The organism is Serratia sp. UGAL515B_01, assembly GCF_033095805.1.
Lineage (GTDB): Bacteria > Pseudomonadota > Gammaproteobacteria > Enterobacterales > Enterobacteriaceae > Chania.
Genome location: NZ_CP109901.1, coordinates 3802143 through 3917485, shown reverse-complemented (window position 1 = coordinate 3917485; position 115343 = coordinate 3802143). Strand labels below are relative to the sequence as shown.

Sequence of the window (115343 nt, the reverse complement as noted above, 5' to 3'; positions counted from 1 at the left end):
GTTGACGGCGCTGCGCACCGCATTGGCCGGGCGTATTGCCGCTGAGTTATGCGCGCCGCAACACATTGACGCCATTGGCATCGTGGGCTCGGGTATGCAGGCGCTGTTGCAACTGCAACAGCTTAAAGCGGTAACCCACTGCCGTGAAGTGTGGGTCTGGGGCCGAACCCCACAACGCCTTACCGCGTATCGTCAGGATGCAGAAGCGGCAGGTTTTCGCGTTCACATCACGCGAGATGCCGCTGAGCTGGCGGCACACTGTAATCTGATCGTGACCACCACACCGAGCCACACGCCGATCCTGCAAGCGGAAAATATCCGCCCAGGAACCCATATTACCGCGGTTGGCGCAGACGCCGTAGGTAAACAGGAGTTGGCAACGGCATTAGTTGCCAAAGCTGATGCGATTTTGGTGGATGCTCGGAAGCAGTGCAGCGAATATGGTGAAATTGCCCAGGCATATCAACAAAATTTGCTGACAACGGTGCCAATCGTTGAGTTTGGTGAGATGCTGGCAAGTGGTATGAAAATGCGTAAAACCGATCAACAAATCACCCTAGCCGATCTTACCGGGCTAGCCATTCAAGATGTACAAATTGTGAAGGGAATTTTGGCAGGGTTATAACCCTCTTCCTGAAAAACGGTCTCTTGTTCATATCTTGGTATAGGGGTTTATACTCGTCATACTTCAAGTTGCTTGGGTGTTGACTGCCTTCGTTCACCCCAGTCACTTACCTGAGTAAGCTCCTGGGGCTTCGTTGCGTTGCCGCCTTCCTGCAACTCGAAGTGTTTAGAGTATAGTGGCTATTTCGTCGAAATAGCTCCGAGAATAGGGAACTCTTAACGCAAAATGTAAGCTAGAACCACCATATCCTCACCTTTTAATTCATCAGTTTCTTCGGCCTTTTCACAAAATTGTTGGGATTGTTCAACAGAAACAGGAATAGGGACAGATAACGGCTTATTTCCGCTCGCAAGCACCAGACCAACAAGGTTACTACCCAAGTCCAGCCTAATCAGGCCTGCGCAAACAGAACGAGGAACAGCCAGAGTAAGGGAGTAGTATTGGCTGCTTGGGTTATTCGTTGAATCTGGATCGTCAGGGAGGCCCCCCCCACCCGTAAGACTTATACTATATCCGAATGGTGATTTTATTCTAGGATATCTAGGGTCGGTATTATCAATAAAGGAGGCGGGAAGCGCACCCGTTTTGGCAATTTTTGAGTCACTCAGATCACTGAAATCCGGTGCGGAAGAATAAGTGCTGTTAACGGCTGAGATAATCGCCATTATTTCTCCAATTGTTTTTTCCAATTTTTCATTCGTGGAAGCTGACTGGTAATAAGCCATAACGCCTGCGACCACAACCGCAGAAAGGGCCAATACCATGGCGGCTTCAATTAATGATAGCCCCTGTTGCAATTTTTTTTGCACTTCTTTATACCTATTATTCCAACGTGAATTAATGTTCATAACGATTTTCCTTATAAAGGGCATATTAAAAATCCAGTAAAATTCCAAAAAATGAAAAGTATTACCTATGATTTCGCCAAACTTTCACCCTGTGACTAAATCATTATTTGATAAGGTTTTATTTAAATGAATTAGGCTAAATTAAATAAGTAAAGAATTAATGCAATGTATAGGAAATTTCAACATGTTTTTCATCATCATACGCTACTTGTTGAGAACAGGCTTCTTGTGCTTCTTTAATAGTCGGTAAATTCCCCATGAATAGCCTACCAGCAATATTGACAGCGACAAGGCTGCTTCCCAAATCCAGTCTTGCTAAATTTGCACAAACGTCCCTAGGTGCGAATACACCAATATGATAATAGGCATTTTCGTTTTCGATTTTTTTATTAAAAGATGTACCATCAGAAACAACAATATCATCGCCATATGGTGCCATTATACTCAATTGACCATCATCTTTTTTATATACAAAAGAACTAGGGAAAAAACCTGACTTGGCAATAACAGTACTTGAAAGTCCAGAAAAATCTGGGGCAGAAGAGTAAATACTGTTGACAGATGCAATAACTGCCATTATCTCTGTAATTGTTCTTTCCGTTTTTTCATTGGTGGAGGCCGACTGGTAATAAGCCATGACGCCTGCGACCACAACCGCAGAAAGGGCCAATACCATGGCGGCTTCAATTAATGACAGCCCCTGCTGCAATTTTTTTTTCACTCCTTTACAGCTATTATTCCAACATGAATTAATTTTCATAATAATTTCCCTTAATAGGATCACATTAAAAACTCGGTAAGACTTCAAAAAATAAACAGTATCATTTATGATTTTATCAAACTAAAATCCTGTAACGAAATCATTATTCGATAGGATTTTCGTTAAATGAGTTGGGCTAAATTAAATATTGATTGGTTGAGGCCGACGAGTAAAGCGCCATGATACCAGCAACAACAACCGCAGAAAGGGCCAATACCATAGCAGTTTCAATTAATGGCAATCTACGTTGTAGTTTTATGTGCATAGCTATTACCTAGTTAGCGGTTTATGAGACTTATCACATGTCTAACTCTTGTGAAAACACTTTATATTTTGAGATATATCGTGGGTAAAATAATGCAGCTAATCAAGGGAAGAGCTTTGTGGAAAAAGCGCTATTTTGACCACTCCAATTCTGTTTTACACTATTCATTTTCCATGATTGCTCACCAGAGAAGAGCTCAACGTCATACTGAACCTGATGTTCTAAATATGATGCACAGGTATTGTTTGAAATGTCAAAATCACCTTGTAAAGCATTATCGGTGATATTTTCTTTTAAATCTCCAGTATTGATAATAAACTTTCTATAAATAATATTATAAATTCCTTTATCGCCAATCGCGCTGACCTCAAGTGTTAAGGGTTTTAGTAACAGGCGAGTAAAATCATCTTGTATGATTGATTTAATAGATAAAAAAATCACCTTCGTAACCTGAATGTCTCTCTGAGTGTTACAGTGATTGACTCTCTTCAGTTTACTGTCAGGATGACGCTCTAAGGCCCATCCTTTTACGGTAAGCTCATCGGGAACAAAAAATGAATGAAAGTAATCTTCAATGCTTATTGCTTTGATATTCAGAGTAAAGGAAGTAACAGGAACTAAATTCATTCCTGATAGATGATGCGCACTGACTTGCACCATGATTTTCACATCATTTTGGTTACCAATTGGAAGCCATTCAGGTTCAGGATTAATACTTAATTTTTCGCCTAACACTTGATAATTTCTTGGCTTTTTATCAGTGCTAGGGGTAATGCTCACCTGGAAGTAGTCAATGTCTGGATTATCCTTCATTGAGATAAGCAACTTATCTTCAGTGAAAACAGGAGCCCAGGAAGATTGATGATTACTGTCGAAACTAATCTTTGATATTTTATCCGCTTCTGTTTTATAAATTTCAGTGTCATTACTGAGAGTATTTTTTGACTCTATAAAGTAAAAATATTGCGCTTTTTTATAATCAATATTAGGAACAGACCAATCCTGAAGGTGAACAGTCCAATTCCTAGATACGCCATAGATCTCACTCTTGTTACCGGATAGTGGCTCTATTCCAGCATTAATTCCCAGCATCGAAACTATTTCCCCACGCATATCTACAGGAATATCTTTAACCTTATTTTCATTAAGAGCAGTAATTATTACCATCAATTCCCCTGCGTTAACAGCTGAACTGTCTAGGGGAACTAAACGCGCAATAACATGAAAGTTATTACCAAATGTATCTTTGGAAAACTCATTGTTACCAGTAGGTAAAAATCCTTCACTGATTAAATCATCTATCGGAATTTCTTGAGGCTTACCCATTTTTATAATATTGTTTGCAAGATCAACTTTGTGATAACTCAAGTACAATGAAACTGCGGAAGCTATTATTTCAGTTCTTTTCACAGTTGAAACAGTCTTGTACTCATAAGATGTTAACTTAATGAAAGGTGTGACCGAAATAACAATAACAATAACAATAATAAGAAAAAGGGCGACTTCAATGAGAGAAAATCCATGTTGAATCTGTGGTATCTTGGTTATCCGATATCGCTTATTATAAAATTTATTTAATGGGTATGTCATGGTATCCCCATGTTGATGCCTGCCCTGCATCCCACGCTATAGAATCAATTTTCTTACGTGCAGTATTCGTTTTTATATAAACACTGGCTTCACCACTCATAGAAGTTTGGCAAGCTTTACTTATACGGTAATACAGAGTGTTAGAGAGAACAGCGTTACCAATCAAAGGTGGCTGAGTAAATCGACGATCATAGCTCCCCCACTCCATTGGATCAGAGTGCAAATCAGTGGGTGACTTTAACGTAAGAATGAAAATCCTCTTAGGGCCAGTGTCGATATCGGGTAAAGGCTTTGGTTCAGAGGATGGTCCTGGATCTGGATCTGGGTCTGGGTCTGGGTCTGGGGGCGGATTCGCAGCATTATCCACTATAATAGCTATTGTCTGCGGTTCAATATAAGAGGCCTCTTTTTGCTCTGGCATAATAAGATCTATGTCCATGCCAATAATATCAATACCCATAGGAGTAACGATATCTTTTTTATTTTCATCAGAACAGTAACCAATATCACTTCGAGTATTACCCACTGGATTTATTGGGATTTTATAATTTTTATTATAGATATTAACACCCATTTTAATCGAGAATGAATTCCAGATAGAACCTTGATAGCGTTTAATGGTGATTGGAGAACCATTAAATAAATAGACTGATTTCCCTGGATGTTGAAAATCATCAAAAGGAGTTATTTTAATTTTAAATTTCTTCCCGAATATTGAAGAAGCCTTTTTTCCAGACTGGAAATAACCAGGGCTAATTTTGATATCTGACGAGTTGAAAAAATTAGAGTATAGTAAGGAATTATTCTGATCTTCTAAATCAATGCGAATATGCTTCGCCTTATTATTATTGAACAAGTGGAGAACATCAGTGTTAAATAGCGGATACCACGCTTCCCCACTCTGAAGCGGTATTTTATGCCCTGCACTGAATGCCTCAACAGAGATTTTTGAATTCAGAAATTCAGGAGGTTGAATCGCACCTTTTTCGTGAAAATATGATACATCAGTCAGTAAAGAGTAAATACATCCAGCGCCTTGCTCAAAGAGAGGCACTCCAGAGGGGCGATCCTGCCGAGAAATTTCCCAAATGCCATGGCTTCCGATGATACGGGATTGGTTTTCCTCCATCATTCCCGCGGATACTCCAAGTTGATTGATTATACCTCTTAATACATAAGGATTGGATTGGATTCCGTTTTGTGGGCAAGTTATTACGATACCGACGAGTTGAGGTCTACCGATATTGTCCAGCACACGAGCAACATTTTTCTGGATAACATAGCCTGTTGAACTAAATGTCATGTAATTGCTATCAGTCATTTGTTGTGGTAAATACCCCATTTTTTTTAAATCATCAAATGACATTGCGTGTGGTGTCGCTTCTTTAGAAGACAGGAAATCTATCTGGTTGTCTATAATATATTGTTTGAATGCATCATTAAATTGCTGAATCCCATTAATTATTTCTTCTTTCTTTTTTGATTTGAGATGGATATTTATACTATCAGTGATAATCACTAACGAAATTGTAAACACAATAATATAAAGACTAACTTCTATTAAACTGAGGCCCCGCTGTTCTTTTTTTAGTGATTTTGTTTTCTTTTTTATAATCATAACGAAATCCATCAGTAATACCTGACATAAAAAATAACAGAGCGGTGAGTTATAACTCTAGATTTTAAATATATCATATGAATGATAAGGTATTCCATTAGCAGGGAATGATTATTTTAATAGAAATAGACTCTGTAACACAACTAGGTTGTTTCTTATCCCAAGCTTTTTTAGGAAATTTTGCTTGTGATAACTAATTGTTTTTATACTCCTATGTAAAATAGATGCCACCTCTGATACTTTTTTACCACGCATGAAAAGCTCCATAACTTGCAGCTCTTTTTTTGTGATTTTACTTACCGTTTTTCTATGTTTCTTTTCATTATCACTTATTATGAATTTAAATATGTTAGATATTTCAATTGGGGATTTTTGTATTGAGATGTTTTTTATTTCCTCATTACAAACATGAGAAAAAACATTATAAAGCTCATCATCAGACAGAGCTATAAGTGCATTATCTTTTTTAATTTGACTATTTCTGATAAACTCTGCAATCTCAAAAAAATTGCCTCCTGATATAACAAAAAAAAAGCATAAAACATCACTTGAGATATCGCTATGTGTCCTATCATAATTTATTACTTCAATATTATTATGCAAGACCTCAGAGAACAGGGATAATAAACCCATTTTTGTGTAATGGCAGTCACACCATAAGAAAATTTTCTGCATATTATATAAACTCAGTGATGTATTATTTAAAGATGAATATTATTTTTAAAGTTAAGAGCTAAATAGCTGTTCTTAATACCGCTACACATCACGCTTCTGCAATGTGGGAATGATGAGGAACACCAACACGCCGAACCCTTCCCTAGGGGCTCGTATCGCGTATCCCTGCGCTCAACGGTCGGCTAACCTGCACCACTCACACCTGTTGCACTATTATGCGCAGCTATGTAGGATGAAGTAGATGAAAAAACCCTGTAAACGCTTATCACACTCCGATATAATTTACTAAAATGAATTCTGCCTCCGACTTTTTATAGTAACCATGTTTGTCATAACACATATGCTCTGGTACGGAGTTATATATCTTACTATAAGGGTCGCTCTTTTCTAAGTTTTCATCAGTATAGAAAAATTCAGTTCCAGAACGTCCTTTAACTGTAGAGGCTATCTCTTTACTGCTAATTCCTTTAACTGTAGAGGCTATCTCTTTACTGCTAATATTGTATCTATTAATTTTATCCTTGGTTGTGTTTTTTTCTACAAATGTGTATAAATAACCATTATTTACACATGAAATCGCTAGCGGGCTGGCATTATAATCTGAATAAGAATAATAACTTAACTGATAATCACTTTGCGGAATTACCTTTCCTTCATACTGATTGCAGTGACTTGAAGATAGTGAGCAAAAGGATAGTGCATTTAAATGCTGCGAAGTCAACACATCGCTATAAATAGTGATATTCTCTTTTTTAATTTGCATAATACTTTGAAAAAAGAACAACTGGCTCGTAGCAAAGAAAAAAGCACTAATAAACATTAATAACTGGCCCAGCATCTAAAACCTCTTTCCTGCAAAATACTCATTCGTTTTTTATAGTGTCACACACTATCGTCTATATACTCTAAATAACGTGAGTTGCATATAGGCAGTAAGCAAATTTCAAGGAAAGCATGAGTAATGGATGTGTTTCCTATAGTGAGGGTAAATAATGGATGTTGTAGTTAGGTTAGCTTTCATTTACTCATACTCAATGAATAAACCTCATCCTTGAGGTTTATAATTCAGACAGAAAAAAGCGTTGCTGGAATATTCCTTAAAAAATTTATTCGCTTTAAATTCATTATCTTGACCAAGGTAAATAAAGCATTAATGGAACGCATACGCTATTGTCACGTGATCTTTAGCTGGAAGCGGATTTTTATTCTTATCCTCTCCCCCTTCTGTTGCAAGGTCACAATATTTTTGTGAATCTGCAACGCTTAGAGGTAAAGAAGGTAGAGGTTTAGTTGCATCTCCAATAGCCATTTGTACAAGACTACTACCGAGATCTAATCTGGACATCGTGCCACACATAGTTGCAGGAACGTCAAATTGAATATTAAAATACTCATCATTGTTCGTTTTATTATCAAGCGAACCAGCCGAAATTTCTATCGGATAGCCGTTGGGTGTTTTAATGATAACCTTCCCTTTATCATCCTTACCGATAAAGGACGCAGGCAAAGCTCCTGTTTTGGCAATAATAGTTGAGGTGATACCATTGAAATTAGGGGCAGAAGAGTAAGTACTGTTAATTGCAGAAAGAACACTCATTATTTCCGAGATCGTTCTTTCTGTTTTCTCATTTGTTGACGCAGATTGATAATAGGCCATAACTCCAGCTACTACCACTGCAGAAAGAGCCAATACCATCGCGGCCTCAATCAGTGATAATCCTCGTTGCCATTTTTTGCTTTTTTTCACTGCTTTTTTAGATTTAAACATAGTTATTTACCATATATTAATTAATTAGATTGATAATATAGACCAGGTTTTATATGGGTTACCTCCTTGGTGATTATTATTTATGATTACTTTTTCTGGGTTTATTCGCCTTTAATAAATTCATTCGTAAAGGTTAATGTTATCCTTATATTATAAGAGCAACCCCACTTTAATTTATATTATATAAATACCATCTGGTGCATTCTTTTTATTTTCTCACCTGTATCGGTGTAGGCATTTTACTCCTTAGATATTGGTTTTTTAATGAAAAGTGTCGTATATATCAAACTGATCCCTCGTCAATTTTCCGCCCGGTGCATCACCACATACTTTATGCGCTTCCTCAACAGAGAGTGGACGTGTTTGAATCACACCTTTATTAGCTTTATCTGCTACCCTCATTTCGATAAGGCTACTACCCAAATCTAGCCTGGCCATTGTTGAACACATACGTCTGGGAACAGGGATCTTGATATTAAAATATCCAGGGTCGCTATTCTTATCCATTTTTCCTGCTTTAATCGATACTGTTGTACCACTTGGTGTTTTAATTTCTCCATCAGAGGATATATATGATGCAGGTAAAAAACCCATTTTAGCGATAATTTCTCCCGTTATTTCTTTTAAATTAGGAGCTGATGAATAAGTACTATTAACCGCAGAGATAATACTCATCTCTTCAGAAATCGTTCTTTCCGTTTTTTCATTCGTTGAAGCTGAATTATAATAGGCCATAACGCCGGCTACAACTACGGCGGAAAATGCCAGCACCATAGCGGCTTCAAACAACGAGAGTCCGCATTGCCATTTTTTGATGGTCGACTTATTTACCGTTAATATATTTAATTAATATTAAAATTTAAGAAAGCGAACTGTTTAAAATTTATTTGTATCAGTCATTATATTAACCACTTGCGATTTAATGCAGTGTTTATCTTCTTTTACTCCCTGGAAGCCGATATTTTAATGAAATGTATACACTATCTTTACGTTATCACTTATCTTTCCTTTAGCCTTTTCAGCATCACAATATTTTTGAACGTCCTCTTCTGAATATATAGTAGGAAAGCCACCATCACTTATTTTAGCGCCAAATCTACCCATCGCCGTACACATACGCCAAGGTACAGAAAATATAATTTGAAAGAACTTTGGATTATCTTTCCCATCAATAATGCTTTCTTTAATCTGTATTTCTTCGCCATTAGGTGTTTTTATTTTCATCTTTCCATCGGGTCCACGTGTTACAAATGATGCAGGAAGGTTACACGTTCTGGCGACCATATCGGATGAGATACCCTGGAAATTGGGAGAATAAACTCTATCAATGACAGAAAGTAGGCTCATGACCTCTAAGATTGTTAATTCAGTCTTCTCGCTGGTGATACTGGTCTGGTAATAGACAACTCCGCCTACAATAACAACCGTAGAAATCAGAAGTACCATTATTACTTCGATCAACGAAAATCCTTGCTGCCACTTTTTACTTTCTAACATCATGTTGTTAATCATGCTAAAATTCCAGTGTAAAACTCACGAAAGATTATTAACTGATAGTTATTTAATATCCTTCCTATTATTCATCACTTACTCTAATTAATTATATTATCGGTCATATCCCTATCTACTATTTACCACAAGAAACTGGAATTATTTATGGCATAATATTGACTAACCATGAAAGGGCTGACCGACTACCATTTCATTAAGGATAACTGGTGCTAAATCTATATATTAATGGCGTATCTAAAGTTATACCTTTAGGTAATGCTTTTTGGGAGTAGGTATCACTTGCATGTGCGACAACCTTAATAACACCTCCGATCCCCGTCAGTGCTACTGCTTTATAAACTAATCGCGGTAACTTCGTATCATATTTCAAAGTTACGTCTCTGATTTTGCTGATCGTCTTACCTTTCGTGGTATTTTCTTCAAGATTAATTTTAAACAGCATGCCTGGTGTAATAGTCTTGTCGCCTTTTTTAAGTATAAGGTAAGCAAAACCAGAAGGATCAAGGTGTACCCCTTTACTTTTCGCGTAAGTTGCAATGTAGTCGGGATGTGATACCACTTTGTCGTCATCTGATGTTTGAAGAAAACGTTGGCTCATCCATGTATCACGCATGATGTCAACGTCGTAGATAATCTGTTTTTGAAGATCGATAATATCGAATAAAAGTTTATTCTGCTTTTCCACAAAGCTTGGAGATACATCAGCAGAAGCAGATAAGCTAGAGGTAGGGCTTACCACGGCAGAAGAGGCGACATCATGAACCGGTACCTCTGTTACGTCTGGTGTATTCACAGACCGTGTAGGATCCTGTGGAACATTTTTTGTTTCAGTCATGCCTGCTTTTAATGCCGTACCGCCAGTTTGAGATGTATCAACAGGCTTAATATTGACCGTTTTTTTATCCTCATCCAAGGTACGATAATCTTCAGTGACTTTTTTCATCAAACGTTTAATTTCTTTAGCGCTATTCAACTCAAGCGTTTTGACATCGTTTGAATTAATATCTTCAACCAGCGAACGTTCAGGCAGTGCTTGTGCTATAGAATCTGCAGCCCACAGGGAACTCATCCCGCTAACAACCATCAGTAGAACGGAAAAACTTAGAAAATGGATACGCATAATCACCCTATAAAATATATTTAAAGAAGTGAGGGAAGATAAAAGGTCTCACCTGTGCCCGTTAGTCTTTTTACAGCAATTGCACCTGGACGAATACTTTCAACACGATATTTATCAGATATTTTTTCTCCTTGATGCACAATCATAACACCAAGCCCTGATACGAAAATTTTTGCCTTTATAGGACTTTTCCCTATCTTGAATGTTGATATTAATAATGCACTTTGTGCAATTTTTTTAGGGGAAGCACCTCTAGAGCGGCCGTTTTCATCTAGAGATAATATTTCATCAGGATCAGTGACACCTAATTGCTTCATCAGCCCTTGTCTTTTAATCAGCAACTTAAGCATTTCACTCTGACGCAATATTTTTTGGTACTCATCAAGTTCATTCTGATATTTAGAGATATCAATGGACAAATCATCATTGCTATTCTTAGACAATGGTGAATCTCCTGGAGTACTGATTAGATCTACTGCACTTTTTTGTAAAGCAACAGCTGTGCCTGAAAAAGCCAGGCATATAACAATAGGTAATATCATAATTTTATTCAAAATTCCCCTCCGTTATACCTAAGTGATTGGAGATTCATCCGTTTGCCACCCTCATATATACCCAAAATAATTCGAGTTGCGTGTAGGCGCAAGTCTGAGAGTCGCCAGGAGCATAGCTCACTCTATGACGGGTGCGAATGGACAAAACTAACACCCATGCAACTTGAAGAATAAAGGGTATAACTAAATTATTTAGAGCATTTATCTTTCACTATTTGGAGTGATTTAATTAAAAGCACGCACTTTTAACTATTACCCATTGCTGCGGTTGAGGATATCAATTGTTCCAGAGAGAAAATACCGCTGACAATCCACATAAAGGTCAAGCCCATAAATACAATAGCGATGTTCTTTATGATTTCCATTTGTAATTTTATTTTTTCTACCGAAAGCTCTAACCATTGATGCCCCAACTCATGGAGCATCTCCTCAAAACCATCCAGTGCAGCATAGGTTTTTAATTCAGTAACCATTTCAAAACTTGGGAAGTCATATTTTGTTCCTTCAAGGGCATCACCAATATTTCTGGCCCCCCCTAACATCATACGCCGAGTAGCAATCAACTTTTCCTTATACCAAGGCGATGCTCGTCTGCTCATAATCAGTAACGCTTCAGGTGAGGGAACTCCCGCCTGAATCAGTGCACATAGTGAAATCATAAATTCACAACCTACCTTTGTACGATATAAAGACCAGATAGGGAGTTTTTCAAATCGTTTACGAATACGTCCTGTCCAACGTGGCAGTGAAAAAATTATCAATGAAAAAAAAACAATGATGCCTAATATACTGTAGACCAGGTCAGACTGAATAAAGTCTGATAAGTGCTTCATCAATATCCCTGTTTCATTCCATTTATCAACAGGTAATATTTCTTCAAAAGCAGGCACCACTTGAGTTCCGAAAATATATAAGTAAAAAAATGTACTACTGACTAACACTAAAGGATAAAGTAGTCCAAACAAAGCTTTCATGATTAGTTTTTTAGATTTATTTATATAGATGACATTCTCAAAAGCTTTATCCAATGCACCAGACATCTCACCCGCGTGAATGACAGCAACTTCATCCATTTCAGCCCAACCTATTAAAGACTGACTTAGTGTGCCGCCATTACGAATAGAGGTTAACCAACTATTGATCGCAATAGCCTGAGGCGTTTTGATCTTTTTACCGTTTTGTGTAATATGGGTATATAAAGTATCAAGTGCTTTGGTTAATGGAACTCCATTACTAATGAATCGTGATAGTCGACTATAAATTTTCATTCTTTGGGATGTCGTAAACTGAATTTTCCAAAAGTACTTCTCTATTTTTGACAAATTCATAACAACAACTCCATAAGCTTTTTCTTTCTATCTTCAGTAATCAAAGTAAAGTCACCTATCCTCAATAGTGCATCATAAGGGCTGATGACCCCATCTGCTATTTTCAACCAAGCATGCTCATAGATTGATATCCCATTAAGGTTATTCAGCCAGTGCTCGTTCGCTTCTTGACGCTGTCCCCGACTGATTAAATCTAAAAAAGTAAAGTCTGGTACAATTATTTCTATCAACGCTGTTCGTCCATTATATCCTCCAATACAGTGACTGCATCCTGAAGCATTATGCTCGAAGGTTTCTCTCGCGATAAAGTTAAAACAAGATAGTATCGTACTACTAGAAAACCCGTATCTCACTAAGCCGTCATCTATCATAGGCACTTTACAATGAGGACAGAGTCTTTTAACTAATCGCTGTGAAATTACCCCAGTCATTAAATTGGGATCGGTGAGTTTGTAGGCTTCTACACGCTGGTCTTTCAATCTATCAAAAACACCGATAGCGCTGTTCGCATGAATCGATGTCCATACTTGGTGGCCTGTCATTGCTGCCGTAAAGACAAGATTGATGACTGACGCATCCCGTGCTTCACCGGGCATGATGATATCGGGATCTGAGCGCAGGGCAGAAACAATCGCTTTACTATATGCATTCTCCCTTTCTTCCTCACTTTCTGCATTAGTGACTGGAAGCTGAGAAGTTCCCTCGATTTGATATTCAGGAGGGTCCTCAATACTCATTATATTGACTTTTTTGTTCTTTTCCTTATAGATAGATTCGAGGATAAGTTTCAAGGTTGTCGATTTACCCGAACCCGTTGGACCCGCTACGATATTAATACCTTCTGGTTTTCTCATCAGCGAACGCAGTAATTTTATTTGCACAGGATGAAATCCCATATCGCTAAGTTCAACCTTTTTTGTAGAAAAACGTTCTGCATAAAGAAGACGGCCAATCATATAGCGTCCACCGGCAGATAATGGATTAAACTGTAACCGAACTGACTGGAGTTCATTGGGAAGATTTAAGCGTCCACTATTGGTAATTCGTGCTGCTTGATACTCATATAGCTTGTAGGTCGCATCAGCATTATCTGCTGCATTATAAAATGTAGAAAGTAATGAGTGTGCCAGAGAGGATTCAATCTGTCTTATTCTCAGCATATCACCATTTATACGGAAAATAATTTCTGCCTCATGCTGATTTATCTTTATATGAATATCGCTTGCTTTCCTTTGGGCCCCTTCTGTAAGTAAGGCTGATGCCATTTTTTCCATAGGTTGTTCATCAGAAATATCCTTTCCAGGTGCATCCTCTACACTTTCATAAAGAATTCGAATAGTTGACATATCTGCTGAATAGATATGTTCAAACTTCAATCCTTTTCTTTCGCAAATCATTAAGAAAGCACGCAATCTTGAGTTGCTAATATTTGAGCGTTCAATGACAAGAACACCATTTCCAAATATAACACATATCTTGCGCAAACTTTCACTAATTTCCATATCACGATAAGAGAAGAGTATTTCATTTGAATTAGAAAAGAGTTGGTTCAGACTGGTTTCATCCAAGTCGACTATTTTTTCAAAAGTAATCATATCCACTCCTACAATTTACCATTGAGACAATATTGAGAGCAGCCCCCGATTTTACTCATCTATTTGAGAGTTATTTTTTTGATGAATATACCACAGCATCTATTTCCCACGACTGTTCAACAGGAGAATAAGAAAGACTACGAATAACTAGACCATCTATTTTATTCAGTATAGGAATGAATTTTTGTAGTGATAACTGTGCGGAAAAATTAAATCCCATAGAGTAATATTTTTTATCATACTTCACATCCCTACTGTCACCTTCATCAATTACAGGCTTAACTAACTGTATTCCTGAAATATTTATAGGTAACGATAAATTTTGAAACGTTGAAATAAGATAGTTTTTCACATTACTTAGTGATACATTGACTTCCTTATCGTTATAGCTTTTGTAAGCAATAGGTAAAATAACCTCTGCTTTTTGAGCATCAATTTGATGGTAGTAATTGATTATTTTAAGTTTTTTCAATCCATAATTTAACCATTCTTTTGAGCCAAATACTCTTTCCAAGCTCAGATGAACCTTTTTTCCATCACAATCAATATTATCACTACTTTTCCAACCAGGTAGACTTGATAATATGTATGTATAGCGGAATATGTTTTTCCTACAACTAATTATCATGTTAATAGGTAGTGTAGAGCCTGTCCCAGGGAATATTTGATGTTTGGTTCTTATGGGGTTTTGTGCATAAACAATATTCGACTTCTCTTTCCCCCCCCATATTTTCCATAATACTGCTGCGAATAATACTATTAATGCTAATACTGATAAGAGCAGAATCACTCTCTTTTTGTAACCAATATCAGTGACTTTAACTTTTTTATCTAAAAATTCACGAATATCGACGCTATCAGCATGACTATACAAAAAATCTGGAGCATAAACTTTTTCCCATGCAAACAGATGAAAATTGCTCTCAAAAAGTATGGCAATTTCTTCTGGTCCACGGCAAACTTTATCTACCAATATCACGCCATCATCATTGGCGCCAATCAAGACCCATAATTCATTATCAACCTCCCATGCGCCAAGAAATGAACTGCCACAAGTAAGAGAGAGCATTGCAGCTAGAGCACAGCCGCCTTTTTTATGCCCTAGATGGGGATCGGCAAGGCCGAACACATGCATGCCTGTAGTGGTTTTATATTGACATATCAACTTAGTTCCAAGTTGTTGGGCATTAACCCGCATCTGTTCTTTATATAAATTTTTATCGCTTGAACCTGACCAAATTAAATTGACTAAGTACTCTTCGCCATCGATCCTTACCGAACCAACCTCTTCATTCTGGGCGACGCTTTCAACCATCACTCATTCCTCAATCCGCTAACCTTGTGAACCTCATCCAGTACGGTATACGGTTTTACTCCGTATCATTATTAATATCCAGATTAATAATGGTTGGAGTTAAGCAGATAATAATCAATTGTTTATTTATCTTAGCATTACGACCACCACCCAATGCTTTAAAGTTTGGGTCACCTTTACCTGAATCTCCACTTTCTGTATCAGAGTTTTGATAACCTGCTAGCACTAAGGTCTCATCGTTTTTCATTAAACTTTCTTGTATAAAAGCATGCTGGTTAATATTAGGAAGTTGAATACTATTTTCTCCAACTTTAACGTTGTCAAACCCATTTTGCGCCCCGGCCAATGATGAGATATTTACGCTATATTGAACTAAAACCTTTCCGTCATTAAGTACCTTGGGTAAAATATCCAACGAAAATCCAGTATTAATCGCCCCCGTTTGTGCTGAGGTTGACGATATATTGTCAGAGACTGTCGTGGTGATCTGAGACAAGTATCCTCTAGCATTAGCAACTTGTAGTGGTACAGGCTGCCCGGACATAGTTGTCACCGTCGCAGAATTAGTGACGCTGACTTTTCCCTGCGAGTCAAGCAAGTCAAGAAGGAATTTAGAGTTATTACTGGTCACTCCACTTATTGCTTGACTTGTACCGTCGCTAGGACTTAATCCAGCCATGCCTAACGTGCCCGTAATATGTCCTTTTAGTGCAGAAAATACTGCAGAGAGCGAGTAATTCCATTCTGAATTTTTATCCAACTTCAGGCTATAAACTGTAACATTTATTGTCACCTGTTTGCGTAACTGCTTATTTAGGTTTTCTATGTAATCCGCAACACGTAGCATATTAGAGGGTGTAGTTTTAACCGTAACTGAAGACATCCCTTCGGCTATATTAAATTTTCCCTCGCCCCCAATTATTACCCCTATCGACTTTTTGATATCATCCCAGATCTTTAGATCCATTTTGACACTTGACTCATGTGTGACACCAAGCCCATCGCCACCGCCGCCGCCGCCGCTGCCACCAGGAGCCGTGCCCGATAACCCCATATTGAGCTTACTTGAGGATTGGATTTTTGTGGGTAGTGTGGCAATGATAAAAGTTTTCACTTGGTATTTTGAAAAAATAATCATACCACTGTCGTATCGCCAGGTAGCATCGTAGTAGGAAGCTACCTGATTAAGAAAATCAGAAAGTTTACCTTTAAAATTAACTGGGAGTTCTTCTGATTTTTCAACAACATTCACATAGTCCTGTAACTGCTGTGAATTCTCCATTCCTTTGTCTAACTTATCATACAAAGATGAGCCACCATCAGATTCTTTCTGTACACCTTTTTTTAACTCATCATCGAGAATGACGGGTATTGAGGTTGCTGTTCTAATAAGTTTAGCGATGTCTTGCAATGACATATTTTTGCTAGAGTTTAATGAAACACCATCTGCCTCAACGTTTACAGGTAAACTTTGCCCATTGCTGATAGTAAAAGGTTTCAAGCCTATAAAAACACCTTTTTTATGAATACTGACAGTATTATAACTCTGTCGATAACTCCTATTTTTCGATTTTTCGACCAAATTACCCAACAAGTTATTATCAGATTTAATTTGTTCATTTCCTTTACGATATGTAGCTGATGTACAAGAAATGAGTAACAATGAACTTATCGATAAGGTAAATAATTTTGAGAAACGCACCATCAAACCTCAATTTTTATATACTCATTATAATTATATCTGCTGGTATTTTGAACAAATTTACCTATCTCAACCATAGAATTATCTATGCTACTGTTGATTTTTATGTTCACTATTCCGACACTGTTGGATTTTTTAGAGCACAAACAGATATATTTAATATTTAACAGAAAAAATATGTAACAAGAGAGTTTATTAATAACAGGACATCAGAAATATTAATAAAAAATTACCCTACTCAGAGAGCGTCAGGGTTTCTTATTCTTTATTTTTAACGGAATAGTCTTAAATACATATAATGATTTATCACTGTCAACATCATTGCCATTTTCATCTTCCCCCTGAATTTTAATTTCTAAGTCATATAACTCATTGATTTTAAGACCCTGTAACCAATGTTGCGGAAAGTAAAATGTATACTTGTTCTTTGCGCTGTCTGTTAGCATTTGTACTGATTGACTAAATATTTTATTATTATTTTTATTTATTGTCAGTGTTATTGTAGATTGATACATATTAACACCCGACCACAGCACTATGAGTTTATCATTATATCTTGGATTCCATATACTTTTATTTTGCTCTACTGGTTTACCATCCTCATAAGGAATTAATGACAGATCATTAATTAAAACCCCTTTTTTATCATCATGATGGTGATACTGATAACCAATTAACCCGATTTTTTTGTTATCTATTTTCCAATCGGAAAGATTAATTATGTTACGCCGAAAAAGACCAATATAAGTATTTTCATCACCTGCTTTAACGCCACCTATGATGTTCATCATTGCAGAAATTGAAGACGATGAATACTGATTTAGGCTTCCTTTAGCAGTTACAAGAATTTCATAATTAAATTTTTTACTATTGAAATCTTCAGTGTTACATTCTGGAACTCGTATATATACATTCAACTTCTGAGCCATTACTGTCGTATTATGATAATCTTTACCGATAATGTTATTTTTACGTAAAAAATCTTCATCAGGAGCAAAAATACACGTATCATCTTTAAATTTAAATTTATTTATGTTTTTTTCTCTAGATACAAAAAAATTAACGTCATTTAATATTTTTATTATTTGAGTGGATACTGTTATGTATTTTTTATAGTCTTCTACGGAAGAATAAATACTGCGTCCAAAGATGAAAAGCAGTGTTGTTAGAAAAATTGCAAGAGATGCTTCAATTAGGCTTATTCCATTATTTTTTTTCATCTTTTTAACTTAATTATAAGTAAGGGGTTCACTGCGTGTCGGCGTTCCTCATCATTCCCACCTGCTAGAAGCATGATGTGTAGCGGTATTAAGAATACCTATTTAGGCGTTCTTTAGTATAAGTGAATAACTTACACGTTTACTTTTGCTTGCAGAAGGAGTGCATTCTTTCAGAGCCATCCTTGCCTTTGTCATTCTATAAAGAGTTTGTAGTGTACAGATTTAACCCTCTGCATATAAGCTTGAGATAATCTTTTATTATGCGAGTGGTAAATACCAACGCCAGACCATATATCACCATTAGCTTCACGGATAGCACGTGATAGTATCCATGTTCCTATTTTTATATTCAGGCAGGCATTATCTTTGAGTGTGTTGTATGCAATATCGTCATTACCGTCATATAGTCTATCACTGATCAAATGCAACCATGCTTTGGTATTTATTTGCATAACGCCCAAGTCCTGAGAACTGTCTTTGTTATTACTCACGACACCAGCTCTACCGCCCTCCACCATGATGATCGACATTACAATATCTGGAGGGACGTGAGTTGCATTGCTTGCACTTAGCAAACACATTGTCAGGAAATGAGCTGTTGCACTATGCATACTACAAACCCCAAACAAATAGCAGGCCCCATCGGCACGTACATTTCACCCTTAATCCTATAGGGTATTGCATGAATAATAAAAATGACTGCAACAAGAATCAGAAATTCAGGCATAATGTCGATACCAAGCCAAGCACCTGCGCAAGTAATCAATGCTATATCTCCTCCAGCAACCACATCTTTCTTCTTGAAATATGAAATTACTGCCATCGATAAATAAGAGACAAAAAAGCCCAGCGCTGCCCCCATAACTCTCGCATTAGCGTCGCTTTGATAGTACGAAAAACATAATCCAACCCAAAATAGAGGGAGAGTCACCACGAGTGGGATCCATGTTTCATTAAAATCCATCCAGGCAATAAAGATAAGCACAATAACCAGTGTAGCAGAAACTATGCCACTTAAACCTAGCCAAGCGAAAAAGCCAACAAAAATGATACCACCTAGCAGCTCCATGAAAGGGTAAACCAGAGACACTTTATCTTTACAATAATAGCATCGTCCTCTGCAAAAAAAATATCCAAATAGTGGAATAATAAATATAAATGGAATAACTCTACCGCAGTATTCACAGCGTGAACGAGAAAAAATGTCGGTAGGATGTGGACCCGTTGTCTCTCGCCATTCCATGATGACAGGCATTCTATAAACAAGCATTCCCAAAAAACTCATCAAAATAGTGCCCAGTAAGAACGTCATGATCATTACGAAAATATACATAACTTAATCTAATGCCACTCAAATTAGTTGAATTAAATGGAATACATACTGATATACTGAGAGTAATTTACATGAATGGCTTCGTATTTTTTGTGATGGCACGGTCAGAAAAATCATGCACATACTAAAGATATAGCATTCTAAAATGCCATCTTTAACAAAAAATAACTACGTCATTTTTACTTCTCTATACTATTATTCACGCGAATAACTTTGTTTTCTTCATATACATCAATATATATTGGGGGATTAATAACCCCTATACTTTTAACTAAAGCTTCTAATGCAGAAATGAAGTTGTCATGTATATCTGCAGATGAGGATATTTTATAGTCATATTTAGAATCCCATACTAAACTCCAGCCAGTAACTTTCGACCATTTATAAAGCAGTCCTCTGAGAGAATCACCACTTTGTATATGCCAGGTATTGATTAGATCCTCACAATTCTTTAAATGGCAAGGTGACGTTTTTAAATTTTTTCCTGAGAAATTTTTTGCAATTCCAGATCCTTCTTTCTTTACACTATGCGGGGTCAGTGATGGTATAGATTTTAAGTCACTATTATTTTTCACATTTTGATTATTCGGAAATGACAAAGGCTCCTCCATTCCTTGTAAAACATTCCCAAGACTATTAGCTCTAACCATATTGTTAAAAAATAATGTTGTGAACAGTAAACACATAGTAAACTTCACTTATCACCTCTATTTTATTTCCTCGCTGAGGACGTCACCTTCAATAATATTATGCATGTAATGAGAAGCCCATCATATCTATAGCCATCACACTTTAAATTATATGTTTTGTAGCTTCACTGAGGTTTACAATCGCAAGGACTTGATTAATCCCAATGTCTCGGTTCAGTCCTCGATTTTTAATCTGTGGTCGTTCACCTTTAGTTTTTATAAGCTTTAGAAAGGTAATTGCCCTTTCGATATTCTATGATTCTGAGAAACAATATCAGAACTGAGCAATTCTAGTTTCCCTGATCGGATTTTTGACTTGATACCTGGATCATCATTCACAAAGAAAGCTTCCGCAGATACTACACGTTTTCCTGGTTGACTACCTTTTATAAGTTTTTGATGAATGACTGCTGTTAAGCCATCAGCGAGAATCGAACGTGCTAACTCCTGAGATTGCAAGCCTGCCGCCGCAATTTGCTGAATGGCTAGAATGGCACCAATTATGGAATTGCCATGTATTGTGGTCAAGACCAAATGACCATTCACAGCTGCACGTATCGCTTCTCCAGCGGCCATAGGTGATCGGATCTCCCCCATCATGATGTATCTTGGGTTGTATCTCATTGCTGCGATCATCGCACTTTCATAACCGCCAGATTGACTGGCATCAAGCTGATACCACAACCCATTGTTTTTTTCTCCATAAATACCTTGGACAGGAATTTCTGGTGGATCCTCAATACCAACAACAATATCGCCATGGGTAGAAACCAATTTAGAGACTAACGAGTATACAGAAGTTGATTTACCGCTTCCGGTTGCTCCTGCAAACACAACCAGGCCTTGCTTAACACCTAACGTACACAATGCTGTATGCAATGCGGTTACGTATCCTAAGGACTCTATACTGGGTACGGGAAATTTGGGTCGTCTTAAAAAATACCCAACACCATTTAAGGTTTTAATCCGCGTTGCGCGAAATGGTACTCCCCGTGCCTGATAAAAAAATTCATGATGTTTTTCTTGATCAAGCTCTGATTTTATTTTCTTTATTTCATGAAACAACTCTGTATTAGGTGGGATCTCGGTGATAGGGCCTTCTAACCCAGTAACGTGACGGAAAAATGCACGCTCATCAGGTAATATCATAAGATCTGAAAATTCAATATCTTCTAGTTTACTGATAAAAAAGTCGTTCATGTACAGCATATCCTCTATTATCTAATCTTAAATATAACCATCAGAATGAAGCCCCTTATCTCCATGAAGCGCAACCGATGACCGCTAGTATAGTAGGGAGAAAAATGTGCAGTGAGTTTGAAAAATTTTCTATAAAATAAATTTAGATTAGATATTAAGGTTTAAAATAAAACTTTAACCGTTTTTCCTGCACTATTAAATATACTCACATTGAAAATTAAACCCTATTTCGCCACACCAGAGTCGTTTAGTATAAAAATGGCTCCAGATTTATATGGAGTTTTATAAACTCATATTTTGAATAATGAAAATTTCATGAGATAGGATTATTACTCGTCTTAGTTGTACAACAACAGTGTTACATACCCGTAAGCCAACATTAAGTATATGAAAGTCTTGTTGTCTAATATTATTTACCATCAGCAAAAATGATATTAAAAAACTAGTGGCCATTACTGATTATCTTCGCCCCCATCAACCCGCAGAATTGTGAGAATCTTTCCGGCGCACTTTCTATTTCTGCTATTGTATGGAGTTTTTTAGCAAGTTCGTTATCATGCTTTTCGTTATTCACGACGGTGCCCCCATTCCTGCAAATAGGCAAGCACATTATTTCTTCTACTACCTGTCTGTTGATAGGCTTGATTTCGCCACCAAAACGAACAAGATAACTAAGCCCAGTCACTCGCTCAATTTTTGACGTATGGCAGACTTCTGGATCAAAAAGGATAAAAAAGTAACCAGGAAACAAACACTCGATAATTTCTCTATACTGCCCAGGCCGATCTGTACGTGACACTTTCCTATATATTTTTGGCGAAAACGTTGTAACGTTCATCATCTCCAATGACATCAGTGCTTTGAATAAATTAAGCTTCCCTCTTTTGTAGCACGCTAAATACCAATTTTTCATACTCAATTTAAACTCCACTTTCTCATCAGTGGTTATAAGTTACGTGCAATGAAGCATTTTGATATACTCAATAAGAGCAAATCTTGAACATTTTCCTCTAAGCTTATTCCAATGATTGATAATGATGGCGTTCGTTTATCAAAAACTCTACGTCATACACAGCTATCTTCGAAGAACTCTTCTTTCTATTTTAGAACAGTACTAACTATTCGATGTTCTAAATTACGTAATAATCACGAAGGCGTTTAATCATCGAATATTCAGGTACCGTAAGTCATAGATTAACTGAGAATAGTAAGGCTCGGCGTTTCTTTGCGTGTGATCTTGGCTAGGAGTGTAAAGCGTATTAAATAATGTGATTGATATATAGCGTTTATACTGTTTTGTATTTCTCGATGGCGTTATGAAAAGTTGGCGTATTCTCTCTGACTACCGATAAAGCTCCGCCCTTCCGTTTCCCTGCACCAGCCCCATGACTTTGGCCAATGCGATCGAACAGTGTTGTGTTTACGAATAAAGTCGTCATGAACAGTCATCTGAGTAAACTGTTTTAAGAAAACTTTATAAGTTACTAAGACTAAACCGCTTAATTACTACCAATAGCGCACTAAACATCAACGTCTAGCCTGTTTTGCATTTCAAGAACCGAAATACGAAAATTTTGGTTCTTGAAAAGATATATTGCCATACAGGCACGCTATCCGTGTTTAATCATTTCTATCAGCCTCTAAATACCTATTTTTTGGTATACATAGGCACTTTCCTTATTTTTACTGCTAGTCCAGGCAGCAAAACCTCTATAAATCCTTTTTACTGGTGTCTCACTCTCTATCTTTTATTTATGCATTTAAATCTAAAGCAGGAACCTTATTTAAGATAAAACAATCAGAGAAATAATGGAACTAGTAATTATCAATGGAAAAATGATAATTGATCGTTAATACCTATGTATGGTTGTTTTTATATATCACTTTATCTTATTGTTTTTCATGAGATAACTGACCTTCTCAGTAAGTATGAGAAATGTTTTATTTCAATCTAAAATAATATGTTACTATGAATTTATTTTTTTAATATTAACTATGGTTGCTTTAAGATAGCATATTTGTGAGAAAATGTAAGAATTATAAATAATATATGCACTTAGATAGTGCCATAAATTATATTTTTTGAGATTCATCTTATTTTAATCATAGGGGTAGCCCTATTCTATAGCTAGTGCTATTGAATTTACTTGTGGAAATTAAAGGTATTCAAGGCTACTTTTTAGCCTCTGTTTTCACTGCAATAAACCGGCTATACCCAAAATAATTCGAGTTGCATGTCGGCGGCAAGTCTGAGAGTCGCCAGGAGCATAGCTCACTCTGTGACGGGTGCGAACTAACGAAGCCAACACCCATGCAACTTGAAGAATGAAAGGTATATATCCTTTTATCCTCAGCTTCTTTTAAACGCCGCTTCTGCTCAGCAAATGGGATATGTTGTCGGGCTTGAACAGAGGGCCACATAGAACTTCACGGTTGTTAACTTGCAGGAACTGCTCCCGCTTTTCCTGCTAGGTATGCAGGAACACCTGATCCTACCCAGCATATATAGATAAGGTATTAAGTGAGTAAATTCGTAACCCGAGGTAACCCATGACTATTCCTTCTGAGCAGGTCGGTGGGCGAGACAAGTTTGAATTACACTATGTTAGGTAAAGTATTCAACGTGTTGATTACAGTGTAAAATCTCTGATTCTGGATGCGGGTATAGGATGGCTGTTGCATAGCCGACTGAAACGCCTCAATCACAAGACGCTGAGAGATTCAAAATCACCGATATGCACGATAGGATCATCGGCACTTTCTTTGAGCGCGAGTAGTACGTTTGATGCCACTTCAACATATTGAATACATGACCGGACACTCGCACCCTGCTGATGGGATATGCATGGGTTTCAGCCATCAGGCGTTTAACACGAACTTCTCGATCGCCCGCGCTACGCCATCTTCGGTGTTGTTGGTCGTCACAAATTGGGCAATTGCTTTCAGCTCTGGAATGGCATTACCCATCGCCACGCCCACACCGGCGTACTCGATCATCGCAATATCGTTACCCTGATCGCCTAATGCCATAATATTCTCCTGCTTGATGCCCAGGTGATCGGCCAGCATTTTAACGCCAGCACCTTTATCGACCGATTTGTGCAGAATTTCCAGGAAGTAAGGAGCGCTTTTCATCACGGTATAACGTTCCCGTACTTCCACTGGCAGGCGGGCCACCGCCCTGTCCAACAATGCCGGCTCATCAATCATCATCACCTTCGGGAATCGCATCGTGCGATCCATCTCTTCTACGCTGCGGTATTTCAGTGGGATACCGGTCATTTGTGATTCGTGAACGGTATACTTGCCGATATCTTTATTAGGTGTGTAGAGGGTATCGAAGTCAAAAGCGTGGAAATGGACACCAAACTCCCGCGCCAACTGCTCAAAATAAAGGAAATCCTCAAAACCGAGGGTTTCCTGCAAAATACAAGTACCATCTATCGCCTTCAGCACCAACGCACCATTATAGGTAATGCAGAAATCGTCATGGTCCTGAATACCCAATTGACGCAGATAGTCCTGCACCCCCACATAAGGCCGCCCGGTGGCCAATACGACATGCACGCCCTGATTGCGCGCTGCTGTAATCGCCTGTTTTACCGTGGGGGTAATCTGGTGCTGTGGATTGAGCAATGTGCCATCCATATCAATTGCAATCAGTTCAATTGCCATACGAGCTTCTCCCAGTGGTTTCCTGATGCTAATGCGTTTCAGCTTGCCATACTCTCACTAACTAGGGCAAAAAAAATCCGCGACGGTTTCCCACGCGGATTTTTAATCGCCTATTAACGCATCAGATATCGATATTTGCCGCTTTCAAGGCGTTTTCTTCGATAAAGGCACGACGGGGTTCTACCGCATCCCCCATCAGCGTAGTAAACAACTGATCCGCAGCAATAGCGTCTTTCACCGTTACACGCAACATGCGGCGCTGTTCTGGGTCCATCGTGGTTTCCCAAAGCTGTTCCGGGTTCATTTCGCCCAGACCTTTATAGCGCTGTATGGAAAGACCACGACGCGACTCTTTCACCAGCCACTCAAGTGCCTGTTCGAAACTTTCCACCGGCTGACGGCGCTCACCACGTTCGATGAAAGCGCCTTCTTCCAGCAAGCCACGCAGTTTTTCACCCAGAGTACAGATCTTACGGTATTCCCCACCATGGATGAAATCGAAGTCCAACGGATAGTCGGTGTCCACGCCGTGCGTACGAATACGCAGTATCGGCTCAAACATTTGGCGTTCACGGTTCTCAAAGATCACAAAATCATAGCTACTACCGTGCTGCTCTTTATCGTTGAGCAACTCCACCAACGACTCGATCCACTCTTTCACTTTAACTTGATCGCTCAAATCTTCTTCATTCAGAGTTGGCTGGTAGAGCAGGTTGTTCAACAAAGCACGTGGGTAACGGCGCTCCATACGGTTGAACATTTTCTGTACGCTATAATGCTCAGCCACCAGCTTTTCCAACGGTTCACCCGCCAATGGCGGTGCGACCTCATTAGGGTGCAAAGTGGCACCGTCGAGAGCGATAGAAATCTGATACTGATCCATCGCCTCATCGTCTTTAATATACTGTTCTTGCTTGCCTTTTTTCACTTTATATAACGGCGGCTGTGCGATAAACACGTGGCCGCGCTCAATGATTTCTGGCATCTGACGATAGAAGAAGGTCAACAGCAGCGTACGAATATGCGAACCGTCGACGTCGGCGTCGGTCATGATAATGATGCTGTGATAACGCAGTTTGTCCGGATTGTATTCGTCACGGCCAATGCCGCAACCCAACGCAGTGATCAGCGTTGCGACTTCCTGCGAAGAAAGCATCTTGTCAAAGCGCGCCTTCTCAACGTTAAGGATTTTACCTTTCAACGGTAAAATCGCCTGGTTCTTGCGGTTACGCCCCTGCTTAGCAGAGCCGCCCGCTGAATCCCCTTCCACCAGATACAGTTCAGACAGGGCCGGATCACGCTCCTGGCAATCCGCCAGTTTACCCGGCAGGCCAGCCAGATCCAGCGCACCTTTACGGCGAGTCATTTCACGCGCTTTACGTGCTGCTTCACGGGCACGGGCAGCATCAATGATTTTACCAACGACGATTTTCGCGTCGTTCGGGTTTTCCATCAGGTAGTCGACCAACTTTTCGTTCATCAGCGATTCAACCGCGGTTTTTACTTCTGAAGACACCAGCTTATCTTTGGTCTGTGAAGAAAACTTCGGATCCGGCACTTTCACTGAGACAACGGCAATCAGCCCTTCACGCGCATCGTCACCGGTAGCGCTGATCTTTGACTTCTTGCTGTAACCCTCTTTATCCATGTAGCTATTCAGGGTACGGGTCATCGCGGCGCGGAAACCAGCCAGGTGTGTCCCCCCATCACGCTGCGGGATGTTGTTGGTGAAACAATAGATATTTTCCTGGAAGCCATCATTCCACTGCAATGCCACTTCCACACCGATATCGTCTTTCACCGTGGAGAAATAGAACACCGTTGGGTGGATTGGGGTTTTATTCTTGTTCAGGTATTCAACAAATGCCCTGATCCCACCTTCATAATGGAAGTGGTCCTGCTTATCGTTGCGTTTGTCTTTCAGACGAATGGAAACGCCCGAGTTGAGAAATGACAATTCTCGCAGGCGCTTGGCCAGAATGTCATATTCAAATTCAATGTTGTTGGTAAAGGTCTGGTAACTGGGCCAGAAGCGCAGAGTCGTACCGGTCTGTTCGGTCTCACCGACCACTTTCAGTGGCCCTTGCGGCTCACCGTGGCTGTAGGTTTGCTCATGAACTTTACCTTCACGGCGGATCACCAACTCAAGTTTCTCTGACAGGGCGTTAACAACCGAAACGCCTACGCCGTGGAGGCCGCCGGAAACTTTATAGGAGTTGTCGTCAAATTTACCGCCAGCATGCAAAACGGTCATGATGACCTGTGCCGCAGATACCCCTTCCTCTTCGTGAATACCGGTTGGGATACCACGACCATCATCCTGCACCGAAACGGAGTTATCGGCGTGGATAGTCACCTGAATGTCGCTACAGTGGCCAGCGAGTGCTTCGTCGATAGCGTTGTCCACGACCTCGAATACCATGTGGTGCAGACCGGTGCCGTCATCAGTATCGCCGATATACATGCCTGGACGCTTACGTACCGCATCCAGCCCTTTTAATACCTTGATACTTGAGGAGTCATAAGAATTCGACATCAACGTTTCTCGCTCATTTTAGTCCTGTGGTTGAACCTCTATTTTACCCTGTTCCACGCGGAACATCTTGCCCTTTTCACCCACCATGTCGGTGACTTGTTCAGCACTCACGGCGCTGACAAAAACCTGAGCCTGGGTGGCTTTAAGGCGATCGGCTAGCAAACGGCGACGGCCGGTGTCCAGCTCGGAGGCAAAATCATCAATCAGATACAGGCAACGCCGCCCGCTCTGCCGGGTGAGAAACTCACCCTGCGCCAAGCGCAATGCGCACATCAGCAGTTTAAGCTGACCGCGCGATAACAAATCCTCTACCGGCGTGCCTTCGGCACGTATGCGGAAATCCGCTTTATGCGGACCTACTGCGGTATAGGTTAATGCCCTGTCGCGCTCAAACTGGCGCTCCAGCAGCTCTCCGTAGTCGCTCTCTTTGTCCCAGCCGCGCTGGAACGAGAAACTCAGGGCAAATTCAGGCAGAAACAGTGCACAGGTCGCGGTGATATCCGCGATAATTGCATCACTGTAAACTGCCCGCCACTCGCTGATGCGCTCGGCCAATGGGATCAGCTCTTGATCCCAGGCACGGATTTGTGCATAGCGACTGACCTGGCGCAGCGCGGCATTGCGCTGCTTCAGTAACCTTTTCAGGTTGCTCCAGGCGTTGAAAAAACCGGGTTCATTATGAAAACAACCCCAGTCCAGAAAAGCACGCCGATATTTTGGCCCGCCATTGAGCAGAGTAAAACCTTCGGGGGTAATCAACTGCATGGGCAATAGCTGGGCAAGTTCTGCCACCTTGTGCCCATCACTGCCATCAATACGTACTTTACTGTCACCCTGACGGCTTTTACTCAGTCCTACTGATAACTCGCGCTCTACGCCTTCGATCCGGCCATGCAGCACGAACTCCGGTTGATCGTGGCGTATCACCCTACCCGCCTGCAGGCTACGAAACGCTCGACCATGACCAAGCGTGTAAACTGCCTCCAGAACGCTGGTTTTCCCGCTGCCGTTAGCCCCAACCAGGAAGTTAAACCCCGGTGCAGGTAGCAGATCCGCAGCTTCGATATTGCGAAAATCTTTGATCAGTAAACGCGTTAATGCCATGCCAGTTCCATCACCAGGAAATATACGCTCAATGCAAGGGCATTATCGGCGAAGTGAGTTTACGTGCGGACAGCACGCAGCCACCGGAGCGTACACAAAGTACGTGAGGATGGCGAGCACTGCCCAAGCGTAAAATACGCCCGGCCAGAGATCACAACCGCATTGGCATGACAACATAAGCAGCCGCCTGGCTGGCACCGTCTTCGATCTGCACGCTGGATACAGAATCGGTCAGCAGCAGGCGCACTTCTTCACACTTGAGTGCGTTAAGCACATCCAGCACGTAGCTGACGTTAAAGCCAATTTCCATTTCGGTACCGTCATAGCTGACATCCAGGATCTCTTCCGCTTCTTCCTGCTCCGGGTTATTCGCGGTGATCTTAAGCTGGTTTTGGCTCACATAAAGACGTACACCACGGAACTTCTCGTTCGACAGGATTGCCGCGCGCGCAAATGCCTGCTTGAGCAGATCGCAACCGGCTTGCAGAGTTTTGTCCGGGTTTTTCGGCAATACGCGGCGATAATCAGGAAAGCGGCCATCAACCAGCTTGGAGGTAAAAATAAAATCCCCCACATGGGCACGAATATTGTTGCTGCCGATTTGCACCCGCAATGGGGTATCGCCGCCATCAAGCAAGCGCACCAGTTCCATTACACCTTTACGCGGTACAATCACTGAATGTGTTGGTAACGGCTGGCCAATCGGCATTGAGCATACCGCCAGGCGGTGACCATCGGTAGCAACCGTGCGCAATTCTTCCCCTTCGGTTTCAAACAACATACCGTTCAGATAATAACGCACATCCTGATGAGCCATCGAAAACTGGGTAGCTTCAATCAGACGCTTGAGTGTTGCCTGTGGCAAGGTAAATTCCACCTCACTCTGCCAGGCATCCAGATTCGGGAAATCGGCTGCTGGCAGCGTGGATAACGAGAAGCGGCTGCGGCCTGAACGCACCAGCATACGTTCGCTTTCAAGCGTTACTGCGATTTCGGCACCTTCTGGTAAACCACGGCAGATATCAAAAAATTTACGCGCGGGGACGGTCGTCGCGCCCGCTTCATGGGGCTGAGACAAGGCAACGCGTGCCACCATCTCCATCTCCAGATCGGTTCCTGTCAGCAACAGGGAACCCTCCGTCACCTGCAGCAGCAGGTTACCCAGAATTGGCAACGTTGGGCGACCGCCCAACGGGCTGCTCACCTGTTGCAGCGGTTTTAGCAGATGCTCACGTTCAACGATAAATTTCATATGCGCTATGAAGACAATGTTCTGATTAAATTGGAGAAATCTTCTTTGATGTCGTGACTTTCCTCACGCAACTGCTCGATCTTACGGCAGGCGTGCAACACCGTGGTATGGTCGCGGCCACCAAACGCATCGCCGATTTCTGGCAGGCTGTGGTTGGTGAGCTCTTTTGACAATGCCATCGCCATCTGACGCGGGCGGGCAACAGAACGTGAACGCCGTTTAGACAGCAGGTCCGCGACTTTGATTTTATAGTATTCGGCCACCGTCTTCTGAATATTATCGATAGTGACCAGCTTTTCCTGCAGTGCCAACAGATCGCGTAACGCTTCGCGCACGAAATCAATGGTGATGGCTCGACCGGTAAAGTTTGCATTGGCGATCACACGGTTCAATGCACCTTCAAGTTCACGCACATTAGAACGCAGACGTTTTGCAATGAAGAACGCCACTTCGCCCGGCAGACGAATCTCGTTTTCGTCAGCCTTTTTCATCAGGATCGCTACACGGGTTTCCAACTCCGGCGGCTCGATCGCCACCGTCAGACCCCAGCCAAAGCGGGATTTCAAACGATCTTCCACCCCATTGATCTCTTTGGGGTAACGATCCGAGGTCAGAATGATCTGTTGATTACCTTCCAGCAGCGCGTTAAAGGTGTGGAAAAACTCTTCCTGCGAACGCTCTTTGTTGGCAAAAAATTGAATGTCATCGATCAGTAACGCATCCACCGAACGGTAATAACGTTTGAACTCTTCAATTGCATTGTTTTGCAACGCCTTGACCATGTCTTGTACAAAACGTTCCGAGTGCATGTAGACCACTTTGGCATTGGCTTTGCGCGCCATGATGCCGTTACCCACCGCATGTAAAAGGTGGGTTTTACCCAGACCCGTTCCCCCATACAGGAACAAGGGGTTATAGGCTCCGCCCGGATTGTCAGCCACTTGTCTGGCCGCAGCGCGAGCCAACTGGTTAGACTTACCTTCAACGAAGTTGTCGAATGTATGCTTGGGATTGACGTTGGAACGGTAAGAAAGCTCGGGTGGCGGTGCCGCATTGTCCCAGCTCGGACGGGAAGGTGCAGCCGTGCGCACCACCGGGGCCGCTGGTGCTGTACTGACACTGGCCTTTACAGCCGGGTTAATGTTTTGTAGCAGCGGTTTGCTGCCCACTTCAAAACGCAACAACGGGGCGTCTGTACCGCAGAAATCATTCAACAAGCCATTGATGTTGTTTAAGTATTTATCGCGAACCCAGTCCAGTACAAAGCGATTGGGCGCGTACAGCGCCAGGGTATTGTCACTCAGTTCCGCCTGCAATGGGCGTATCCACATACTAAATTCTGTGGCAGGTAACTCATCCTGCAATCGGGCAAGACACTGCTGCCAAAGCGAAAGTGACACGGCGGACTCCACTCGAACAAGATCAATAAATGAAAAGAATCAGGCTACTTTTTTTATAACTCATGATTTTTTGACACACACCCAGCATCGGCTAAAAACCTGTATGGCATGCGAACCGCCTTTCACGGTTTATGTCCTTGACGATCCCTTGCTTGGGATCGCGATCAGAATGGCGGATCATAGCGCAATCCGAACAAGAGATCCTCCCCTTCATCACAGATTAGATCCATTTTATCCACAGCCGCCGTGAATGCTGATATTTTAACCTAAACAATGCCAACACCGATGAGATCTCAGCCTGCATCAGCCTATTTTTACGCAATGATCAAGTTATACTTGGTTATCCACGGAGATCTTTATACAAAACGGCAAGGATCGTAGCGCGATCCTTGCGATTTACCTCTGAGTCCGTATAATCTTCGCCCTACGTGTGATACCTGGTTCCTTAATGGTGAGTGATTAGCCAGGCAGGATTCTGCGGTGATCACGGGCCAAGAGCGGATTTTACTCCGTATTGGCAGAGAACCAGGTAGGCTGACGCGATGTGAATTGACTCAGGACTGTACAATTATTACAATCCCGCCTCTTTACGTATCGCGATTGAGGCGTCGGTCATCTTCACGCCGAGTAGCCAAACGCTTTTGACCTCAGTTATTTATTCAAGTTTAGGTAGAAATCGCCATGAAACGCACTTTCCAACCGTCCGTACTGAAGCGCAACCGTAGCCACGGTTTCCGTGCTCGTATGGCTACCAAAAATGGTCGTCAAGTTCTGGCCCGCCGTCGTGCGAAAGGCCGTACTCGTCTGACTGTTTCTAAGTAATAAAAGCTAACCCGCTGAGTGGTTAAGCTCGCTTTTCCCAGGGAGTTACGTTTGTTAACTCCCACTCATTTCACTTTCGTCTTCCAGCAGCCACAACGGGCTGGCACGCCGCAAATTACCATCCTCGGCCGCCTGAACCAGCTGGGGCATCCCCGCATCGGTCTTACCGTCGCCAAGAAACACGTCAAACGCGCGCATGAACGCAACCGGATCAAACGCCTGACCCGCGAAAGCTTCCGTATGCGTCAGCACGAGTTACCCGCGATGGATTTTGTCGTGGTGGCTAAAAAAGGGATAGCGGAATTGGATAACCGTGCACTGACGGAAGCTTTGGAAAAATTATGGCGTCGCCACTGTCGCCAGGCTCCCGCATCCTGATCGGGCTGGTCCGAGCTTATCAGCTTGCGATCAGCCCGTTGCTTGGGCCACGTTGTCGCTTCCAGCCAACATGTTCTCATTACGCAATTGAGGCATTAAGCAGGTTTGGCATGTTAAAAGGCAGTTGGTTGACATTGAAACGCGTATTAAAATGCCACCCTTTGAACCCCGGTGGCGATGATCCCGTACCGCCCAAAACCGACGATAACAGAGAACACTAACGATGGATTCGCAACGCAATCTTCTCCTCATCGCTCTGCTGTTCGTGTCTTTCATGATCTGGCAGGCCTGGCAAACGGACAATGCTCCGCAACCAGTCGCCCAGACCACGCAACAGACTGCGAACACAGCAACCGGTGACGCCGCAAGCCAGGCAGTGCCAGCCAGTGGCCAGGGTAAACTGATCACCGTTAATACAGATGTGCTTTCGTTGACCATCAACACCCGTGGTGGCGACATCGAACAGGCTAAGCTGTTAGCCTACCCAGACTCACTGGGTTCATTGACTCCATTCCAGTTGCTGGAAACCACGCCGGAGTTTGTCTATCAGGCACAAAGTGGCCTGACGGGGAAAGATGGCCCGGATAATCCGGCAAACGGTGAACGTCCTCTGTTTTCAGCAGCACAGGACACCTTCACACTGGCTGATGGCCAGGATGAACTGCGCATTCCGTTAACCTTTACCGCTAAAGACGGCTCGCTCTTCACTAAGACTTTTGTTCTTAAGCGTAACCATTATGCCGTTGGCGTGGATTACTCCATCGTCAACAAAAGTGCGTCCCCATTGGAACTGACCCTGTTTGGTCAGTTGAAGCAAAACACCGAGCTACCTAAGCACCGTGATACCGGTAGCAGCAATTTTGCTCTACACACCTTCCGTGGTGCTGCCTACTCCGCCAGCGACAACAAGTACCAGAAGTATGCGTTCGACAAGGACGATGCTCTGGATATCACCACCCAAGGCGGCTGGGTTGCCATGCTACAACAGTATTTCGCGACTGCATGGGTGCCACAGACTCAAGGTAATAACACCTTCTACACGGCAAAGCTCGGCGATAACCTGTCTGCGATCGGTTTTAAATCAACACCGGTGATCGTGCAGCCTGGCTCTGAGAAGCAGTTGAACGCCACCTTATGGGTTGGCCCTGAACTGCAAGACCAGATGGCCGAATTGGCCCCACATCTTGATCTTACCGTTGATTACGGCTGGCTGTGGTTCATTTCACAACCCTTGTTCAAACTGCTGAAGTTTATCCACGGCTTTATCGGCAACTGGGGCTTCTCGATCATCATTATCACCTTCATCGTTCGTGGCATCATGTACCCGCTGACCAAAGCGCAGTACACCTCGATGGCCAAAATGCGCATGCTGCAACCCAAACTGCAGGCAATGCGTGAGCGTATCGGTGATGACAAGCAGCGTATGAGCCAGGAAATGATGGCACTGTACAAAGCCGAGAAAGTAAACCCTCTGGGTGGCTGCTTGCCGTTGATCATTCAGATGCCGATCTTCCTGGCGTTGTACTACATGCTGATGGGCTCGGTTGAACTGCGTCACGCTCCATTTATCTGGTGGATCCATGACTTATCGGCGCAGGATCCGTACTACATTCTGCCCGTACTGATGGGTGTGACCATGTACTTCATCCAGAAAATGTCGCCAACGACGGTGACTGACCCAATGCAGCAGAAAATCATGAATTTCATGCCAGTGATCTTCACCGTGTTCTTCCTGTGGTTCCCGTCTGGTCTGGTTCTGTACTACATCGTCAGTAACCTAGTGACCATCATCCAGCAGCAACTGATTTACCGTGGCCTGGAAAAACGGGGTTTGCACAGCCGCGACAAGAAAAAAGCGTAACATTGTTTTGGCAATGATTTTAGTGGGTTGGCATGCTTAAGCCACTATCGTACAAATAACGTTGCCAGCAGTCTGAGGCGGTCATTAGACCGCCTTTTTGCATATTTGCCAAAGAGATAATCCGTTATGAAAACCACCGATACTATTGCAGCCCTTGCCACTCCTCCCGGTCGCGGTGGTGTCGGCATTTTACGTATTTCAGGACGTGGGGCAAAAGAGGTTGCTCTTTCGGTACTCGGTAAACTACCAAAACCACGTTATGCCGATTATCTGGCGTTTCGCGACAACGAAGGTAACACGCTGGACCAAGGTATCGCTCTGTGGTTTCCCGGCCCGAATTCCTTTACTGGGGAGGACGTGCTGGAGCTGCAAGGTCACGGTGGGCCGGTGACCCTCGATCTGTTGCTAAAACGCGTACTGACTTTACCTGGAGTACGTATTGCACGACCCGGTGAGTTTTCCGAACGCGCTTTTCTCAATGACAAACTGGATCTGGCGCAGGCAGAAGCCATTGCCGACCTCATCGATGCCAGTTCCGAACAGGCTGCCCGCTCAGCCGTTAACTCATTGCAAGGCGCCTTCTCTACGCGCATTCATCAACTGGTGGAAGCACTTACTCACTTGCGGATTTATGTAGAAGCTGCGATCGACTTTCCTGATGAAGAGATCGACTTCCTTTCCGACGGCAAAATCGAATCTCAGCTTAATGACGTGATGGCCTCTCTTGATTGTGTGCGGTCCGAAGCACGCCAAGGCAGTCTGCTGCGTGAAGGGATGAAAGTGGTGATTGCCGGACGACCAAACGCCGGTAAATCCAGTCTTCTGAACGCGCTGGCTGGGCGTGAAGCGGCAATCGTTACCGATATTGCTGGTACAACGCGAGATGTTCTGCGTGAACATATTCATATCGACGGTATGCCGCTGCACATTATTGATACTGCAGGTCTGCGAGATGCCAGTGATGAAGTTGAACGTATTGGTATTGAGCGCGCTTGGAAAGAGATCGAACAAGCAGACCGTGTACTATTTATGGTTGATGGTACCACGACCACCGCAACAGAGCCTGGTGAGATATGGCCGGAGTTTATGGCACGTCTGCCGAATAACTTGCCAGTAACAGTGGTTCGTAACAAAGCCGATATCACGGCTGAAACCCAGGGTTTGACCGAAGTGAATGGCCACTCACTTATTCGCCTTTCGGCTCGAACAGGCGAAGGCATTGATCAACTTCGTGATCATCTGAAACAAAGCATGGGATTTACCAGCAATATGGAAGGCGGATTCCTAGCTAGACGCCGCCACTTACAGGCATTGGAGCAAGCAGCTAATCATCTGGATCAAGGGAAAGAACAGTTAGTGAGCGCTTACGCGGGGGAGTTACTGGCGGAAGAGCTGCGGTTGGCACAGCAGGCACTGAGCGAAATTACCGGTGAATTTACCTCTGACGACTTACTCGGGAGAATCTTCTCAAGTTTTTGTATTGGAAAGTAATGTACGAAATTTCACCAACATCATACAAACATAGTCTAGAATAATACTGTATAAAAGATATGAGCCACTTATTGGCTACATATAAATACAGCAAATAAATAAAATAACATCTATGCTTTTTCTTAATGAAAAATTGTAATGTTAAGATTATTCTAAGGCTCCATTTTCTATAAGCCTCGGTCATGGAGTGAGCAATGGCTTGTCATTTTATCCGGTGGGAGCCGAAAACAACGATTTTACAAACCCACCGACTACCTAACGATTTGATTGAAAAGACCGTTAACTTCTCAACCAAGCGCTGCCTACGTTTCTTGCAAGGCCGTATCCTGCTGGCCGAAATAATGTTTTATTTGTACGGAATACCTGTTCTCCCACCTATTATCACTGCACCGACTGGCCGTCCCTGCTTTGCGGATAGCTATTTGCCTGATTTTAGTCTCGCTTATGCCGGGAATACCATCGGCGTGTTATTGAGTCTTGAAGGCAAGGTCGGGTTAGATATTGAAGTGATGCGCGCGCGCAGTAATAACCTGCAGCAACAGTACTGTTCCATAGCGGAGAATGCCTGGGTTGCAGCACAATATGACCGATTGGAAGCAGAAACACAGCTGTGGAGCATTCGTCAATCGGTGCTAAAACTTTCTGGTTTGGGGAATAGTGGGCAGGGAACGCTAGAACTACACCCTTTTTCTGGTCATTTGCGTTCGCAAATCACTCCCAATGTACAAGTTATGAGCGATGCAGGTGAATATCTCTGTTGGGCTTGTGCCCGCGAACACAGATTAGACCGTCTGACTTGCTGGCAATATAACGAGAAACAGGGAATTCAGAAATCCGCTGATATTTCATCACGAACACAACCTACGTCTACCCGTTTCTTAAAGTTGGTCAGTCTGCCCCCCGTTTTACGCTGAATTCACCAAAACAAAACCAAGCCATGGTGAAATGTATAGAATTAAACTTAATTTAATATATTAATAACTTAATAAAATTGTAAGAAACGAATAAATATTCAACTCCTAACCTGTTATATGTGGAAAATTTATCCTACTATCTGCCGATTATTACCATATCAATCAGCTCGTTGAACAGGGAGAAGATCATCATGCCAGACCAACCACTAAAAATTGTCACGTTACTGGGCAGCCTGCGTAAAGGTTCTTACAACGCCATAGTTGCACGTACATTACCCACATTGGCACCTCACGGAGTCTCTATCGAGGCTCTTCCTTCCATTCGCGATATTCCACTTTACGACGCAGACCTGCAGCAGGAAGAGGGTTTCCCAAACGCAGTTGTCGCTATTGCAGAACAAATCCGCCAGGCTGACGGTGTGATAATTGTGACTCCTGAATACAACTATTCAGTTCCTGGTGGGCTGAAAAACGCCATTGACTGGTTATCTCGTTTACCCAACCAACCTTTGGCTGGTAAGCCGGTTGCCATTCAGACCAGCTCTATGGGGCCTATTGGTGGTGCTCGTTGCCAATATCATCTTCGCCAGGTTTTGGTGTTCCTTGACGCCATGGTCATGAACAAACCCGAATTTATGGGCGGAGTGATCCAGAATAAAGTCGATGAACAAGCAGGTAAGTTGGTAGATCAAGGCACGCTGGACTTCCTGAAATCTCAGTTATCTGCGTTCAGTGATTATATCCATAAAGTAAAATAAGGCTTGCATCAGGCGTCTTCAAGAACATAAACCTAAGGCGCCACCTTTGGGTTATTTTGTTAATTAATACCTATAAAAAGTAATAATATTATGTATCCCATAATCTTAGCCATTTTGATGGCTTTTGCCGCTGGTACAACATTTGTGATAGAGAAGCATTATTCTGCAGAAGAAAAGCTGATAAACCTTCCCGCCCATAGCTCACTGAATGCAAAGTTACCGCGATCGGCACATAGCCATGAGGATAAAAAGACCGAAGCGATGTCTTTATATCTGACACTCACGCGCGAAGATGAACACAATATCTGGGCCCCCTTTCAGCTAGCAGCTTCCTCAGCACAAAAAGGCCATACTGAACTGGCAGAGCGTTATCTGCAACTCAGTGCCAAACGTGGATTATGGTATTACTACACTCTGCTGGAAGACCGCGCATTCAAAAGTATTCAACAAAGTGATACCTACCGCTCCATTCTTGCTGAAACAAAAACACGCTATGAGCAACATGCTCAAAAATTTGAAGGTAAGCCGCAGTACACCGTTCCTCACGGCACTCCCCCAACCGAAGGCTGGCCAACCGTTGTCTACCTACACCCATACGGTAAAGCCGCCAAGACCAACCTACAAAAGCAGTTACTGTTTGCAGAGACAGGTGTCGCATATATTGAGTTGAACGGTACCCAGATGCTGGCTGAAGAGAGTTTCCGCTGGTCTAATTTTAGTGAAGAGAGTACCCAAAGCGCGATTCAACGTACCTTGAAGGAATTAACTCCGCGACTAAATCTTAACCCTCAGCAGGTGTACTTGGCTGCACATGGCCAAGGAGCGCTTCACGCTGCCAATCTGATGGCAAAATACCCGCAATTTTATAATGGGGCCCTGCTGATAGCGCCAAGAGGCAACATTCCCCCAGCTCAACATTCCCTGGCAGAAAATAAGCGTATTATGATCGCCTACTCTGGTCAGAAAAACTTCAAAGACCATGCGCTTGCTTTGCATTTTTCCAACTTGTTCAACGGAAGGAACCAAGTTGAAACCGGGCATTTTTTTCACAGGGAGAATGCAATTGTTGAGTGGCAAGAACGTTTCAACCAACCACTGCGCTGGATGATGGGAAAAACCTCTGACGCGTCACCGTGGACCCGAAAGGGCAGTTCTGAATGAACCCCCTTTCTTTGTTATCTTAATGCCCGTCAACAAACACAATCTTAAGTACAAAAAGCAGAGCTACCACAATCACGCATGGACTGATTTCACGCCAACGGCCAGTGCCTAGTTTCATGATGCAATAAGAAATAAAGCCCAAGGCAATACCTTCAGTAATCGAGAAACTGAAAGGCATCATGGCGGCGGTGACAAAAGCGGGAACCGCTTCAGTCATATCCTCCCATTTCACGCGCGCCAGGCTGGAAGTCATCAATACACCTACGTAAATCAACGCACCTGCAGCGGCATAGGTAGGTACCATACCTGCCAACGGTGATAGGAAAATCACCAGCAGGAATAACAGACCCACGACAACGGCAGTCAGGCCAGTACGCCCACCGACAGAAACGCCTGACGAACTTTCAATATAAGTGGTGACTGAAGAAGTGCCGATGAACGCGCCAGCAACAGAACTGACGCTGTCAACGTATAGCGCCTGCTTCATACGCGGAAATTTGCCGTTTTCGTCAGTAAACCCAGCCTTGTCGGTTACGCCAATCAAGGTGCCTGAGGAGTCAAACAGGTTAACCAGCATAAATGAGAAAATCACCCCTGCAAGGCCGATATTCAACGCACCGGAAACATCGACCTGCCCCACAACGGAGGTCACATCCGGTGGCATAGAGAATACACCGCCATACTTCACATCACCCAGTGCCCAGCCAATCAGCGTAGTAACGACAATAGAGACCAGCACCGCTGCATGAATATTTCGCGAAGCCAATACCGCAATAATAAAAAAGCCCAACGCACCAAGAAGCACACTGTGAGAAGTCAGGTTCCCAACAGCCACCAGCGTATCCGGGTTAGCCACCACAATACCTGCATTTTTTAGCCCCATCATGGCGATAAACAACCCAATACCACTGGTGATCCCCACACGCAGACTCAGCGGGATATTGGCAATCATCCAGTAACGGATACGGAACACCGTCAACAATAGAAAACCGACAGCCCCCCAGAAAATAGCTCCCATACCAACCTGCCATGAGAGCCCCATGGCACCGACCACCACAAACGCAAAGAATGCGTTCAGGCCCATTGCCGGAGCAAGCGCTACCGGTAAATTAGCCAGCAACCCCATAAAAATACTGCCGAAAGCGGCGATCAGACAGGTAGTCACAAACACAGCCTGAGTATCCATGCCCGCAGCACCGAGGATCTGGGGGTTAACGAACACGATATACACCATCGTTAAGAAGGTAGTGATACCGGCAATCGTTTCCGTGCGTACCGTGGTTCCATGCTGCTTGAGTTTAAACACACGCTCAAGCAAGCCTTGCTTTGTATCAAGGCTGATGTCTTGTTTGTTCATTATCAGAAATCCGAAGAGGAGGGATTGAAAAGCCAGGCTATCCTATAACAAAACCTCAAAGTTTTGGCCTTGCCCAGCGTTTTTTTTCGTTCACTTTATGAATTGTTTTTTCAACAGATTGTATTCATTGATATTCGCCAGCTTAGTAGCATGAAAAGATCGCAATCCTGTACGATCCGGTTAAAGTGACAACAATAACAATATAACCGAGGATGCTTCCCACCAATGAATCAGGTTGAATGTGTTTTATTTGATTGTGACGGCACGCTGGTAGACAGCGAAGTGCTGTGCAGTAAGGCTTATGTGCATATGTTTGCTCATTACGGTATTAAGCTCTTGCTGGAAGAGGTATTCAAAAAATACAAAGGGGTAAAACTCTACGAAATCATTGAGCGGATTAACGCCGAACACGGTGTTAACTTACCCATTAGTGACTTAGAACCTGTTTTTCGTCAGGAGGTCGCACGCCTGTTTGATGCTGAACTGCAACCTATTGCCGGTGCACGTGAATTGTTAGCACAAATGAGAGTCCCGATCTGTACGGTTTCCAACGGTCCAGTGAGTAAAATGCAGCATTCGCTTGGGCTGACCAACATGTTAACCTATTTTGATGACCGACTGTTCAGCGGCTACGATATCCAACGCTGGAAACCCGATCCCGCTATCGTTTTTCATGCAGCAGAGCGAATGCAGGTGCCAATTGAACGCTGTATTCTGGTTGACGATTCCACAGCCGGGGCTCAAGCTGGGATTGCTGCCGGGATCCCGGTGTTCTACTTCTGCGCTGACCCTCACAATGAACCAATCGAACACCCGCTGGTGACTATGTTTGACCATCTAGCACAGTTGCCAGCACTGTGGCAACAACGTGGCTGGCGACTCACCCGTTAGTCACCTCAGCAACGGCAGGCTCTGACCGGCCAATTTCCGCCCTCAGCCAATCGCGGAAATACCCTACGCGAGGCAATTCACGCTTACCCGGCGGGATCTCCAACCAGTAACCGTTGGAACTTTGCAACTCCAACGGTGACAGCAAGGCTAACAAACCCGTCTGTAATTCATTACGGACCATCATTTTATCCAGTACTGCATATCCTGCACCGGTAATACAGGCGTTAATCACTTGATCCTGCGTACTAAACTCCAGCCCTCCTAATTCTTGTACTTCAGCACGCCCTGCTGCCGCAAGCCAGCGCTGCCAAGTATCCATCCGGCTATCACCGTTAAGAATATGCAACTGCGGCTGGGTATTCAGCGGTGGAAATACCCCGTTGATCATCAGTAATGGGCTTCCCACCAACACTAATTGCTCATGACATAGCCACTCCCCGCCAAGGCTATCCTCCAGATCACCAAAACGCACAGCGCAATCAAAATCACAGTATTTTTGCCGCGCTTCGCTGATCAGCGCGATTTGCAACTGACTATTACGCTGGCGCAACGTCACCAGACGGGGAGCAAGCCAACGAGTGGCAAACGTTGGAGCAACCTGCAACCTAAGATGTTGCAAGGGATTATGTAACTGTACGTGGCGCACGCCCTCTTCAAGAATATCCAGCGACTGGCGCACAACAGGCAATAACAGCATGGCATCTTGCGTCAAAATTAACCCACTGTGGCTACGCACAAAAAGCAGCTTGCCGAGAAACGCTTCCAACTGTTTTATCTGGCGGCTGGCAGCACTCTGCGTGATAAACAACGCTTCGGCAGCTTTGCTCAAGCTGAGTGTCCGACAGGTTTCCTCAAAAACACGCAACATACTGAGCGACGGGAGTTTTCTCACGATCCGGTTACCTCGGCATCAGTTACCAATAATGTTAATAAAATGTTTTTAATCTGCTGTATTGCTGCGTGAAGCGCAGCGTTTATTTCCAGAAAACCAGAGACAGATCACATGCGTTTTGCTCTTAGGGGTATGACTAAAACGCACTCGCCTACTCCTCCTCTCACTGCCACAGTGTTAACGCGATAAAAACAAAAAACCAACAATAATCCTACAAGACCGCTCCAAAAGGAGGACAGGTAAATGCAACATTTAACTCAACAACAAATCCGTATGGATGATGTACCGTTAAACCGGTTCCATATCAAAATTGCCGGGCTAACCTTCGGTGCTCATTTCACCGATGGTTATGTACTGGGTGTCATCGGTTTTGCGTTAGCCCAGATCAAACCGCAAATGGGCCTATCCCCATTTTGGGAAGGCATGCTCGGTAGCTCTGCACTGATTGGGTTATTCATTGGCAGCCTGGTTCTTGGCTGGATCTCTGACTATATAGGCCGCCAGAAAATATTTTCCTTCAGTTTTGTCGTTATTACGCTCGCCTCTGCCCTGCAATTTTTTGCGACGACGCCGGAACAGTTATTCCTATTACGGGTCATGGTAGGAATTGGGCTAGGGGGGGATTTCTCGGTAGGGCACACCATGCTTGCTGAATTCTCACCACGTAAACACCGTGGCGTGTTACTTGGCTCATTTAGTGTGATCTGGACTTTTGGCTATGTTGCCGCCGGTTTTGCAGGCCATTTCCTGACGGCATTGGGCCCGGATGCTTGGCGTTGGTTGTTGTCTTCTTCGGCGATACCGGCATTGGCCATCCTACTGATGCGAATCGGTACACCAGAGTCACCACGCTGGTTGATGGGGAAAGGACAGCGTGAAAAGGCCATGGCGATCGTACATCAGTACTTTGGACCCAATGTCATCTTGATTGACGAAGCTCCGGTAATGTCAAAACAGCGTTTTCTGTCACTGTTCAGTGCAAAGTACCGCCGGCGTACGGCTTTCAATAGCCTATTTTTTGTCTGCTTGGTGATCCCTTATTTTGCTATCTACACCTTTCTTCCCTCCATTCTGCAAGTGATGGGGTTGGACAATAACTTCTCTACCGATCTGCTGCTGAACGGCTTGCTCATCGTTGGTGCGCTGCTGGGAATTGTACTGACTATCGTGTGTTCACGCCGTGGTTTCCTTATCGGATCGTTTATTTTCCTTGCCGCCTGCCTGGCGCTGATGAGCATTATTCCTGCCAGCCAGACTGCCTGGCTGATCGCTATGTTTGCCGCTTTTACCCTGGTGATGTCAGCAGTGAGCAATTTAGTCGGCGTATTCCCCGCTGAAAGTTTCCCTACCGAGGTCCGTTCTATGGGCGTGGGTTTCGCCACCTCAATGAGTCGCCTGGGATCGGCTATCGGTACCGGCTTGCTGCCATTAGCCATCGTGCATTTTGGCATGCCAACCACAACCGCCATTCTGGCGTTGATATTGATCATTGGCGCCATTGTTTCAATAGCCTGGGCACCGGAAACCAAAGGATTAACGCTGGCCGACGCCGCACAAAGTTCAGTACCGATTGCCGACAACGCTTTCGTTACCCAGACGAAATAATATTATCTTTATGAAAAAAGGAGACATTTTGTGGAAATGTATATCGGTGAAGGGTTTGAAGGCAACGGTGTGAATGCCTCACATATCAATATCATGATCGGGCCGCGTAATGGTGTGGTCGGTCAGGCATTTTCCTCCAGCTTGGCATCACCCAGCCAAGGGCACTGCCCGTTTATGGTAGTGATCAAACCTAACGTACCTGCTAAACCCATGACGTTGTACGTTAACAAAGCCGAAATTGCTGGCGAACTGCATGGCAACGCGACCTGGGGCGCATCACAGGCAGCGATTGCCAAAGCAGTGACAGAAGCCCTGCTGGAGGGCATTTTACCTGCAGAGGCGGAGGATGAGTGGTGCATCGTTACCGCTAACTGGGTAAATCCTGGCTGCAATGATATCGATGAGGTTTACCACAACAACTATCGTGCTTGCACACAGGCGATCCGGGCAGCGATGGAAAAACAACCGACACGCCGCCAGTTGACCCAAGCACTGTCGCAGTTAGGCAACCCTTTCTATACCCCAAAAGCCTGAGGAAAACGCCATGGAATACATCAATCTGGGCCAATGCGGCCTGAAAGTCTCACGCTTATGCCTGGGCACCATGAATATGGGGAGCAAACAGTGGAAGCCGTGGATTTTCGATGAGGCGCAAAGTGAACCCTTGATCCGCCATGCTTTGGAGAAAGGGATTAACTTTATCGACCTGGCAGACTTTTATTCCAGTGGAGCGGGGGAAGAGGTTGTTGGACGGGTGATCAACCGGATTGCCAACCGCGACGAACTGGTACTAACCACGAAAGTAGGTTATCCCATTGGTGCCGGTTCCAACAATCAAGGGCATTCACGCAAGCACATCATGGAGAGTATCGATGCTAGCCTGCACCGCCTTGGTACGGATTACGTCGATATCTATATGCTGCACTACTTCGATGTGAATACCCCCATAGAAGAAACCTGGGCAGCCATGAACGACATAGTCCGTTCAGGTAAAGCGCGTTATGTGGGCGTTTCTACCATGTATACCTGGCAACTGGCCAAAATTCTGTGGTGCTGTGAACGCTATGGTTATGCCAAACCGATCAACATGCAGCTACAACTCAACTGCGCTTACCGTGAGGAAGAGCGTGAAATGATCCCATTCTGCCGGGATCAAGGGCTTGGCGTTTCGGTATTCAGCCCATTGGCGAGAGGTTTACTGAGTTGCGATTTCAATTCTGTACGCAACAAAACCGATTTCTTCACCCAGGAAATGTATGCGGACGCCACTTCGCTTAATGTTGCACAATCTGTTAGCAGGGTGGCTCAGCATCGCGGCGTCCCCCCCGCCCAAATCGCTCAGGCTTGGGTCATCAACCATCCAGGAGTAGACTGTATGCTGGTAGGCGCAGACTCGGTACAACAGATCGACAGCGCCATAGCCGCATTGGACACTCATCTCAGTGAAAGTGAGCGGTATGAACTGGAGCGCAATTATACGCCTTGCGATGTGATTAACGACTATACCGCAGGCAAGCGCATTACGCGTGAAAGCCGTCCAGCACGCGGTTTTTTCGCGGTGGATAATCAAGAGACAAGGAACATCGCATGACGTCTTATTCTTCATTAGTACGTACCGGTTGGTATTGCAACGGTGAATGGCAGACAACTGCCAGCACTTATTCTGTCAATAACCCTGCCAACGGTGAGAAGGTTGCCGATGTGGCAAGCGCAGGCAGCCCAGAAACCGAGGCTGCCATTGCCGCGGCAGCCACGGCACTCCCTGCATGGCGAGCGTTAACCGCCAAGGCGCGGGCGGAAATTTTGCAACGCTGGTTCCATCTGATCATGCAGCATCAAAAAGAGCTGGCGGAATTGATGGTGGCCGAACAAGGCAAAGTACTGAGCGAAGCCAGTGGTGAAGTGGCATATGCCGCCAGCTTTATTGAATGGTTTGCCGAGGAAGCCAAAAGGGCAAACGGAAAAACCATCCCTGCACCTAAAAGTGGCAATCAAATCTTCACCTTCAAAGAACCCGTGGGCGTCATTGCCGCAATAACGCCGTGGAACTTCCCGCTGGCGATGCTGACGCGCAAACTTGGCCCTGCGCTAGCCGCAGGTTGTACCGCCGTAATCAAACCGGCCAACGAAACTCCACTCTCAGCTTTTGCATTGATTGTCTTAGCTGAACAGGCTGGCGTTCCTGCTGGGGTAATTAATGCGGTATCTGGTGATACGGTCGCCATTGGCGAAACGTTGATGGCTAGCCCGATAGTACGTAAAATTTCCTTCACCGGCTCTACGCCCGTTGGTAAATTGTTGATGCGCCAGGCAGCGGATACGGTGAAAAAACTCTCGCTGGAACTGGGGGGTAATGCACCCTTTATCGTATTTGACGATGCCGATCTTGACGCGGCGGTGGCCGGGGCGATGGCAGCCAAATTCCGTAATAGCGGGCAGACCTGCGTTTGCGTCAACCGTTTCTACGTTCAAGACGGCATCTATGACCGTTTCGTTCAAAAATTGACTGAAGCCGCGCGGGCATTAAAGGTGGCGCCGGGCATGACGCCAGGAGCACAGCAGGGGCCACTTATCCATCTGAAAGCGGTAGAAAAAGTGGAAGCACATGTTCAGGATGCACTGAGGCTGGGCGCAAAACTGATGTGTGGTGGCGAGCGTCACGCGCTCGGCGGTTCATTCTTCCAACCAACCGTGTTGGCAAACGCAACAGAACAGATGCTATTAGCAAAGGAAGAAACCTTTGGTCCGCTTGCAGCCTGTTTCCGCTTTACCGATGAAGATGAAGCCATCAACCGAGCCAACGCAACACCGTTTGGCCTGGCGGCTTATTTATATACCCAAGATTTGGCTCGTGCCTTCCGCGTCACCAAGGCCTTGGAAAGCGGTATGGTTGGCGTTAATGAAGGTATTATCTCTACCGAAGTAGCGCCTTTTGGCGGCGTGAAGGAGTCAGGGCTGGGCCGCGAAGGGTCTGACATTGGCCTAGACGAATATATGGAGACCAAATACGTCAATATGGGGCAATTGCTGTAAGCGAACCCGTCTCGTTCACCCTTCTCATGAAAACTTTTGCTATAATCTTCCCCACTCCGGTGGGGAAGGTTTGAACGACAAAAAATGAACCAGCGCAGTCTAACGATAAGGGGCAGTAAGAGGAACTTCAGCGTCCGGTTCGTGGACAATTCTATTACGTAAATCCCGCCTTACGATCTCAATAACCCAGAACCAGAAAATATGCCCCAGTATTTCAGAAAGATACTCATCAAATGGCAGTTGTGAAAGAGGAGGCGTTAAGCCTAAAAGAGGGAAACTAATACCATGTACCGCGATAGTCGCAATAATACCGGCTAATACGCCCTGCCACAGTTTAACCTTAGGGAAAACTTCAGCAACAAGACAATAACCAATAGCAAATACTAACGAAAATATGATGTGGGTAACCATAACTGGATTGATGATATGTTCAGAAAAAGTGTATACCGTACCTGTTGGATCTATTCCAAGATAGTCTCTCAAAAATAGATAGGGTGGATTAAATTCAGCACGACCATCAGATAGCGTTCTTGGTGGCAGCGGAACCTCCGCTCCCCATTTAACAAATGCAGAAAGTATCCCTGCAATGATACCAACAAAAAACGCCACACCATAACGACGTCGGCTAGGATCGGTTTTCTTAAACAATTCACTGATATTAATCATAATAATCATCCTTGTATATATTTATCATACTTCAAGTTACATAATTTTTATCTTTCCAACTCCAATCCCAATGACTTGCATAAATCACTTTTTGGGGTGAGTAAATAAGGTAGTTAAATCGCCATAAACTCGAAGAGCGACAGATATATCATAAATAATTTCTACACCTGTCAAGCATATAAAAGGAAATCACTGAACATCCACCACAATATATTGATCTTCGTCATTAATTAATGACTTTTAGGAGTGATTATTATCTATGATGTAAGTTGAGAAAATTTCTGATTAATTGATAGGTAATAGTGATTTATTACGCCACCAGCTTCGTTTAATCGGTCGTGTATTCAATATGGTGAATGGTATTACAGTACATAGTTTTCACGCTCGATAAACGTACTAATGATCTTGCCATGTATTTCTATCGTTTTTAGGCTATGGCGCAGATTTATTGATAGTAATGAATAGTCAGATACCAACCGATGATCTGGTCGTGCGTTTCCTCTGGCTTCGAAAAGCAAATTGTTATGCGGTTTAGTCGTTTGATACTTAATACCAAAAACAGACGGTGTACTGACTTACACTTTTGATCCACGAAACGATGAAACCTGCAGCGAGTTGCTGTCAATGCTCATACTATTTAACATCGGTATGATCACCCGCGATGACTGGGGAAGCTATACTCGTCATACTTCAAGTTGCTTGGGTGTTGACTGCCTTCGTTCACCCCTGTCACTTACCTGAGTAAGCTCCTGGGGCTTCGCTCAGTTGCCGCCTACAAGCAACTCGAATTATTTTGGGTATAGACTAGGAAGTGTCAAAAGAGAGACTTTGACCGGAAAAATCTTTACTCAGCGCATTGAGCGTAACAACCTGACACTGAGAACCAGAATCCCGTACAACTCTCAGCTTCTCATGCCCTGTAGATCATGAAACGGTTATCGGTGCCTTTATCGAAAATACGTGTTCTACTGACGGAAATAATTCCCCTAATTTCATTCTAAAACTAAACCTTGTTCAATTTTTTCAATTTCATCTGTGACGAGATTCCTTTTCTCTTTGTAATAGGGTTTATGCTTTTTTTCTTTCAATTTCCATATATTTTCTTTTGACAACTCTTTTACGCGCTGATTGCTATAGAAGTCTGTCGGGTTTTGCTTTGATTTCATAAAAACATCAGCCGGTTCAGTGGTAATGCCATATAACTGTCTCGGTAAGGTGCTACTTGCTTGAGTTACAGGGGTTAGGAAGATATAAGAAATTGAAATAAACAGACAGTTTATAAAACTAATTTTTATATTCATAAAGTAAACACCTCAGATGAGTCATCAAAATCTAGACAAGAGACACTTAAAATTAGTATACATTGATGGCAATTTAACACAATATTTTAGCTCTGTGATAATTCAGGGTTAATATCATCGTTGATTGGATTCTCTATATTTTTATTGGATGAAATATAAATCAATGGATGTACATATTAAATAACAAATGATTATTTTGATATTCTTAGGGTTCTCTATGAATAGAGTTATTAGGCTAATTTTTTCGTGACGAAAATTTATTGAAAATTGACATCAGTGCTGCCTGAGGTCAATCTTCTCTCGTCAACAGGCGGCACAGGTGATACCTACGACAATGCGCTAGCGGAGAGTATCAACGGCTTGCACAAAACGGAGGTCATTTATCCTCTGAGTTGGAAACGTCAATCAGCCTAGCGGCCTTAACTTGGGTAGAAAGGCGCTGTCTCAGCGCCTTTTGGGGAGAAAATAGGCAAAATCAGCTATCAGATTGCTGACAAAGCCCATTATTAGGAAGAACGTATCAAGAGGATCATGGCGACGTTACGTCGTCTGATGGGGGAGCACAGGGATGTGCTCCATAATAACGCCTCGATGCGCTTGGCGCGGGTATCTCAGGCTAGAAAGCAGCCTTGTCATCAACCTCAACTACGTATTCTTGTTGTCTTTGCCATCCGCCAGCAATTTATCCAGTGCATCGCCGCCAATGTGGCGAAAATCCTGGCCTTTGACAAAATAAAAGATGAATTCACAAATATTCTGGCAACGGTCGCCAATACGCTCTATGGAACGGGCGCAGAATAGCGCTGTCAGCACGCTCGGAATAGTACGTGGATCTTCCATCATATGCGTCATTAACTGACGCACAATGCCCTCATACTCTTGGTCGACCTTCTTGTCTTCGCGATAAATACGAATGGCTTCGTCCAAATCCATACGCGCAAAAGCATCCAACACATCGTGCAACATCTGTACCGTGTGACGGCCCAATGATTCCAGGCTCACTAACAACGGTTGATATTGATGAGAGAATTTCTCCAACGCAGTGCGGCAGATTTTATCCGCTACATCACCAATACGTTCTAGTTCGGAAATCGTCTTAATAATCGCCATCACCAGACGCAGATCGCTGGCCGTAGGTTGACGCTTGGCAATGATGCGCACGCAGGCTTCATCAATCGCCACCTCCATCATGTTAACCTTGGCATCCCCCTCAATCACGCGTTTAGCAAGTTCACCATCCTGGTTGTGCATCGCAGTGATAGCATCGGTCAACTGTTGCTCAACCAATCCGCCCATGGTCAGCACTTGTGTGCGTATATGTTCAAGTTCTGCGTTGAACTGACCGGAAATGTGCTTGTTTAAATTCAGATTATCCATGATTCATCCTAATCAACCATAACGGCCAGTAATGTAATCTTCAGTCTGCTTTTTCTGCGGTGCGGTAAACAGAGTGTCAGTATCACTGAACTCAATCAACTCACCCAGATACATAAATGCTGTGGAATCTGAACAACGCGCAGCCTGCTGCATATTGTGGGTCACAATCACCACAGTGTAGTCAGACTTCAGTTCACTGATCAGCTCTTCAATTTTTCCGGTCGAGATAGGGTCCAGCGCCGAGCAGGGCTCATCCAGCAGCAACACTTCGGGACGGATGGCAATGCCACGTGCAATACACAGACGCTGTTGCTGGCCACCCGATAAGCTGTAACCACTTTGGTGCAGCTTGTCTTTGGTTTCATTCCACAATGCTGCTTTAGTCAACGCCCACTGTACCCGCTCATCCATATCCACACGGGACAACTTCTCAAAAAGACGCACGCCAAAAGCAATGTTATCGTAAATCGACATCGGGAATGGCGTTGGCTTTTGGAACACCATACCTACCTTAGCACGCAGCAGGGCGATATCTTGGTTATCCGTTAGAATATTTTGTCCATACAACAGGATCTCACCTTCAGCACGTTGCTCAGGATATAGCTGGTACATCTTGTTGAAAGTACGAAGCAAAGTCGACTTACCACAGCCAGACGGGCCGATAAATGCAGTGACCTTGTTACTGGCAATATCCAACGTGATGTTTTTCAGCGCATGGAATTTGCCATAGTAGAAGTTCAGATCGCGCACCTGAATTTTGCTGCTGGTAGCGTCAGTAACCATACTCATCAAGACTTCTCTCTTTATTACAGCACCGACCATGCGGCACTTAAATTTTTATGAATGCTTTTTCTTGGCGAAAACGACACGCGCCAGGATATTCAGAAGCAGAACGCAGAGGGTGATCAACAGCACACCGGCCCAAGCCAGCTGTTGCCATTCAGCAAACGGACTCATGGCAAACTTGAAGATAGTGACCGGCAGGTTAGCGATCGGCTGCATCAGGTCAGTGCTCCAGAACTGATTCGAAAGCGAGGTAAACAGTAAGGGGGCCGTTTCACCAGCAATACGTGCAATCGCCAACAGTACACCGGTGATAATGCCGGAGACTGATGCTTTTAACGTAATAGCGGAAATTATGCGCCATTTTGGCGTACCCAACGCATAGGCCGCTTCACGCAGCGTATCAGGTATCAGCTTAAGCATATTCTCGGTGGTGCGGATGACTATCGGGATCTGCAATAGCGCCAACGCAATGATCCCTGCCCATCCGGAGAAATGTTCCATTTTCATCACTACCACGGTGTAGACGAAAAGACCTACAACAATAGAAGGTGCTGATAACAGAATATCGTTGATAAAGCGGATCACTTCAGCCAACCAGGATTGGCGACCATATTCGGCCAGATAAATCCCCGCCAGAATCCCCAGAGGCGTACCAAAGATGGTGGCCCACAGGATCAACAGCCCACTACCGGCAATGGCGTTAGCCAAACCACCACCCGCGGTATTGGGAGGGGGCGTCATTTCGGTAAACAACGCCAGCGACATGCCGTCGATACCCTTGGTTACCGTTGAGAACAAAATCCAGACCAGCCAGAACAGACCGAACACCATGGTTGCCATCGACAGGAACAACGCAATTCGGTTCTTCTGACGGCGCCAAGCCTGCATTCTGCGGCGGCTTTCTGCCAACTCTAGAGGGGTTTGTGTATTCATCGTAGCCACGTTAGCGCCCCTCATTCTTGGTCAGGCGCATTATCATTAACTTCGAAAATGCAAGGACGATAAAGGTAATAACAAACAAGATCAGGCCCAACTGCATCAATGCTGAGGTATGCAACCCAGATTCTGCTTCCGCAAATTCGTTGGCCAGCGCCGAGGTAATGCTGTTACCTGGCATAAATAACGAAAAGCTGTCGAGCTGATAGGTGTTACCGATAATAAAGGTAACCGCCATCGTTTCGCCCAATGCACGGCCAAGACCAAGCATAATCCCGCCAATCACACCATTCTTGGTAAATGGCAGCACAATGCGCCAGATCACTTCCCAAGTGGTGCAACCGATGCCGTAGGCAGACTCTTTCATCATGACCGGGGTTTGCTCAAATACATCGCGCATCACTGCCGCAATGTAAGGAATGATCATAATCGCCAAGATCACCCCGGCAGCCAGAATACCAATACCGAATGCCGGGCCGGAGAACAGCTCACCGACAATCGGAATACCCGAAAGTACGTTACCTACCGGAGTCTGGAAATATTCAGCAAACAGCGGAGCAAATACGAATAGACCCCACATGCCGTAAACAATACTTGGGATAGCGGCCAATAATTCAATGGCAATGCCCAACGGACGCTTAAGCCAATTGGGTGCCAATTCAGTGAGAAACAGGGCTATACCAAAGCTGACAGGGACAGCAATGATCAAAGCGATCAATGAGGTGACTATCGTTCCGTAAATGGGTACCAGTGCGCCAAACTGTTCAGCTGGGGCATCCCACTCTTTGGTCCACAGGAAGGCGAAGCCAAACTTCTGCATGCTTGGCCAAGAGGCAAAAATCAACGAAACGATAATGCCGCCTAGCAATAATAAGGTAATCAGCGCTGCCAGCCTGACCAGCGCGCTGAAGATAATGTCACCATTTTTACTTGGTGGTTTAATTGTCGGCCTAGATCCAGCCATAGGTTACTCTTCTGTTTAAAGCCAAGGGGCCCAGCATGCTGAGCCCTTACACATCAGGTTGAGGCGCGATCGTTCCACACCCTGCGTTCTTAGAATATTGCCTTACCAGACTTGTCTTTGATGTTGGTTCTCCAAGCTGCGCGGACCTGCTCAACCACTTCTGGTGGTAATGTAGCATAATCCAAATCACTCGCTTGCTTAGCCCCTGTCTCATAAGCCCAATCAAAGAATTTCAGCACTTCTGCACCTTGTTCTGGTTTATTCTGCTCTTTGTGAACAAGAATGAAGGTGGTTGAAGTAATAGGCCAGACGTTGTCACCTTTCTGGTTGGTCAGGTCCTGGGCAAAAGTTTTACTCCAATCCGCACCTTTGGCAGATGCGCTGAAGCTCTCTTCAGTGGGACTGACCGGTTGGCCATCTGCAGAAATCAGTTTAGTGTAAGCTAGGTTGTTTTGCTTGGCATAAGCATATTCGACATAGCCAATAGACCCCGGCAGGCGCTGAACGAATGCGGCGATACCGTCGTTTCCTTTACCACCTAAACCGGTTGGCCAGTTAACGGTTGAGCCAGCACCGATTTTCTCTTTCCACTGCGCATTAACTTTAGACAAATAACTGGTGAAGACGAAAGAAGTCCCGGAACCGTCAGCACGACGCACCACAGCGATGTTTTGATTCGGTAGTTTTATGTCAGGGTTCAACTTAACGATCGCCGGATCATTCCACTTTTTGATGTTCCCCAGATAGATATCACCCAGAGTTTGGCCATCAAGAGTCAATTCACCGGATTTAATTCCAGGAATGTTCACGGCAAGCACCACACCGCCAATCACGGTAGGGAACTGGAACAGACCATCGGCGGCCAGTTTGTCGTCAGACAACGGCGCATCAGAAGCACCAAAATCAACGGTGTTCGCAACGATTTGCTTTACGCCACCCGAGGAGCCTATCCCCTGATAGTTAACCTTATTGCCTGTTTCTTTCTGATAAGAATCTGCCCACTTGGCATAAACCGGAGCGGGAAATGTCGCACCTGCACCGGTAAGGCTAGCAACAGCGAACGCAGACACAGAGGCCAGGGAGAAAGTCGCTACCGCAATACTGGCGACAGTGGTACGCATCAGTTTCATAATCCCTCCTAATGGGATATTCAAAATCGACTTTGGGCCGTTTTCATCAGAGTAAGTATTGCTGTTGAAGGGAAAATAGGACAGTTTAATGACATTAAAATGTATTAAATATTACATTTATATTACAGAAATCACTTTTTTTCCTTTTATTCTAATAAAACAGTAAGTTAGATAAAATTTAATTGAAGAAAAATCTGTAAAAATGGCGTTAACCTTCTGACAGTGAGCAATTTATGGTGATGGTTCATTCATGGCCTGCGTTACCAGATACTTGGGTGTCCAGACTATATGGTATTGACAATGCCATAGCATGTGCGGTGCTTTTTCAAATCTACTCATGGCTAAATCATTATCATTTATGTGGATAACCGATTCGAATTTTCCCATGAGTAGCATTACTGGCAGCCGATAACCACGTTCATAAGACGTGGTATTCAGTTAGAAATAAAAAAATCCGGTATGCTTTTTGAACAGCATTACCGGATTTATTCAGTTTAAAACTCTATTGTTCTATCTAGATCTTTTATTGTCCGCGCATCACGAAATCACTCTACGGTGACAGACTTAGCCAGGTTACGCGGCTGATCCACATCGGTGCCTTTTATTAACGCCACATAGTATGACAACAGTTGCAAAGGTACGGTGTAGAAGATAGGTGCAACAATTTCCTCAACATGAGGCAGTGGGATAATGGTCATCCCTTCACTACTGACAAAACCCGCATCCTGATCGGCGAACACATACAGTTGACCACCACGCGCACGGACTTCTTCGATATTGGATTTCAGTTTTTCCAGCAATTCGTTATTGGGAGCAACCACGATGACCGGCATATCCGCATCAATCAGCGCTAATGGGCCATGCTTTAGTTCACCTGCTGCATAAGCTTCTGCATGAATATAGGAGATCTCTTTTAGCTTCAGAGCTCCTTCCATGGCTATTGGATATTGGTCGCCACGGCCAAGGAACAGTGCGTGGTGTTTGTCAGAGAAACCTTCAGCCAAAACCTCAATGTTCTTTTCCAGCGATAACATCTGCTCAATACGCGCTGGCAATGCCTGCAAGCCATGCACAATTTCCTGTTCTACAGTTTCAGGCATCCCTTTCAAACGGCCAATACGCGCCACCAGCATCAATAATACGGCCAATTGGGTAGTGAAGGCTTTGGTGGATGCAACGCCAATTTCGGTGCCTGCTTTGGTCATCAGCGCCAGATCGGATTCACGCACCAATGAGGAACCGGAGACATTACACACTGCCAGTGAGCCAAGATATCCCAATTCTTTCGACAGGCGCAGCGCTGCCAGCGTATCGGCGGTTTCCCCTGATTGGGACAAAGTGATGATCAAGCTGCCAGGACGCACAGCAGATTTGCGGTAACGGAATTCGGACGCGATCTCTACGTCACAGGGCACCCCCGCCAACGACTCGAACCAGTAACGCGCTACCATTCCAGAATGGTAAGATGTACCACAGGCGATGATCTGTATGTGCTGCACTTTTGCCAGCAGTTCGTCGGCACGAGGCCCCAATTCACTCAGATTGATCTGACCATGGCTAAAACGCCCTTCAAGCGTATTTTTCAGCGCGGTAGGCTGTTCAAAAATCTCTTTCTGCATGTAATGCCGATACGCGCCTTTATCCCCAGCGTCGTATTGCACCTGAGATTCTATCTCAGGGCGTTCAATGGCATTACCCTGCTTGTCAAAAATGCTAACAGTATGGCGAGTGACTTCCACCAAATCGCCTTCTTCCAGAAAGATAAAGCGACGGGTGACAGGCAGCAGCGCCAATTGGTCAGAGGCAATAAAGTTTTCCCCCACACCACGGCCAATGACGAGTGGACTACCTGAGCGGGCAGCAACCAATACGCTCGGATCACGGCTATCCATAATAACAGTACCGTATGCGCCACGCAGTTGTGGGATCACTCGCTGAACCACCTGCAACAGAGTCCCACCCTTTTTCTGTTCCCAATGGACAAGATGAGCAATCACCTCGGTATCGGTTTCCGAACTGAAAGAGTAACCCCGTTCAATCAGCAGTTCGCGCAGCGGTTCATGATTTTCAATAATACCGTTATGAACCACGATGATATGGCTAGAAACATGAGGGTGCGCGTTCATTTCAGTTGGTTCACCGTGTGTAGCCCAACGGGTGTGAGCAATGCCGGTTCCCCCATGCAAAGCATGTTGTTTTGCCGCTTCTGACAACGCATTGACTTTACCGACACGGCGCAAACGACTAACGTTTCCATTAGTATCGACTACCGCCAAACCGGCTGAATCATAACCCCGGTATTCCAGACGACGTAAACCTTCCAACAAGATTTCTGCAACATCACGTTGCGCTACTGCACCTACAATTCCACACATCTGTTGTATTCCTAATTAAGTGCCGTTCAGGGCACTTGCGATGTCTTGACCTGATTTTTGCCGGTTTTCCCGTGCATCCCCGAGCCTGTAGATGGTGGGGTTATCCTCTTCATCTTCCAAGCCACTGCATTGTTGGCTGTGCGTACTCATTCCAGTCACTTAGCTAACTACGTTCCTGGGAATTATTACGCTTGCCGCCTAGCCGCAAACTTAAAATCTATTGAGGACTTTTATGTTTTGCTCAGTACTCTGCATTGAAAATAAAGAACACTGAGCAAAACATAGCCCCCTCCCAGTGAGAGGGGGCAAAGAAAATGGTATTACTTTTTCTTCACCGGGCGCTGCCAACCTTGTATGTGCACTTGCTTAACACGGCTCAACACCAGTTCATCTTCAGCAATATCACGCGTAACAGTGGTGCCAGCAGCAATGGTCGCACCTCTGCCAACAGATACCGGCGCCACCAGTTGTGTATCCGAACCGACGAACACACCGTCACCAATGACTGTCTTATGTTTGTTTGCACCGTCATAGTTACAGGTAATCGTTCCCGCCCCGATATTCACACCGTCGCCAATCTCAGCATCCCCCAGATAGCTTAAATGCCCGGCTTTAGACCCTTTGCCAAGACGCGCTTTTTTGATTTCCACAAAGTTGCCAACGTGCGCACCTTCAGCCAATTCGGCACCTGGCCGCAAACGGGCAAATGGGCCAACGCTACAAGCTGCCTCTAGTAGCGCATCTTCAATCACGCTATAAGGGCTGATTTCACAATCGTCACCAATCACGCAGTTCTTGAGTACGCAACCCGCACCAATCTTCACACGATTACCCAACTTGACTTTACCTTCGATGATGACATTAGCATCAATAGAAATATCGCGACCGTGTTCCAGCTCACCACGCAGATCGAAACGCGCCGGGTCCAACAACATCACGCCTGCCAAGAGCAGTTTTTCGGCCTGCTCAGCCTGATGGACGCGTTCCAACTGTGACAGCTGTAGGCGGTTATTCACACCCTCAACTTCGCTCAAACGCGCAGGATGTACCGTTTCAATCTTCTTACCATCAGCATGAGCTAACGCAATGATATCGGTGATGTAGAACTCACCCTGAGCATTGCTATTGTTCAACAGACTTAGCCAACGCTTCAAATCGCGGCCATTGGCTACCAAAATACCGGTGTTGATTTCATTAATTTGCCGTTGTTGTTCACTGGCATCTTTATGTTCAACAATGCCTACAACTTCACCGTTTTCACGTACAATACGGCCATAACCGCTAGGGTCCTGCAACTTTACCGTCAACAGACCAATGCCACCCAAAGGCTTTGCCGCTAGAAGGCGTGTCAGTGTATCGACAGCAATCAAAGGCACGTCGCCGTACAGCATCAGCACGTCTTCATCATCAGAAAAATGTGCCGCAGCCTGCTGCATAGCATGACCAGTACCCAGTTGTTCTGCTTGTAATACCCAATTGAGCACCTGGTTCTTCAAGGTACTTTTTAGCAGTTCACCACCGTGGCCATAAACCAGATGCACGTTCTTAGCACCTAGCTTCATGGCAGCATCAATGACGTGTTGCACCATGGGCTTGCCTGCCAGTGGATGTAACACTTTGGGAAGGTCGGAATACATGCGAGTTCCCTTGCCCGCGGCGAGGATAACCACGCTCATTGCGCTGTTAGACATAAGCAACCTGATAACTCCATTTTGATGGACGAAAGTAAAACCGTTTGGTGACGAAATTACTACATATTTCTCTACACGAATCGGGTGCAGAACACATCGCTCTAAGCTTGCCGTTAACTACGCCAATCCCATTTCACAGCAAAAAAACTGTCTGCAATCGGAGACGCTTGATTCAATTCGCGGCGTTTATACATCGCAATATTAATCATGCTCAAATGCTTATTTTAAAGCAAAAAAAAAGCGACCAACGAGGGCCGCTTTTTGATCTCAGGCGTTGTAAACAATACCTGAGTGTTACATCGCTTTTTTGGTTAGCTCGATAACGCGCAACTTCGCGAGTGCTTTTGCCAGTTCAGCGGAAGCCTGAGCGTAGTCGACATCGCCATGAGAGCTACGAATATGATCTTCAGCTTTATGCTTGGCTTCCAGCGCTTTAGCTTCGTCAAGATCCTCTCCACGGATAGCAGTGTCTGCAAGTACGGTGACCACGCTCGATTGCACCTCTAGGATACCACCGGACAGGTAAATAAACTCCTCGTCACCGTGCTGCTTAACAATACGCACCATACCAGGCTTGATGGCAGTCAGCAGCGGCGCATGGCCTGGGAATATCCCCAGTTCGCCTTCGCTGCCTGTCACCTGGATCTTTTGTACCAGACCGGAAAACATCTGTTTTTCCGCGCTGACAACATCCAGATGGTAAGTCATAGCCATATTACCCTCCTCTCAAGACGTTACAGTTTCTTGGCTTTTTCCACTGCTTCTTCAATGGTGCCAACCATGTAGAACGCCTGTTCTGGCAGGTGGTCATAGTCGCCTTCCATAATGCCTTTGAAACCACGAATGGTATCTTTCAGCGATACGAACTTGCCCGGAGAACCGGTGAAGACTTCTGCCACAAAGAACGGCTGAGACAGGAAACGTTGGATTTTACGTGCACGGGATACCACCAGCTTGTCGTCTTCTGACAGCTCGTCCATACCCAAGATCGCGATAATATCTTTCAGTTCCTGATAGCGTTGCAGAATAGACTGCACGCCACGCGCTACATCATAGTGCTCTTGGCCAACGACCAGTGGGTCCAACTGACGGCTGGTAGAATCCAGCGGGTCAACGGCCGGGTAGATACCCAGAGAGGCGATGTTACGGCTCAATACCACTGTTGCATCCAAGTGGGCAAAGGTGGTGGCTGGTGACGGGTCAGTCAAGTCATCCGCAGGAACATAAACGGCCTGAACAGAGGTGATTGACCCCGTCTTGGTCGAGGTTATACGCTCTTGTAAAGCACCCATCTCTTCTGCCAGCGTTGGCTGATAACCTACTGCTGATGGCATACGCCCCAAAAGTGCCGACACTTCAGTACCGGCCAGGGTATAACGATAGATGTTATCCACGAACAACAGAACATCACGGCCTTCGTCACGGAATTTTTCAGCCATGGTCAGGCCTGTCAGCGCAACGCGCAGACGGTTACCTGGTGGCTCGTTCATCTGGCCATAAACCAGTGAAACCTTGTCCAGTACCTTGGAGTCGGTCATTTCGTGGTAGAAGTCGTTACCCTCACGAGTACGTTCACCCACACCTGCAAACACAGAATAACCAGAGTGTTCGATCGCAATGTTACGGATCAACTCCATCATGTTTACGGTTTTACCCACACCCGCACCACCGAACAGACCTACTTTACCCCCCTTGGCGAACGGGCAGATCAAGTCCATTACCTTGATACCGGTTTCCAGCAACTCTTGGGAATTCGACAGCTCTTCGTAGCTTGGTGCAGAGCGGTGGATAGCCCAACGTTCTTCTTCGCCGATGTCGCCTTTCATGTCGATGGGTTGACCCAATACGTTCATGATGCGGCCTAAGGTAGCTTTACCTACCGGGACTTCAATCGGGTGTTGCAGATCGGTCACTTTCAGACCGCGACGCAGACCATCAGAGGTCCCCATTGCGATACAGCGAACCACGCCACCACCCAGCTGTTGCTGAACTTCCAGCACCAGTTTCTCAGTGCCGTTTTCAACCTCAAGAGCGTTGTACACTTTTGGTACGGCATCCTGAGGGAACTCGACGTCCACCACGGCGCCGATTACCTGGATAATCTTTCCAGTAGCCATCTTAATCCTCTACGTAATTCGTTTACCCGTTGTGTTTCAAATTGCTGGAGCGCTAGCTGCTTTCTTTTCGCTTCCCCGCAATCGGAAGTATTCAGGGTAATAACCTGGTTAAACCGCGGAGGCTCCCGAAACGATCTCGGTGAGTTCCTGAGTGATGCTGGCCTGACGTGCCTTGTTGTATACCAACTGCAGCTCTTTGATCAGGCTACCGCCGTTATCGGTTGCGGCTTTCATCGCTACCATTCGCGCGGCCTGCTCGCTGGCCAGGTTTTCCACGACGCCCTGATAAACCTGTGATTCCACATAGCGGCGCAGCAAAGTATCAAGCAGCACTCTTGGATCAGGCTCATACAGGTAATCCCAGGTTTTTCTCTTCAGCTCACTGTCATCGGAAGGTGGCAATGGCAGAAGTTGCAATATCTGCGGTTCCTGGGACATCGTATTAATAAATTTGTTGTTGACAATGTACAACTTGTCCAAACGACCTTCGTCGAAAGCTTTCAACATCACTTTTACCGGTCCGATCAGGTCCGACAAGGATGGGTTATCCCCCATCCCCGTCACTTGAGCAACTACGTTGCCCCCAACGGAACCGAAGAAAGAGGTCGCTTTAGAGCCAATCAGCGCCAAATCAACTTGAACGTTTTTTTCAGTCCAGTCCTTCATCTCTGTCAATAGTTTTTTGAACAGATTGATGTTCAAGCCACCACAGAGCCCCCGGTCAGTAGACACCACAAGATACCCGACGCGCTTTACGTCACGCTCATCAAGGTACGGGTGCTTATATTCCAGATTCCCTAACGCCAGGTGACCTATCACCTCACGTATGGTTTCTGCATAAGGACGGCTGGCCGCCATACGATCCTGCGTTTTACGCATTTTGGAGGCGGCGACCATCTCCATCGCTTTAGTGATCTTTTGCGTGTTTTGCACGCTAGCGATCTTACTACGTATCTCTTTTGCGCCGGCCATCTCTGCTTCTCCTCATTGCCAGACGGCCTGCTGTCTTTCAATAGCAGGCCGCTGTGCGTTACCAGGACTGGGTTGCCTTGAAGGTATCGAGGATGCCTTTCAGCTTACCTTCGATCTCATCGTTGTATGCACCAGTTTGGTTGATGTGGTTTAGCAGTTCGGCATGCTCGCGATCGGCATACGCAACCAGAGCCGCTTCGAAGCTGACGACTTTAGCCACTTCAACATCGTTCAGGTAGCCACGCTCTGCGGCAAACAGCACCAGAGACTGTTGTGCAACAGACATCGGCGCATACTGTTTCTGCTTCAGCAACTCGGTTACTTTCTGACCATGGCTTAGCTGTTTACGCGTTGCATCATCCAAGTCGGAAGCAAACTGAGAAAACGCAGCCAGTTCACGATACTGTGCCAATGCGGTACGAATACCACCAGACAGCTTTTTCATGATCTTGGTCTGTGCTGCACCACCAACACGGGATACGGAGATACCCGGGTTAACTGCTGGGCGGATACCAGAGTTAAACAGGTTCGATTCCAAGAAGATCTGACCATCGGTAATCGAGATTACGTTAGTCGGAACGAACGCAGAAACGTCACCAGCCTGAGTTTCAATGATCGGCAGAGCGGTCAGTGAACCGGTTTTCCCTTTAACTTCACCTTTGGTGAAAGCTTCAACGTAATCGGCGTTAACACGCGCGGCACGCTCCAACAAACGAGAGTGGAGATAGAAAACATCACCGGGATAAGCTTCACGGCCTGGTGGACGACGAAGCAACAGAGAAATCTGACGGTAAGCAACGGCCTGTTTGGACAGGTCATCGTAAACTATCAGGGCATCTTCACCACGATCGCGGAAGTATTCGCCCATTGCGCAACCAGCATAAGGTGCCAGGTATTGCAAAGCAGCGGATTCTGAAGCAGTTGCCACAACCACGATGGTATTGGCTAATGCGCCGTGCTCTTCCAGTTTGCGCACCACGTTAGCAATGGTGGATGCTTTCTGGCCAATAGCGACGTAAACACATTTGATACCAGAATCGCGCTGGTTGATGATCGCATCAATCGCCAGAGCGGTTTTACCCGTTTGACGGTCACCGATCACCAACTCACGCTGACCACGACCGATTGGGATCATTGCGTCGACAGACTTGTATCCCGTCTGAACAGGTTCATCAACAGACTGACGTTCAATAACGCCTGGTGCGATGGTCTCAACCGCAGAGAAACCGTCGTGCTCAACCGGGCCTTTACCGTCAATAGGTGCGCCCAGCGTGTTAACCACACGACCCAGCAGGCCACGGCCAACGGGAACTTCCAGAATACGACCAGTACATTTAACCTTCATGCCTTCGGCCAGATCCTCATACGGACCCATAACCACGGCACCAACAGAGTCACGCTCCAGGTTTAATGCGATTGCATAACGGTTGCCTGGCAGAGCGATCATTTCGCCCTGCATAACATCGGCCAGACCGTGTACGCGGATGATCCCGTCACTGACGGAAACGATAGTACCTTCATTGTGAGCTTCGCTCACTACATTGAACTGAGCAATGCGCTGCTTGATCAGTTCGCTGATTTCGGTGGAATTCAGTTGCATGCTCCAGTCCCCTTAAGACTGCAAGACGTCTGCCAGGCGTTCTAGACGACCGCGAACGCTGCCATCAATCACCAGATCACCAGCGCGGATAATTACGCCGGCCAGTACAGACTTGTCAATTTTGCAATTCAGCTTAACTTTGCGTGACAAACGTTTTTCCATCGCAGCGGCAATTTTGGCCTGCTGTTCGTCACTCAGTGCGCTCGAAGAGAGCACGTCGACTTCGACAGTGGATTCCAGCGCGGCGCGCAGTTCGATGAACTGTTGCAACACCGCAGGAAGAACCATTAAACGTCCATTTTCGGCCATTACACGGATAAAGTTCTGGCCATGTTCGTCGATCTCATTACCACATACCGCAATAAACGTGTTGGACAATGTTTCAGGTGCAACTGCACCTGAAAGCAATTCCGCCATCTGTTCGTTGCGTGTGACAACAGCAGCAAACGCCAGCATCTGCTGCCAGCGCTCTACGCTTTGGTTCTCAACGGCAAAGTCAAAAGCTGCTTTGGCGTAGGGGCGAGCTACAGTTACAAATTCAGACATCAGCCCCTCCCTCCTTACAGTTCAGCGACCAGTTTATCAACGATGTCGCTGTTAGCAGCTTCATCCACGGAACGTTCGATGATCTTCTCGGCGCCAGCAATAGCCAGCATCGCGACTTGCTTACGCAACTCTTCACGAGCGCGCTTACGTTCGGCTTCGATCTCAGCCTGAGCCTGCGCCACAATTTTGTTACGTTCCTGCTCGGCTTCCGCTTTCGCTTCGTCCATGATCTGAGCTTTGCGTTTATTTGCTTGCTCGATGATCACCTGAGCTTCTGCTTTGGCAGTTTTCAGCTGGTCGGTCGCATTGGCTTGCGCTAAGTCCAAATCTTTTTTGGCACGCTCTGCAGAAGCGAGGCCATCAGCAATTTCTTTCTGACGCTTCTCGATAGCAGCCATAATTGGCGGCCATACGTACTTCATACAGAACCAGACAAACAGGATGAACGCGATAGCCTGGCCGAGGATTGTTGCGTTAAGATTCACAGCACAATGCCTCTTTAAAAGTTAATAATGTGGTTTCTAACGGTAGAGAACGTTCTCTACTTACGCGACAGCAAACATCACGTACAGACCCAGACCAACAGCGATCATCGGGATGGCGTCGACCAGCCCCATAACGATAAAGAACTGTGTACGCAGCAGAGGGATCAGGTCAGGCTGACGCGCAGCACCTTCCAAGAATTTCCCCCCCAGGATGCCGATACCGATCGCAGCACCGATTGCCGCCAAGCCCATCATCACAGCGGCAGCCATGTACAGCAGATCCATATTCAGGTTTTCCATGACAGTCTCCAGTTTGTTTCAGTTTATAAGTGCAAGTGTTTAAAGAAAATCAGTGCTCTTCAGACGCCATCGATAGATAGACAATCGTCAGAACCATGAAAATAAAGGCTTGAAGCGTAATGATCAAAATGTGGAAGATCGCCCAAGGCAAACTCAGGATCCACTGTGACCACCACGGCAACAAGCCAGCAATCAGGATGAAGATCAACTCACCCGCATACATGTTGCCAAACAGTCGCAGACCTAGTGAAATAGGTTTGGACAGCAGGCTGACACCTTCAAGAATCAGGTTGATAGGAATAAATACTGGGTGATTGAACGGCTGCATGGTTAACTCTTTAGCGAACCCACCAATGCCTTTCATTTTAATGCTATAGAACAGAATCAAGACAAATACGGCCAACGCCATCGACAACGTGATGTTCACATCAGCGGTAGGCACCACGCGCAGCGCAGGCAACCCAGCCATCGTACCGAGGTGCGGCAGGAAATCGACCGGTATCAGATCCATCAGGTTCATCAAAAATACCCAGACGAAGACCGTCAGCGCCAGCGGAGCGATCACTTTACTCTTGCCGTGATACATATCTTTGACAGTGCTGTCGACAAAACCGATGATCAGTTCAACAGCGGTTTGCAGCTTTCCCGGTACACCGCTGGTGGCGTTTTTGGCAACCTTGCGGAAAATCGCCAGGAAGACAACCCCGAGAACAACGGAGAAAAACATCGAGTCGACGTTAATCGACCAGAACCCCGTCCCGACCTGAAGATGCGTCAGGTGGTGACCGATATACTCCTGTGGAGTCAAGACTTCTCCTGCAGACATGATGCCTCTTACCCTTATTTAGTTAATTTCGGTAACTGTTAATCACGGTTGGTGCCACTATCTGCACAATCAACACCGCTAAATAGGTCAGGCCGAGCGGCACGAACGCCGCGTTAAACGCCCCAAGCGCCACGATCAGCAAAACGATGGTGATCACGACCTTCAGCCCCTCGCCAATAGCAAACGACCAAGCGACCCTACCGGGTACCGGCTTCTGCGCCTGATGCCGCAAGGCAAACAGCATAAACATAGCATTAGGTAACCAGGCAGCAATGCCACCCGCCAATGCCGAACCACTCCATTCCAGACTTTTCAGGCCGAAAGCAGCGCTGATCAAAACAAAAGTCATTAACTGCAGAAACAGCAGTTTGCGTGCAACTTTTCCGCTGTAAAGGGACACAGGCATGACGTTTGTTCTCTCCGTCCCCCTTAGGGTATGCTGAGTGACGTATAAAACTGCCTTTGCTGTTCTGAGTCAAGCAGCAAAAAACGTGCAAATTATACGGGCCACTCCAACGAATTCAATCGATAAGTAGCGAAAAGGTGAACAATTATTTAAATTTCCCTTTTTAGGGCTATTTTCACAAGAAAACAAACGGAATAATAGGCCCTATTTATTTGTCTGATCATTCCAATATTGCGCCATTAAACGTGCAACCGATCACAATAATGCCCCCTTTCTGCTTTATAACTTACATCAATAATTGACGTTTTTAGCTAAAAAAGTAATAAAAAACCATTATAAATCATTAAATTAAGGAATAGTTATTCAAAAACACTCCTTATACTACGTCAAAACCTTTTATTGACATTTACCACAACGTACCCGCAACAGTGAATACAAAGCAGAATCTTTCACATTTTGTTACTCACATAACAATTACTCCTAGTAATCGAGCCAGTAGCAGCAATAACGAACCACATTATGTTAATAAAAAGTAAATCAATAATAAGAGCACTTAAATGATTAGCCTGCTAACTTTTACATTTCACGCCTACCAATAATTCGCATTTATTTGATAATGAACAAAGTTAGTTTGGCTTTAAAACAACTAAATGCCGCTCTCCTTCCAGTTCAGGCACCTTTAGACGCATCACGGCTTCCAGAGAAATCCCCTCTGGCAATTGTGCCAATTCATCTTCAGGACAAACGCCTTTGAGTGCGTAGAAACGCCCGTGCTCTTTTGCAGGTAAGTGGTGACACCAAGTCAGCATGTCATGCAACGAAGCAAATGCACGACTGATTACACCATCAAAGGGCGGTTCGGCAGCAAACGCTTCCACACGGCTTTGTACTGGCTCGATATTTTTTAGCCCCAATTCATGCTGTACCTGCCGTAGGAAGCGTACGCGCTTACCCAAGCTATCCAGTAATGTGAAATGAGCATCGGGACGTACGATGGCCAACGGGATCCCCGGCAAACCGGGGCCAGTGCCAACATCGATAAAACGAGAACCCGAAAGATGTGTATTTACCACAATACTGTCCAGAATATGACGCACCAGCATTTGCTGTGGATCACGAACAGAAGTGAGGTTATAAGCCTTGTTCCATTTGTCGAGCATACCGACATAACCCAACAATTGCTGCTTTTGTTGATCGGTAAGCACAATTCCTGCCGCTGAAAGCAGCAAATCTAATTTTCTTTGCACAGAAGAATCCTCTGACAGGCCTTGCTCAGCAAGCACTGAACTGAATCATTAAGTGATTATAATAATTCGGGTGCGGAATGATGTCAGCGGCCGTTTTGCTCAATCTCAATGGAGTGGTAAACGGCCGCCTAGCGTGCGGCTTACGCGCTACGACGCATTAAACCCTGCTTTTTCAACCATATCAGCAGAATGGAGATAGCAGCAGGTGTGACCCCGGAAATGCGGGAAGCTTGGCCAATAGAACTGGGCTTATGATCGTTAAGTTTGGCGATCACTTCATTAGATAATCCTGAAACCTGATGATAATCAAGATCTAACGGCAGCAAAGTATTCTCATTACGCTGTTGTTTATCGATCTCATCCTGCTGGCGTACGATGTAGCCTTCGTATTTGACTTGGATTTCTACTTGCTCAGCCGCTTGCTGGTCAACCAAGGCAGGAGCAAAAATGGTTACAGCAGTGAGTCGATTATAATCCATCTCCGGACGACGAAGTAATTCTTCACCGTTAGCTTCACGTGACAGTGGAGCTTTTAGCAAAATATTAACCTGTTCAACGTTTTCAGAGTGAGGATGCACCCAGATATCCCGCAAGCGCTGACGTTCCTGTTCAATATGCTCAAGTTTTTCGTTGTATCGTGCCCAACGAATATCATCCACCAGGCCCAATTCACGACCTTTTTCTGTCAAGCGTAGGTCAGCATTATCTTCACGTAGCATCAGACGATATTCTGCGCGCGAAGTAAACATGCGGTACGGTTCTTTGGTTCCAAGCGTGCTGAGGTCATCAACCAATACGCCCAGATAAGCCTGATCGCGGCGTGGAGACCACCCCTCCTCCTCTGTGGCATAGCGTCCGGCATTTAATCCGGCCAGTAGACCTTGCGCAGCAGCCTCTTCGTAGCCAGTTGTACCGTTAATTTGACCAGCAAAGAACAAGCCCTGGATGAATTTGCTTTCCAAGGTAGGTTTTAAGTCTCGTGGATCGAAGAAATCATATTCAATGGCATAGCCTGGGCGAACAATGCGGGCATTTTGCATCCCTTGCATCGAACGAACAATTTGCATCTGAACATCAAACGGCAGACTGGTAGAAATGCCGTTCGGATAAATTTCGTTGCTGGTTAATCCTTCAGGCTCAAGAAAGATCTGATGCGCATTACGATCGGCAAAACGCATCACTTTATCTTCGATCGAAGGGCAGTAACGTGGCCCGATCCCCTCAATGATCCCTGCATACATCGGGCTACGATCGAGATTATTGCGGATCACATCATGGGTTTTTTCGTTGGTATGCGTAATGTAACAAGGCATTTGTTGCGGATGCTGGCTGGCATTACCCAAGAAAGAGAATACCGGCATCGGTGTATCACCGTGTTGCTCAGCCAATACGCTAAAATCGATAGTACGAGCATCGATACGTGGTGGTGTACCTGTTTTTAGGCGGTTAACACGTAATGGCAACTCTCGAAGTCTTTGTGAAAGGGAGATCGAAGGGGGATCTCCAGCACGCCCACCGCTGTAATTTTCCAGACCAATATGGATCTTGCCATCGAGGAAAGTCCCTACGGTTAGCACTACCGCTTTAGCTCGGAACTTAAGCCCCATTTGGGTCACAGCCCCCACCACACGATCGTTTTCTACAATCAGATCATCGACCGGCTGTTGGAAGATCATCAGGTTTGGCTGATTCTCCAATGCAGTACGAACTGCCTGACGATACAGGACGCGATCGGCTTGGGCTCGAGTCGCACGTACTGCTGGACCTTTGCTGGCGTTTAGTATTCTAAACTGGATACCTGCATGATCAATCGCCTTAGCCATCAAGCCGCCTAGTGCATCGATTTCCTTGACCAGATGCCCTTTACCAATGCCACCAATCGCTGGATTGCAGGACATTTGCCCAAGCGTATCGATATTGTGCGTCAGCAATAAAGTCTGACGTCCCATACGTGCTGCAGCCATAGCGGCTTCAGTACCGGCATGTCCACCACCGATGATAATGACGTCAAATTGATCTGGATAAAACATGGAACTGCACCTCGAAGTACTTGCGGACGATCGTTGTTTGCCCAAGGCTGGGGATTCTACCCAAGTTTAGTCGATCGACCAAGCGCTCAGGATCGTGAGTAATTAAAAGAAGATCTTTTTTATTTAAAGATCTCTTTATTAGATCTCTTATTAGGTTCGGGATCCTCTGTGGATAAGTAGTTATTCGCCATGAGGATCATTGAATTAGTGAAGATCGCTTGCTGTGAATGATCGGTGATCCTGCTCCGTATAAGCTGGGATCTAAATAGCTAGTTATCCACAGATTGAAAAGTATACGACGGTTGTTATTGGGATAACTACTGGTTTTACGCTGCTTTTAAGCATACTTATACACATTTGTTTGCCTGTTAATTAAGCATATTAAGTAAAATAATCCAGTTTTTAGCCCATTCTTCTGCCGGATCCTCTGGTATTTCATGTTTAGTCACGTCGATCTCAAGTCGATCACCGATCCTTTTTGCTCCGCGAGCCCGTAAAAGATCGTCGATCCTTTTGATCGCGCCACAGAAGGTATCGTACTCTGAGCTGCCTAAACCGATGGCACCAAACTGCACTTGGGACAAATCAGGCTGTTGTTCTTCTATTTGTTCTAATAACGGCTGTAAGTTATCAGGTAGATCCCCGGCACCGTGCGTTGAGGATATCACCAACCACACGCCAGATAACGTCAGCTCATCCAATTCAGCACCATGCCGTATATCGGTAGATAAACCGGAACCTTCAAGCTGTTCAGCTAAATGTTCAGCCACGTATTCAGCGCTGCCAAGCGTACTGCCAGTGATCAGAGTAATATCTGCCATTAATCATCCCAACCTTTCTAGAGAGGCTGCATTGTACTCTGTGAATTGGTTGGGATCTACCTGTGGATAATAAGGGAAAAAAAAGGGAATTAAGGTGTGATAGTACGCATAATCGGGTTTTGCAGGGAGATCAGTGTTTCCGTTGACTGGATCTCGTCGATTGTCTGGATCTTGTTGATAAGTACCTGCTGCAAGGCATCTATTGAGCGACACATCACTTTAATAAAAACGCTGTAGTGGCCCGTGGTGTAATAAGCTTCAACCACTTCTTCCAGACTTTCTAGTTTCTTTAGTGCGGAAGGATAGTCTTTGGCACTCTTTAAGATGATGCCGATAAAACAGCATACGTCATAACCCAGTTGTTTAGGGTCTACATCTATTCTGGCACCTGTAATGATCCCAGCTTGCTTCATTTTTTCTACCCGGACGTGGATGGTGCCTGGACTGACAGCAAAATTCTTTGCCAGTTCTGCGTAAGGTGTCCGGGCATTTTCCATTAGCACGTTGAGGATGTCGCGATCGAGATTATCGATCTGATAAATTTCTGGCATAAATCCCCCGTTAATTTGCTGATTATTGAGTTAATAGCGTATAAAAATGAATGATTAAAATAATATTGGCAATATTTATTGATGTATATTGAATGATGGTGCCATTTTGTTGCTTAATCACTGCTAACTAGACAGATTATTTATTTAAGAGATACGGTAATGAAAAAGCAGTTTATTCAAAAACAACAGCAAATCAGTTTCATAAAATCCTTCTTTTCGCGCCAGTTGGAACAACAGCTTAGCCTGGTTGAGGTTCAAGCTCCTATTCTTAGCCGCCTGGGTGATGGTACTCAGGATAACCTTTCCGGTAGCGAGAAAGCCGTTCAGGTAAAAGTGAAAAGTTTGCCTGATTCAACATTTGAAGTGGTTCACTCCTTGGCCAAATGGAAACGCAAAACTCTTGGCAGCTACGATTTCACAGCCGGAGAAGGTCTGTATACCCATATGAAAGCACTGCGTCCAGATGAAGATCGTCTCACACCGATCCACTCTGTGTATGTCGATCAATGGGACTGGGAGCGGGTAATGAGTGACAGTGAACGCAACACGGCTTATCTGCAAGACACGGTTAAACGCATTTATGCAGCTATAAAAGAAACAGAAGCTGCAGTAAGCCGCGAGTATGGTTTCACCCCGTTCCTGCCAGAGCATATCCACTTTATTCATAGCGAAACCCTGCTGCAACGTTATCCCGAGCTAGATGCCAAAGGGCGCGAACGTGCTATAGCTAAAGAATTTGGGGCGGTATTCCTGATTGGTATCGGTGGTAAACTATCTCACGGTAAACCCCATGATGTGCGAGCCCCTGATTATGACGATTGGACCTCGCCGGGTATTGAAGGGCTGGCTGGTTTGAACGGTGATATTGTTGTGTGGAACCCGGTATTACAGGATGCGTTCGAGCTGTCTTCTATGGGGATCCGTGTTGATGCGGCGGCGCTGCAAAATCAACTGACCCTGACAGACGATCTGGAACGCTTGAAGCTGGAGTGGCATCAGTCTCTACTGCGTGGTGAAATGCCGCAAACCATTGGCGGTGGGATCGGTCAATCACGTTTGGTGATGCTGTTGCTTCAGCTGTCGCATATCGGTCAGGTTCAGTGTGGCGTATGGGCACCAGAATTGCGCGAGACGGTTTCCGGGTTGTTGTAAACGTTAATCAGCGCCGCCAGCGGCGCATTAGACGGCTTTTTAGCCCGGTATCAAAACGCCAGATATGATCAAAGATGCGCATGATCCCGGGTTTTCCATAAGCTGACATGGCCACAGCGTGAAAACGTTGTTGATGGCTTTGTTGTTGCAATTTTACTTTCTTAATCACCTCGTCAGGCAACCTTTGGGCAATAAAGTCTGAAATTATCACCGCATCGGCATCAAACCAGTCGCTTTCTACCATTTTGCTTACTGTTGCGTTCAGGCAGGCTGCCAAGTCGGTTCCTCCCCTAAAATGTTGCCCCAAAAAGCGAATGGCTTGTTCGAGCCCACTGGCTGCCGTCAGTTCATAATGAACGATCTGGTTAGCAAACAGCATAATGTAACAACGCCGGTTATCGGCTAGCGCGATGCGTAATAACGCCAGGCAGAAGGCTTTGGCACATTGTTCGTTAAACCCCCCCATTGAACCAGACGTATCAACGCAGACAATAAATGGCCCTCGTGGCTGCCGATCTTGCTGTTTATGCGTGACTTGACGCATCAAGGTTTGCTCCTGCCAGGCATCACCCTGCAGACGATAGCTCAACAACCTTTTTTCCAGTAATCGCCGGTAAAACTCAAATTCCAGTTCTTCAATCCCTAGGATCGCCAGTTCTGTTGGTAATAGCCGCAGAATATCGTCACTTTGATGGATACCGCTGACCTGTTCCGGCTGAATGGCGGGCACCTGAACCATTACGCGAAAGGGTTCAGGTTGAGCGTCTTGCTGTTGTACCGCTTTAGCCTCATAGCTGCGCCCCAATTGTTGGGCCAGCTTTTGTAATTCTGGTTGTTGTTGCAAGAAGTCGCCATATTCCACCAGCCGCAGGTAGTCTCCGCGCTGTAGATGCCCTTTACTCATGTCCCACAATCGGCCTGCTGCAGTATCGTTTTCTGCTAATACCGGTTCTAAGGCGCCGCTTACGGCTAATCGTTCCTGTAATTCAGCCATCAATTGTTCTCGTTCTTGCTCCAGTAATTGGTGGTGCAGCAGAGTGGCTTGTAACGTCAGGCTGATGCGCCAGCGTTGTAGAAACAGCGTCTGAAAACTGTTATCACGCGGATGATTAGGCAGGTCGGCGGCATCGGTCATCTTTCGTGCCTGCTCGTAAAATGGAGAACTCAATTTGTGTAGAAAATCGAGGGTATCGTTGAGGTTATGAAAGAATTGGATAGAACTCTCCAATTGGCACTGTTGATAACGGTAAAATTCTTGGGTGAAGGCTGGAGGAACCATAGTCTGATGAATTCGTTGTTTTAGCTGCAACCTCCAGCGTGGCAGATCTCTATTTAATGCCCGGCGTATTGCCGGAAATTTATTAAAAAATATCATCAACTGCGGTGCGGCAAGCATGCCGATGATCATCTCCTCTATCAGCTCGTTTTCCGTAATGGAAAGCAGTAAATCGAGTGTTTCAAGGTTGAGCATGTTTATTGGCCGCGCATTTGTTGCTGTTGTTGCTTAAGTTGTTCGGAAACCTGTAGCAGACTGGCTTCGATCTTCGCCAGACCTGTTGCCGGAGTAAACAAGCAGGGTTGATGCTGACTAAATAACTGCCGTTGCTCCACCAAGCGCTGGCTCAACGCTTCCATTTCATCTAGCAATGCCTGCGGTGTTCCCCCGGTAGGCTTACCCGGTAGTGTCAATAGCGAAGGTTGACGGCTCACATCCAGCACAATCAGATGCAACTGGTCGTCGACGTCCAGATCAATCTGCTGGGCGAAACCGATACCATTCAACTTGGCGCGAACGTTACCCCCTTTTTGTAGCCAGTTTTCCAGCATGCTTTTTTCGATATTCAGATGATTAACCTGAATGTCGTGCAGTTGCAGCGGTTTTTTCAGCAATAAAGTCAGCGTATTGTCGTTGAGCGGCTCTTCCAGCGCATATTGTGGTTTACGGCTGAACATACCCCCTTTTTTTAATAGGGTGATCGCCTGGCTATCGTTTTGCTGCTGTTGATGCTGCATCCAGCGGTTATGGATCTGTTGTAACTGGATCAGTAACGCTTGCTGTTGGTAGGCTTGTTCAGTGAGTAATTGGTCAATTTGCTGTTGTAAAAGCTTCATGGAAGTCAGGTCGTGCCACAGGCAATCTTTCAACAGTATTAAATCCAGGGGAACAATGGTTTCACGGCCACTGAAAAATGCGCTGGCCTGCAGCAAACGTAGGGTTTTTTTCCAACGACGATCGGAAACGTAGGGCGCTTGTTCCAAGGTATCCAATCTTTGTCGTAGCAGAAATATCAGTTCAAAACAGTTTTCCGGCAGTTTGATTTTATCTATTAGTGGTTGCCATTGGTGGAATTCTTCATCGCTGATACTCAGTGATTCTGGGACTGAGTTTTCGTTTTCGTTCCGTCTACTGACCAGCAGAGAACGGAAATTCTGCTTATCCTGCACTTTGTCTAGCCATAAACGAATCAGCATGCGGTCGTACAGTGCTTCAAGACTGTTGTCGGCTTCTGGTAATTCATTAGAGGCAGTGACCAGCAACCGTAGTGGAATTTTTTCCTCGCTATTACCGTTGCGGAAGCGGCGTTCGTTAATCGCTGTCAACAATGTATTAAGGATTGCCGGTCCGGCTTTCCAGATTTCATCAAGAAACACGATCTCTGCTTCGGGCAGATAACCTGCAGTCAGTCGCTGATAACGCCCTTCATCTTTCAGGGCTTGAATAGACAGCGGGCCGAATATTTCTTCGGGGGTAGAAAAGCGTGTCATGAGGTATTCGAATGAGCGTGCGCTACGAAAGGCAAACTTTAATCGGCGAGCGATCAGGCTTTTGGCAATACCCGGCGGGCCGAGCAGGAATACGCTTTCGCCACATAATGCTGCTAGCAGGCATAGCCTGATTGCTTCCTGCCGTTCATATAGGCCGCTCTCTAGCGCATTGCTGAGGCGGGAAATCCGTTCTGCAAGAAGTGATGATGAGGCCATAAAATTACTCACGTTGTCCGCGGATGGGGTAGGTTGTAAGGCTAAAAGCCAATCTTGATCGAGTATTTAATAATACACCTGTCGCCTTTCAATATGCTGGATTGTAAGCTGTGTTACTCACCCTCATTTCGGGCTGCTGCGTTGCGGCATTCAAATCGGTTCTCAACTGATTCGTCACCCACTTGCAACTTTAATGAACTTGAGTATACATATTCTTTTTAGAAGTATAGATTATTGATTAGTATAAGTTTATTTTTTTAATAAAGTCACTGGTTCACATTTTGTTTAGTTTTCGGGGACGATATAAGAGTAGGTAAGCAATTTAAATGGTGCATACTGTGCGCCTTTTATCTCTCCCGGTCTTTCAAGCTACAGTGTCGTTGAAAGCTTTTCTTCTGTCACTTAACCGGAGCCTAGCTCTTGGAAATAAGCAATATGGTTTGCTTTTATTACTTGAAATTCAAAGGGTAAACTGGGTATAACGGATCTTAAAGCCCCCTATTTTTAGCCTGATGCGGATGTGAAGGCTGATGGATGAGCTAGCAAAAGAAACGAATTATGAACACAGAACATAAACAGTCATTATCAGCGGTCACCCTGGCGGCGATTGGGGTCGTTTACGGTGATATTGGTACCAGTCCCCTTTACACCTTTAGAGAGTGTTTTTCCGGTCATTATGGCTTTGATGTCCGCCCGGATGTGGTGTTTGGTTTCCTTTCTCTGATCTTCTGGATGCTGGTTGTCATCGTTTCCCTTAAGTATCTCACCTACGTCATGCGTGCAGATAATGCCGGTGAAGGGGGGATCCTCACGTTAATGTCCTTGGCTGGGCGTAATACTTCTGCCCGCACCACATCATTACTGGTGATCCTTGGCCTGATTGGTGGCAGCTTCTTTTATGGTGAGGTTGTGATCACACCGGCAATATCGGTAATGTCGGCAATAGAGGGACTGGAAATAGCAGCTCCTTCATTGGACCCCTATATCGTACCGTTGTCTATTCTGGTATTGACCTTATTGTTTGTGATCCAAAAGCGTGGCACCGGTAGCGTTGGTAAGTTATTTGCACCTGTGATGCTTCTGTGGTTTATCGTACTGGCAGTGCTTGGTGCCCGCAGCATCATTGCCAACCCTGAAGTGTTGCAGGCAATGAACCCTAAATGGGCACTTAACTTCTTTGTTGAATACAAGAAGGTGTCGTTCTTCGCACTTGGTGCAGTGGTGCTTTCAATTACCGGCGTGGAAGCGCTTTATGCGGATATGGGCCACTTTGGCAAATTCCCTATTCGTTTGGCCTGGTTCACCGTGGTACTGCCCTCACTGGTGATCAATTATTTTGGTCAAGGTGCACTGCTGCTGAAAAATCCGGAAGCGATCAAAAACCCCTTCTTCTTGTTGGCTCCTGACTGGGCACTGATCCCGCTATTGATTTTGGCTACGCTGGCAACGGTGATTGCCTCTCAGGCGGTTATTTCCGGGGTGTTTTCATTGACTCGCCAGGCTGTACGGCTGGGGTATCTATCACCGATGCGCATTATCCATACTTCGGAAATGGAATCAGGCCAGATCTATATTCCGGTAATCAACTGGACGCTGTATATCGCGGTAGTACTGGTGATCGTGGGCTTTGAACATTCCAGCAACCTGGCGGCGGCATACGGCATTGCGGTGACCGGTACCATGGTGTTAACCAGCGTTCTTATAACCTCAGTGGCGATCAAAAACTGGCATTGGAATCGTTTTCTAGTGGTCGGTATCCTGGTAATTCTGTTGATTATTGATCTGCCAATGTTTGCGGCAAACGCTCTGAAACTGTTCTCTGGCGGTTGGTTACCACTGACGTTAGCGTTGGTCATGTTGATTATCATGACGACTTGGAAAAGCGAACGTTTCCGTCTGTTGCGACGTATGCATGAGCATGGAAACTCACTTGAAGCCCTGATTACATCACTGGAAAAATCCCCACCGGTTCGCGTGCCTGGTACCGCGGTGTTTATGTCCCGTGCGGTTAACGTTATCCCGTTTGCACTGTTGCATAACCTTAAACATAACAAAGTGCTGCATGAGCGGATAGTCTTGTTAACCTTGCGTACCGAAGATGCTCCGTATGTCCATAATGTCCGCCGAGTCACTATTGAGCAGCTTTCACCTAGCTTTTGGCGCGTAGTTGCCAGCTATGGCTGGCGTGAAACGCCAAACGTCGAGGAGGTTTTCCACCGCTGTGGGCTGGAAGGGTTGTCATTCAGGATGATGGAGACTTCCTTTTTCTTGTCTCATGAGTCTCTGTTCCTCAATAAACGGCCATGGTACCTGTATCTGCGCGGTAAACTGTTTATCGCTCTTAGCCGCAATGCGTTGCGTGCAGCCGATCAATTTGAGATACCACCGAACAGGGTTATCGAATTGGGAACTCAGGTCGAGATATAAATCATGGGCTCAGCATTTGCTGGGCTCTTTTACTTCGTTAGTCGAATACTAATACGTTTCGATGGCGATCACATTTCCTCAACTCTGCTGTTGCCTTCTCATGAGGTTTTTTTAAACTCCACCGTGAGCGAAACGTTTCGCTATTGGAGCAAAAATCATGAAAAAAGGCGTTCTACTGAATTCGGATGTTTCTGCGGTTATTTCCCGCCTCGGCCATACCGATCAGATCACTATTTGCGATGCAGGGTTACCCATTCCAGCCGCAGCGCAGCGCATTGATCTGGCATTGACCCAAGGAATACCTACATTTTTGCAGGTCGTGGAGGCAGTGACGCAGGAAATGCAGGTAGAAAGTGCCCTCTTGGCGGAAGAGATTGTTAAGCAAAATCCGTTACTCCATGAAGCGTTGCTGATTCAACTGGGTCAACTTGGCCAACTCCAGGGAAATACCATCAGTATTGGCTATATCAGCCACAGTGATTTTAAGGTAAAAACCGAGCACAGCCGTGCGGTGATCCGCAGTGGAGAATGTTCGCCTTATGCGAATGTGATCCTCTGCTCCGGCGTAACTTTCTGAGGCATCTATGCAACCTCTACTGCAACTGAAAGGGATCGACAAAGCTTTTCCCGGCGTGAAGGCGCTTTCTGGTGCCGCTCTCAACGTTTATCCCGGCAAAGTGATGGCGCTGGTAGGAGAGAATGGTGCCGGGAAATCCACCATGATGAAAGTGTTGACCGGTATTTACAGCAAAGACGCGGGTAGTCAGTATTTTCTCGGTAAAGAGGTTTTTTTCAAAGGACCGAAGGAGTCGCAAGAGGCGGGAGTAGGCATCATTCATCAGGAACTGAACCTGATCCCACAGCTGACGATTGCCGAGAACATCTTTCTTGGCCGTGAATTCGTCAATCGCTTTGGCCGTATTGATTGGAAACGTATGTATGCCGAAGCGGATAAACTGTTGGCGCGGCTGAACCTACGCTATAGCAGCCATCGGCTGGTGGGGGAACTGTCGATTGGCGATCAGCAAATGGTGGAGATTGCCAAGGTGCTGAGCTTTGAATCCAAAGTCATCATTATGGATGAACCCACCGATGCCCTGACCGATACTGAAACAGCCTCATTGTTTAACGTGATCAACGAGCTGAAAGCTGAAGGGCGTGGCATTGTCTATATTTCCCATCGTTTGAAAGAGATTTTTGAAATCTGCGACGATGTGACCGTTTTCCGTGACGGGCAGTTTATTGCCGAGAGTCCGGTGGCCGAGTTGCAGGAAGATACGCTGATTGAAATGATGGTAGGGCGCAAGCTGGAAGAACAGTATCCACGTATTAACCAGTCACGCGGTGAAAAACGCCTGCAAGTTAGCCATGTTTCAGGTCCTGGTGTGCAGGATGTCAGTTTTACTTTATATCGTGGCGAAATTTTAGGTGTTGCGGGCCTGATGGGGGCCGGGCGTACCGAGTTAATGAAGATTTTGTACGGTGCGGCACCACGTAAAAGCGGAACGATAAACCTTGATGGCCATGAGGTGGTCACCCATTCCCCTCAGGACGGGCTGGCAAATGGCATCGTCTATATCTCGGAAGATCGCAAACGTGATGGACTGGTGTTGGGAATGTCGGTGAAGGAAAACATGTCACTGACTGCACTGCGCTATTTCAGTCGTTCCGGCGGCAGCCTGAAACATGCGGATGAGCAGCAGGCCGTGAGTGACTTTATACGTTTGTTCAACATCAAAACGCCTTCGATGGAGCAGCCGATTGGTCTGCTTTCCGGTGGTAATCAACAGAAAGTGGCGATTGCCCGTGGCTTGATGACTAGGCCTAAGGTGTTGATCCTCGACGAACCGACACGCGGTGTCGACGTGGGAGCAAAAAAAGAGATTTATCAGTTAATCAACCAGTTTAAGCAGGAAGGGCTGAGCATCATTCTGGTTTCTTCAGAAATGCCGGAAGTGCTAGGGATGAGTGATCGTATTCTGGTCATGCATGAAGGGCATCTCAGTGGTGAATTCCCTATTGAACAGGCCACCCAGGAAGTGCTTATGGCCGCGGCCGTCGGCAAGCAATACGGCGTAAAGCAGGAGTAATCAGATATGAGTTCACAGAGTGTTGCAAAGCGCTGGTTCAGTAAAGAGGGGTTGTTGGAGCAGAAATCGTTGATTGCACTGCTGGTGCTGATTGCGGTGGTTTCCTCAATGAGCCCGAATTTTTTCACCGTTAATAACCTGTTCAATATTCTGCAGCAAACGTCAGTCAACGCCATTATGGCGGTTGGCATGACACTCGTGATCCTGACCTCCGGCATCGATTTGTCTGTGGGATCGCTGCTTGCGTTAACGGGAGCCGTAGCCGCTTCCATTGTGGGTTTCGAAATAAACGCCGTGGTTGCCGTTGCAGCTGCGCTGGCATTAGGGGCCGCAGTAGGTGCCTGTACAGGCGTTATCGTTGCAAAAGGTAAGGTTCAGGCGTTTATTGCTACCTTGGTCATGATGTTGCTGTTACGCGGCGTGACCATGGTGTATACCAACGGTAGCCCCATAAATACCGGTTTTACCGATGTTGGCGATGCCTTTGGTTGGTTCGGGATTGGCCGTCCGTTAGGAGTACCCACCCCGATTTGGATTATGGCAATCGTATTTATCGCTGTCTGGTACATGCTGCATCACACCCGCCTTGGGCGCTATATCTATGCGCTGGGTGGCAACGAAGCTGCAACTCGTCTTTCGGGCATCAGCGTCGATAAAGTTAAAATCATCGTTTACTCGCTGTGTGGCTTGCTGGCGGCACTGGCTGGGGTGATTGAAGTTGCGCGTCTCTCTTCCGCACAGCCTACTGCCGGAACCGGCTACGAGTTGGATGCTATTGCGGCCGTCGTTCTTGGTGGTACCAGTCTGGCAGGTGGTAAGGGGCGTATCGTCGGTACTCTGATTGGGGCACTGATCCTGGGTTTCCTTAACAACGGTTTGAATTTACTGGGCGTTTCCTCCTACTACCAGATGATCGTAAAAGCAGTTGTTATCCTGCTGGCGGTTTTGGTAGACAACAAAAGTAACAAGTAACTTTTCCCTACAGGAATCACGATCATGAAAATGAAAAAACTGGCAACTTTAGTTTCGGCTTTCGCGCTAACCGCCACGTTGAGTGCTAATGCTTTGGCAAAAGATACTATCGCGCTGGTGGTATCTACCCTTAATAACCCGTTCTTTGTTTCAATGAAAGAAGGAGCACAGCAGGAAGCCAACAAGCTGGGTTACAACCTGGTGGTGCTGGATTCGCAGAACAACCCGGCGAAAGAGTTGGCCAACGTTCAGGATCTGATGGTTCAGAACCCGAAACTGTTACTGATCAACCCAACTGATTCTGATGCAGTAGGTAATGCCATCAAGATGGCCAATCAGGCCAAGATCCCGGTAATCACTCTGGACCGTGCAGCAGCCAAAGGTGAAGTGGTCAGCCATATTGCTTCTGATAACCGTGCAGGCGGTAAAATGGCTGGTGACTTTATTGCCAAGAAAGCGGGTGCCGATGCCAAGGTTATCCAGTTGGAAGGGATTGCTGGTACTTCTGCCGCGCGTGAACGTGGGGAAGGTTTCAAACAGTCTCTGGAGCAGAACAAGTTTAAACTGTTGGCCAGCCAGCCAGCGGACTTTGATCGCACTAAAGGCTTGAATGTCATGCAGAACCTGTTGACTGCGCATCCTGACGTGCAGGCTGTGTTTGCACAAAATGACGAAATGGCACTGGGTGCACTGCGTGCGCTGCAAACAGCCGGTAAAAACGATGTGGTCGTAGTGGGCTTTGATGGTACCGATGATGGGGTGAAAGCGGTTGAGGGAGGCAAGATGGCTGCAACGGTAGCGCAGCGTCCTGACCAAATCGGTGTGATAGGTGTTGAAACTGCTGACAAGATCCTCAAAGGTGAAAAGGTTCCTGCTACCATTCCGGTTGATCTGAAACTGGTTACCCAATAAGTCATCTCTGCGCCACCGGCGCTGGGTGTTACGGCGGCGCAAAATTTCAGGGATCAATGCGATGGAAACAGGCCAACTGGTGGTTTTGGGCAGCATCAATGCCGACCATATCCTCAATATCGAACAGTTTCCCCGGCCAGGTGAAACGGTCATCGGGAAGCAGTATAAAGTTGCTTTTGGTGGTAAAGGGGCTAACCAAGCAGTAGCCGCTGGGCGCAGTGGCGCGAATATCGCGTTTATTGCCTGCGTAGGAGCTGACGACATTGGTGAACGTATTCGTCAGCAACTGGCTACCGATGGCATTGATACCCATCCAATTGAAGCCGTTGCTGAAAGTACTACCGGTGTTGCATTGATATTTGTGAATGCAGAAGGTGAGAATGTTATTGGCATTGATGCAGGTGCTAATGCGGCGGTTACACCGGAATATATCAATCGTTATCGACAGACGATTATCAATGCGGACGCACTGTTAATGCAGTTGGAGTCACCACTTGAAACGGTGATAGCCGCTGCCAAACTGGCAAAACAGCATGGCACTCAGGTGATCCTCAATCCAGCACCAGCCTGTGAACTACCTGACGATCTTTTGGCGATGATTGATATGATTACCCCGAATGAAACTGAAGCTCAACGGTTAACGGGGATCGCGATCGATGATGACCAAGACGCCGCTCGTGCTGCCAACGTGTTGCATGATAAGGGGGTCGGCTGTGTGATTATCACGCTTGGTAGCCGTGGGGTGTGGTTAAGTGAAAACGGCAATGGCAGATTGGTTCCGGGTTTTAAGGTCACAGCAGTAGATACCATTGCCGCGGGTGATACGTTCAATGGTGCGCTGGTGACCGGCCTGCTTGAAGGTAAAACCATGAATGATGCGGTATGTTTTGCTCACGCGGCTGCCGCGATTGCTGTCACCCGGCCAGGTGCTCAGTCTTCGGTGCCGTGGCGTGAAGAAATTGACGCCTTTCTGCAGCAGCAGGAGTCAAACAGTTGACCACCATGAAAGATGTTGCTCGCCTGGCGGGTGTCTCTACCTCGACAGTGTCACACGTGATTAATAATAATCGTTTTGTCAGTGACAGTATCCGTAACAAAGTGATGACCGCCGTTGAACAGCTTAACTATGCTCCCTCCGCACTGGCGCGTAGTTTAAAACTTAATACTACGCGTACCATAGGTATGTTAGTTACCTCCAGCAACAATCCGTTTTATGCTGAAGTCGTGCGTGGGGTTGAGCGCAGTTGCTATGAACGTGGTTACAGCCTAATCCTGTGCAATACTGAGGAAGATGCGGCACGAATGAATCGCAGTATGGAAACATTGCTGCAAAAACGCGTCGATGGTTTGTTATTGATGTGCACTGAAAACCACCGCCCTTCAGAGGATGCACTGAGCCGCTACCCTTCTCTGCCTATAGTGATGATGGACTGGGCGCCATTCGAAGGAGCCAACGATATCATTCAGGATAACTCGTTGCTGGGTGGTGAAATGGCTACCGATCATCTGATAGCTCGTGGTTACCACCGCATTGCCTGTATCGCCGGGCCAGCAGATAAAACCACCGCACGCCATCGTTTGGATGGCTATCGCCGCGCAATGCATCGTGCTGGTCTTGAAATTTTACCGGGTTATGAAGTGCATTGCGATTTTGAGTTTGAAGGTGGCGTAAATGCAATGAAACAGCTCTTGGCCTTGGCTGAGCCGCCTCATGCGGTATTTGCTGGTAATGATGCGGTTGCTGTGGGTGTCTATCAAGCGTTGTATCAAGCTGGGTTGGTGGTGCCAGATGACATGGCTGTCATGGGTTATGATGATATTAAGTTGGCCAAATATCTTTCCCCACCGCTTAGCACCATTCACCAGCCAAAAGATTCGCTGGGGGAATTGGCGGTTGATGCCTTAATCGATCGCCTGCAAAACCCCGAGCGTGAAGCTCAGGTTTTAGTGTTGACGCCTGAACTGGTGGAGCGTGCCTCGGTTGGTTACCGTTAACCTGTGGCTTTAGCCTCTTTTCTTTGTTTGTCTTTGCCGGTTATCAGGTTATCGCCATCTTTCTTTTTCAATAGCATAAAAACCAGGGAAGAGGCGATGGTCACTATCCCCATGGTAATAAAGGTATAGTGAAAGTGTTCGATCATGGTACCGATGGACATCGATTCGTAGAAACGTAATACGGCCGCGCTAACAGCCACGCCAAAGCTAATAGAAAGTTGCTGGGTAACGGCGAGCACGCTATTACCTGAGCTGGCATTGGTATCGTTGAGATCCCCTAGGCTGATGGTATTCATGGCGGTAAATTGTGTCGACATTGCCATTCCCAGGACAAACAGCGGCAATATCATGATCCAGAATGACATGCCCGGACTCTGCAGTGAAAATTGAGCAATTAACACACCGATGATGATAGTGTTGCCAACCAACGTGTTACGGTAGCCAAACCAACGCAGTACTTGGGTGACAGTAGACTTGGCCGTGAGTGCCCCCACAGCCATTGGGGCCATCATACAACCCGCGATTATCGCTGAGTAACCAAAACCTACTTGTAACATCAGAGGCATCAGGAAAGGAACGCAACCTGTGCCTAAGCGTGAAGCAACGTTACCGGCAATACCGACGGAAAAGGTACGGGTTTTGAAAAGATCCAATCCAATAAGAGGTTGGGGATGTCGACGAGCGTGAATGATATAGCCGAACAGCATGACAAAACCGCTGAGAAATATCCCCAAAGAAATGTAGCTAGCAAGCACCTGTTCGCCAAACAGTTCTAAACCGGTAGAGACCAAGACCAGACTCAGGCCGAATAGTATAAAACCCTTGAAATCAAATGGGCGCTTTGGTGTGGTGAAATCTGGCATGTACTTGCGCGCATAAATAATGCCGAGTAACCCAATTGGAATATTAATCAGGAATATCCAATGCCAGGTTGCATAGGTGACCAACCAACCACCAAGCAGCGGCCCCATGATCGGGCCGACCAAGCCAGGCATGGTAACAAAGTTCAGAACGGGGAGCAGCTCACTGCGTGGGTAAGCACGTAATAGCGCCAAACGTGCTACTGGCATCATCATGGCACCACCAATCCCTTGTAGCACACGTGAAGTTACCAGAAAGCTCAATGTTGGGGAGAGGGCACATAATAGTGAGCCAAGAGTAAAAAGTGAAACAGCTAAAATGAATACTCTGCGGGTGCCAAATCGGTCCGCCAACCAACCGCTGACCGGGATCAACATCGCTACCGTCAAGGTATAGCTGATAACGGCTGACTGCATTGCTAATGGTGAACGTTCAAGACTTTTTGCAATGGCAGGCAAGGCAGTATTGAGGATGGTGGCATCCAACGCTTGCATAAAGAAAGCCATAGCAGCTATCCAAGGTAACCCAGCCATGCTGCGTGCAGATTTTGTCATTGTCATTCCTGATTTAATGTTAACTTCATCCCTATCATCTTTTTTATAGATTAAATTGCATGAAGGTGACGATCTCGAGCTCCAGGCAGGAACCACGTCGCCAACATACCAGCAACGGGGATAACTGTAGGTATATATATGTAAACAGTGATGAGTTTACCCATTATCGTGAAGCAACGTCTGGCATGCTGTGAGTGCGGTGTTACTGTCACCAGCCACAATGGCATCTACGATCGCCTGATGATGATGCAGTTTGATCACTTCGTTACCTGTAATTGCCCGAAAATAGCTCTGATAGACGGAACTGAACAGGTTAGCGAACGAGGTTAGAAATGGGTTAGCACTGGCCTCGTAAATCAGTTGGTGATACTGAGTATCAACTTCAATCCAGCGTTCGCGGTCGAAATCAATATGCAATGCTCGCATCTCTGCTATTAAGGAGATTAGTTGCGCTTTTTGCTGTGTGCTTGCTTTGGCCGCGGCCAGTGAACAGGCTTGAGGTTCAAGCGAAGTTCGCAGGATAAGAAAATGCTGCATCACTCGAGTAAAGTTTTCCTTAGTCATCCACCATGTCAGCAAGTCTTGATCGAGAAAGTTCCATTGACTCTGAGGCATCACCCTGGTGCCAATGCGTGGGCGTGGCAACAACATACCTTTTGCTGCCAGCATTTTTACAGCTTCGCGAACTGCAGTGCGGCTGACGCCAAATTGTTCTCCTAATTCCATTTCACCAGGCAGGATGCTACCTGCCTGATATTCACCTGCCAGGATCCGTTGGCCAAGTTTTTCTGCAAGCAGATAAGAAAGGTTACGCTGAGCGGCCTGTTGTTGAGCATCAAATTTCATGGCTGCAATTCCTCGACTTGCATTGTTCCTTTTCATTTTACGCTACGGAGCGCCCGCATTTTTTTAAATTTTTCGAGAAACAGGGGCAAAACGCCGCGTTGTGCAGCGTTTTGCTGAAAAAAACCGCGTTTGAAACATTTTTTTAAATTAGGGGTTGCGGTGTTTTTAGAACGCCCTATAATGCGCCTCCACTGACCGGGAACAACGACTTCTTTATAGCAAAGCAGGTTGCCCAGGCAGGAAGCAGCAAGCCGGTGAAAACACCACTTCTTAATAAGAAAATGGCTTGACTCTTCAGCGGGAAAGCGTATTATCTGCCTCCCGCGTTACCGTGAAAGTTTCCGGTAACCAACGCTCTTTAACAATTTATCAGACAATCTGTGTGGGCACTCACAAGACGATATCCAGCTGCTTAGGCAGCAAAAAAATATCAAGTCTTGAAGAGTGACCAAGCAGTAATTCATGCGAATGAATTATTACGAAAGTTAATTTTCGAGCATCGCTTCACGAGTTGAAGCAAATCAAGCTTTTAATTGAAGAGTTTGATCATGGCTCAGATTGAACGCTGGCGGCAGGCCTAACACATGCAAGTCGAGCGGTAGCACAGGGGAGCTTGCTCCCTGGGTGACGAGCGGCGGACGGGTGAGTAATGTCTGGGAAACTGCCCGATGGAGGGGGATAACTACTGGAAACGGTGGCTAATACCGCATAACGTCGCAAGACCAAAGTGGGGGACCTTCGGGCCTCACACCATCGGATGTGCCCAGATGGGATTAGCTAGTAGGTGGGGTAATGGCTCACCTAGGCGACGATCCCTAGCTGGTCTGAGAGGATGACCAGCCACACTGGAACTGAGACACGGTCCAGACTCCTACGGGAGGCAGCAGTGGGGAATATTGCACAATGGGCGCAAGCCTGATGCAGCCATGCCGCGTGTGTGAAGAAGGCCTTCGGGTTGTAAAGCACTTTCAGCGAGGAGGAAGGGTTCAGTGTTAATAGCACTGTTCATTGACGTTACTCGCAGAAGAAGCACCGGCTAACTCCGTGCCAGCAGCCGCGGTAATACGGAGGGTGCAAGCGTTAATCGGAATTACTGGGCGTAAAGCGCACGCAGGCGGTTTGTTAAGTCAGATGTGAAATCCCCGAGCTTAACTTGGGAACTGCATTTGAAACTGGCAAGCTAGAGTCTTGTAGAGGGGGGTAGAATTCCAGGTGTAGCGGTGAAATGCGTAGAGATCTGGAGGAATACCGGTGGCGAAGGCGGCCCCCTGGACAAAGACTGACGCTCAGGTGCGAAAGCGTGGGGAGCAAACAGGATTAGATACCCTGGTAGTCCACGCTGTAAACGATGTCGATTTGGAGGTTGTGCCCTTGAGGCGTGGCTTCCGGAGCTAACGCGTTAAATCGACCGCCTGGGGAGTACGGCCGCAAGGTTAAAACTCAAATGAATTGACGGGGGCCCGCACAAGCGGTGGAGCATGTGGTTTAATTCGATGCAACGCGAAGAACCTTACCTACTCTTGACATCCACGGAATTTGCTAGAGATAGCTTAGTGCCTTCGGGAACCGTGAGACAGGTGCTGCATGGCTGTCGTCAGCTCGTGTTGTGAAATGTTGGGTTAAGTCCCGCAACGAGCGCAACCCTTATCCTTTGTTGCCAGCGATTCGGTCGGGAACTCAAAGGAGACTGCCGGTGATAAACCGGAGGAAGGTGGGGATGACGTCAAGTCATCATGGCCCTTACGAGTAGGGCTACACACGTGCTACAATGGCGTATACAAAGAGAAGCGACCTCGCGAGAGCAAGCGGACCTCATAAAGTACGTCGTAGTCCGGATTGGAGTCTGCAACTCGACTCCATGAAGTCGGAATCGCTAGTAATCGTAGATCAGAATGCTACGGTGAATACGTTCCCGGGCCTTGTACACACCGCCCGTCACACCATGGGAGTGGGTTGCAAAAGAAGTAGGTAGCTTAACCTTCGGGAGGGCGCTTACCACTTTGTGATTCATGACTGGGGTGAAGTCGTAACAAGGTAACCGTAGGGGAACCTGCGGTTGGATCACCTCCTTACCTAAAGATATTAGTTGAGTGCAGTGTCCACACAGATTGTCTGATGAAAAGTAATGAGCAAAAAACCTGTGGTATGGGTGGTTAAGTGCTGTGCGGTTTGTGGCTGTCAAATGCAGTGACAAATCACAATGGCGCTCGATTTTTCTTGAAAAATCTCACCTTTACCCGAAATTATCGAATCGGTGATTCGATAAGCAAATTTCGGGTCCCCATCGTCTAGAGGCCTAGGACACTGCCCTTTCACGGCTGTAACAGGGGTTCGAATCCCCTTGGGGACGCCAATTCGATAATGAGTGAAAGACATTATCACCGAATATCTTAAAGATGACTTTCGAGTCGTGTTTAAGATATTGCTCTTTAACAATCTGGAACAAGCTGAAAATTGAAACCTGACAGCTGAAACTTATCTCTCCGTAAAAGTATTGAGATAAGGACTAACCTGTCAGAGAGTCTCTCAAATGTTTGCAGCACGAACGATGGAAACATCTTCGGGTTGTGAGGTTAAGTGACTAAGCGTACACGGTGGATGCCTAGGCAGTCAGAGGCGATGAAGGGCGTGCTAATCTGCGATAAGTGTCGGTAAGCTGATATGAAGCGTTACAACCGGCAATACCCGAATGGGGAAACCCAGTGCAATTCGTTGCACTATCCTGTCATGAATACATAGTGGCAGGAGGCGAACCGGGGGAACTGAAACATCTAAGTACCCCGAGGAAAAGAAATCAACCGAGATTCCCCCAGTAGCGGCGAGCGAACGGGGAACAGCCCAGAACCTGAATCAGGGTGTGTGTTAGTGGAAGCGTCTGGAAAGTCGCGCAGTAAAGGGTGATAGCCCCGTACACTAAAATGCACATTCTGTGAGTTCGATGAGTAGGGCGGGACACGTGACATCCTGTCTGAATATGGGGGGACCATCCTCCAAGGCTAAATACTCCTGACTGACCGATAGTGAACCAGTACCGTGAGGGAAAGGCGAAAAGAACCCCGGCGAGGGGAGTGAAATAGAACCTGAAACCGTGTACGTACAAGCAGTGGGAGCCTTCTTAATGGGGGTGACTGCGTACCTTTTGTATAATGGGTCAGCGACTTATATTTTGTAGCAAGGTTAACCGAATAGGGGAGCCGTAGGGAAACCGAGTCTTAACTGGGCGTCTAGTTGCAAGGTATAGACCCGAAACCCGGTGATCTAGCCATGGGCAGGTTGAAGGTTGGGTAACACTAACTGGAGGACCGAACCGACTAATGTTGAAAAATTAGCGGATGACTTGTGGCTGGGGGTGAAAGGCCAATCAAACCGGGAGATAGCTGGTTCTCCCCGAAAGCTATTTAGGTAGCGCCTCGTGAACTCATCTTCGGGGGTAGAGCACTGTTTCGGCTAGGGGGCCATCCCGGCTTACCAACCCGATGCAAACTCCGAATACCGAAGAATGTTATCACGGGAGACACACGGCGGGTGCTAACGTCCGTCGTGAAGAGGGAAACAACCCAGACCGCCAGCTAAGGTCCCAAAGTCATGGTTAAGTGGGAAACGATGTGGGAAGGCACAGACAGCCAGGATGTTGGCTTAGAAGCAGCCATCATTTAAAGAAAGCGTAATAGCTCACTGGTCGAGTCGGCCTGCGCGGAAGATGTAACGGGGCTAAACCATGCACCGAAGCTGCGGCAGCGACGCTTAGGCGTTGTTGGGTAGGGGAGCGTTCTGTAAGCCGTTGAAGGTGGACTGTGAGGTCTGCTGGAGGTATCAGAAGTGCGAATGCTGACATAAGTAACGATAAAGCGGGTGAAAAGCCCGCTCGCCGGAAGACCAAGGGTTCCTGTCCAACGTTAATCGGGGCAGGGTGAGTCGACCCCTAAGGCGAGGCTGAAAAGCGTAGTCGATGGGAAACAGGTTAATATTCCTGTACTCGGTGTTACTGCGAAGGGGGGACGAAGAAGGCTAGGCTAGCCGGGCGACGGTTGTCCCGGTTTAAGCGTGTAGGGGGTGTGACCTGGTAAATCCGGTTGCATATCAACCCTGAGGCGTGATGACGAGTCACTACGGTGGCGAAGTGGTTGATGCCCAGCTTCCAGGAAAAGCCTCTAAGCATCAGGTAACACAGAATCGTACCCCAAACCGACACAGGTGGTCAGGTAGAGAATACTCAGGCGCTTGAGAGAACTCGGGTGAAGGAACTAGGCAAAATGGTGCCGTAACTTCGGGAGAAGGCACGCTGGCACGTAGGTGAAGAGACTTGCTCTCGGAGCTGAAGCCAGTCGCAGATACCAGCTGGCTGCAACTGTTTAATAAAAACACAGCACTGTGCAAACACGAAAGTGGACGTATACGGTGTGACGCCTGCCCGGTGCTGGAAGGTTAATTGATGGGGTTAGCGGCAACGCGAAGCTCTTGATCGAAGCCCCAGTAAACGGCGGCCGTAACTATAACGGTCCTAAGGTAGCGAAATTCCTTGTCGGGTAAGTTCCGACCTGCACGAATGGCGTAATGATGGCCAGGCTGTCTCCACCCGAGACTCAGTGAAATTGAACTCGCTGTGAAGATGCAGTGTACCCGCGGCAAGACGGAAAGACCCCGTGAACCTTTACTATAGCTTGACACTGAACATTGAGCCTTGATGTGTAGGATAGGTGGGAGGCTTTGAAGTGTGGACGCCAGTCTGCATGGAGCCAACCTTGAAATACCACCCTTTAATGTTTGATGTTCTAACTCTGCCCCATAATCTGGGGTGAGGACAGTGTCTGGTGGGTAGTTTGACTGGGGCGGTCTCCTCCCAAAGAGTAACGGAGGAGCACGAAGGTTAGCTAATCACGGTCGGACATCGTGAGGTTAGTGCAAAGGCATAAGCTAGCTTGACTGCGAGAGTGACGGCTCGAGCAGGTACGAAAGTAGGTCTTAGTGATCCGGTGGTTCTGAATGGAAGGGCCATCGCTCAACGGATAAAAGGTACTCCGGGGATAACAGGCTGATACCGCCCAAGAGTTCATATCGACGGCGGTGTTTGGCACCTCGATGTCGGCTCATCACATCCTGGGGCTGAAGTAGGTCCCAAGGGTATGGCTGTTCGCCATTTAAAGTGGTACGCGAGCTGGGTTTAGAACGTCGTGAGACAGTTCGGTCCCTATCTGCCGTGGGCGTTGGAAGATTGAGAGGGGTTGCTCCTAGTACGAGAGGACCGGAGTGAACGCACCACTGGTGTTCGGGTTGTCATGCCAATGGCACTGCCCGGTAGCTAAGTGCGGAAAAGATAAGCGCTGAAAGCATCTAAGCGCGAAACTTGCCTCGAGATGAGTCTTCCCTGGGCCTTTAAGGTCCCTGAAGGAACGTTTAAGACTAAGACGTTGATAGGCTGGGTGTGTAAGTGCAGCGATGCATTGAGCTAACCAGTACTAATGATCCGTGAGGCTTAACCTTACAACACCGAAGGTGTTTTGGATTTGAGAGAAAAGAGTCGGTTTTCAGCGAAAGTTCCGGATTGGTTCTGATGGCTGCACGCGAGAGAAGCGTGAGCGGTTGGGATGAAACAGAATTTGCCTGGCGGCAATAGCGCGGTGGTCCCACCTGACCCCATGCCGAACTCAGAAGTGAAACGCCGTAGCGCCGATGGTAGTGTGGGGTCTCCCCATGCGAGAGTAGGACACTGCCAGGCATCAAATAAGGTCGAAAGCCTCATGCGAAAGCATGGGGCTTTTTGCTTATCTAGAGAATTTTGATTTCGTAAAAAACCTGAAAAGGAAAAAATCACCATCCGTTTCTCCTTACCAACCATTCGGTGATAAACAGGGCGATCATTTCAGGCTGATTGATATTCAGTAGCGGTAGTGCTAATTTTTCAATTTTCTTATCGCTGGCTACGGCAATAACGTACTTATCCAACATGGTTGCTAGAGGTTTCCCTATTTCCTCACGATAAAGAAGAATTTTATTGATTGGTTCATGCTTGAATCCTTCTACTAGGATCAAATCTACTTTGCTACCATCAAATCTGCTGGCCAAGTATTTTAGATCCAGCGCTTTTTGTTCTGGCGTTTCCGTCATTAATGCCCAGCGTCGATCGCTGGCGACTAATGTTTGCTCTGCACCCGCTTTACGCAGTTCATAACTATCTTTACCTGGAGTGTCCACCTCCATATTGTGGTGAGTGTGTTTAATCAGACCAACACGCACCTGTTGCTGTTTTAGTAGCGGTATTAATTGTTTAAGAAGCGTCGTTTTGCCTGTACCGCTGTATGCGGCTACAGCCAATAACGGAGGTAAAGAGCCTTTCATTGATTTATTCCTTTTTCCTGTAGCCATTTCTGACAATCGTTAGGAGTATTCAAGTTGCGAAATATATCTTGTTGACTACTGAATATAATTTTTTTTGCATTAACCGCAGCCATGAATAACATCAATTTTCTTTCCCCTTGAACCAGATAATGAGTTATTTCCTTAACAAGGCTAGTGTGTAGTAGAGCGAACGTTGGGTGATCACGTTGGTCATCACTTGCATAGGCGGCGAGTGCTTTATCTTTATGTTGCCAAAGTTTTTCTACTAGATTGATGGGAAAATCAGGTACGTCACAGGGAGTAAAGACTACCCATTCTGTGCGTGCATAGGTAAGCCCTGCCAACATACCGGCTAACGGGCCAGGGTAATCTGCCATTGAGTCACTGACGACCGGTAAACCACTTTTCTGGTAACTATGCAAGTTGCGGTTAGCGCTGATGATCACATGGTTTACCTGCGGTATTAATCGCTTTAGTACGTGTTGATATAAAGCTTTATCACCCAACTGAATCAATCCCTTATCCTCGCCCCCCATTCGGATAGAACGTCCACCTGCTAAGATAACGCCAGTTATATCTGCACGCATAAATCATCATCCTGCCTCGTTAATAATGCCCGATTGTAGCGCTAAACATGCTCAGAGAGCAGGATTTACCTTTATTGACAACCTGCTTCTTTCACTGCGGGAGCAAGCCTGTTAACTTGTGGGTTTATTCGCATTACGGGATGATATTGCAATGAAAACGCATCGTGTAAATGAATTAATCGAGCTACTTCAGCCTGCTTGGCAACAGGAACCAGATCTCAATCTGATTCAGTTTTTGCAAAAACTGGCTAAAGAGGCGGGATTTCAGGGGAATTTAGCCGATCTCAGTGACGACATTTTGATTTATCACTTAAAGATGCGCGGTAGCGCTAATACTGATCAGATCCCGGGCTTGAAGAAAGACTACGAAGAAGATTTTAAAACTGCGTTGTTACGTGCTCGCGGCGTGATAAAAGATTAACATTGACGATGAGCCATCCAGTAGTGGGATTAGTCCTACTATTTCTCATTCTTGGCACTGTGTTGTCATCTGGCGGACTGAACGGTTGTTATGAACAGCTCAGCATTTAATTTTGAAACCCTTTCTCCAGACCTGATTATGGATGCATTGGAGGGAGTTGGTTTACGCATAGATTCTGGGCTGACAGCGCTGAATAGTTATGAAAATCGCGTTTATCAGTTTATGGATGAAGATCGTAAACGTTATGTAGTGAAGTTTTATCGGCCTGAGCGTTGGAGTGCAGTGCAAATTGATGAAGAGCACCAGTTCGCATACGATTTATTTCAAAACGAAATTCCAGCTGTTGCGCCACTTGTTTTACAAGGAAATACCTTGCACACGCATGCAGGATTCCTTTTTACCGTATTTCCGAGCGTGGGTGGTAGGCAGTATGAGATAGACAATCTTGAACAACTGGAATGGGTGGGCCGTTTTCTTGGCCGTATTCACCAAGTTGGCAGAGAGAGTCTGTTTATTGAGCGACCGACTATGGGAATTGAGGAGTATCTCGCTGCGCCACGGCAGGTTTTGGCCAGCTGTGATTTGGTACCCAAGGCACAGCGAGATGCTTTTTTACACGCTACCGATACGCTTATTGCTGCCATTAAGCCGCATTGGCAGCCGAATTGGCAACCGCTACGTCTGCATGGTGACTGCCACCCGGGTAACATTTTGTGGCGTGATGGACCATTATTCGTTGATCTTGATGATGCACGTAATGGGCCAGCAATACAGGATTTGTGGATGCTGTTGCACGGTGAACGTCGCGAGCAACTGATGCAATTAGACATTTTACTGGAAGCTTATAGTGAATTCGCCGAATTCGATCAGCGGGAACTGACGCTGATTGAACCACTTAGGGCGATGCGCATGGTGTATTATCTGGCCTGGGTAGCTCGCCGCTGGCAGGATCCTGCATTCCCTAGAAATTTTCCGTGGATGGTGGAGTCTGATTTTTGGCTATCTCAGACCGCCGCATTTATTGAACAGGTTAAGCTGTTACAGGAACCGCCTCTGCAGCTGATGCCAATGTATTGATACCTTAAAATAATGGAGAGTTGAGTTTTATGAAGAAAATTTTATTGGCGCTCGTTGGTATCGTGATGGCATTCAGTGCCTCTGCTGCGCAATTTAGCGATGGTACTCAATACATCACTTTGGATAAACCTGTGACAGGTGAGCCACAGGTACTCGAGTTTTTCTCTTTCTATTGCCCACACTGCTATCAGTTTGAAGAGATTTACCGCATCCCTGATGCAGTGAAAAAAGCACTGCCCGCAGGGACAAAGATGACTAAGTACCATGTGGAATTCTTGGGGCCAATGGGTAAAGAGTTGACTCAGGCCTGGGCTGTGGCGATGGCTTTGGGAGTGGAAGACAAAATTACTCATCCTATGTTTGAAGCCGTTCAGAAGACTCAAACCTTACGAACCCCAGATGATATCCGCAATGTATTTATCAAGGCCGGAGTATCTGCCGAAGAGTATGACGCTGCACTTAATAGTTTTGTAGTGAAATCTCTCGTGGTTCAACAGCAGAAAGCGGCAGAGGATTTGCAGTTACGTGGTGTCCCAGCGATATTTGTAAATGGCAAATATATGGTCAAAAATGATGGGCTAGATACGAGCTCAATGGATGCTTATACGAAGCAATTTGCTGATGTTGTTAAGTTTTTGAGTGAGCAAAAGTAATCTGAAGCAAAAGCGCCGGGTAACCGGCGTTTTTTCACTATAATCTGCATTTGAGCGCGTTCAAAAGTACGGTCTTTTTCTGGCTTAATGTATTAAGTCAAAGCTGGAGTTGATGCCGTAAAATGGACTCTTTCTATACCGAAGTTAGTGTGTTGGAAAACTAGGCAGCGTCCCTCAATTGCCGGTGGTGCAGTCGCAGACCTAAAAGCCCGTTATCAAGCGGAGGGTGAAGGGCGGAGTGGCCTTTTGTTCAAGCCCGACAATACAGATAACAGGATTCTGGGACGTGGGGCCATTGGCTGCTTTGTTCGCCGCTTATTTGGCCCACCTAACCTTGCGGTTCACGTCTTGCTCTGCGCGCAAATTACCGCCAGCGACGATCGCGTGCAATTAAGGGACACAGTCTAGGAAATAACGTGAATTTTCTAGAGTAAGGTTACAGGTAACGAAGTGAATCTGGATGGGTAACGGTATTGTCATGGTAATAGCTAGGAGAGTATAAATGTGCAAATAACAGGGAATAATAATTTTGATATGGGTTAAGTACTTGTCGTAGATTTAGATATTCTCACATAGGTTGGTACGCATTTCGTAAAAGATAATGTATTTAAAAGTAAGCGTTTTAGCCTGAAATAAATACTCTCTTGCGACGTTGGCGTCTAGAGTTTTGAATCCTACACAAAGCCGAAAATGATTGTTAACGCGGATAAAATCTGATTCAACTTATATCCACAAATTGGACTAAAGACGATAAAATTAAAAAACACGGAAAACTTAATTCAATACCATGATTTAAATGAATATTTTAATAATGGTTATAGCAAATGGGTTATTGTTATAATTTTAATGCTAATTTATGCACAAAGTTATCCACAGCAAAGATCTTGCGGATCACGCCTCAAAATTCCATCTATTTACCTTTTATCGTTCACTAGAGTTCGTCACCAGCGGCTAGCTATGGCATGCTTACCTCAGTCATTTTCACGAAAAAGAAACGTTATGGCCCAGATTGCAGAAAACCCATTAATCCTGGTGGATGGTTCCTCTTACCTTTACCGTGCTTATCATGCTTTCCCACCGCTGACCAACTCTTCCGGTGAACCGACTGGTGCGATGTATGGTGTGCTGAACATGTTGCGCAGCCTATTGCTGCAGTACAACCCTAGCCATGTTGCGGTGGTGTTTGATGCCAAAGGAAAAACCTTCCGTGATGAGCTGTTCGCTGAATATAAGTCACATCGTCCCCCCATGCCTGACGATTTACGCGCGCAAATCGAACCCCTACATCAAATGGTAAAAGCCATGGGGCTCCCGTTACTGGTGACACCAGGGGTGGAAGCGGATGATGTGATCGGTACTTTGGCACAAGAAGCAGAGAGAGCGGGTCACGCGGTATTGATCAGCACAGGTGACAAAGATATGGCCCAGTTGGTCACATCAAACATCACTCTGATCAATACAATGAACAATACCATTCTTGGTCCGCAAGAAGTTTGCGACAAATATGGTATTCCACCAGAACTGATCATCGATTTTCTGGCGCTGATGGGGGACTCATCGGATAACATTCCTGGCGTACCGGGTGTGGGGGAGAAAACGGCTCAGGCGCTTCTTCAAGGGCTTGGCGGTTTGGATCAACTTTATGCCAACCTGGAGAGCATCGCTACGTTGAGTTTTCGTGGTGCTAAAAACATGGCCGCCAAGTTGGAACAGAATAAAGAGGTGGCTTACCTCTCTTATAGACTGGCGACGATTAAGACCGATGTTGAGTTGAACATGAGCTGCAACGAATTGGCGGTTAGCGAACCCGATGTCGACCAATTGCAGGCGTTATTCAAGCGATACGAATTCAAACGTTGGATAGCAGATGTTGAAGCAGGTACCTGGCTTGAAAGCAAAGGGGCTGGTCGCAAAGCGACTGCTGCAACAAAATCAGCTGCATTCAATGATGTTCCTAAAGCTGCTGTTGAAGCGACCTTATCACAAGAGAAGTACGTCACGATCCTGGATGAGGGAACATTTGCCGATTGGATACAACGCTTGAAAAAAGCCGAGGTTTTTGCCTTTGATACCGAAACTGATGGTCTCGATACGTTGACAGCTAATCTGGTTGGGTTGTCCTTTGCTATAGCGCCTGGGGTAGCGGCCTATCTGCCGGTTGCTCATGATTACCTGGATGCGCCAACACAGTTGGATTGTGCCCAGGTGTTGGCAACGTTGAAACCGTTGTTGGAAGATGAGAAAGCGCTGAAAGTTGGGCAAAACCTGAAGTTCGACAAGAGCCTGTTGGCACGTTATGGCATCGATCTGCGTGGTATTGCCTATGACACTATGCTTGAGTCCTATGTTCTCGACAGCGTCGGTGGTCGTCACGATATGGATAGTTTGGCCGAGCGCTACCTGGGTCATAAGACGATTACCTTTGAAGAGATCGCGGGTAAGGGCAAGAACCAGCTCACATTCAACCAGATCTCACTTGAACAGGCTGCGCCTTATGCTGCAGAAGATGCTGATGTTACGCTGCAATTGCATCTGGCGATGTGGCCACAGCTGAAAGAGAACAAAGGGTTGCTGACGGTATTCAATGAAATTGAAATGCCACTATTACCTGTGCTCTCTCATATCGAACGTACCGGCGTTTTGATTGATCCCAACATTCTTTCTGCACACTCTCAAGAGTTGACCAAACGCCTGACAGAGCTTGAAGTTCAGGCTCATGACTTGGCTGAAGAACCGTTTAATCTAGCTTCAACCAAGCAGTTGCAGGCTATTCTGTATGAGAAACAAAAGTTACCGGTACTGAAAAAAACGCCGGGTGGGGCTCCATCCACGAATGAAGAGGTATTGGCCGAATTGGCTTTGGATTACCCGTTGCCAAAAGTGATTTTGGAATACCGTGGCTTAGCGAAACTGAAGACGACCTACACTGACAAGCTACCGCTGATGATCAACCCGGTCAGTGGGCGTGTACATACGTCCTATCATCAGGCTGTAACGGCTACGGGGCGCCTTTCTTCCAGCGATCCCAATCTGCAGAACATTCCTGTACGTAACGATGAGGGGCGCCGTATCCGCCAGGCGTTTATCGCACCGGAAGGTTATCGTATCGTTGCTGCTGACTATTCACAGATTGAACTGCGGATCATGGCACATTTGTCACAGGATGAAGGGCTGTTGAAGGCTTTTGCCGACGGTAAAGATATTCACCGTGCAACGGCAGCAGAAGTGTTTAGTATGGCACTGGATAAGGTGACTAACGAACAGCGTCGTAGTGCCAAAGCGATTAACTTCGGCCTGATCTACGGGATGAGTGCATTTGGTCTGGCACGGCAACTGGGGATCCCACGTGGCGAAGCCCAACGTTATATGGATCTTTACTTCGAGCGTTATCCTGGTGTGTTGGAATATATGGAACGCACTCGGCAACAGGCTGCGGAGCAGGGGTATGTCAGTACACTGGATGGACGCAGGCTCTATCTGCCGGATGTTCGTTCCAGCAACGGTATGCGTCGTAAGGCGGCGGAGCGCGCAGCGATTAACGCCCCAATGCAAGGGACTGCTGCAGATATCATCAAGCGCGCGATGATTGAGGTGGATGCCTGGCTGCAAGGTCAGGATAAGCCGCTCGTGCGTATGATTATGCAGGTGCACGATGAACTGGTATTTGAAGTTCATGAGTCTGCGATTGAAACTGCCTGCCAGCGTATTCACGAATTGATGGAAGGCTGTATGACGTTGGCGGTACCACTGAAAGTGGATATTGGCATTGGTAAAAATTGGGATGAGGCCCACTGATAGGCTAGAGATATTTTGCCAGTGCGAGGCGTTCTCTTTAACTGGTGATAACCTAAGCATTTTTGGTAATTGAGCTACAATATGTCGCCAAAATCGTCGTTATCAACGCTTTTTTATGTAAATAAACTACAAAAAAATCTTTTTCAGCATGAAAAAATAATGTAGAGTTAGAGGTGTAGGGTACAGAGGTAAGATGTTCTATTTTTCAGACCTTTTACTTCACGTAATCGGATTTAGCTGAATATTTAGCCGCCCCAATCAGTTTTTGATTGGGGCGTTTTTTATTGTTAATAAATGAGAAATCACTGCATTTTATCGCTTAAGTTGCATGATGAGACTGCTTTTGACGGCTTTACTTTATTATTTCAATCAAAAATGTAATTAAATAACAAAAATGGCAGAATGGGGCAGAAAACTGGCATAAAAAACCGATGTATCTGCATCGGTTCTTTGGTGAGATCGGTTATATCTCGCGGCCTAAATCGCTTTCAGGCAACACTTCTGGCGGAATTTCGCTGAACCAGGTATTCAACTTCTGGCTAAGTTTGTCGATTCCGATTTTCTTTGGTGAAGAGAAAGCTTCTACTTGGATGTCGCCCATAAACGGTAATACAGCTTCACGTACCATATTCAATTGCGCCTTGCGTGCACCAGAGGCGAGCTTATCGGCTTTGGTCAGCAGGACCAGCACGGGTGTACCGACATCTACAGCCCATTGAATCATCTGTTGATCCAGATCTTTAAGAGGGTGACGGATATCCATTAGCACCACCAGGCCTTTCAGGCAGTTACGCATCTGCAAGTATTCACCCAGTGCCCGTTGCCATTTGCGTTTCATTTCTTCTGGTACTTCCGCGTAGCCATAACCTGGCAGGTCGACCAAACGAATACCTTCTTCCACTTCAAACAGATTGATCAGTTGAGTTCTACCTGGTGTTTTACTGGTACGAGCCAGGCTTTTCTGATTAGTCAGGGTATTTAGTGCACTAGACTTACCGGCGTTGGAGCGACCGGCAAATGCAACTTCAATACCTTCATCCCCCGGAAGATGGCGAATATCGGGTGCACTGGTGACGAAGTGAGTCACATGATAGTTATAATTCTTGATGGTCAAAATTTTTCGTCTCCGTGAGGATGGCTATCTGGTTGGCGATTATAACTGCATCAGCCGAAAAAGGGTGTGTTTCTCGTTTTCAAGAATTTCGCTGTGAATAATTTGAGGCAAAGTGACACATCCAATGTGAGACATTTGCCATTCAAAAGGGGGGTAATATCGCTTTGTTATAGGCTTTTTTTTGTTTTTTTGTTGAAAAACAATGTCTTATATATTATAAGAGAAATATATTGTTGTAATCTAGTTGTTACTACCTTGAGCGCGACGCATAAAAGCGTAAAGTAGGTTCCAACGCAGGAGCGAAGGAAAAAGGAACATCCAGGAAGGGTGACAAATCTCAGGGAATAATGCACAGGGTGTGTAATGAGTACCAGGATGATGTCAGATGGAACTGAAGCTATGTTGTACCGGAGTGTACAGATAGCCTACAGATAGCCTACGGATGGTCGAGTAATTGCAATTAGGATGCACGCGGGATGCGCACTCAAGAAGAGTGGAAGCTTATGGATTGCACCACGGATGAATTCTCCTTAAGGATGAAGGATGTAGTCTCAGGGAACACAGTTACTGCAGATGGAAAAACCGGGATGTTGAGTGTACGCACGGAGTGCGAATTTGGAATATCCTTCATTTGAAGGTGCGAAATAGGCAGCAGGTTTAACCTGCTGCCTTTTTTCTTTGTCTGCTTTCTGCTAGATTCCGCCGCAATCGTATAGCAATTCTATACTGACTCTACACACCTAAGAGCAAGAGCGCATACCATGAACCAGCCATCAAAATCACCTCGTGCCCCACGCAGCAGTGCGGGAACGCAAAAAAGTAAAAAGAAAAGCCGTGTCGAGCTCGATCAGGAAGCTCGCGAGCGTAAGCGTCTTAAAAAACGTCGTGGCCATGCATCTGGTTCACGTACCCAGGTTGATTCTGACAACCAGAAAAATAAAGCTGCAGCGCAGCCAAAAGATCCACGTATTGGCAGTAAAGTGCCCGTAGCGCTGGTGGTTGAAGCCAAGATAAAAACTAAACCACAGCCGAAACCACAGGCAGAAAAAAAACCGCGTCTTACCCCAGAAGAAGAACTGAGCAAACTGGAAAACGATGAACGTTTGGATGCATTACTTGATCAACTCGATCTGGGAGCGACTCTGAGTGCAGAAGATCAAAGTTATGTTGACCAAACCTTGGATCGTATCGATGCCTTGATGCAACAATTGGGTATTGAATTGGGTGAGGATGATGAAGAAGAAGTAGAAAAGCAGGAAGATATTCTGAGACTGCTGAAAGGCGGTGATCCAAAAGGCGCATTTTAACGAGCTATGTGGTTTATCGTAATAATAGCCCTACTATTGGCATGTTATCTGCTGTGGTTATTCAGTAAACTATGGCGACTGTCGAAACGCAAAGCGCGTATTCGCACCGCATCTGCGGTCATACAGCGAAGACACTCGCCCATTCTCCGACCTGTTAGAAAAAAGAAACCTGGCAGTTTTTAAGTTGCAGCTAGGTGACAATAGAAACACCAATCTACCGGGAGCAGAGTTGAAAAAGGGGGACGTAGTCGGGCATAAAACAATGGGTAGACCGTAAGGAGTTCGCAAGCATGCCGGAACAGACAATTGTCTGGGACTTGGCCCTGATCCAAAAGTATAACTATTCTGGGCCGCGTTATACCTCATATCCTACAGCATTGGAGTTTAACCAAAGTTACGATGAAACTGCATTCTTAAATGCAGCTTCTCGTTACCCTGAACGTCCTCTTTCGCTGTATGTACATATCCCTTTCTGCCATAAGCTCTGTTACTTCTGCGGCTGCAATAAACTGGTGACGCGCCAAACACACAAGGCTGATGAATATTTGAATGTGTTGGAACGTGAGATCACCGCTCGTGCGCCGTTATTTGCTGGCCGTAAGGTCAGCCAGATACATTGGGGCGGTGGCACGCCAACCTATCTTGATAAGCAACAAATTCGCCGATTAGTGGCTATGCTGCGGCAGCATTTTGATGTCCTGCCGGAAGCGGAGATGTCGATCGAAGTTGACCCGCGTGAAATCGAACTGGATGTGCTGGATCACTTACGTGCTGAGGGTTTCAACCGTCTCAGTATGGGGGTGCAGGATTTTAATAAGGAAGTTCAACGTCTGGTTAATCGCGAACAGGATGAAGACCTCATTTTTGCGTTGATCGAACGTGCTAAAGCTTTGGGGTTCAATTCTACCAATATCGACCTGATTTACGGCCTGCCAAAGCAAACTCCCGAGAGTTTTGCTTTCACGCTGCAACGCGTAGCCGAGTTGAACCCGGACCGCCTGAGTGTGTTCAACTACGCACATCTGCCGACGTTATTTGCAGCTCAACGCAAAATCAAAGATGCCGATTTGCCGAGTGCTCAGCAGAAGCTTGATATTCTTCAACAAACCATTGCTTCACTGACAGAGTCGGGCTACCAGTTTATCGGTATGGATCACTTTGCCCGGCCAAACGATGAACTGGCCATTGCCCAGCGTGAAGGTAAGTTGCACCGTAATTTCCAGGGTTACACCACGCAGGATGATAGCGATCTGCTGGGATTAGGGGTTTCTGCAATCAGTATGCTTGGCGACAGTTACGCGCAAAACCAAAAAGAGTTGAAAGTGTATTACGCTAATGTTGAAGAGCGGGGTAACGCCCTGTGGCGAGGTTTGGCGATGACAGAAGACGATAGCCTGCGTCGTGACGTAATAAAGACGCTGATTTGTAATTTTCAGATTATTTATCAATCTATTGAGCAACAGCATGGGATCGTGTTTGCTGATTATTTTTCAGAAGATCTGGAATTATTAGCGCCTTTTGAACGTGATGGGCTGGTGGTGCGTGATGAACAAGGGATCCGGGTAACGCCGCGTGGACGTTTGCTGATCCGCAATATTTGTATGTGTTTCGATATTTACCTGCGTAAGCAGGCACGTGCCCAGCAATTTTCTCGCGTTATCTGACTGATAAAACAACGGTCGCGTAAGCGACCGTTGTTTTAACTGAATAAATTCATTAGTGCAGCGCACAACACTGCAGCAAAGGCAGCTTGTGGTGAATGACTTATTGCTGAGCTGACGTCCGCACCTTGGGTAATAAATACAATCAGTGAATCCAACATACTAGACCTCCAGAGTTCGCGACACGATCATACTGCTGCCGTATGCCCTGTAAAGTCTCAATTTGTCTATTTTTTGTGCGCTTGATTGTATTTTTAATCATCAGGCGTGCAAGGATTTACTCCATCCCTAATTCTTTCAGCTTACGTGTCAGGGTGTTTCTACCCCACCCTAGTAAACGAGCTGCTTCCTGCTTATGTCCTTGGGTATGCCTTAGTGCTGTTGTGAGCAAGGTGCGTTCCATTTCCGGCTGTGCTTCTGATAGCAGGTTTTGATGACCGGAACGCAGTGCATGGTCGGCCCACTGTGCCAGCAAAGTGGGCCAACTGTCATGCAGAGTCTGGTGACTAGCCTCAGGCACGCTGGTTTCAAACAACTCTCCTGGCAGATCCTGAATGAGCAATTCTTGCCCGGCAGCCATTACGGTTAACCAGCGACAGGTGTTTTCCAGCTGGCGCACGTTACCTGGCCAGCGTAAACGGGTGAGGGCAGTTTCGGTTTCTGGATGCAGATTCTTTGCCTCTACCCCCAGCTCTTTTGCTGCCATTTGCAAGAAGTAACGTGCCAGACGTGGAATATCCTCACGGCGTTCACGCAATGGTGGTAAATGTACGCGGATAACGTTCAGGCGGTGAAACAGATCCTCACGAAATTTGCCTTCTTGCACGCGCAATTCCAGATTTTGGTGGGTGGCGGCAACAATACGTACATCAACTTTTACCGGTGCATAGCCCCCAACGCGATAAAACTGACCATCTGCCAGTACGCGTAGCAAACGGGTTTGCACATCCATTGGCATATCACCGATTTCATCCAGGAACAGCGTCCCGCCGTCGGCTTGTTCAAATCGGCCTTGGCGGATCTGATTAGCCCCTGTGAATGCCCCTTTTTCATGGCCGAAGAGCTCGGATTCGATCAAATCTTTGGGTATCGCGGCCATATTCAGCGCAATAAACGGCGATTTGGCGCGAGGGCTGTGGCGGTGAAGCGCATGAGCGACCAGTTCTTTACCTGTACCTGATTCGCCGTTGATCAATACGCTAATGGATGAACGGGACAGACGGCCAATAATACGGAACACATCCTGCATTGCAGGCGCTTCGCCAATGATATCTGCAACCGGATCGCTGGCGGGTTGGCTACGAGCGGGTTGCTGTTGTTCCTGATAATGGCTGATGGCTCGTTCTACCAGCGCGACAGCTTCATCAATATCAAATGGTTTTGGCAGATAATCGAAGGCGCCCTGCTGATAGGCACTAACGGCAGCATCAAGATCGGAATGTGCCGTCATTATGATGACCGGAAGCATCGGATGGCACTGTTTGATCTGCTTGAGAAGTACCAAACCATCCATACCTGGCATGCGTATATCAGACAGCAATACGTCAGGGGTTTGCGTGGCTAACGCTGCCAATACGGCATTAGCATTGTCGAAACTGACACAATTCACCCCCGCTCCAGCGAGTGCGCGCTCAAGTACCCAACGGATGGCGCTATCGTCATCAACGATCCAGACTATCCCTCGTTGCATAGAGACCTCGATTTACAAATAGGCAGGTAAACTGAAAACTCGGTGTGTCCTGGCCAACTGTTATATTCAATTTTTCCGTAATGTTGATCGATAAGATTACGGGCGATAGATAATCCTAGGCCGGTGCCTCCTTCACGGCCACTGACCATGGGATAGAAAAGCGTGTCCTGCAAAAGAGCGGGTATGCCAGGGCCGTTATCTTCAATATCGATACGTGCAGCTAGCCTGCAGCGGGTGCCATGCAGAGTGATCTGAAACGCGGTGCGTGTACGCAGTGTGATAGTTCCCCGGTTCCACTGAGCGCCTGCAGCGCATTGCGGGTGATGTTGAGCAGCACCTGTTCTATCTGTTCTGGGTCGTGTTCTAGCTCAGGTAAACTGGGATCGTAATCACGTATGAGTGTAACGTTATCTGGTTTTTCCAGCGATACCAGTTGGCACACACGTTCTATAACCTGATGAATGCTCTGAGTAATGTGCTGACCCGGACGCTGTGGCCCCAGCAGGCGGTCTACTAGATTACGCAGTCGATCAGCCTGTTCAATGATGATTTTAGTGTATTCGGTCAATGCGGGATCGGGCAGCGCTTTGGCCAGTAGTTGTGCTGCACCCCGCAAGCCACCGAGAGGATTCTTGATTTCATGGGCTAACCCGCGAACCAGATCGCGTGCCGCTACCTGCTGAGCATGTTGTAATTGTTCCTGACTCAAACGGCGCTGGTTATCCATAGGGGCCAATTCCATCAGGATAAAGCCTTCAGGAAGCATCTGAGCGGTCAAGGAGAGGATATGTGCACGGTTATCGATGACCAGAGTCACTTCGTTATCAGTAAAGCCCTGGTCAGCATTCATGCTCTCTCGCATCATATCGATGTTTAGCGAAAAGTAACTGAGTAAGTCAGGCAGTGGCGTACCGAAGAGTTTACGAGAGCTCTGTGCGAGAAGCTGTTGCGCAGCTGGATTCGCGTAGTGAACCGCAAGCGTTTCATCTAACAGAAGAACACTGTTGATGAGAGAATTGAGAACCTGCCCCGAGTCGGGCAGCTTGCCAGTTGCCATATGTGCCCTTCATCTTTCAATGCGCAGCGTTATACTCGTCGTACTTCAAGCTGCATGGGTGTTGGCTGCCGCAGTCACTTAGCTGTACCTTTTAAATCTGTTAGGGACAGCGGTATCCTGCACCGTTTTAGTGCACTCATCCTACCTCATTCGTCACTGTCACGGTATGAAATAGTTTTATGGATACTCGTGTTGAGAAAAAAGCCCATCCGAAGATGGGCAGGAAAGTTTCCACGGCAATAAAAACGAAAAGGATTTTAAACGCTGTAGTACAGCTCAAACTCAACCGGGTGTGGCGTCATGCGAACGCGATCCATCTCCTCTTTACGCAGTTCGATGTAAGCATCGATAGCGTCATTGGTGAACACGCCGCCACGAGTCAGGAATTCGCGATCTTCATTCAGGGCCGCCATTGCTTCATCCAATGAGCCTGCAACTTTTGGGATCTCAGCCTCTTCTTCTGGTGGCAAGTCATACAGGTTTTTGTCCATGGCATCGCCAGGGTGGATCTTGTTGATGATACCGTCTAGGCCTGCCATCAGCAGTGCGGCGAAGCACAGGTATGGGTTAGCCGCTGGATCCGGGAAGCGCGCTTCAATACGGCGTGCTTTCGGGCTGGCAACCACTGGGATACGGATAGAAGCTGAACGGTTACGGGCGGAGTAAGCCAGCATTACCGGGGCTTCATAACCTGGAACCAGACGCTTGTAGGAGTTGGTGGTCGGGTTAGCCAGAGCGTTGATTGCCTTAGCGTGCTTGATAATACCACCAATATAGAACAATGCCGTTTCAGACAGGCCACCATATTTGTCGCCAGCGAACAGATTTGTACCGTTCTTGGACAGTGACATGTGGCAGTGCATACCGGAGCCGTTATCACCAAACATCGGTTTTGGCATGAATGTCGCGGTTTTGCCAAATGCGTGAGCCACGTTGTGAACCACGTATTTATAAATTTGGATTTCGTCGGCTTTCTTGGTCATGGTATTGAAGCGGGTTGCCACTTCGTTTTGACCTGCGGTGGCCACTTCGTGATGGTGAGCTTCGACCACTAACCCCATTTCTTCCATGGTTAAACACATAGTGGAACGGATGTCCTGAGAGGAGTCGACCGGTGGCACAGGGAAGTAACCGCCTTTCACTGCCGGGCGATGGCCTTTATTGCCTCCTTCATATTTGGTGCTTGTATTCCAGGCGCCTTCGATGTCATCGATGCTTACGTGGGAACCACGAATGCTGCTGCCGAAACGCACATCATCAAACAGGAAAAACTCCGGTTCTGGCCCAAACAGCACGGTATCCGCGATACCAGAAGCGCGCAGAAAATCTTCCGCACGTTTTGAGATTGAACGAGGGTCACGATCATAGCCCTGCATGGTGCCAGGTTCAAGGATGTCACAACGGATAATCAAGGTAGATTCTTCGAAGAAAGGATCGAGAACCGCTGTGCTAGCGTCTGGCATCAGCACCATGTCAGACTCGTTGATGCCCTTCCAACCACCGATTGAGGAGCCGTCAAACATTTTACCTTCTTCAAAGAAGTCGGCATTTACCTGATGAGCAGGGATAGTGACGTGTTGTTCTTTACCCTTGGTGTCAGTGAAACGCAGGTCTACGAATTTCACTTCATGCTCATTCAGCATCGTCAAAACGTGTTCAGCGGACATACTTAACTCTCCCAGATTTATCATTGTCGTCGGCGTGTGACGGATCTATGGAACTTGGCATCTTTCGCCTTTTGCAGACTAAAGCGAAAACTATGCCAACTTTTTTAAAAGCGATTAATCGTCTATCTGCGCGGGTTTTGCTCCTGAAGTAGTATGCACCATTAGGGATGCAATGCATTATTGTGGTGCAAATAAAGCGATATGGGGCACTGGTGTAGTGCAAAAGTCCTTCGATTGCTGTTTTTTTCACCGTGAAAAGGATCACAAACTGGCCTATATACGGTTGTTTATAAGAGACTGTTGTGATCTTGTTTAGTCCCTCGCTTAATACGTGTACAATAGCGCGCTATTTCTAATGCCTGAGGCAAAGCTGTGATCGAAAATTTGCGTAACATCGCCATTATTGCCCACGTTGACCATGGTAAGACCACCCTGGTTGACAAGTTGCTGCAACAGTCCGGTACTTTCGGAGAACGTACAGAAGCAGCAGAACGCGTAATGGACTCCAACGATTTGGAGAGAGAGCGTGGGATTACCATCCTCGCAAAAAACACCGCCATTAATTGGAAAGACTACCGTATCAACATCGTAGATACTCCAGGGCACGCCGACTTCGGCGGTGAAGTTGAGCGTGTGATGTCAATGGTTGACTCGGTACTGCTGGTTGTGGATGCAATGGACGGCCCAATGCCGCAAACTCGTTTCGTGACCAAGAAAGCGTTTGCTAATGGTCTCAAACCGATCGTAGTCATCAACAAGGTTGACCGCCCCGGTGCACGTCCTGATTGGGTTGTTGACCAGGTCTTTGATCTGTTCGTTAATCTGGATGCTACCGACGAACAACTCGATTTCCCAATCATCTATGCTTCTGCATTGATGGGGATCGCGGGTACTGACCATAACGATATGTCTGAAGATATGACTCCGCTATACCAAGCTATCGTTGATCACGTATCGGCACCGAAGGTTGAACTGGATGCCCCATTCCAGATGCAGATCTCTCAACTGGATTACAATAACTACGTTGGTGTTATCGGTATCGGCCGTATCAAACGCGGTAAGGTCAAGCCCAACCAGCAGGTTACTGTGGTTGACAGCGAAGGCAAAACCCGTAACGGTAAAGTGGGTAAAGTGCTGACTCATATGGGTCTGGAACGTATTGAAGCCGCTGTTGCTGAAGCGGGTGACATCATTGCTATCACCGGCCTAGGTGAGTTGAACATCTCTGATACTATTTGTGATGTCAGCGCGGTAGAAGCATTGCCAGCACTGTCGGTTGATGAACCAACAGTAAGCATGTTCTTTAACGTCAATACCTCTCCTTTCTGTGGTAAAGAAGGCAAGTACGTGACTTCACGTCAGATCCTTGAGCGCCTGAATAAAGAGTTGGTACATAACGTAGCATTGCGCGTCGAAGAAACAGAAGACGCTGATGCGTTCCGCGTTTCAGGTCGTGGTGAACTTCACTTATCTGTTCTGATCGAAAACATGCGTCGTGAAGGTTTTGAACTGGCGGTTTCCCGCCCTAAAGTTATCTTCCGTGAAATCGATGGCCGCAAGCAAGAGCCGTTCGAAAACGTCACGCTCGATATTGAAGAACAGCATCAAGGTTCCGTGATGCAGGCGATGGGTGAACGTAAAGCCGATCTGAAAAACATGGACCCAGATGGTAAAGGCCGTGTACGTCTTGACTATGTGATCCCAAGCCGCGGTTTAATCGGCTTCCGTAACGAGTTCATGACCATGACCTCAGGTACGGGTTTGCTGTATTCTACTTTCAGTCACTACGACGATGTGCGTCCAGGTGAAGTGGGCCAGCGTCAGAACGGCGTGCTGATCTCAAACGGTCAGGGTAAAGCAGTGGCGTTCGCTCTGTTTGGCCTGCAAGATCGCGGCAAGCTGTTCTTGGGCCACGGTGCAGAAGTGTATGAAGGCCAGATCATCGGTATCCACACACGCTCTAACGACCTGACAGTGAACTGCCTGACTGGCAAGAAGCTAACCAACATGCGTGCTTCTGGTACAGATGAAGCGACAACCTTGGTCCCGGCCATCAAGATGTCTCTGGAGCAGGCTCTGGAATTCATCGATGATGACGAATTGGTCGAAGTCACACCAACCTCGATCCGTATCCGTAAGCGTCATTTGACGGAAAACGATCGTAAGCGTGCAAACCGCGGCCCTAAAGAAGCTTAACCAGCTGATTTGACCCGCAATGCTTAGGGCGCGTAGCTGCGCCCTGAGTTTTTTCCTCTGCCTTTCCCTATTTCTGCGGCGTGCTGTGCGCTTTTCACTTTGCTCCCTGTTCAGTTTCACCATTTCCCGTTACAGTAAAATATCACCAGCTCATCAGGAGATGACTATGCTGTATATCTTTGATTTAGGTAATGTGATTGTCGATATCGATTTCAAACGTGTACTCGGTGTATGGAGTAACCTTAGCGGTACACCGCTGGCGATTTTGTCCGAGCGTTTCAGTATGGGGGAAGTATTCCAGCAGCATGAGCGCGGTGAAATCAGTGATGAAACGTTTGCCGAAAAGTTGTGCGATGAAATGGGAATTGCGCTCAGTTTCGAGCAGTTCGCTACTGGCTGGCAGGCGATATTTGTTGCTCTGCGTCCTGAAGTGATCGCCATTATGCATCGTTTACGCAGTGAAGGGCATCGTGTCGTGGTGCTATCGAATACCAATAGACTGCACTGCAATTACTGGCCACAGCACTATCCACAGGTCGCTGAGGCTGCGGATCATATGTATTTGTCACAAGATATCGGTATGCGCAAACCCGACGCCAATATTTATCAGCACGTGTTAAACGCAGAAGGTATATCTGCTGAGCAGGCCGTCTTTTTTGACGACGTGGCGGCTAATGTGGCTGCTGCCGAAGCGTTAGGGATCAACGCGGTGCTGGTTTCCGATCGTCAGGTTATCCCGGCCTACTTTGCTCAATAATAGCGGTGCGTTAAGCTTAAGGCGTGTAACTTGTCATACTTCCTTTAAGTTGTCTGTGCGTTGGTTGTACCCAGTTACTTGGCTCATCTGTAGGCCTCGCCTTTCGGGGCCGCTGTAAGCGGCGTTCAAATCTGTTCCCGACAGATTTGTCACTGTCTTGTTGCCTTTATGCAATTCGAGTTATTTAGAGCAGATATACCCGGCTTTTTTCAACTGTGGCCAACAGCGCTACAATTTGATATCACCAGGGTAGAGACTGACATCAGGAGTGGATATGTTGTTTTTCCGCCGAAAGAAGCTACCATCGATGATCAAGCCCGGAATGACCTTTGGGCGATTGCTGATTAAACGTATTGATAGCGACGGTTTGACCATGCTGGCGGGCCATCTAGCATACGTTTCCCTACTTTCTCTGGTACCACTGATCACCGTGGTATTTGCTCTTTTTGCTGCTTTTCCTGTGTTTACAGATATCAGCATCCAGTTGAAAAGCTTTATTTTCTCAAACTTTATGCCCGCTACTGGCAATGTGATCCAACGCTACTTGGAACAGTTTGTTGCCAATTCCAACAGAATGACCGCCGTCGGTACCTGCGGCTTGATTGTCACTGCACTGTTGCTGATCTCTTCAGTTGATACTGTGCTGAATACCATTTGGCGTAGTAAAAACCAGCGCCCAATCGTTTTTTCCTTTGCTGTTTACTGGATGGTATTAACCTTGGGCCCGTTGTTAGTGGGTGCCAGCATGGCTATCAGCTCTTATCTGTTATCGCTTAACTGGTTTACGCAAACGGGGGTTAACAGCCTGCTTGATGATGCACTACGCATTTTTCCGCTCATGTTGTCATGGGTATCTTTCTGGCTGTTGTACAGCGTGGTGCCAACGGTACGCGTGCCAGCGAAAGACGCGTTAGTTGGTGCCTTGGTTGCCGGGGTACTATTCGAGCTGGGTAAAAAAGGGTTTGCGCTGTATGTCACCATGTTTCCATCTTATCAACTGATCTATGGAGTACTGGCGGTGCTTCCGATTTTATTTCTATGGGTCTATTGGAGCTGGTGTATCGTATTACTCGGTGCTGAAATCACCGTCACGTTGGGGGAATATCGTCTTCATCGGCAACAAAAAGCAGAACAACAGCAAAAACAGGAGCAGGAAGGGTCTTTATGATTGCGTTAATTCAGCGGGTATTAAGTGCCAGCGTTGTGGTTGAAGGTGAGACGATAGGCAAGATTGGGCCAGGTTTGTTGGTGTTATTGGGGGTGGAGCAAGATGATAATGAACAGAAAGCCGAGCGTTTGTGTGAGCGGGTACTTGGTTACCGCATTTTCGGCGATGAGAATGACAAAATGAACCTGAACGTACAGCAGGCTGGTGGCAGCGTGCTGGTGGTATCACAGTTTACCCTGGTTGCTGACACTCAAAAGGGCATGCGGCCAAGTTTTTCGCGCGGTGCTTTGCCGCAAGAGGCTGAAAGATTGTACCGTTATTTTGTAGGTCAGTGCCGTGAGCGCGGTATTGAAACACAGACCGGCGAATTCGCTGCCGATATGAAAGTAGCGCTGGTAAATGACGGGCCGGTAACGTTCTGGCTTCAAGTTTAAGTTAACGAGAGAGAAGGTGTCTATGTATCACCTGAGAGTACCCGTTACAGAGCAAGAGCTGAAAGATTATTACCAGTTTCGCTGGGAGATGCTTCGTAAGCCATTGCACCAGCCTGTGGGATCGGAAAAAGATGCTTATGATGCCATGGCACACCATCAAATGGTTGTCGACGAGCATGGCCGCATTGTGGCGATTGGTCGCTTGTATATTAACGCAGATAACGAAGCGGCTATACGCTTTATGGCGGTTGATCCTGCGGTGCAAGATAAAGGCTTGGGTACGTTGGTCGCGATGACACTGGAATCGGTAGCGCGTCAGGAAGGCGTTAAGCGGGTTGTCTGTAGTGCACGTGAAGATGCGGTGGATTTCTTTGCCAAACTGGGCTTTATCAATCAAGGCGAGATTACCGCGCCGCAAACTACCCCGATCCGTCATTACCTGATGATTAAACCTGTTGCTACGCTGGACGATATCCTCCATCGCCCTGACTGGTGTGGGCAGTTACAGCAAGCTTGGTACGAGCATATTCCACTCAGCGAAAAAATGGGTGTGCGTATAAGTCAGTATACGGGGCAACGCTTTGTGACCACCATGCCGGAGATTGGCAACCAGAATCTGCACCATACGCTGTTTGCCGGTAGCCTGTTTTCATTGGCAACGTTAACTGCGTGGGGGTTGATCTGGTTGTTGCTGCGTGAACGCCATCTTGGAGGAACCATTATTTTAGCGGATGCGCATATCCGTTACAGTAAACCTATCACTGGCCGCCCACGTGCGGTGGCCGATCTCGGTTCGCTCAGTGGCGACCTTGCCCGTTTGGCTCGTGGTCGCCGTGCCCGAGTGCAGGCGGAAGTCGATTTATTTGGTGATGATGACAAAGGCGCGGTGTTTGAGGGCACTTTTATGGTGCTACCTGTCAAGCCGGAAGAACTGTTAGATCAGAATGAGTCAAAATGAACCTTAGCCAATTGGCTGTCGATGGTGCCCATTAGTCCAGCCTAAAGAGGGGTTCGGGGTACCGAACCCTTTTCACTTATGGTAATTGTTGCTCCAGAGTTTGTCCTTCTTTGCTGGTAGCCTGCAGGTGCCCTTGTAATTCATTTTTGAATGGCCTATCACCGTTTAGCAACCCTTTCAGTTGTAATTGCAGATTACCATCCCCCTCCAGTGGGACATGCTGCCAACCCCACTGCTGGAGGGTATTTAATGGTACTGAACGACCATTCAGTGAGAGTGTGAACGGTTTTCCTGGTTGTTGGTTGATATCCACTTTGGCATCCAATAGGCCATCTGGCATAAAGGCGCTCAATTCGGTGATGTTGATTTGCTGCGAGTCCGCTTTTAATGCCAGAGAAGGGCGGCGCATATCGACCTTATTTAAGGTCGCATCGTTACCGTTGAGTTTCAGTGAACCAGACCAGATGCCCCATTGATGGTCTTTTGCCAACAGCAGGTTACTGCCATAACCGTCTAGCGCAGTGATTTGGAAAGGAAAGTTCGGGTTAATATCAATAATCAGATTACGGTTGGTGGTCATCTTGCTGACATAGACCTCTGCCAGCCAGTTTGGTAGCGGTTTCAGCCATAGTGCACGCCAATTGACGGGTAACGTATACTCCAGCCCAGCAACGGCCACCTCATCCAGTTGCAAGCGTTTATCGGCGCGTGACCAACGACCGGTGGCACGCAAAAGCCCACCTTCCCAACGGGTAGAGAATTGTTGAATAGCGATACCGGCTGGTGAAAGCCGCATATTCGCTATCGGATCGATCAGATGAAAATTACCCTTGATGATGTCGGCAGCATTGAAGTTCAGCTCCCCTTCTTCGCTACTCCAATCACCTTGTTGCAACCTGACATTTTGCAGCGACAAATCAAGATCGTTAACAGCCCAGCGGTTTCCTTCCAAGCGGGCATCGATCAGATCGAAGCGTTTTACTGTGATCGGCGGTAATGTTCTGATACGAGACCAGAATTCCTCTATTGTTAGGGGGATTTGTAGACGAACATTATTTAAACGCAGTCGTTCCACCAACCAGCTACCATCAGCCGCTCTGCTGGCTACTCCAGTCAGCGCACCGTGAGCGAGGTCGGCACCGAAGTCACTCAATATCAGTTGATTCTGTTTGATTTCACCCTGAACTAGCACTTGTGAGGCCTGAATGCCGTTCAACGTTAGAGAACCTGCACTGAATTGGAACCTGTTGTTTTCACCAAGCAAATGACCGGCTTGAGGCAGCCATGGAGTAATACCGGCTTTCACTTTCTTGGCATCCAGTTGCCATGTTTCATCACTGGATTGCAGAACCATATTGCTTAACTGCAGAACATCTGCTCGTATCGGGAGAGGCATATCCCGTTTGGTTTGAGTATTGAGGGTGCCATCGCGCAACGTGATACTGTCAAAATAATGAGGTTCAGTGATCTGGCGCAGGCTAAATACCAAGTCAACCTCCTTGGCGGCCAACATTTGCGGTTGTTTGGCCGGTGAGAAGGCAACACCCTCCAAGCTTATTTGGCCAGGATTACTCCATGAGTGAGAGATTTTTTCTACCGACAGATGGTATTCACTGTTAGCACTGATCCAGCGGCTTAGCCAACTGGCTGCCCAACGAGTTTGTCCCAAAAAGTAGGACAGCACGACAGCAAAGACTATCAGCAGCAGCAAAGTTAGAAGTAGTTTTCTGATAAATCTCATCGTGTTAATCCATGGCGGTCAGAAAAGATACCCTTTTTATGCCGCAATTAGCCAGCCAGCTCAAGTGCAATAGCCTGAAAGGCAATAAAAAAGGCCGATGGCGGTTTGCTATCGGCCTGTAGCACTCAAATTGAAAAGCTTATTTCTCTGGTGGGAAAAGTAGGTTCAGTACAATAGCGGTGATACCACCCGCAGCAATACCCGAAGAAAGCAGGGTTTTCAACCAGTCAGGAGCGAACTGTAGGATCAAGGGTTGTTGGGAGACCCCCATACCCACAGCCAGCGAAAGTGCCATGATCATGATCGCTCGGCGGTTCAATGGTTCGCGCGAAATGATACGCACGCCGGAAGCGGCGATGGTACCAAACATGACGATAGTCGCCCCACCCAGTACGGGTTCAGGGATATGTTGTACAAAACCGGCGACTGCCGGGAACAACCCCAGCACGATCAGCATAAGAGCGACGACAAAACCCACGTATCGGCTGGCGACACCTGTCAGTTGGATCACACCGTTGTTTTGGCCGAAACAGGAGTTCGGGAAGGTATTGAACACGGCAGATAGCATTGAGTTCAAACCATTCGCCAGTACACCACCCTTGAGACGGTTCATATACAGAGGGCCACTGACGGGTTGTTCAGATACGTCGGAGGTGGCAGTGATATCTCCAATGGTTTCCAATGAGGTCACCATAAATATCAACATGAGTGGCAGCAGCAGGTTCCAATCGAAACCCAAACCATAATACAGCGGTGTAGGAAGAGTAATCGCACTCTGGGAGATTGGCTGTGTTTCCGGCAGCATGCCCGTTGCCCAAGCCAGCAGATAACCCACGGCCATAGCAATGACTAGCGATGCAACGCGTAGGTATGGGTTGCGTTGGCGGTTAAGTAAAATAATAACGACCAGCACAGCACCTGCCAGCAACAGATTCTTGGGCGCGCCGAAAGTATGGTCGTTCATGGCTGCATAGCCGCCACCAATAGAGGTTAATCCTACTTGTATCAAAGACAGGCCAATGATCATCACCACAATACCTGAGACCAGTGGAGTGATAATACGGCGTGCCAGATGAAGTACACGTGACAGCAGAATTTCGGTACAAGACGCTACCATCAGTGTCCCAAACAGCGCAGCCATCATGGTTGGTACGTCTGCGCCCCCGTTCTTCAATGCCAATCCGCCCATAATCAAAGGAGAAACAAAGTTGAAGCTGGTTCCCTGAATAGATAACAACCCTGAGCCTACCGGCCCCCAGGTCTTGATTTGTAGAATGGAAGCTAGGCCGGAAGCAAACAACGACATACTAATGATGTGCTGCGTATCTTGCGCGGATAAACCTAATGCTTGGCAAATCAGCAGTGCCGGGGTGATCACGGCGACGAACATTGCCAACAGGTGCTGACTAGCGGCAAACAGCGTTTGCGGCAGCGGTGGGCGGTCTTCCAGACGATAAATCAGGTCACTGGCATTTTGGCTCGTTACTGATGCCTTTGGTGTGGCATCGAGCTCTGCGGATTGAGTGGACATGGTGTAGCATTCCCTAAACGGCAAAGAAGGCATTTTAATGATCCATCTCACAAAAGCAAACGGTTGCGCATTAATGTGTTTACCGCAGACAATCTGACAAATACCACGGTTTTTGCATTTTTAATTATTATGAGTAGTAGGTTAGATTAATATCTATACCCAAAATAATTCGAGTTGCTTGTAGGTGGCAACTGAGCGAAGCCCCAGGAGCTTACTCAGGTAAGTGACTGGGGTGAACGGAGGTAGTCAACACCCAAGCAACTTGAAGTATGACGAGTATATCTCTTTACTGTATCTGAGTTTTGCTAGGCAGTGCCCCTCAATGGCCCCAGCCCGAAGGGGCGCGTCCCAGAAGCCTGTTCTCTGTGTTTCGGGTTTGAACAGATGGCAACTCTGCCCTTCCCCCCCACCTTGATAACGGGCTTGTG

The 115343-nt window shown here is 46.2% G+C and carries 98 protein-coding genes, 1 tRNA gene, 3 rRNA genes and 3 pseudogenes (1 of these 105 only partly in view); 39 read left to right on the top strand and 66 right to left on the bottom strand.

Annotation, left to right across the window (positions count from 1 at the left end):
* Window positions 1-625, top strand: partial view of an ornithine cyclodeaminase family protein gene (locus tag OK023_RS17665; protein ID WP_317693934.1) — the 3' portion only. It extends 317 nt beyond the left edge of the window; the window shows 625 of its 942 coding nt (coding positions 318-942); its start codon lies beyond the left edge, outside the window; its stop codon occupies window positions 623-625.
* A gap of 215 nt (window positions 626-840) precedes the next feature.
* On the opposite strand, the gene OK023_RS17660 is transcribed toward OK023_RS17665, so the two are convergent.
* The 27 genes from OK023_RS17660 to dnaA all read right to left on the bottom strand — a co-directional run bounded on the left by OK023_RS17660 (window position 841) and on the right by dnaA (window position 31684).
* Window positions 841-1473 carry a hypothetical protein gene (locus OK023_RS17660; protein WP_317693933.1) on the bottom strand — a complete coding sequence of 211 codons (633 nt, stop codon included), beginning with the start codon at window positions 1471-1473 and terminating at the stop codon, window positions 841-843.
* A 157-nt stretch (window positions 1474-1630) separates the two neighbouring features.
* A complete protein-coding gene (locus OK023_RS17655) occupies window positions 1631-2233 on the bottom strand; it encodes a type 4 pilus major pilin (protein WP_317693932.1) in 603 nt (200 codons plus the stop codon).
* A 367-nt stretch (window positions 2234-2600) separates the two neighbouring features.
* A complete protein-coding gene (locus OK023_RS17650; protein ID WP_317693931.1) occupies window positions 2601-4088 on the bottom strand; it encodes a hypothetical protein in 1488 nt (495 codons plus the stop codon).
* Window positions 4069-5706 carry a hypothetical protein gene (locus tag OK023_RS17645; RefSeq protein WP_317693930.1) on the bottom strand — a complete coding sequence of 546 codons (1638 nt, stop codon included), beginning with the start codon at window positions 5704-5706 and terminating at the stop codon, window positions 4069-4071. The genes OK023_RS17650 and OK023_RS17645 overlap by 20 nt, the downstream gene beginning before the upstream one ends.
* Window positions 5707-5817: 111 nt before the next feature.
* Window positions 5818-6381 (bottom strand): helix-turn-helix transcriptional regulator, encoded by a 564-nt coding sequence (locus tag OK023_RS17640; RefSeq protein WP_317693929.1) that lies wholly within the window; start codon window positions 6379-6381, stop codon window positions 5818-5820.
* Between the two features lie 265 nt (window positions 6382-6646).
* Window positions 6647-7219 carry a hypothetical protein gene (locus tag OK023_RS17635; protein WP_317693928.1) on the bottom strand — a complete coding sequence of 191 codons (573 nt, stop codon included), beginning with the start codon at window positions 7217-7219 and terminating at the stop codon, window positions 6647-6649.
* A gap of 312 nt (window positions 7220-7531) precedes the next feature.
* A complete protein-coding gene (locus OK023_RS17630) occupies window positions 7532-8149 on the bottom strand; it encodes a pilus assembly protein (RefSeq protein ID WP_317693927.1) in 618 nt (205 codons plus the stop codon).
* 261 nt (window positions 8150-8410) lie between these two features.
* On the bottom strand, window positions 8411-8938 hold the full coding sequence (locus tag OK023_RS17625; protein ID WP_317693926.1) for a hypothetical protein: 528 nt from the start codon (window positions 8936-8938) through the stop codon (window positions 8411-8413).
* 174 nt (window positions 8939-9112) lie between these two features.
* The gene (locus OK023_RS17620) at window positions 9113-9661 is read right to left on the bottom strand and encodes a prepilin-type N-terminal cleavage/methylation domain-containing protein (RefSeq protein WP_317693925.1); all 549 of its coding nucleotides are present in this window, start codon (window positions 9659-9661) and stop codon (window positions 9113-9115) included.
* 193 nt (window positions 9662-9854) lie between these two features.
* Entirely contained in the window at window positions 9855-10781 is a 927-nt protein-coding gene (locus OK023_RS17615) for a hypothetical protein (protein WP_317693924.1), read from the bottom strand.
* Between the two features lie 20 nt (window positions 10782-10801).
* Window positions 10802-11335, bottom strand: a complete 534-nt coding sequence (locus tag OK023_RS17610) for a hypothetical protein (RefSeq protein ID WP_317693923.1) — start codon at window positions 11333-11335, stop codon at window positions 10802-10804.
* Between the two features lie 245 nt (window positions 11336-11580).
* Window positions 11581-12663 carry a type II secretion system F family protein gene (locus OK023_RS17605; protein WP_317693922.1) on the bottom strand — a complete coding sequence of 361 codons (1083 nt, stop codon included), beginning with the start codon at window positions 12661-12663 and terminating at the stop codon, window positions 11581-11583.
* Window positions 12660-14258 (bottom strand): GspE/PulE family protein, encoded by a 1599-nt coding sequence (locus tag OK023_RS17600; protein WP_317693921.1) that lies wholly within the window; start codon window positions 14256-14258, stop codon window positions 12660-12662. The genes OK023_RS17605 and OK023_RS17600 overlap by 4 nt, the downstream gene beginning before the upstream one ends.
* Window positions 14259-14328: 70 nt before the next feature.
* Window positions 14329-15573: a type 4b pilus protein PilO2 gene (pilO2, locus tag OK023_RS17595; RefSeq protein ID WP_317693920.1), complete on the bottom strand. Its 1245-nt coding sequence runs from the start codon at window positions 15571-15573 to the stop codon at window positions 14329-14331.
* Window positions 15574-15628: 55 nt separating this feature from the next.
* The gene (locus OK023_RS17590) at window positions 15629-17278 is read right to left on the bottom strand and encodes a hypothetical protein (protein WP_317693919.1); all 1650 of its coding nucleotides are present in this window, start codon (window positions 17276-17278) and stop codon (window positions 15629-15631) included.
* A 245-nt stretch (window positions 17279-17523) separates the two neighbouring features.
* Window positions 17524-18495 carry a hypothetical protein gene (locus OK023_RS17585; RefSeq protein ID WP_317693918.1) on the bottom strand — a complete coding sequence of 324 codons (972 nt, stop codon included), beginning with the start codon at window positions 18493-18495 and terminating at the stop codon, window positions 17524-17526.
* A gap of 191 nt (window positions 18496-18686) precedes the next feature.
* Window positions 18687-19076: a lytic transglycosylase domain-containing protein gene (locus tag OK023_RS17580; protein WP_317697801.1), complete on the bottom strand. Its 390-nt coding sequence runs from the start codon at window positions 19074-19076 to the stop codon at window positions 18687-18689.
* A gap of 2 nt (window positions 19077-19078) precedes the next feature.
* The gene (locus OK023_RS17575) at window positions 19079-19828 is read right to left on the bottom strand and encodes a prepilin peptidase (RefSeq protein ID WP_317693917.1); all 750 of its coding nucleotides are present in this window, start codon (window positions 19826-19828) and stop codon (window positions 19079-19081) included.
* A gap of 179 nt (window positions 19829-20007) precedes the next feature.
* The gene (locus OK023_RS17570) at window positions 20008-20526 is read right to left on the bottom strand and encodes a toxin co-regulated pilus biosynthesis Q family protein (protein ID WP_317693916.1); all 519 of its coding nucleotides are present in this window, start codon (window positions 20524-20526) and stop codon (window positions 20008-20010) included.
* A gap of 216 nt (window positions 20527-20742) precedes the next feature.
* Window positions 20743-21717 (bottom strand): ATPase, T2SS/T4P/T4SS family, encoded by a 975-nt coding sequence (locus OK023_RS17565; RefSeq protein ID WP_317693915.1) that lies wholly within the window; start codon window positions 21715-21717, stop codon window positions 20743-20745.
* Between the two features lie 442 nt (window positions 21718-22159).
* Complete coding sequence (locus OK023_RS17560) at window positions 22160-22630, bottom strand: transcription termination/antitermination NusG family protein (protein WP_317697796.1); 471 nt, start codon at window positions 22628-22630, stop codon at window positions 22160-22162.
* 373 nt (window positions 22631-23003) lie between these two features.
* Entirely contained in the window at window positions 23004-23156 is a 153-nt protein-coding gene (locus tag OK023_RS17555) for a hypothetical protein (RefSeq protein WP_317693914.1), read from the bottom strand.
* A 1420-nt stretch (window positions 23157-24576) separates the two neighbouring features.
* Window positions 24577-25392 (bottom strand): sugar-phosphatase, encoded by an 816-nt coding sequence (yidA, locus tag OK023_RS17550; protein WP_317693913.1) that lies wholly within the window; start codon window positions 25390-25392, stop codon window positions 24577-24579.
* 121 nt (window positions 25393-25513) lie between these two features.
* On the bottom strand, window positions 25514-27928 hold the full coding sequence (gene gyrB, locus OK023_RS17545; protein WP_317693912.1) for a DNA topoisomerase (ATP-hydrolyzing) subunit B: 2415 nt from the start codon (window positions 27926-27928) through the stop codon (window positions 25514-25516).
* An 18-nt stretch (window positions 27929-27946) separates the two neighbouring features.
* Window positions 27947-29032 (bottom strand): DNA replication/repair protein RecF, encoded by a 1086-nt coding sequence (gene recF / locus OK023_RS17540; RefSeq protein WP_317693911.1) that lies wholly within the window; start codon window positions 29030-29032, stop codon window positions 27947-27949.
* Between the two features lie 151 nt (window positions 29033-29183).
* Window positions 29184-30284 (bottom strand): DNA polymerase III subunit beta, encoded by a 1101-nt coding sequence (gene dnaN / locus OK023_RS17535; protein ID WP_317693910.1) that lies wholly within the window; start codon window positions 30282-30284, stop codon window positions 29184-29186.
* Between the two features lie 5 nt (window positions 30285-30289).
* Window positions 30290-31684, bottom strand: coding sequence for a chromosomal replication initiator protein DnaA (gene dnaA / locus OK023_RS17530; protein WP_317693909.1), 1395 nt, complete (start codon window positions 31682-31684; stop codon window positions 30290-30292).
* A gap of 681 nt (window positions 31685-32365) precedes the next feature.
* Here dnaA and rpmH point away from each other — a divergent pair.
* From rpmH to OK023_RS17490, 8 genes are all read left to right on the top strand, one after another.
* Window positions 32366-32506 (top strand): 50S ribosomal protein L34, encoded by a 141-nt coding sequence (gene rpmH / locus OK023_RS17525; protein ID WP_004093983.1) that lies wholly within the window; start codon window positions 32366-32368, stop codon window positions 32504-32506.
* A gap of 18 nt (window positions 32507-32524) precedes the next feature.
* Entirely contained in the window at window positions 32525-32884 is a 360-nt protein-coding gene (gene rnpA, locus OK023_RS17520) for a ribonuclease P protein component (RefSeq protein WP_317693908.1), read from the top strand.
* The gene (yidD, locus tag OK023_RS17515) at window positions 32848-33105 is read left to right on the top strand and encodes a membrane protein insertion efficiency factor YidD (RefSeq protein WP_076943838.1); all 258 of its coding nucleotides are present in this window, start codon (window positions 32848-32850) and stop codon (window positions 33103-33105) included. Before rnpA ends, yidD begins: the two co-directional genes overlap by 37 nt.
* A 2-nt stretch (window positions 33106-33107) precedes the next feature.
* Window positions 33108-34745 (top strand): membrane protein insertase YidC, encoded by a 1638-nt coding sequence (yidC, locus tag OK023_RS17510; RefSeq protein ID WP_317693907.1) that lies wholly within the window; start codon window positions 33108-33110, stop codon window positions 34743-34745.
* Window positions 34746-34871: 126 nt separating this feature from the next.
* Entirely contained in the window at window positions 34872-36236 is a 1365-nt protein-coding gene (mnmE, locus tag OK023_RS17505) for a tRNA uridine-5-carboxymethylaminomethyl(34) synthesis GTPase MnmE (protein WP_317693906.1), read from the top strand.
* Window positions 36237-36430: 194 nt separating this feature from the next.
* The gene (locus OK023_RS17500; protein WP_317693905.1) at window positions 36431-37150 is read left to right on the top strand and encodes a 4'-phosphopantetheinyl transferase family protein; all 720 of its coding nucleotides are present in this window, start codon (window positions 36431-36433) and stop codon (window positions 37148-37150) included.
* Window positions 37151-37341: 191 nt separating this feature from the next.
* Window positions 37342-37908: an NADPH-dependent FMN reductase gene (locus OK023_RS17495; protein ID WP_317693904.1), complete on the top strand. Its 567-nt coding sequence runs from the start codon at window positions 37342-37344 to the stop codon at window positions 37906-37908.
* A gap of 90 nt (window positions 37909-37998) precedes the next feature.
* Window positions 37999-39069, top strand: coding sequence for a hypothetical protein (locus OK023_RS17490; protein ID WP_317693903.1), 1071 nt, complete (start codon window positions 37999-38001; stop codon window positions 39067-39069).
* Between the two features lie 19 nt (window positions 39070-39088).
* Here OK023_RS17490 and OK023_RS17485 read toward each other — a convergent pair whose 3' ends face one another.
* Window positions 39089-40426: an NCS2 family permease gene (locus tag OK023_RS17485; protein ID WP_317693902.1), complete on the bottom strand. Its 1338-nt coding sequence runs from the start codon at window positions 40424-40426 to the stop codon at window positions 39089-39091.
* A gap of 225 nt (window positions 40427-40651) precedes the next feature.
* On the opposite strand from OK023_RS17485, the gene yieH reads away from it, so the two are divergent.
* Window positions 40652-41317 carry a 6-phosphogluconate phosphatase gene (gene yieH, locus OK023_RS17480; RefSeq protein WP_317693901.1) on the top strand — a complete coding sequence of 222 codons (666 nt, stop codon included), beginning with the start codon at window positions 40652-40654 and terminating at the stop codon, window positions 41315-41317.
* Here yieH and OK023_RS17475 read toward each other — a convergent pair.
* On the bottom strand, window positions 41307-42209 hold the full coding sequence (locus OK023_RS17475) for a LysR substrate-binding domain-containing protein (RefSeq protein ID WP_317693900.1): 903 nt from the start codon (window positions 42207-42209) through the stop codon (window positions 41307-41309). The two genes, yieH and OK023_RS17475, sit on opposite strands and share 11 nt — an antisense overlap.
* 243 nt (window positions 42210-42452) lie before the next feature.
* Between OK023_RS17475 and OK023_RS17470 the strand changes: the two genes are divergently transcribed.
* The 4 genes from OK023_RS17470 to OK023_RS17455 are packed head-to-tail and all read left to right on the top strand — an operon-like array spanning window position 42453 to window position 46847.
* Window positions 42453-43814 (top strand): MFS transporter, encoded by a 1362-nt coding sequence (locus tag OK023_RS17470; protein ID WP_317693899.1) that lies wholly within the window; start codon window positions 42453-42455, stop codon window positions 43812-43814.
* 30 nt (window positions 43815-43844) lie between these two features.
* Complete coding sequence (gene fae, locus OK023_RS17465; protein ID WP_317693898.1) at window positions 43845-44348, top strand: formaldehyde-activating enzyme; 504 nt, start codon at window positions 43845-43847, stop codon at window positions 44346-44348.
* Between the two features lie 10 nt (window positions 44349-44358).
* Window positions 44359-45405 (top strand): aldo/keto reductase, encoded by a 1047-nt coding sequence (locus tag OK023_RS17460; RefSeq protein ID WP_317693897.1) that lies wholly within the window; start codon window positions 44359-44361, stop codon window positions 45403-45405.
* Window positions 45402-46847 (top strand): NAD-dependent succinate-semialdehyde dehydrogenase, encoded by a 1446-nt coding sequence (locus OK023_RS17455; RefSeq protein ID WP_317693896.1) that lies wholly within the window; start codon window positions 45402-45404, stop codon window positions 46845-46847. The genes OK023_RS17460 and OK023_RS17455 overlap by 4 nt, the downstream gene beginning before the upstream one ends.
* Window positions 46848-46946: 99 nt before the next feature.
* Here the strand turns inward: OK023_RS17455 and OK023_RS17450 are convergent, their stop codons facing one another.
* Both OK023_RS17450 and OK023_RS17445 read right to left on the bottom strand, forming a co-directional pair.
* Window positions 46947-47510 carry a YagU family protein gene (locus OK023_RS17450; protein WP_317697794.1) on the bottom strand — a complete coding sequence of 188 codons (564 nt, stop codon included), beginning with the start codon at window positions 47508-47510 and terminating at the stop codon, window positions 46947-46949.
* 448 nt (window positions 47511-47958) lie between these two features.
* Window positions 47959-48105 carry an IS1 family transposase gene (locus OK023_RS17445; RefSeq protein WP_411569367.1) on the bottom strand — a complete coding sequence of 49 codons (147 nt, stop codon included), beginning with the start codon at window positions 48103-48105 and terminating at the stop codon, window positions 47959-47961.
* On the opposite strand from OK023_RS17445, the pseudogene OK023_RS19245 reads away from it, so the two are divergent.
* Window positions 48069-48468 (top strand): annotated as a pseudogene (locus OK023_RS19245) (IS1 family transposase); the annotation flags it as partial. The gene OK023_RS17445 and the pseudogene OK023_RS19245 sit on opposite strands and share 37 nt — an antisense overlap.
* Window positions 48469-48505: 37 nt before the next feature.
* Here the strand turns inward: OK023_RS19245 and OK023_RS17430 are convergent.
* Entirely contained in the window at window positions 48506-48814 is a 309-nt protein-coding gene (locus tag OK023_RS17430) for a hypothetical protein (RefSeq protein ID WP_317693895.1), read from the bottom strand.
* A gap of 291 nt (window positions 48815-49105) precedes the next feature.
* Between OK023_RS17430 and OK023_RS17425 the strand changes: the two are divergent.
* Window positions 49106-49308: pseudogene (locus OK023_RS17425) on the top strand (hypothetical protein); the annotation flags it as partial.
* 151 nt (window positions 49309-49459) lie between these two features.
* On the opposite strand, the gene phoU reads toward OK023_RS17425, so the two are convergent.
* From phoU to asnC, 21 genes are all read right to left on the bottom strand, one after another.
* Window positions 49460-50191, bottom strand: coding sequence for a phosphate signaling complex protein PhoU (gene phoU / locus OK023_RS17420; protein WP_317693894.1), 732 nt, complete (start codon window positions 50189-50191; stop codon window positions 49460-49462).
* 12 nt (window positions 50192-50203) lie between these two features.
* On the bottom strand, window positions 50204-50980 hold the full coding sequence (gene pstB / locus OK023_RS17415; protein WP_317693893.1) for a phosphate ABC transporter ATP-binding protein PstB: 777 nt from the start codon (window positions 50978-50980) through the stop codon (window positions 50204-50206).
* 48 nt (window positions 50981-51028) lie between these two features.
* The gene (pstA, locus tag OK023_RS17410) at window positions 51029-51910 is read right to left on the bottom strand and encodes a phosphate ABC transporter permease PstA (RefSeq protein ID WP_411569426.1); all 882 of its coding nucleotides are present in this window, start codon (window positions 51908-51910) and stop codon (window positions 51029-51031) included.
* Between the two features lie 10 nt (window positions 51911-51920).
* Entirely contained in the window at window positions 51921-52877 is a 957-nt protein-coding gene (gene pstC, locus OK023_RS17405) for a phosphate ABC transporter permease PstC (protein ID WP_317693891.1), read from the bottom strand.
* 89 nt (window positions 52878-52966) lie between these two features.
* On the bottom strand, window positions 52967-54007 hold the full coding sequence (gene pstS, locus OK023_RS17400) for a phosphate ABC transporter substrate-binding protein PstS (protein ID WP_317693890.1): 1041 nt from the start codon (window positions 54005-54007) through the stop codon (window positions 52967-52969).
* 545 nt (window positions 54008-54552) lie between these two features.
* A complete protein-coding gene (gene glmS / locus OK023_RS17395; RefSeq protein ID WP_317693889.1) occupies window positions 54553-56382 on the bottom strand; it encodes a glutamine--fructose-6-phosphate transaminase (isomerizing) in 1830 nt (609 codons plus the stop codon).
* A gap of 15 nt (window positions 56383-56397) precedes the next feature.
* Window positions 56398-56532, bottom strand: coding sequence for a hypothetical protein (locus tag OK023_RS17390; RefSeq protein ID WP_317693888.1), 135 nt, complete (start codon window positions 56530-56532; stop codon window positions 56398-56400).
* Window positions 56533-56702: 170 nt separating this feature from the next.
* A complete protein-coding gene (gene glmU / locus OK023_RS17385) occupies window positions 56703-58073 on the bottom strand; it encodes a bifunctional UDP-N-acetylglucosamine diphosphorylase/glucosamine-1-phosphate N-acetyltransferase GlmU (protein WP_317693887.1) in 1371 nt (456 codons plus the stop codon).
* A 294-nt stretch (window positions 58074-58367) separates the two neighbouring features.
* A complete protein-coding gene (locus OK023_RS17380; RefSeq protein ID WP_317693886.1) occupies window positions 58368-58787 on the bottom strand; it encodes a F0F1 ATP synthase subunit epsilon in 420 nt (139 codons plus the stop codon).
* A gap of 20 nt (window positions 58788-58807) precedes the next feature.
* A complete protein-coding gene (gene atpD / locus OK023_RS17375) occupies window positions 58808-60190 on the bottom strand; it encodes a F0F1 ATP synthase subunit beta (RefSeq protein WP_317693885.1) in 1383 nt (460 codons plus the stop codon).
* Between the two features lie 108 nt (window positions 60191-60298).
* Window positions 60299-61162 carry a F0F1 ATP synthase subunit gamma gene (gene atpG / locus OK023_RS17370; RefSeq protein ID WP_317693884.1) on the bottom strand — a complete coding sequence of 288 codons (864 nt, stop codon included), beginning with the start codon at window positions 61160-61162 and terminating at the stop codon, window positions 60299-60301.
* A 58-nt stretch (window positions 61163-61220) separates the two neighbouring features.
* Window positions 61221-62762: a F0F1 ATP synthase subunit alpha gene (gene atpA, locus OK023_RS17365; RefSeq protein WP_317693883.1), complete on the bottom strand. Its 1542-nt coding sequence runs from the start codon at window positions 62760-62762 to the stop codon at window positions 61221-61223.
* Between the two features lie 12 nt (window positions 62763-62774).
* The gene (gene atpH / locus OK023_RS17360) at window positions 62775-63308 is read right to left on the bottom strand and encodes a F0F1 ATP synthase subunit delta (RefSeq protein WP_317693882.1); all 534 of its coding nucleotides are present in this window, start codon (window positions 63306-63308) and stop codon (window positions 62775-62777) included.
* A gap of 14 nt (window positions 63309-63322) precedes the next feature.
* Complete coding sequence (atpF, locus tag OK023_RS17355) at window positions 63323-63793, bottom strand: F0F1 ATP synthase subunit B (protein WP_142008638.1); 471 nt, start codon at window positions 63791-63793, stop codon at window positions 63323-63325.
* A gap of 60 nt (window positions 63794-63853) precedes the next feature.
* Entirely contained in the window at window positions 63854-64093 is a 240-nt protein-coding gene (gene atpE, locus OK023_RS17350; RefSeq protein WP_000429386.1) for a F0F1 ATP synthase subunit C, read from the bottom strand.
* Window positions 64094-64142: 49 nt separating this feature from the next.
* Entirely contained in the window at window positions 64143-64919 is a 777-nt protein-coding gene (gene atpB, locus OK023_RS17345) for a F0F1 ATP synthase subunit A (RefSeq protein WP_317693881.1), read from the bottom strand.
* A gap of 22 nt (window positions 64920-64941) precedes the next feature.
* A complete protein-coding gene (gene atpI, locus OK023_RS17340) occupies window positions 64942-65325 on the bottom strand; it encodes a F0F1 ATP synthase subunit I (RefSeq protein ID WP_317693880.1) in 384 nt (127 codons plus the stop codon).
* 626 nt (window positions 65326-65951) lie between these two features.
* Entirely contained in the window at window positions 65952-66572 is a 621-nt protein-coding gene (rsmG, locus tag OK023_RS17335) for a 16S rRNA (guanine(527)-N(7))-methyltransferase RsmG (RefSeq protein WP_317693879.1), read from the bottom strand.
* A 140-nt stretch (window positions 66573-66712) separates the two neighbouring features.
* Window positions 66713-68602: a tRNA uridine-5-carboxymethylaminomethyl(34) synthesis enzyme MnmG gene (gene mnmG, locus OK023_RS17330; RefSeq protein ID WP_317693878.1), complete on the bottom strand. Its 1890-nt coding sequence runs from the start codon at window positions 68600-68602 to the stop codon at window positions 66713-66715.
* A 368-nt stretch (window positions 68603-68970) separates the two neighbouring features.
* Window positions 68971-69423 (bottom strand): FMN-binding protein MioC, encoded by a 453-nt coding sequence (mioC, locus tag OK023_RS17325; protein WP_317693877.1) that lies wholly within the window; start codon window positions 69421-69423, stop codon window positions 68971-68973.
* A gap of 89 nt (window positions 69424-69512) precedes the next feature.
* Entirely contained in the window at window positions 69513-69974 is a 462-nt protein-coding gene (gene asnC / locus OK023_RS17320) for a transcriptional regulator AsnC (protein WP_317693876.1), read from the bottom strand.
* A 159-nt stretch (window positions 69975-70133) separates the two neighbouring features.
* Between asnC and asnA the strand changes: the two genes are divergently transcribed.
* The gene (gene asnA / locus OK023_RS17315) at window positions 70134-71126 is read left to right on the top strand and encodes an aspartate--ammonia ligase (protein WP_317693875.1); all 993 of its coding nucleotides are present in this window, start codon (window positions 70134-70136) and stop codon (window positions 71124-71126) included.
* Window positions 71127-71133: 7 nt separating this feature from the next.
* Here the strand turns inward: asnA and viaA are convergent, their stop codons facing one another.
* Both viaA and ravA read right to left on the bottom strand, forming a co-directional pair.
* Complete coding sequence (gene viaA, locus OK023_RS17310) at window positions 71134-72597, bottom strand: ATPase RavA stimulator ViaA (RefSeq protein WP_317693874.1); 1464 nt, start codon at window positions 72595-72597, stop codon at window positions 71134-71136.
* A 2-nt stretch (window positions 72598-72599) separates the two neighbouring features.
* On the bottom strand, window positions 72600-74108 hold the full coding sequence (ravA, locus tag OK023_RS17305) for an ATPase RavA (protein ID WP_317693873.1): 1509 nt from the start codon (window positions 74106-74108) through the stop codon (window positions 72600-72602).
* A 558-nt stretch (window positions 74109-74666) separates the two neighbouring features.
* On the opposite strand from ravA, the gene kup reads away from it, so the two are divergent.
* From kup to rbsR, 7 genes are all read left to right on the top strand, one after another.
* The gene (kup, locus tag OK023_RS17300) at window positions 74667-76535 is read left to right on the top strand and encodes a low affinity potassium transporter Kup (RefSeq protein WP_317693872.1); all 1869 of its coding nucleotides are present in this window, start codon (window positions 74667-74669) and stop codon (window positions 76533-76535) included.
* Window positions 76536-76692: 157 nt separating this feature from the next.
* Window positions 76693-77112 carry a D-ribose pyranase gene (rbsD, locus tag OK023_RS17295; RefSeq protein ID WP_317693871.1) on the top strand — a complete coding sequence of 140 codons (420 nt, stop codon included), beginning with the start codon at window positions 76693-76695 and terminating at the stop codon, window positions 77110-77112.
* 7 nt (window positions 77113-77119) lie between these two features.
* Complete coding sequence (gene rbsA / locus OK023_RS17290) at window positions 77120-78625, top strand: ribose ABC transporter ATP-binding protein RbsA (RefSeq protein ID WP_317693870.1); 1506 nt, start codon at window positions 77120-77122, stop codon at window positions 78623-78625.
* A gap of 6 nt (window positions 78626-78631) precedes the next feature.
* Window positions 78632-79597, top strand: a complete 966-nt coding sequence (gene rbsC, locus OK023_RS17285) for a ribose ABC transporter permease (RefSeq protein WP_317693869.1) — start codon at window positions 78632-78634, stop codon at window positions 79595-79597.
* 24 nt (window positions 79598-79621) lie between these two features.
* Window positions 79622-80509 carry a ribose ABC transporter substrate-binding protein RbsB gene (gene rbsB / locus OK023_RS17280; RefSeq protein WP_317693868.1) on the top strand — a complete coding sequence of 296 codons (888 nt, stop codon included), beginning with the start codon at window positions 79622-79624 and terminating at the stop codon, window positions 80507-80509.
* Window positions 80510-80570: 61 nt separating this feature from the next.
* Window positions 80571-81506, top strand: a complete 936-nt coding sequence (gene rbsK / locus OK023_RS17275) for a ribokinase (protein ID WP_317693867.1) — start codon at window positions 80571-80573, stop codon at window positions 81504-81506.
* Window positions 81503-82504: a ribose operon transcriptional repressor RbsR gene (gene rbsR / locus OK023_RS17270; RefSeq protein WP_317693866.1), complete on the top strand. Its 1002-nt coding sequence runs from the start codon at window positions 81503-81505 to the stop codon at window positions 82502-82504. Before rbsK ends, rbsR begins: the two co-directional genes overlap by 4 nt.
* Here rbsR and mdtD read toward each other — a convergent pair.
* Entirely contained in the window at window positions 82501-83919 is a 1419-nt protein-coding gene (gene mdtD, locus OK023_RS17265; RefSeq protein WP_317693865.1) for a multidrug transporter subunit MdtD, read from the bottom strand. The genes rbsR and mdtD overlap by 4 nt on opposite strands.
* Window positions 83920-84075: 156 nt before the next feature.
* On the bottom strand, window positions 84076-84765 hold the full coding sequence (locus OK023_RS17260; protein WP_317693864.1) for a FadR/GntR family transcriptional regulator: 690 nt from the start codon (window positions 84763-84765) through the stop codon (window positions 84076-84078).
* A 530-nt stretch (window positions 84766-85295) separates the two neighbouring features.
* Here OK023_RS17260 and OK023_RS17255 point away from each other — a divergent pair.
* From OK023_RS17255 to rrf, 4 genes are all read left to right on the top strand, one after another.
* A 16S ribosomal RNA gene (locus OK023_RS17255) occupies window positions 85296-86837 on the top strand.
* Window positions 86838-87042: 205 nt separating this feature from the next.
* Window positions 87043-87118 (top strand) — tRNA-Glu (locus OK023_RS17250).
* A 218-nt stretch (window positions 87119-87336) separates the two neighbouring features.
* Window positions 87337-90246 (top strand): 23S ribosomal RNA (locus tag OK023_RS17245).
* Between the two features lie 119 nt (window positions 90247-90365).
* Window positions 90366-90481: ribosomal RNA gene (gene rrf, locus OK023_RS17240) — 5S ribosomal RNA — on the top strand.
* Together the 16S, 23S and 5S rRNA genes with 1 tRNA gene alongside form the textbook arrangement of a ribosomal RNA operon.
* A 92-nt stretch (window positions 90482-90573) precedes the next feature.
* Here the strand turns inward: rrf and mobB are convergent.
* Window positions 90574-91101: a molybdopterin-guanine dinucleotide biosynthesis protein MobB gene (gene mobB, locus OK023_RS17235; RefSeq protein WP_317693863.1), complete on the bottom strand. Its 528-nt coding sequence runs from the start codon at window positions 91099-91101 to the stop codon at window positions 90574-90576.
* Window positions 91098-91688 (bottom strand): molybdenum cofactor guanylyltransferase MobA, encoded by a 591-nt coding sequence (gene mobA / locus OK023_RS17230; protein ID WP_317693862.1) that lies wholly within the window; start codon window positions 91686-91688, stop codon window positions 91098-91100. Before mobA ends, mobB begins: the two co-directional genes overlap by 4 nt.
* 151 nt (window positions 91689-91839) lie before the next feature.
* Here mobA and OK023_RS17225 point away from each other — a divergent pair, with 151 nt between their 5' ends.
* The 4 genes from OK023_RS17225 to polA all read left to right on the top strand — a co-directional run bounded on the left by OK023_RS17225 (window position 91840) and on the right by polA (window position 97634).
* Entirely contained in the window at window positions 91840-92109 is a 270-nt protein-coding gene (locus OK023_RS17225; protein WP_317693861.1) for a YihD family protein, read from the top strand.
* 90 nt (window positions 92110-92199) lie between these two features.
* A complete protein-coding gene (locus tag OK023_RS17220) occupies window positions 92200-93186 on the top strand; it encodes a serine/threonine protein kinase (protein WP_317693860.1) in 987 nt (328 codons plus the stop codon).
* Between the two features lie 29 nt (window positions 93187-93215).
* On the top strand, window positions 93216-93839 hold the full coding sequence (gene dsbA / locus OK023_RS17215; RefSeq protein ID WP_317693859.1) for a thiol:disulfide interchange protein DsbA: 624 nt from the start codon (window positions 93216-93218) through the stop codon (window positions 93837-93839).
* A 999-nt stretch (window positions 93840-94838) separates the two neighbouring features.
* The gene (gene polA / locus OK023_RS17210; protein WP_317693858.1) at window positions 94839-97634 is read left to right on the top strand and encodes a DNA polymerase I; all 2796 of its coding nucleotides are present in this window, start codon (window positions 94839-94841) and stop codon (window positions 97632-97634) included.
* A 463-nt stretch (window positions 97635-98097) separates the two neighbouring features.
* On the opposite strand, the gene yihA is transcribed toward polA, so the two are convergent.
* Window positions 98098-98748 (bottom strand): ribosome biogenesis GTP-binding protein YihA/YsxC, encoded by a 651-nt coding sequence (yihA, locus tag OK023_RS17205; protein ID WP_317693857.1) that lies wholly within the window; start codon window positions 98746-98748, stop codon window positions 98098-98100.
* Between the two features lie 761 nt (window positions 98749-99509).
* Between yihA and yihI the strand changes: the two genes are divergently transcribed.
* Both yihI and hemN read left to right on the top strand, forming a co-directional pair.
* Window positions 99510-100055 carry a Der GTPase-activating protein YihI gene (gene yihI / locus OK023_RS17200; protein ID WP_317693856.1) on the top strand — a complete coding sequence of 182 codons (546 nt, stop codon included), beginning with the start codon at window positions 99510-99512 and terminating at the stop codon, window positions 100053-100055.
* Window positions 100056-100345: 290 nt separating this feature from the next.
* Complete coding sequence (gene hemN, locus OK023_RS17195) at window positions 100346-101719, top strand: oxygen-independent coproporphyrinogen III oxidase (RefSeq protein WP_317693855.1); 1374 nt, start codon at window positions 100346-100348, stop codon at window positions 101717-101719.
* Between the two features lie 35 nt (window positions 101720-101754).
* Here the strand turns inward: hemN and OK023_RS17190 are convergent, their stop codons facing one another.
* From OK023_RS17190 to glnA, 4 genes and pseudogenes are all read right to left on the bottom strand, one after another.
* Window positions 101755-101877 carry a YshB family small membrane protein gene (locus tag OK023_RS17190; protein WP_317693854.1) on the bottom strand — a complete coding sequence of 41 codons (123 nt, stop codon included), beginning with the start codon at window positions 101875-101877 and terminating at the stop codon, window positions 101755-101757.
* 116 nt (window positions 101878-101993) lie between these two features.
* Window positions 101994-103406: a nitrogen regulation protein NR(I) gene (glnG, locus tag OK023_RS17185; protein ID WP_317693853.1), complete on the bottom strand. Its 1413-nt coding sequence runs from the start codon at window positions 103404-103406 to the stop codon at window positions 101994-101996.
* Window positions 103391-104463: pseudogene (glnL, locus tag OK023_RS17180) on the bottom strand (nitrogen regulation protein NR(II)). The gene glnG and the pseudogene glnL overlap by 16 nt, the downstream one beginning before the upstream one ends.
* Window positions 104464-104720: 257 nt before the next feature.
* Entirely contained in the window at window positions 104721-106130 is a 1410-nt protein-coding gene (glnA, locus tag OK023_RS17175; RefSeq protein ID WP_317693852.1) for a glutamate--ammonia ligase, read from the bottom strand.
* A gap of 372 nt (window positions 106131-106502) precedes the next feature.
* Here glnA and typA point away from each other — a divergent pair, with 372 nt between their 5' ends.
* The 5 genes from typA (at window position 106503) to fabY (ending at window position 111643) form a co-directional block, all read left to right on the top strand.
* Window positions 106503-108326 carry a ribosome-dependent GTPase TypA gene (gene typA / locus OK023_RS17170; protein WP_317693851.1) on the top strand — a complete coding sequence of 608 codons (1824 nt, stop codon included), beginning with the start codon at window positions 106503-106505 and terminating at the stop codon, window positions 108324-108326.
* A 166-nt stretch (window positions 108327-108492) separates the two neighbouring features.
* Window positions 108493-109083, top strand: coding sequence for a glucose-1-phosphatase (gene yihX / locus OK023_RS17165; RefSeq protein ID WP_317693850.1), 591 nt, complete (start codon window positions 108493-108495; stop codon window positions 109081-109083).
* A gap of 274 nt (window positions 109084-109357) precedes the next feature.
* Window positions 109358-110251, top strand: coding sequence for a virulence factor BrkB family protein (locus OK023_RS17160; protein WP_317693849.1), 894 nt, complete (start codon window positions 109358-109360; stop codon window positions 110249-110251).
* Window positions 110248-110685, top strand: a complete 438-nt coding sequence (gene dtd / locus OK023_RS17155; RefSeq protein ID WP_317693848.1) for a D-aminoacyl-tRNA deacylase — start codon at window positions 110248-110250, stop codon at window positions 110683-110685. Before OK023_RS17160 ends, dtd begins: the two co-directional genes overlap by 4 nt.
* Window positions 110686-110707: 22 nt before the next feature.
* Entirely contained in the window at window positions 110708-111643 is a 936-nt protein-coding gene (gene fabY, locus OK023_RS17150; RefSeq protein ID WP_317693847.1) for a fatty acid biosynthesis protein FabY, read from the top strand.
* A 76-nt stretch (window positions 111644-111719) separates the two neighbouring features.
* On the opposite strand, the gene OK023_RS17145 is transcribed toward fabY, so the two are convergent.
* Entirely contained in the window at window positions 111720-113384 is a 1665-nt protein-coding gene (locus OK023_RS17145; protein ID WP_317693846.1) for an AsmA family protein, read from the bottom strand.
* A gap of 139 nt (window positions 113385-113523) precedes the next feature.
* The gene (locus OK023_RS17140; protein ID WP_317693845.1) at window positions 113524-114915 is read right to left on the bottom strand and encodes a uracil-xanthine permease family protein; all 1392 of its coding nucleotides are present in this window, start codon (window positions 114913-114915) and stop codon (window positions 113524-113526) included.
* Window positions 114916-115343 lie beyond the last annotated feature (428 nt).

Bases quoted from the DNA above. Each gene is read 5' to 3' on its own strand.
- pstS (WP_317693890.1), bottom strand. From the start codon at position 54,007: ATGAAACTGATGCGTACCACTGTCGCCAGTATTGCGGTAGCGACTTTC.
- atpG (WP_317693884.1), bottom strand. From the start codon at position 61,162: ATGGCCGGCGCAAAAGAGATACGTAGTAAGATCGCTAGCGTGCAAAAC.
- asnC (WP_317693876.1), bottom strand. From the start codon at position 69,974: ATGCCAGAAATTTATCAGATCGATAATCTCGATCGCGACATCCTCAAC.
- atpH (WP_317693882.1), bottom strand. From the start codon at position 63,308: ATGTCTGAATTTGTAACTGTAGCTCGCCCCTACGCCAAAGCAGCTTTT.
- atpA (WP_317693883.1), bottom strand. From the start codon at position 62,762: ATGCAACTGAATTCCACCGAAATCAGCGAACTGATCAAGCAGCGCATT.
- yihI (WP_317693856.1), top strand. From the start codon at position 99,510: ATGAACCAGCCATCAAAATCACCTCGTGCCCCACGCAGCAGTGCGGGA.
- OK023_RS17620 (WP_317693925.1), bottom strand. From the start codon at position 9,661: ATGATTAACAACATGATGTTAGAAAGTAAAAAGTGGCAGCAAGGATTT.
- OK023_RS17640 (WP_317693929.1), bottom strand. From the start codon at position 6,381: ATGCAGAAAATTTTCTTATGGTGTGACTGCCATTACACAAAAATGGGT.
- OK023_RS17460 (WP_317693897.1), top strand. From the start codon at position 44,359: ATGGAATACATCAATCTGGGCCAATGCGGCCTGAAAGTCTCACGCTTA.
- ravA (WP_317693873.1), bottom strand. From the start codon at position 74,108: ATGGCCTCATCATCACTTCTTGCAGAACGGATTTCCCGCCTCAGCAAT.
- OK023_RS17260 (WP_317693864.1), bottom strand. From the start codon at position 84,765: ATGAAATTTGATGCTCAACAACAGGCCGCTCAGCGTAACCTTTCTTAT.
- rbsK (WP_317693867.1), top strand. From the start codon at position 80,571: ATGGAAACAGGCCAACTGGTGGTTTTGGGCAGCATCAATGCCGACCAT.
- asnA (WP_317693875.1), top strand. From the start codon at position 70,134: ATGAAAAAGCAGTTTATTCAAAAACAACAGCAAATCAGTTTCATAAAA.
- glmS (WP_317693889.1), bottom strand. From the start codon at position 56,382: ATGTGTGGAATTGTAGGTGCAGTAGCGCAACGTGATGTTGCAGAAATC.
- rpmH (WP_004093983.1), top strand. From the start codon at position 32,366: ATGAAACGCACTTTCCAACCGTCCGTACTGAAGCGCAACCGTAGCCAC.
- yidC (WP_317693907.1), top strand. From the start codon at position 33,108: ATGGATTCGCAACGCAATCTTCTCCTCATCGCTCTGCTGTTCGTGTCT.
- yidA (WP_317693913.1), bottom strand. From the start codon at position 25,392: ATGGCAATTGAACTGATTGCAATTGATATGGATGGCACATTGCTCAAT.
- OK023_RS17380 (WP_317693886.1), bottom strand. From the start codon at position 58,787: ATGGCTATGACTTACCATCTGGATGTTGTCAGCGCGGAAAAACAGATG.
- recF (WP_317693911.1), bottom strand. From the start codon at position 29,032: ATGGCATTAACGCGTTTACTGATCAAAGATTTTCGCAATATCGAAGCT.
- OK023_RS17390 (WP_317693888.1), bottom strand. From the start codon at position 56,532: ATGAGTACGCACAGCCAACAATGCAGTGGCTTGGAAGATGAAGAGGAT.
- glnG (WP_317693853.1), bottom strand. From the start codon at position 103,406: ATGCAACGAGGGATAGTCTGGATCGTTGATGACGATAGCGCCATCCGT.
- yieH (WP_317693901.1), top strand. From the start codon at position 40,652: ATGAATCAGGTTGAATGTGTTTTATTTGATTGTGACGGCACGCTGGTA.
- OK023_RS17660 (WP_317693933.1), bottom strand. From the start codon at position 1,473: ATGAACATTAATTCACGTTGGAATAATAGGTATAAAGAAGTGCAAAAA.
- OK023_RS17190 (WP_317693854.1), bottom strand. From the start codon at position 101,877: ATGTTGGATTCACTGATTGTATTTATTACCCAAGGTGCGGACGTCAGC.
- kup (WP_317693872.1), top strand. From the start codon at position 74,667: ATGAACACAGAACATAAACAGTCATTATCAGCGGTCACCCTGGCGGCG.
- OK023_RS17605 (WP_317693922.1), bottom strand. From the start codon at position 12,663: ATGAATTTGTCAAAAATAGAGAAGTACTTTTGGAAAATTCAGTTTACG.
- OK023_RS17430 (WP_317693895.1), bottom strand. From the start codon at position 48,814: ATGAATATAAAAATTAGTTTTATAAACTGTCTGTTTATTTCAATTTCT.
- OK023_RS17470 (WP_317693899.1), top strand. From the start codon at position 42,453: ATGCAACATTTAACTCAACAACAAATCCGTATGGATGATGTACCGTTA.
- mnmE (WP_317693906.1), top strand. From the start codon at position 34,872: ATGAAAACCACCGATACTATTGCAGCCCTTGCCACTCCTCCCGGTCGC.
- OK023_RS17615 (WP_317693924.1), bottom strand. From the start codon at position 10,781: ATGCGTATCCATTTTCTAAGTTTTTCCGTTCTACTGATGGTTGTTAGC.
- glnA (WP_317693852.1), bottom strand. From the start codon at position 106,130: ATGTCCGCTGAACACGTTTTGACGATGCTGAATGAGCATGAAGTGAAA.
- glmU (WP_317693887.1), bottom strand. From the start codon at position 58,073: ATGTCTAACAGCGCAATGAGCGTGGTTATCCTCGCCGCGGGCAAGGGA.
- OK023_RS17485 (WP_317693902.1), bottom strand. From the start codon at position 40,426: ATGAACAAACAAGACATCAGCCTTGATACAAAGCAAGGCTTGCTTGAG.
- yihX (WP_317693850.1), top strand. From the start codon at position 108,493: ATGCTGTATATCTTTGATTTAGGTAATGTGATTGTCGATATCGATTTC.
- OK023_RS17495 (WP_317693904.1), top strand. From the start codon at position 37,342: ATGCCAGACCAACCACTAAAAATTGTCACGTTACTGGGCAGCCTGCGT.
- mobA (WP_317693862.1), bottom strand. From the start codon at position 91,688: ATGCGTGCAGATATAACTGGCGTTATCTTAGCAGGTGGACGTTCTATC.
- OK023_RS17140 (WP_317693845.1), bottom strand. From the start codon at position 114,915: ATGTCCACTCAATCCGCAGAGCTCGATGCCACACCAAAGGCATCAGTA.
- phoU (WP_317693894.1), bottom strand. From the start codon at position 50,191: ATGGATAATCTGAATTTAAACAAGCACATTTCCGGTCAGTTCAACGCA.
- OK023_RS17650 (WP_317693931.1), bottom strand. From the start codon at position 4,088: ATGACATACCCATTAAATAAATTTTATAATAAGCGATATCGGATAACC.
- OK023_RS17500 (WP_317693905.1), top strand. From the start codon at position 36,431: ATGGCTTGTCATTTTATCCGGTGGGAGCCGAAAACAACGATTTTACAA.
- pstA (WP_411569426.1), bottom strand. From the start codon at position 51,910: ATGAATACACAAACCCCTCTAGAGTTGGCAGAAAGCCGCCGCAGAATG.
- rbsA (WP_317693870.1), top strand. From the start codon at position 77,120: ATGCAACCTCTACTGCAACTGAAAGGGATCGACAAAGCTTTTCCCGGC.
- pstB (WP_317693893.1), bottom strand. From the start codon at position 50,980: ATGAGTATGGTTACTGACGCTACCAGCAGCAAAATTCAGGTGCGCGAT.
- atpI (WP_317693880.1), bottom strand. From the start codon at position 65,325: ATGCCTGTGTCCCTTTACAGCGGAAAAGTTGCACGCAAACTGCTGTTT.
- OK023_RS17560 (WP_317697796.1), bottom strand. From the start codon at position 22,630: ATGAAAAATTGGTATTTAGCGTGCTACAAAAGAGGGAAGCTTAATTTA.
- fabY (WP_317693847.1), top strand. From the start codon at position 110,708: ATGTATCACCTGAGAGTACCCGTTACAGAGCAAGAGCTGAAAGATTAT.
- OK023_RS17575 (WP_317693917.1), bottom strand. From the start codon at position 19,828: ATGTATATTTTCGTAATGATCATGACGTTCTTACTGGGCACTATTTTG.
- mdtD (WP_317693865.1), bottom strand. From the start codon at position 83,919: ATGACAAAATCTGCACGCAGCATGGCTGGGTTACCTTGGATAGCTGCT.
- OK023_RS17225 (WP_317693861.1), top strand. From the start codon at position 91,840: ATGAAAACGCATCGTGTAAATGAATTAATCGAGCTACTTCAGCCTGCT.
- OK023_RS17145 (WP_317693846.1), bottom strand. From the start codon at position 113,384: ATGAGATTTATCAGAAAACTACTTCTAACTTTGCTGCTGCTGATAGTC.
- OK023_RS17590 (WP_317693919.1), bottom strand. From the start codon at position 17,278: ATGGTGCGTTTCTCAAAATTATTTACCTTATCGATAAGTTCATTGTTA.
- dsbA (WP_317693859.1), top strand. From the start codon at position 93,216: ATGAAGAAAATTTTATTGGCGCTCGTTGGTATCGTGATGGCATTCAGT.
- gyrB (WP_317693912.1), bottom strand. From the start codon at position 27,928: ATGTCGAATTCTTATGACTCCTCAAGTATCAAGGTATTAAAAGGGCTG.
- mioC (WP_317693877.1), bottom strand. From the start codon at position 69,423: ATGGCAGATATTACTCTGATCACTGGCAGTACGCTTGGCAGCGCTGAA.
- pstC (WP_317693891.1), bottom strand. From the start codon at position 52,877: ATGGCTGGATCTAGGCCGACAATTAAACCACCAAGTAAAAATGGTGAC.
- OK023_RS17220 (WP_317693860.1), top strand. From the start codon at position 92,200: ATGAACAGCTCAGCATTTAATTTTGAAACCCTTTCTCCAGACCTGATT.
- OK023_RS17455 (WP_317693896.1), top strand. From the start codon at position 45,402: ATGACGTCTTATTCTTCATTAGTACGTACCGGTTGGTATTGCAACGGT.
- OK023_RS17600 (WP_317693921.1), bottom strand. From the start codon at position 14,258: ATGATTACTTTTGAAAAAATAGTCGACTTGGATGAAACCAGTCTGAAC.
- mobB (WP_317693863.1), bottom strand. From the start codon at position 91,101: ATGAAAGGCTCTTTACCTCCGTTATTGGCTGTAGCCGCATACAGCGGT.
- atpD (WP_317693885.1), bottom strand. From the start codon at position 60,190: ATGGCTACTGGAAAGATTATCCAGGTAATCGGCGCCGTGGTGGACGTC.
- OK023_RS17645 (WP_317693930.1), bottom strand. From the start codon at position 5,706: ATGATTATAAAAAAGAAAACAAAATCACTAAAAAAAGAACAGCGGGGC.
- rbsD (WP_317693871.1), top strand. From the start codon at position 76,693: ATGAAAAAAGGCGTTCTACTGAATTCGGATGTTTCTGCGGTTATTTCC.
- pilO2 (WP_317693920.1), bottom strand. From the start codon at position 15,573: ATGGTTGAAAGCGTCGCCCAGAATGAAGAGGTTGGTTCGGTAAGGATC.
- OK023_RS17160 (WP_317693849.1), top strand. From the start codon at position 109,358: ATGTTGTTTTTCCGCCGAAAGAAGCTACCATCGATGATCAAGCCCGGA.
- OK023_RS17555 (WP_317693914.1), bottom strand. From the start codon at position 23,156: ATGACGACTTTATTCGTAAACACAACACTGTTCGATCGCATTGGCCAA.
- OK023_RS17490 (WP_317693903.1), top strand. From the start codon at position 37,999: ATGTATCCCATAATCTTAGCCATTTTGATGGCTTTTGCCGCTGGTACA.
- dnaN (WP_317693910.1), bottom strand. From the start codon at position 30,284: ATGAAATTTATCGTTGAACGTGAGCATCTGCTAAAACCGCTGCAACAG.
- OK023_RS17580 (WP_317697801.1), bottom strand. From the start codon at position 19,076: ATGTGTTTGCTAAGTGCAAGCAATGCAACTCACGTCCCTCCAGATATT.
- OK023_RS17630 (WP_317693927.1), bottom strand. From the start codon at position 8,149: ATGTTTAAATCTAAAAAAGCAGTGAAAAAAAGCAAAAAATGGCAACGA.
- rbsB (WP_317693868.1), top strand. From the start codon at position 79,622: ATGAAAATGAAAAAACTGGCAACTTTAGTTTCGGCTTTCGCGCTAACC.
- hemN (WP_317693855.1), top strand. From the start codon at position 100,346: ATGCCGGAACAGACAATTGTCTGGGACTTGGCCCTGATCCAAAAGTAT.
- polA (WP_317693858.1), top strand. From the start codon at position 94,839: ATGGCCCAGATTGCAGAAAACCCATTAATCCTGGTGGATGGTTCCTCT.
- mnmG (WP_317693878.1), bottom strand. From the start codon at position 68,602: ATGTTTTATCCAGATCAATTTGACGTCATTATCATCGGTGGTGGACAT.
- OK023_RS17655 (WP_317693932.1), bottom strand. From the start codon at position 2,233: ATGAAAATTAATTCATGTTGGAATAATAGCTGTAAAGGAGTGAAAAAA.
- dtd (WP_317693848.1), top strand. From the start codon at position 110,248: ATGATTGCGTTAATTCAGCGGGTATTAAGTGCCAGCGTTGTGGTTGAA.
- yidD (WP_076943838.1), top strand. From the start codon at position 32,848: ATGGCGTCGCCACTGTCGCCAGGCTCCCGCATCCTGATCGGGCTGGTC.
- OK023_RS17635 (WP_317693928.1), bottom strand. From the start codon at position 7,219: ATGCTGGGCCAGTTATTAATGTTTATTAGTGCTTTTTTCTTTGCTACG.
- atpE (WP_000429386.1), bottom strand. From the start codon at position 64,093: ATGGAAAACCTGAATATGGATCTGCTGTACATGGCTGCCGCTGTGATG.
- rbsC (WP_317693869.1), top strand. From the start codon at position 78,632: ATGAGTTCACAGAGTGTTGCAAAGCGCTGGTTCAGTAAAGAGGGGTTG.
- atpB (WP_317693881.1), bottom strand. From the start codon at position 64,919: ATGTCTGCAGGAGAAGTCTTGACTCCACAGGAGTATATCGGTCACCAC.
- OK023_RS17585 (WP_317693918.1), bottom strand. From the start codon at position 18,495: ATGAAAAAAAATAATGGAATAAGCCTAATTGAAGCATCTCTTGCAATT.
- OK023_RS17565 (WP_317693915.1), bottom strand. From the start codon at position 21,717: ATGAACGACTTTTTTATCAGTAAACTAGAAGATATTGAATTTTCAGAT.
- viaA (WP_317693874.1), bottom strand. From the start codon at position 72,597: ATGCTCAACCTTGAAACACTCGATTTACTGCTTTCCATTACGGAAAAC.